The following is a 109,760-nucleotide window of genomic DNA, read 5'->3' on the forward strand; positions in this document are numbered from 1 at the left end:
GCAGCCCCATGGCGCACCATCCCGTCGACAAGCTGCGCGAGGTCTGGCCCGACGTCACGGCGCGGGTGATCGACGTGCTGCGCGGCGGCCGCCCGTTGCGGGCGGGGTCGGGCACCGTGATCGCCCCGGGCGACGAGGTGGTGCTGGTGGTGGACACGCGCCACGCGCGCCGCGCCGTGCGGCAACTGCGCGAAGCCGAAAAGGCCGTGCGCCGCGTGATGATCGCCGGTGGCGGCAACATCGGCCTGCGGCTGGCGCGCGCGCTGGCCGAGGAAAACTACAGCGTGCGCATCATCGAGCGCGACCTCAAGCGCTGCGAATACCTGGCCACGCAGTTGCCCGACAGCGTGCTGGTGCTGCACGGCAGCGGCACCGACGAGGCCCTGCTGGAACGCGAGAACATCGAGGACATGGACACCTGGCTGGCGCTGACCAGCGACGACGAGGACAACATCATGTCGTCGCTGCTGGCCAAGCGGCTGGGCGCGCGCAAGGTGATCGCGCTGATCAACCGCCAGGCCTATGGCGAACTGATGCAGGGCAGCCATATCGACATCGCGGTGTCGCCGTCGCAGGCCACCATGAGCGAGCTGCTGCGCCATGTGCGGCGCGGCGACGTGGCGGCGGTGCACCGGTTGCGCCAGGGCGTGGCCGAGGCGCTGGAGGCCATCGCCCACGGCGACCGCTCCAATTCCAAGGTGGTGGGCCGCAAGGTGGGCGAGATCAGCCTGCCCAAGGGCGCCAGCATCGGCGCGCTGGTGCGCGAGGACGAGATCATCCTGCCTGACGCGGATACCGTGATCGAGACCGACGATCACGTCATCGTCTTCGTGCCCTCGCGCAAGCAGATGCCGCGCGTGGAAAAACTGTTCCAAGTTTCGGCGTCGTTCTTCTGATGAGCCTGCGCGTCCCGCTTTCCGACGGACCGGCGACGGCCGGGGAGGCCGCATGAAGCGGGTCCTGGCGACGCTGCACATCCTGGGCCTGACGATGGTGATGTTCGCCCTCACCATGCTGATCCCGCTGGGAGTGGCCTACATCGGCGGCGACGCCGCGCGCGATGCCTTCCTGCACGGCTTCCTGATTTCGGTCGGTATCGGCGTGGCGCTGGCGGCGCTGACGCGGCGGGCCCGCAGCGAGCTGCGCGCCCGTGACGGCTTTGTGCTGGTGTCGGCGGTATGGGCCGGCCTGCCGCTGCTGGCGGCGATCCCGCTGTTGATCTACTTCCACCGTGCCGGCCTGCCGCTATCGTTCACCGGGGCTTATTTCGAGGCCATGTCCGGGCTGACGACCACCGGCGCCACCGTGCTGACCAATCTGGACGCGCTGCCCGCCTCGATCAACCTGTGGCGCGCCACCCTTATCTGGATCGGCGGCATGGGAATCCTGGTTCTGGCAGTGGCGATCCTGCCGCTGCTGGGCGTCGGCGGCCACCAGGTGGTGCGGGCCGAGACCCCGGGGCCGATGAAGGACGAGCGCCTGACCCCCCGCATCGCCAGCACCGCCAAGGCGCTGTACGCGGTGTATTTCGCGTTCTCGATCCTGTGCTTCCTGGCTTACCGCGCGGTCGGCCTGTCGTGGTTCGAGGCCTGGTGCCACATGGCCACCACCATGGGCCTGGGCGGCTTTTCCACCTGGGACGACGGCTTTGCCCATTTCGATTCGGTAGCGGTGGAAATGGTGGCCATGGTGTTCATGTTGATCGCCGGCATCAACTTCGCCACCCATTTCAACGCTTTCCGCCAGCGTAGTCCGCGCGCTTATCTGCGTTGTCCGGAAGCCATTCCGTACCTGGTGGTGGTGCTGGGGGTGGGCCTGGTGATCTCGGTGTTCCTGTACGTCAAGGGCGTCTACCAGGAGCCGCTGCAGGCTCTGCGCTACGGGATGTTCAACACGATCTCGATGGCCACCACCACGGGCTACGCCAATACCGATTTCGCCCAGTGGCCGCTGTTCGCGCCCTTGACCATGCTGCTGCTGTCGGGCTTCGCCACCTCGGCTGGTTCGACGGGGGGCGGGATCAAGATGATCCGGGCCATCCTGCTGATCAAGCAGGCGCGCAATGAACTTGTCACAATGTTGCATCCGCATGCGGTCAGCCCGGTACGGATCAACGGCCGCGCCGTCGAGGCCCGCACCATGTCGTCGGTGCTGGCGTTCATGCTTTTCTACGGCCTGTCCATCGCTGTCTTCACCAGCCTGCTGCTGCTGTCGGGGCTGGACCCGATCACGGCGTTCTCGGCCGTCTTCGCCAGCGTCAACAACACCGGCCCCGGCCTGGGACCGGTCGGACCCATGGGAAATTTCGCGGTGCTGTCGGATTTCCAGATCTGGGTCTGCACCTTCGCCATGCTGATCGGCCGCCTGGAGCTGCTGACCGTGCTGGTGCTGTTCACGCCGATTTTCTGGCGCAAGTAGGCGGCCTCGCCCGTGCGCGGCACAGCCCGAATTTCCGGCCTCCCGTCGCCGCGGTGCGTCCCCGTCGGGATAGGTCTGTTTTTATAAGGGATAACCCTTTATAGGGTTATCCCATCCCCTCTGGAAACCCGCACCCAGCCTGCGCTTGCAGGCTTCCCGGGCCGGCGAGCCGCGCCACCATTACGTTGTGAGCGCTCGCTCACTTTGTTCTAGAGAGCAAAACCGAATGCATCGTGATGTTGCACACAAATGTCACGATTTTCAATCGTTTTGCCACAAACATGCGGCTATTATGCGTTCACAAGCCGCCGTCTAGCGCCCCCCGGGAAGTTGCCGGGCTTCAAGGTCGAACGGCGCATCCCCTCATCAAACATCCGAAGGAGTCCGAGATGGAACAGATCCCGTTCATTTCGTCGGCCCCCAACACCCTGGGCATCGAACTCGAGCTGCAACTGATCGACCCCCGCAGTTTTGACCTGACCGCAGCCTCCGACGAACTGCTGGCCCAAATGGCCAACCATCCCATTGCCGATCGCGTGAAACCCGAAATCACGCGGTCCATGATCGAACTGAATTCCTCGGTGCACGAGCACCCCATGGGCCTGCTGGCGGAAATGCGCGAAATGCGCGATGCCCTGGTCGAAGCGGCTGACGCCGTGGGCGTCTCGGTAGCCGGTGGCGGCGCCCACCCGTTCATGCGCTGGCAGGAACGCTCCATCTCGGATACGCCCCGCTTCCAGTACCTGGCGGAAATGTATGGTTACCTGGCGCGTCAGTTTACGGTGTTTGGCCAGCACATCCACCTGGGCGTGAAAAACGGCGACGAAGCCATCAAGCTGCTGCGTCGCCTGTCGCCCTATGTCCCGCACTTTATCGCGCTGTCGGCCTCCTCGCCGTATTGCGAGGGCGTCGATACACTGTTTTCGTGCTCGCGCCTGAACGCGGTCAACAGCTTCCCGCTGGCCGGTCACATGCCGGCCGAGGTCAAGGACTGGTACCAGTTCGAGGCCCATCTGGCGCAACTTCGCGCCTATGGCCTGGCCGAGAGCATCAAGGACCTGTACTGGGACATCCGTCCCAAGCCCGAATTCGGCACGGTCGAAATCCGCGTCTGCGATACGCCGTTGACCGTGGAGCGCGCCTGCCAGATAGCGGCCTTCGCCCAGGCGCTGTCGGTGCTGTTGATGCGCGAAGAAGATCCCAGCGACAAGGCCTGGCTGTCCTACCGCAGCAACCACTTCCAGGCCTGCCGTTTCGGCCTGCAGGGCAGCTATGTGACGCCGGATGGCGAGCGCCTGCGCTTGATGGACCACCTGCGGGCGCTGTTCCAGCGGCTGATGCCGGTGGCCGAAGAACTGGGGACCGGCGACATGATCGCATCGCTGCGCGACGAAGCCATGCGCAGCGGCAACGATTCGCGCTGGCTGCGCAGCCAGTTCCATCGTTTGCGCGATCTGCCGCTGGTGGTGGAATCGATGTCGCAAGCCTGGCGCGGTGAGGTCGCCCAGGCGGCGCCGGCCGAGCCGACCGCGGTGTTGCGGCGGCGAATCCGCGCCACGTCCGAGCCGATGCAGCCCCTCTCGACGGCGGAGCCGGGAGTGACCGCGCCACTGCCCGAACGCCTGCACTAGGCCTGTCCGGGCGTCTTGTTTCAGGGCGTGCCGCGCTGGCGGCCGCCGATGGCGCTGACCGAAAGCCGGGTCTCGCCCGCGGTGCCGCGGTGGGCGGCGGCGCGCCAGGCGTGACCGTAGGCGACCTCGATGCTCAGCGCGATGACGCCGTCCGGGCGGCGCTGGGCTTCCAACGCATCGCACAGGCGTGCCCGCCAGTCTCGCCCGACCAGGCCGCCGCGCCGACCGGCGGCGGGGTTGCCGCCCAGGGCGCGCACGTCCTGCAGCAGCTTTTCCGGCGTGCGGTACGTCAACGTCAGGATCTCCTGGTCCATGACCGGATCGGCGAAGCCGTTTTCCACCAGCAGATCGCCAAAATCATGCATGTCGACGAAGGCCGGGGTGGCGGTGCGCAGTCCGGCATCGTCCAGCGCCTGGCGCAATTCGCGCAGCGTCGCCGGCCCCAGACAGGAGAACATCGCCAGCCCGCCGACCTTGAGAATGCGGCGCCACTCGGCCAGCACGGCATGCGGCTCGCGGTGCCAGTGCAGGGCCAGGTTGGACCACACCAGTTCCAGCGATTCAGGCGCCAGACCGGTGGCGGCCAGATCGGCATTGATGAAGGCATTGGTCGGCCCGCGTCGCGCCAGTTTGCCTATCCAGGCCGACAGGCCGGCCGGGGCGTGGCGCTTGCGGGCGATCTCCAGCAGCGGGTCGCAGTTATCCAGGCCGGTGTAGGCGGCTTCGGCATAGCGTTCGCGCAGCAGCGCCAGGTTGTCGCCGGCGCCGCAGCCGGCGTCGAGCATGGCCTGCGGCTGCACGCGGATGTACTGCAGCCGGCCCAGCATGCGGCGGGCGACTTCGCCGTACAGGAACTGGGCGTCCGAAAGATCGCCGCGGCGGGCGAATTGGCGCGGCACGTCGGCGGCGACGAGCGGGAGCGAGGGCGGGGTGGCAGGTGCGGGCAGGGACATTTCGGTCGCGCCCGGGCGCGGCGCCGCGGGCGGATCATGATTTCATGGGGGATGGCTCACATTATTGCCCATCCCGGCCGCGGCGGCCGATTGTCCCTACAGGCCATGGGGCGGGGGTTGCTGGCCCGGGTGCCCTGCGACTGTCCGCTGTGCGGGGGGCGGGTCGGCGGCGCCCGCCTGTGTGAGGGCTGCGAAACCGATCTGGCCGAAGCGTCGTTGGCGCCGCGCTGCCCGCGTTGCGCCCAGAGGCTGGCGGCGGATGCGCTGCATTGCGCCGACTGCCTGGCGCGGCCGCCAGCCTTCATCGGCACGGTCGCCGCCTTCGACTACGAGCCGCCCGCCGAGGTGCTGATCCGGCAGCTCAAGACCCAACTGCGGCTCAGCGCGGCGCCGGTCCTGGCGCGGCTGCTGGCGCATGCGGTGTGGTCCGAACCCCCGCCGCGGGCCTTGCTGCTGGTGCCGGTGCCGTCCAGTCGCGCATCGCTGCGCCGGCGCGGCATGAATCCGGCGGCCGAGATCGCCCGCAGCCTGGCGGCGCAACTGGGCTGGCCGCTGCTGCGCGGGGCGTTGCGGCGGCGGCGCGAAACGCCCAGGCTGACGGCCCTGGGGCGCCAGGCCAGGCTGAGCGGCGCCCGGGGCGTGTTCGATTGCGCGCGCGATCTGGCCGGCCGCCATGTCGGCTTGGTGGATGACGTCATGACCACGGGCAGCACCGCCGATGCGGCCGCGCGCGCCTTGCTGGCCGCGGGCGCGGCCAGCGTGACGGTGCTGGTGGTGGCGCGCACGCCGCGCCGGCCCTGATGTCCGGGCGGGGAGGGGCGGCGGGGGCGGCCCCTCATGCGGCCTCGCGCGCCGGGGCGGCCGTCCAAATCGGCGACAATCGCTCCTGCGCGGCCCTGGCCGGCCGCCCGTCATTCAACGTCTTTCCGTCCGTTCATCATGTTCCACGTCATCCTCGTATGCCCCGAGATTCCGCCCAACACCGGCAATGCCATCCGTCTGTGCGCCAATACCGGCGCGCAATTGCACCTGGTGCGTCCGCTCGGTTTCGAGCTGGACGATGCCCGCATGCGGCGGGCGGGGCTGGACTATCACGAGTGGCAGCCGGTGCGCGTGCATGACACGCTGCAGGAGGCGCTGGCGGATACAGGGGCGACGGCTTCCCACCTCTATGCATTGACCACGCATGCCCAGCGCAGCGTGGGGGACGTGCGGTTCGAGGCGGGGGACGTGTTCGTATTCGGACGGGAGAGCGCCGGTTTGTCGGAGGAGCATCACGCGATGTTCGCGCCGCAGCAGCGGTTGCGGCTGCCGATGCGGGCGGGGCAGCGGAGTTTGAATTTGTCCAACGCGGTGGCGGTGACGGTTTTCGAGGCTTGGCGGCAGTTGGGATATGAAGGGGGCGTCTGATCGCCCCTGGCGGATGCCTGCGCGCGGGGCGCCAAAGGCCGCCCGCGCGGCCGCCTTCGGCGCTGGGGGGCGGCGTCAGTCGAGCGACAGGTTCAGCTTCTGGATGACCTGATCCCAACGAGCCTTTTCGTTCTGGATGCGGACGGTCAGGGCCTCGGGGGTGGAGGCGGCGGGAGTGAAGTATTGCAGGGCCATCTGCTTGCGGACCGTATCGCTGTTGATGATGCGGTTCAGTTCGCTGTTCAGGCGCTCGATGACGGGCGTCGGCGTTTCCGCGGGGGCCAGGATGGCGTTCCACGAGATGGCTTCGAAGTCGGGGTAGCCCTGCGAGGCCATGGTGGGCACGCCGGGCAGGGTATCGCTGGGCTGCAGGCTGGTGACGGCGAGGATCTTGACCTTGCCGTCGCGGGTCTGCGGCACCGCGATGGCGGGGACCATGAAGCCGGCCTGGATGTCGCCGCCGATGATGGCGCTGATGACCTGCGGGAAGCCGGCGTACGGGATATGCGCCATGTCGATGCCGGCGCGTTCCTTGAACATTTCCATGGCCAGGTGGGCCGAGCTGCCGGGGCCGACGGAGCCATAGTTCAGCGAGCTGCCGTGCTCCTTCACCATGCGCACGAAGTCCTGCACGGAATTGACGTTCTTCAGGTTGCCAGGCACGGTCAGCACATTGGGGCTGGTGCCCACCAGCGTCACGGGCGCCAGATCTTGCAGCGGGTCGTAGCCCAGCGTCTTCTTGTAGAGCGTGGGGGCGGTGACCAGCGGGCCGTTGATCGTGTAGAGCAGGGTGTAGCCGTCGGGTTTGGCCTGCGCGACGATGCGGGTGCCGATGTTGCCGCCGGCGCCGGTCTTGTTGTCGATGACGATGGGCTGTCCCAGCGCTTGTCCCAGCGGCTCGGCGATGGTCCGCGCCAGGATGTCAGGCGACGAGCCGGGCGGGAACGGCACCACCATGTGGATGGGGCGGTCCGGCCAGTCGGCGTGGGCGGCGGCGGGCAGGATGGCCGCCAGGCTCAGGCAGAGGCCGCGCAGCAGGGGGCCGACCCGGAACTTGCGGGTTTGCGTCATGAAGGATGTCTCCTGGGAGTCGTGCGTCGTGTTGTTATGAGGACGAGGGGGTGGGGGCCGGCTGCATCGGCGATGTCAGCCCGCGTTGCCGTGTTCGTCGCGTGCGTCGCGCGCCAGCAGGGTGGACACGGCCGTCATGGGCGAGACGCCGTCGAACAGTACGGCGCACACGGCTTCGGTGATGGGCAGTTCGACGCCGACGGCGCGGGCGCGTTCCAGCGCGGCGCGCGCGCAGCGCACGCCTTCGGCGGTGATGCCGCTGGCCAGGACGTCGGCCAGCTTGCGGCCCGCGCCGATTTCCAGGCCGACGCGGCGGTTGCGCGACAGTTCGCCGGTGGCGGTCAGGACCAGGTCGCCCAGGCCGGTCAGGCCGGCGAAGGTCTCGGCTTGCGCGCCCAGCGCGACGCCGAAGCGCGTCATCTCGGCCAGGCCGCGGGTAATCAGCGCGGCGCGGGCATTGGTGCCCAGCGCCAGGCCGTCGCCGATGCCGCAGGCCACGGCGATGACGTTCTTGAGGGCGCCGCCCACTTCCACCCCGACCAGGTCGCCGCTGGCGTAGACGCGCAGCGCGGCGCCGTGCAGGGCCCGGGTGGTGGCGGCGCGCAGGGAGGCGTTGTCGCTGGCGACGGTCAGCGCCACGGGCAGGCCCTGGGCGACTTCGCGGGCGAAGGACGGGCCCGACAGGACGCCGCCGACGGCTCCGGGCAGGGCCTGGCGCACTATTTCGTGGGGCAGTCTGGCCGTGTCGGCTTCAAAGCCTTTGCAGGTCCAGACGATGGGGGTGTCTTGCAGGCCCAGGGCGGGCAGGCGACGCGAGAGTTCGGCGCAGGTGGCGGCGAGGCCGGCCACGGGAACGCCTAGAATGATCAGCCCCGTCGCGCCGTCCTGTTGCAGGCTGCGCAGCGTGGCGTCGAGATCGGAGGTAATCGTCAGCGCCTGGGGCAGGGCGATGCCAGGCAGGTAGCGCGCATTTTCGTGGCGGGCGGCCATGTCGGCGGCCTGCGCCGGATCGCGCGCCCAGAGTACGGTGGGGTGGCGGCGGCTCGCGGCCGCCGCCAGCGCGGTGCCCCAACTGCCCGCGCCCAGGACGGCGACGCGCAGGCTGGGCGGAGTGGGCTGGTTCATGGGGCGCCGCGGTCTGCCTTATTGGCGGGTGGCGCTGGCGGGCAGGATGATGCCCGAGTCGCTGCCGTTGCCGTTGGCGTTGCTTTGCTGCTGTTGCAGTTCGGCCAGGCGTTGTTCGTACAGGGCCTGGAAGTTGACTTCGGTCAGGTGCAGCGGCGGCATCGAGGTGCGGGTGATCGCGTCGGCGATGTTGGCGCGCAGGTACGGGTACAACATCGTCGGGCAGACGATGCCCAGCAGCGGGTCGAGTTGCTCTTCGGGGATGTTGGCGGCTTCGAAGATGCCGGCCTGGGTGCCTTCGACCAGGTACACGACCTTGTCATTGACACGGGTGGTGACGGTGACCGTGACCGTGGTTTCGAACACGGTTTCGGCCAGGCGCTGGCCGCCCACGGTGATGCTCACTTCGACCTGGGGGGCTTCTTGCTCCAGGAAGACGTGGGGCGCGTTCGGCATTTCCAGCGAAAGGTCTTTCAGGTAGACGCGCTGCAGATTGAACGAGGGCGCGTCGTTGCCGCCTTCTTGCTGGGTGTTTTGGTCTTGATCAGCCATGAGTGTTTCCGTTGGTGGGAGGGGCAAAAAGGGGCGTCAGCCGTTGAGCAATGGGGTCAGGCCGCCCGAGCGGTCCAGCGCCATCAGGTCGTCGCAACCGCCGACATGGGTATCGCCGATGAAGATCTGCGGTACCGTGCGCCGGCCGGTGCGTTCGATCATGCGATCGCGTTGGCCGGGTTCGCGGTCGATCTGGATGATTTCCAGGTCGGTCACGCCGCGCTGCTCCAGCAGCGCCTTGGCGCGGGCGCAATAAGGACAATAGTCCTTGCTGTACATGACAACTTTATTCATAGGCGCTCCAGGCGGATTCTGTCGATAAGATGGGGGCGCGTCGCCCGGGTTCAACCCTTCTGGGTGACCGGCAGGCTGGCGGCCAGCCAGGCGCGCATGCCGCCTTCGAGCGGCACGACGTCGGCGAAACCCTGCGCGCGCAGCTTGGCGGCGGCGCGGGCGGAATCACGGCCATTGTCGCAAACCACGACCAGCGGCTTGTTCTTGGGCAGCGAGGCGGCCTTTTGTTCCAGGTCGGCGGCCGGCACGCTGCGTGCCTGGGCGATGTGGCCGGCCTGGAACTGTTCGGCGGGGCGCACGTCGACCCACACGGCCTGGCGCTGGTTGACCATCTGGATGGCTTCCGTGGTGCTGACGGCCGAGCCGGTGCGGCCCTTGCGCAGGGCGGGAATGGCCAGCATGACGCCGGAAACGAGGGTTACGGCGACAATGAAGATGTTGTTTTTATCGAGCAAGAATTGCAGAAGGTCCACGGGGCATCCTGAAGTGCGGCGTCTAGCCTGGTAAGGGCGAACCCTGACGCGCCGCGCGGCGAAATTGACGGGTGCGCCGGGGCAAAATCAAGGGCAAAATCGCTCAATTATAAAATGAGCGCATTCCGCAACTTTAACCCGCGTTACACGCCTGCCAAACCATGCACAAACTCGTTCTGATGCGCCACGGCGAAAGCCAGTGGAATCTGGAAAACCGCTTCACCGGCTGGACCGACGTCGACCTGACCGAAACCGGCCGTGAGCAGGCCCGCAAGGCGGGCGAACTGCTCAAGAAGGAAGGCTACACCTTCGACCTGGCCTACTCGTCGGTGCTCAAGCGCGCCATCCGCACCCTGTGGATCGCCCTGGACGCCATGGACGCCATGTATACCCCGGTGGGCGTGAACTGGCGCCTGAACGAGCGCCACTACGGCGCCCTGCAGGGGCTGAACAAGGCGGAAACCGCCGCCAAGTACGGCGACGAGCAGGTGCTGATCTGGCGCCGCGCCTACGCCATCGCGCCGGAACCCCTGTCGCTGGACGACGAGCGCCACCCGCGCTTTGACAGCCGCTACGCCAAGATCCCGGCCGACCAGTTGCCGGCCACCGAGTGCCTGAAGGACACGGTGGCGCGCGTGCTGCCGTTCTGGAACGAATCCATCGCCCCGGCCATCCGCGCCGGCCGCAAGGTGCTCATCGCGGCCCACGGCAACAGCCTGCGCGCGCTCATCAAGCACCTGGACAACGTGTCCGACGACGACATCGTCAACCTGAACATCCCCACCGGCCAGCCGCTGGTGTACGAATTGGATGATGACCTGCGCCCCATCCGCCACTATTATCTCGGCGATGCCGCCGAGATCGAGGCGGCCATGGCCGCCGTCGCGGCCCAGGGCAAGGCGAAGAAGGACTGATACATGGTGCGCAAGGCGGGGTGGTTGTTGGCGGTCATGCTGGCCGGCGGAGCGCTGCCGGCGGGCGCCGCGCCCAACGATCTCGCCGGCCGCCAGTCCGAAGCCGAAAGGCAGCAGGCGCAACTGCGCGATCGCATCGAGAACCTGCAAAAGGATATCGATGCGCGCGAAGCGGCCCGCAAGGAAGCCGCCGATGCCCTGAAGCAGTCGGAATCGGCGATTTCCAGGATCAACCTGCGGCTGAAGGAACTGGCCGAGTCCAGCCGCCAGGCGACCACCGACCTGTCCGGCCTGGAAAAGCAGATCACCGCCCAGCAGGCCGTGCTGGCCAAGCGCCGGGTCGAACTGGCCGACCAGTTGCGCACGCAATACACCAGCGGCCTGTCGCCCTGGACCGCGCTGCTGTCCGGCGACGATCCCCAGGTGCTGGGCCGCAACCTGGGCTACCTCGATTATGTCTCCCAGGCCCGCGCCCGCGCCGTCGAGGCGCTGCGCGCTGACATCGACCGGCTGGCCGCCCTGCAGGGCCGCGCCGACGCCCGGCGCGCCGAGATCGAAAAGCTGGTGGCCGAAACCTCCGAACAGAAGAGCGCCCTGGTCGCCCAGCAGAAAGAGCGCGGCACCCTGCTGGCGCAACTGGAAGGCCAGATCGCCGCCCAGCGCGCCGAAGCCAACAAATTGGGTCGTGACGACCAGCGACTCTCGCGCCTGATCACCGACCTGGACGCGGCCATCGTCAAGCAGGCCGAAGAGGCCCGCAAGGCCGAAGAGGCGCGCCGCCGCGCCGAGGAAGCCCGCAAGGCCGAGGAGGCCCGCCGCGCCGAAGAAGCCCGCAAGAAGGCCGAAGCCGAGCGCCGCGCCGAGGAGGCCCGCAGGAAGGCCGAGGCCGACCGCAAGGCGGCCGCCGACAAGGCCGCGGCCGACAATGCCCGTCGCGACCGTAACGCGCGCGAGGCCCGCGAGGCCGCCGAAGCGCGCGAACAGGTCGAGGCCGCGTCGCGCCAGGCGCGGGGGCCCGTGGCCGTGGCCGATCCCGACGCCGCTGGCCTGCGCCCCGCCGATTCGCGCCATACCCGCCTGACCGGGCAGGCCGAGACGCCGCCCCCGGTAAAACCCGCAGATCCTCCCAAAAAGGCGGAACCCGCGGAGGCGGAATCCACTCCAACCCGAACTGCATCGGTCCAGCAGACCCCGCGCGCCGCGCCGGCAGGCGGCGGCAACGGGCTGCGCCACGGGTTGGCGGCGCCGGTGCGTGGCCAGGTGCAGGGCCGTTTCGGGGTCGATCGCCCGGACGGCGGCGTCTGGCGCGGCATCGTGCTGCGCGCGCCCGAGGGAACCCCCGTGAAGGTGGTGGCCCCCGGCACGGTGGTCTATGCCGATTGGCTGAGGGGCTTCGGCAACCTCATCATTGTGGATCATGGCCAGCAATATCTGACCGTCTATGCTTACAACCAAAGTCTGCTCAAACGGGTGGGCGATTCCGTCGCGGCGGGGGATACTATTGCTTCGGTAGGCGCAACCGGCGGCCAAGTGGAATCCGGCCTATACTTTGAAATTCGCCATCGCGGCGCTCCTGTGGATCCAGCCCAGTGGCTGGCCCAGTAAGCCAAAAACCCTCAAGGGCGAAAACCATTCGGGAAGTGTGCATGAGCACTCGCAAGTTTCGCGGTTTCGGTCTGATTGCCATCGGTGCGGTGGCTGGTGTCCTGCTCAGCGTGGGCGTCACCGCTGTCGCCCAGCGCGGCAGTCCCTTGCCGCTGGATGAACTCAGGCAACTGAGCAACGTCTTCGCCGCCATCAAGAACAACTACGTCGAGTCGGTGGACGACAAGACGCTGATCGACAATGCCATTTCCGGTATGGTGTCGAACCTGGACCCGCATTCCGCTTACCTGGATGCCGACGCCTTCCGCGAAATGCAGACGGCCACGCAGGGTGAGTTCGGCGGCCTGGGCATCGAGGTCGGCGCCGAAGACGGCTTCGTCAAGGTCATCTCGCCCATCGAGGACACCCCCGCCGCGCGCGCGGGCGTCATGGCCGGCGACCTCATCATCAAGATCGACGACACGCCCACCAAGGGCATGTCGCTGAACGACGCCGTCAAGCTCATGCGCGGCGCGCCCAAGTCGCCCATCACGCTGACCATCATGCGCGCCGACCGGCCGCAGCCGATCGTGCTCAAGATCGTGCGCGACATCATCAAGGTGCGCAGCGTGCGCAGCAAGATGCTGGACAACGGCGTGGCCTACGTGCGCATCGCCCAGTTCCAGGAAAAGACCGGCGTCGACCTGGCCAAGCAGCTCAAGGACCTCGGCGCCAAGGAAGCGCCCAAGGGTCTGGTGCTCGACCTGCGCAATGACCCGGGCGGCCTGCTGACCAGCGCCATCGGCGTGTCCGGCGCATTCCTGCCGGCCGACGCCCTGGTGGTGTCGACCGACGGCCGCACCCCCGACGCCCGCCACAAGTACCTGGCGACCCCGTCGGAATATGCCCGCGGCGAAAGCAACTACCTGTCGGGCCTGCCGGCCTGGACCAAGACCGTGCCGATGGTGGTGCTGGTCAACGTCGGTTCGGCCTCGGCTTCCGAGATCGTGGCCGGCGCGCTGCAGGACCACAAGCGCGCCAAGGTGCTGGGCAACCGCACCTTCGGCAAGGGCTCGGTGCAGGTGATCCTGCCGCTGTCGGAAACCACCGCGGTCAAGCTCACCACGTCGCGCTACTTCACGCCCAGCGGCCGTTCGATCCAGGCCACCGGCATCGAGCCCGACTACGTCGTGGCCGACACCGCCGACGGCGACCTGTTCCGCCTGCCGCGCGAAGCCGACCTGCAACGCCACCTGTCGAACCCGGGCACGGCCAACGAAGTGAAGTCCAACTCGGACCAGGACAACGTCGACGTGCCGACCAAGGTGTTCGAATTCGGCGGCAAGGACGACTTCCAGTTGCAGCAGGCGCTCAACCTGCTGGCCGGCAAGCCGGTGCAGAAGGGGTCGGCCCGCGCCCAGGCCAAGGCCGACGCCAAGCCCGGCACCGGCACCGCCCAGCGCATGAAGATCACGCCGACCGGAGTCGAGCCCAGCAAGGACAAATGAACGACGAGCAACTGCTGCGCTACGCCCGCCATATCCTGCTCGACGAGCTGGGTATCGAAGGGCAGGAAAGACTGCTGGCGGCGCGAGTGCTTATCGTAGGGGCGGGTGGACTGGGTTCGCCCGCCGCGCTCTACCTGGCCACCGCCGGCGTCGGTGACATCACGCTGGCCGATGACGACGTCGTCGAACTCAGCAACCTGCAGCGCCAGATCCTGCACACCACCGCGAGCGTCGGCCGGCCCAAGGCCGAGTCCGGGCGCGACATGCTGGCGGCTTTCAATCCGCAGACCCGCGTGCATGCCCGCGTCGAGCGGCTACAGGGCCAGGCCCTGTCCGACGCGGTGGCGCAGGCCGACCTGGTGCTGGATTGCACCGACAACTTCACCACCCGCCACGCCATCAACCGCGCCTGCGTGCAGCATCGCAAGCCGCTGGTGTCGGGCGCCGCCATCCGCTTCGACGGCCAGGTCAGTGTCTACGACCTGCGAGACCCGGACGCGCCGTGCTACCACTGCCTGTTTCCCGAGGCGGACGACGTCGAGGAGGCCAACTGCGCCACCATGGGCGTGTTCGCGCCGGTGGTCGGCATCATCGGCAGCATGCAGGCGGCCGAGGCCCTCAAGCTGTTGTCCGGGGTGGGTGAGAGCCTGTCTGGGCGGCTGCTGTGGCTGGACGTGCGCACCATGCAATGGCGCAGCGTCAACGTCCAACGGGATCCGGAATGCGCTGTCTGTGGCGCGCACGCGCACTGATGCGCCAGACGGGCGATTATTCCGTCCCCGTAAAATCTGCCTGTCATTCTCCGCGTAAATAATATTAAAGGTTTGAAATACCTGCTATAACGCCAGCCAGCCTTCCTTTCATGGCAGGCAGCATTGGACGTATCGGAGTGGACACAGGATTGAGCTTCAGCCTGCCGAAATGGCGGCTGACCCGATGGTTGACGGATTCCGGGCAGGACACGCCTGCGGACATCCGCGCCGCGCTGATTGCCAGCCTGTTCGGCACCCTGCCCATCTTCGCGGGCGGTGTCATCAACACCTTGATGATCTCGGGCGTGGTCGCGTGGCGCCGTCCCGAGCCGCTCTATATCTCGTGGCTGGTCCTGGAGATCGTGCTGGCCGTGGTGCGGGTCACCATCCTGCGCTCGGCCTTGCGCAACGCCGCCCGGGGCGGCAACACCCATACCGACATCTACATCGTGCTGGCGTTGCTATGGGCGTTCAGCGTCGGCTACGGCGTTTTCGTCACCTTCCTCAACCATGACTGGCTGGCCGCCACGCTTGCCGGCGTGTCCTGCGGCGCCATGGCCGGCGGCATCTGCTTTCGCAACTACGGTGCGCCGCGGCTGGTGGCCGCGATGATCTTCCTGAGCCTGGGGCCGATGTGCCTGGGCGCGCTGTTCGCCGGCGAATACGTCACCGTCATCGTCTTCATCCAGATCCCGTTCTATCTGGTCAGCATGAGCATCGCCTCGCAGCGGCTGCGCCGCATCCTGGTGTCCACCATGCTGGCCGAGCGCGAGAACGAACGCCGCGCCAGCCAGGACGCGCTGACCGGCCTGGCCAACCGCGCCGGGCTGGAAGCGGCGCTCGAGCGCATCTGCGCCAGCGCGCGCGGGCAGGACAGCGCCGCCGCGCTGTTCTACATGGACATGGATGACTTCAAGATCATCAACGACACCCATGGCCACGCCGCCGGCGATCATGTGCTCAAGACCATCGCCCAGCGCATGCGCGCCATGCTGCGGGTGGACGATGTCGCGGCCCGCATCGGCGGCGACGAATTCATCGTGCTGGTCACCGGCATCGACGCCACCGCCGCGCTGCGCCTGGGCAACCACCTGCTGCGCGACGCCATCCAGCCGATCACGCTGGCCGACGGCACGCGGGTCAGCGTGGGGTTGTCGATCGGCATCTCGATCATTTCCGGCGTCGACCGCAAGGCCCAGGCGGTGCTGGATTCGGCCGACGCGGCGCTGTACCGCGCCAAGGCGCAAGGTGGCCGCCGCTGCGCGGTCGCTGGCGCGCCGGACCTGCAGGAAGCCCGGGAAACCGGCGACGCCGCGACGGCCTGAGGCCACACGCTTCAAGCCTACGCCGAGGTACGGCACGACAAATTCCCTCCGATTCACCCAAAGTTATCAGATAACCTGAAAAGTCTGCGCTATACTCGGCCGCTATGCTGACCAAGAGCCTCACCTTGACCGAACAGGTCGCCCGCCAGATCGCGGGCGACATCGCCCATGGCGTCTATCCCGTGGGCGCCAAGCTGCCTTCCGGCCGCGTGTTGGCCGAGCAGTACGGCGTCAGCGCCGCGGTCATCCGCGAAGTCACCGAGCGCCTGCGCGCGCAGGGCCTGGTGCAGAGCCGCCAGGGATCGGGCAGCGTGGTGCTGGCACGCACCGGCGCGCAGGGCTTCCAGGTGCCCGCCGATATCGCCGTCAGTCGCGAGCAACTGGCCAGCGTCTACGAGCTGCGCATGGAACTAGAAGGCGGCGCCGCCGCGCTGGCGGCCGAGCGCCGCAACGCCGCCGACCTGGAGGCCATGGCCCGCGCCCTGGCCGACCTGGAACATCACCAGCACCATCCCGAACACGGGGTCGAGCACGACATTGCCTTCCATCTGGCGATCGCGGCCGCGACCCACAATCCGTTCTACCAGGACCTCCTGCAATACCTGAACCTGCAATTGCGCCTGGCTGTCAGCACCGCGCGCGCCAATAGCCGCCAGTTGGCCGGCATGACGGACGCCGTGCACCACGAACACGTCGCCGTGTTCGAGGCCATCCGCGACCACGATGCGCCGCGCGCGCGGCGCATGGCCGAACGCCACTTGCGGCAGGCGGCCAGCCGCCTGCGCCTCGATTCCCTCTTTCCCGCCTCCAGGCAGACATCATGAGCACAACCGACATCGCCCAGCGCCTGGTCCAGGCCCTCGGTCCCGACACCGTCTTCACCGCCAGCGAGGACATCGCGCCCTGGCTGTCCGACTGGCGCGGTCTGTACAACGGCCACGCCCAGGCGGTGGTCCGTCCGCGCACCACCGCCGAGGTCGCGACCTGCCTGGCGCTCTGCAACGAGGCCGGCGTGCCGGTGGTGCCGCGCGGCGGCAATACCGGCCTGTGCGGCGGCGCCACGCCCGACGCCGCGCCCATCAACGTCGTGCTGAGCCTGGACCGCATGAACGCGGTGCGCGCCATCGACACCATTGCAAACACCATGGTCGCCGAGGCCGGCTGCATCCTGGGCAACCTGCGCCGCGCAGCGCAGGACGCCGGCCGGCTGCTGCCCCTGAGCCTGGCCGCCGAGGACTCCAGCCAGATCGGCGGCAACGTCGCCACCAATGCCGGCGGCGTCAACGTGGTGCGCTATGGCATGGCGCGCGAACTGGTGCTGGGCGTGGAAGCGGTGCTGCCCAACGGCGAAATCTTCAACGGTCTGCGCACCCTGCGCAAGGACAACACCGGCTACGACCTCAAGCAACTGCTGATCGGCTCCGAAGGCACGCTCGGCGTCATCACGGCAGTGGCGCTGCGCCTGTATCCGCGCACCGACGTGCGCTCGGTGGTGCTGGCCGCGGTCGAATCGCCCGCCCAGGCGCTGCAACTGTTCGAGATCCTGTTCGAGCAATGCGGCGCGCGCCTGCAGGCCTTCGAGTATTTCTCCGGCGACTGCCTCGACCTGGTCCTGACCCACGCCGCGGGCGTGCAGGAGCCGTTCGACCAACGCTACCCGGCCTATGTTCTGGTTGAACTGGCCGACACCGCCGACGAAGCGGCGCTGACCGCGCTGCTGGAAAACGTGATCGGCACGGCGCTCGAGCGCGGCCTGTGCCTGGACGCCGCCGTTTCCGCTTCGCTGGCTCAGTTGCAGGCGCTATGGAAGCTGCGCGAGGAAATCTCCGAAGCGCAACGCGCCGACGGCCCGCACCTCAAGCACGACGTGTCGCTGCCGATCGAGAGCATTCCGGATTTCATGGCGTCCGCCGAAGCGCGCGTGCGCGCGCTGTACCCGGACATCCGCCCCTTCATCTTCGGCCATTTCGGCGACGGCAACCTGCACTACAACCTGTCGCGCCCCGCCCGCGCGGACCGCGGCTGGGTCGCCGAACACGGCGCCGCGATCACCGACGCCGTCCTGGACGAGGTCAACCGGTACGGGGGCAGCATCAGCGCGGAGCATGGGATCGGGCAGCTCAAGCGGGAGCATTTCCTGCATAGCAAGGATACGGTTGAGTTGCGGTTGATGCGGGAGATCAAGCGGGTTTTGGATCCTAAGGGGATTATGAATCCTGGGAAGCTGCTTTAAGAAGGGCTTGTTGGCGGGGGAAGGCGCTTCGTAGGTCGCCCCTCGGTCGGGCGGACCCGATGGCGGGCGCCCACGATTGCGGTCCGGAGCGAAGGCTCCGGACCGCAATCGTAGCCCCGCCTCCCCCCGAGGGCTGCCGCGCCGGGCGCCTTAAGAACTCAACCCCACCTTCGCCACCCAAGATCAGACCAACTCCGCAAAAAAAACGCCACGGATGACAAAAAGGCCTGGAGCAACGCATCCAGGCCTTTCATATCGCCTCAAGTCCACCAAGCCACCGCCATCAGCGCCCAGCCCGGCAAAAGCGAAATCCGCTCAAAAGATCACTGCCGGTGATAAACCTCGGCTCCCTTCTTCACGAACTCGATCGACTTCTCCTGCATGCCTTTCTGCAGCGCTTCCTTCTCGGTCACGCCCTGCGACGCCGCATAATCGCGCACATCCTGCGTGATCTTCATGCTGCAGAAATGCGGCCCGCACATCGAGCAGAAGTGCGCCACCTTCATCGAATCCTTCGGCAGCGTCTCGTCGTGGAACTCCTTGGCCGTATCCGGATCCAGGCCCAGGTTGAACTGGTCGTCCCACCGGAACTCGAAGCGCGCCTTCGACAGGGCGTTGTCGCGGATCGCCGCGCCCGGATGGCCCTTGGCCAGGTCCGCCGCATGCGCCGCGATCTTGTACGTGATGATGCCGTCCTTCACGTCCTTCTTGTTCGGCAGCCCCAGGTGCTCCTTGGGCGTCACGTAACAGAGCATCGCCGTGCCGTACCAGCCGATCAGCGCCGCGCCGATGCCCGAGGTGATGTGGTCGTAGCCCGGCGCGATGTCGGTCGTCAGGGGGCCCAGCGTGTAGAACGGCGCCTCGTGGCAGTGTTCCAACTGCAGCTCCATGTTTTCCTTGATCATCTGCATCGGCACGTGGCCCGGGCCTTCGATCATCACCTGCACATCGTGCTTCCAGGCCACCTGCGTCAGCTCGCCCAGCGTCTTCAGTTCCGCGAACTGGGCTTCGTCATTGGCGTCATAGCCCGAGCCCGGGCGCAGGCCGTCGCCCAGCGAGAAGCTGACGTCGTAGGCCTTCATGATTTCGCAGATTTCCTCGAAGCGCTCGTACAGGAAGCTCTCCTTGTGGTGCGCCAGACACCACTTGGCCATGATCGAGCCGCCGCGCGAGACGATGCCCGTCATGCGGTCCGCCGTCATCGGAATGAACGGCAGGCGCACGCCGGCGTGGATCGTGAAGTAGTCCACGCCCTGTTCGGCCTGCTCGATCAGCGTGTCGCGGAAGATCTCCCAGGTCAGTTCCTCGGCCTTGCCGTCGACCTTCTCCAGCGCCTGGTAGATCGGCACCGTGCCGATCGGCACCGGCGAATTGCGGATGATCCATTCACGCGTTTCGTGGATGTGCTTGCCCGTCGACAGGTCCATGACCGTGTCGCCGCCCCAGCGGATCGCCCAGGTCATCTTCTCGACTTCCTCGCCGATGCCCGAACTGACGGCCGAGTTGCCGATGTTGGCGTTGATCTTGACCAGGAAATTGCGGCCGATCGCCATCGGCTCGACTTCCGGGTGGTTGATGTTGGCGGGGATGATGGCGCGGCCGCGCGCGATCTCGTCGCGCACGAATTCCGGCGTGATGGCGGCCGGGATGGCGGCGCCGAACGATTGGCCCGGGTGCTGGCGCAGCAGGCGCTTGACCATCTTCTCGCCATCCGGACCGCTGTCGCGCAGCGTCTGCAGGTAGTGCTCGCGGCGCAGGCTTTCGCGGATCGCCACGTATTCCATTTCGGGCGTGATGATGCCGCGGCGCGCATAGTGCATCTGCGAGACGTTGGCGCCGGCCACGGCGCGGCGCGGCGGGCGCTGCAGGTCAAAGCGCATGGCCGTCAGCTTGGGATCGGTCAGGCGCTGCTTGCCGTACTCGCTGGTCGGGCCGGACAGCACTTCGGTGTCGCCGCGCTCGTCGATCCAGGCGCGGCGCACTTCCGGCAGGCCGCGGCGGATGTCGATCTTGACGTCGGGGTCGGTGTAGGGGCCGCTGCAATCGTAGACGGTCAGCGGCGGGTTCTTTTCGCCACCGAACATGGTGGGCGTGTCGTCCTGCTCGATCTCGCGAAACGGGACGCGGATGTCGGGACGGGAACCGACCTCGTAGACCCGGCGGGATTTGGGCAACGGGGCGACCGCGGCCGCGTCGACTTCGGCGGTGGCGGCCAGGAATTTGGGATTGGCGTTCATGGAAAGCTCCAAGCGAATGGTTTGGAGCCGATCGGGAATGGACTCCCGCCATGCGGGCATGGCGGAAATACGGCTCCCAGCATCGGCATTATCCGTACTGGTACGAAGGGACTCTCTCAACACGTCGTGCCGTTCTGGCGCGACGAGTACCCCTGCGCGAAAGCGAAGTATAGAGCCTGCATGGCCGCCGCGCGAACGGCGGCCGATGCTGCGTTGCGGCAGCCATGGTCCGTCGTGCCCGCCCATGGTGGTAGTACCGCTTTACATTTGGAATCAGTCTGCGGAGACAGTGCCATACAGGTTCTGTACACTTTTTTGGTCAGTCGGCGGTCAGCCTGCCGGCTTCAGTCCACTCCAAGAAGGAAACGAGCATGCAACTTACCCTACGCAAACTGGCGCCCGCCCTGGTGGTCATGACCCTTGCGCTTGCGGGTTGCAAGACCGCCCCGACCAAATCCGGCGCCGCCGCCACGCCCGATGCGGCCGGCCAGCAGCAATCCTCCGGGCAGCAGCAGCCCGCCACCGCCTCGGTGGTCGAGTTCTACGTGGCCCAGACCCAATCCGCGCCTGGGCTGGTCGAAGTCAGCCTGCCCGACGGCAAGCTGTACATGCAGCAGCAGCCCGTGCTGACGCGCGCCGACCTGACCGAAGCCGCCGCCCTCGTGGATCGCCAGGGCGCCAATTTTGTCGGTCTGCGTTTCTCGGAAGCCGGCACGCGCAAACTGACCGACATCAGCACCAAGAACGTCGGCAATATGCTGGCGCTGGTGATCGATCGTGAACTGATCGCCGCGCCCCGCATCGGCGAACCGCTGAACCGCGGCGTGCTGGCCTTCGGCGTGCCGTCGGCGCAAGCCGCTTCCGACATCGCCGCCAAGATCCGTGGCGAAAGCGCGCCCGCGCCGGCCCCGGCGCCCGCCAAGCCCTGAGCTGTCCTGGCACAAAAAAACCCGGCCATGCCGGGTTTTTTTTGTCCTGCTTCAGCCGTTTCCTCAGTTCTTGCGGCCGCGCGGCTTGACGCCGCGACGCGCCGTCATGGCTTCAATGAAGGCCAGCGTCACCGCCTCCAGGGCCACCCGATCCTCGGCCGTGAGCGTGTCGAGCATCGCGGGCGAGATCGTCGCGTAGGGCCAGGGCGCCAACGGCCGCCCGCGCCGCGCGATGGCACGGGGCAGCGGTTCCGAGACGCCGGTGGGGGGCAGTGTGTCGCTCAGGTCGTAGCTCTCCATGGGCAGTTCCATGGGACCCTTGCCGGTCTCCAGCCACTCGAGTTCCACCTTCAATACCTGCGCCAGTTTGCGCAGGGAACGGCTCGAATGCCGCAGCCCGCTCTCGTAGCTGCCGATCGCGCTTTGCGACAGGCGGGTCAGGCGCGCCAAGGTTTTCTGCGTGTGGCCACGCAAAAGACGGGCGTGCTTCAGTCGGTCTGAAAAAGTCTTCACGCGTCGATTGAAGCTTGCGCCGTAGGCACTTTGGTGGATATAAATATTACTTAAGTGATAAGTTCGAAGAGGCGCTCACATGCAGGAAAGAGGTTACGTCCTCGTCGTGCAACTTGGTGGAATGGCATGCAACAAGTTCGTGCATACCTTACGTCAATTTCAGTGGGAGGTCGGCCTGTGCCGATCCCCCGAGGGGCTGCTGGCGCGCCTGCGCAATGAACCCGCCGATGTCGTCGTGTTGCGGGGCACCGCTGACGACCTGCCGCAGTTGATTGCCGCGCTGCGTCGCGCCGCGCCGAGTTGCGCCGTGGTCTGGCAGTCGCCGGAAGATTCCGCGCCGGCCCGCATCGCCGCGCTCGATGCGGGCGCCCATGTGTGCGTGCCGCCACAGGCGAACATTCCCGAATGGGACGCCGTCCTGCGCAACCTTATTCGTTGCCAGCATCCCGCGGCCGACAGCATGCCGCGGTGGCGCGTCGATGGCCGTAGCCGCATGCTGGCAGGGCCCGCCGGTGAACGACTGCCCCTGACCAACACCGAGCGCGCCTTTTTCGTCAGCCTGTTGAACGCGCCGCACCAGTGCCTGCCGCGTGAAGGTTTCTTTCCCGATGCCACGCGTGATCCCATGGATGGCGCGCGGCGCGTCGACGTGCTGGTGTCGCGTCTGCGCTCCAAGGCGCGCCGTCTCAATATCGACCTGCCCGTCCTGGCGGTGCGAGGGTGGGGCTACATGCTGCTGCCACAGGGCGTGCCGGCCGAACATCAATAGTCCGGTCCATCCGGGGATTGTGGGCGATGACCATGAACGGCCGTTGCCGCCGCGCGGGCTTCGCGACAAAAACGGCCATGCAGCCGTATTGAAAAAGGCGCCCATGTGGGCGCCTTGCTTCATGGCCAAGCGGCGGTATCCGTCAGAGCACGACCAAGTTGTCGCGATGCATCAGTTCGGGATCGGTCATGCTGCCAAGGATGCGGGCGATCTGCGATGACGGCTGGCGCAGGATGCGGCGGGTATCGGCCGACGAATAATTGATCAGGCCACGGGCGCATTCGCGGCCCTGGCCATCGACGCAGGCCACCACGTCGCCGCGGCCGAATTCGCCTTCCACATCGACCACGCCGATCGGCAGCAGGCTCTTGCCTTCGCGCAGCAATGCCTGCACGGCGCCGTCGTCCAGCACCACACGGCCGCGCAGGCGCAGATGGTCGGCCAGCCATTGCTTGCGCGCCGACCAGACCGGCAACACGGCGCGCAATTCGCTGCCGATGCATTCGCCCTGCGCCAGGCGCGTCAGCACGTTGCGTTCGCGACCCGAGGCGATCACGGTGTGCGCGCCGCTGTGCGCCGCGCGCTTGGCCGCCAGTACCTTGGTCAGCATGCCGCCGGTGCCGATGCCGCTGCCGGCGCCGCCGGCCATCGCTTCCAGCGCCGGGTCGCCGGCCTGGGCGTGCGCCATGAACTTGGCGTCCGGATTCTTGCGCGGGTCGGAATCGTACAGGCCGCGCTGGTCGGTCAGGATGATCAGCGTGTCGGCTTCGATCAGGTTGGTGACCAGCGCGCCGAGCGTGTCGTTGTCGCCGAGCCGGATTTCGTCCGTGACCACCGTGTCGTTTTCGTTGACGATCGGCACCACGCCCAGGCGCAGCAGCGCGAACAGCGTGCTGCGCGCGTTCAGGTAGCGGTGGCGGTCGGCCAGGTCTTCGTGGGTCAGCAGGATCTGCGCGGTGCGCAGGCCGTATTCGGCGAACGCCGCTTCGTAGGCCTGGCACAAGCCCATCTGGCCCACGGCGGCCGCGGCCTGCAGTTCGTGCATCACCGACGGCCGCTTGCGCCAGCCCAGGCGGGCCATGCCTTCGGCGATGGCGCCGCTGGAGACCAGCACGACCTGTTTGCCCTGCTTGTGCAGCGCGGCGATCTGGGCTGCCCAGTGCGCCACGGCGGCGCGATCCAGGCCTCGGCCTTCATTGGTGACCAGCGATGAGCCGACCTTGGCGACGAGGCGCTGGGCGTGGGTGACGACGGAAACGGCGGGTGATTCGGCAGACATGATGGCGGCGGGCTGCGGCGCGAGAAAAGGCGTAATCGAACGAGATTGCGATTATGGCTTATTCGTCGCCGCGCGGCGCGGCCGGTCTCTTGTCGGCGTCGGTGCGGGTGTCGTCGAAGCGCGGATCTTCGGCGACGTAGGTGCCGTCGGCCTGATCCTGCGCCAACTGTTCCTTTTCGCGCTCGGCGTCCAGGTAGTCCTGCAGCGCGTAGATCAGGTCCTGGGTGCCGTCGCCGGACAGGCCGGAGATGCCGAACACCGGGCCTTTCCAGTCGTACAGCTCGATGAAGCGGCGCTTGGTGTCCTCGGGATCGGCCACCATGTCCAGCTTGTTCAGCACCAGCCAGCGCGGCTTGGCGGCCAGCTCGGGATCGTAGCGGCGCAGTTCCTCGACGATGGCGCGGGCATCGACCACGGCCTGCTCCACGGGATCGGCGTCGGGATCGGGGGTGGACACGTCCACCAGGTGCAGCAGCACGCGGGTGCGCGCCAGGTGGCGCAGGAACAGGTGGCCCAGGCCGGCGCCTTCGGAGGCGCCTTCGATCAGGCCGGGAATGTCGGCCACGACGAAGCTGCGCGACGGCGAGGTGCGCACCACGCCCAGGTTCGGGTGCAGCGTCGTGAACGGGTAGTCGGCGATCTTCGGCTTGGCGTTGGAGATGCGGGTGATCAGCGTGGACTTGCCGGCGTTGGGCAGGCCCAGCAGGCCGACGTCGGCCAGCACCTTCAGTTCCATGCGCAGGTAGCGGTGTTCGCCTTCCTTGCCGGGGGTCCATTGGCGCGGGGCGCGGTTGACGCTGGACTTGAAGTGCATGTTGCCCATGCCGCCCTGGCCGCCGGCCGCCAGCACGACCTTCTGGTCGTGGCGGTTCAGGTCGAACAGGACTTCGCCGGTCTCGGCGTCATGGATGATGGTGCCGACGGGCACGCGCAGCGTGATGTCGGGGGCGGCGGCGCCGTACTGGTCCGAGCCGCGGCCGTTTTCGCCGTTCTTGGCGCGGTGCAGGCGCGCGTAACGGAAGTCGATCAGCGTGTTGATGTTGCGATCGGCCACGGCAAAGATGCTGCCGCCGCGTCCGCCGTCGCCGCCGTCAGGGCCGCCCTTGGGAATGAATTTTTCGCGGCGAAAGCTCGCCACGCCATTGCCGCCTTTGCCGGCGACGACTTCGATGGTGGCTTCGTCTACGAATTTCATGATGTCTGCGCGTGTATGAGATAGGGAGTCGCCGCAACGCGGCGAGGGCCGCCACGCATTTGCGGTGGCCCGAAGGAAAAAAAGCCCTGCCGCGTGCGACAGGGCTTTGCCGTTCTGGCTGGCGGCGGGTCGCTGAGGCAACCGCGCCGCTGGCCGGACCGTGCTGCGTCGAGGATTACTCGGCGGCGACGATCGAAACGGTTTGCTTGTTCAACGCGCCCTTGAAGCCGAATTGAACCTTGCCGTCGATCAGCGCGAACAGGGTGTGGTCCTTGCCCATGCCGACGTTCACGCCAGCGTGGAAACGGGTACCGCGCTGACGCACGATGATCGAACCAGCGGGAATCAGTTCACCGCCGAAAGCCTTGACGCCCAGACGCTTCGATTCTGAGTCGCGTCCGTTTCGCGTAGAGCCGCCGCCCTTTTTCTGTGCCATGTTTAGCTCCTGCTAATGTGGTGCCGAGTCGCGTCTTAGGCCGTGATGGCTTCGATGCGGATTTCGGTGTAGTTCTGACGGTGGCCCTGACGCTTCTGATAGTGCTTGCGACGGCGCATCTTGAAGATCTTGACCTTGTCGTGGCGGCCTTGCGCAAGAACCGTTGCCTTGATCACGGCGCCGGCGACGAGGGGCGTACCAACTTTCAGTTGGTCGCCTTCGCCCACGGACAGCACTTGATCCAGGGTGATTTCTTGCCCAATGTCAGCCGGTATCTGTTCTACCTTGAGTTTTTCGCCAATGGCAACACGGTACTGCTTGCCACCGGTTTTTACGACCGCGTACATGGGGTATTCCTTAAATAGGTAAATGGGCTCATTCGCTTGCCGGCCCTGCTGGGCTGGCAGTGCTTGCCTGGGGTTGCCAAGATTGGGGTTGCCAAGATGGGGTTGCCAAGATCAAGCGCGCGTAATTCACCGACGTAATTCGGGCATCTCTGACCGAATCCGGGATATTAGCCCGCGGCTGGGGAAAAGTCAAAAAGCGCTTGCAGGCTAAGGGCTTAGGTGTGGCCGGGGCGCCGCGTCGGGGTGGCGCGCAGCCGAAAAAACGGGGGCGGGGCGGTTCGGAGTGGGGTGGCGCAGGGGGAGTCCGCGCCCCGGGCAGGGGCGTCGCTACGTCCGGCTCCGGTTCCTGGCAGCCCGTATAATCGCTGGTCGAATCCCCCCCGCCATCCCGGCGGCCCAGCGGTAAGAGCTGTTACATATGGCTCGTTTCACTCTCCGGATACGTCTTGAATCTCCCCGCGCTCATTGCTCCCATAGTTGACGATATGAAAGCCGTCGATGCGGTTATCCGCGAGCGGCTGAATTCCGATGTGGTGCTGATCCGTACGATCGGCGACTACATCATCGGGGCCGGCGGCAAGCGCATGCGTCCGGCGATGGTGCTGATGGTGGCGCGCGCGCTGGGCTACGAAGGGACGCATCATCAGTTGCTGGCCGCCGTCGTGGAATTCATTCACACGGCGACGCTGTTGCATGACGACGTGGTCGACGAGTCCGACCTGCGTCGTGGCCGCGAGACCGCCAACGCGGTGTTCGGCAACGCCGCCAGCGTGCTGGTGGGCGACTATCTCTATTCGCGCTCGTTCGAGATGATGGTCGAGGCCGACTCGATGCGCATCATGAGCATCCTGTCGGAGGCCACCACGGTGATCGCCGAGGGCGAGGTGCTGCAGTTGCTGAACGTGCATGATCCGGATGTCTCGCAGGAGCGCTACCTGCAGGTCGTGCGCTACAAGACCGCCAAGCTGTTCGAGGCCGCCGCCCAGGTGGGGGCGGTGCTGGCCGGCGCCACGCCGGAGCAGGAAGCCGCCGCGGCCGCCTATGGCCGCCATGTGGGCACCGCCTTCCAGTTGGTCGACGACGTGCTCGACTACAGCGGCGATGCCGCCGCGCTGGGCAAGAACGTGGGCGACGATCTGCGCGAGGGCAAGCCCACGCTGCCGCTGATCCGCGTGATGGAAGTGGGCACGCCGGCGCAGCAGCAGTTGATCCGCGACGCCATCAAGACGGGCGACGCCGACTTCGCCGCCGTGGCGGCCGCCATCCAGGCGACGGACGCGCTGGAGCATGCCCGCCAGGCCGCCGTGGCCGAGGCGAATCGGGCTCGCGAAGCACTTTCTTCGTATCCCGTTTCCCCTTTTCTAAATTCTCTGTTAGAATTCTGCGCTTTCGCGGTGAATCGAGATCGCTAGCTGAAAACGGCACTGCAAGCGCTGCTTTGAGCAAGGTTGGAATTCACGAGGCGGGAAGGGCAAAACCTTCAAGCCGAAGCGGGAAGTTGATTTGGTTGCACTGAGCGCAACGAAGTCAGTAGCTGTAGGGTGTGGGAGATGTATAAGCCCATGCCCAGACTCGGGGCGTAGCTCAGCCTGGTAGAGTACTGCGTTCGGGACGCAGGAGTCGGAGGTTCGAATCCTCTCGCCCCGACCACTTATCTGTGGTCGAATTCTTGAAGGTGTTTCCCGACACCTTTGGCTGAAAGCCGGTACCGCGCAAGCGTTGCCGGCTTTTTTGCGTGGGCACGTCGCTTGCTGGCGTGGGCCCATGAACTCGTTTTCTCTCGCAGACGGCCCGCTCGTGGTCGCTTATCCTCGCCGTGCCCGGGCGTCCGAGCACGAAGTGGCGTCGCATGACGCCCTGGCGGCGCGCCTGGCCGCGCTGTTGGGCGGGCGCCATGTTCCCGATTACCGGCCCAGTCGCCATCGCGGCGGCCCGGTTCCGTATTACGTGCCTGACCGCAGTATCGCCGGGGCGGCGCGCGCAACCATCCTGGGTATCTCCGGCATCGCCGACCTCTATGGGGGCGTCGTGCCGCATGCCTTCGTCGCCACCAAATCCATCAGCCATGGCCTGGCGCGGCCGGATGCGCCGGCGCCAGCGGGTTGGGTTGCCTCGCTGGCGGATGCTTTGGGTGACGCGGTGCTTGCCGGCTACACGGCGTTCCGCCCGGAAGACGCGCTGGCTGGTGGCCTGCGGCTGCTGCAACGCGGGTCGGTGCGGTTGAAACCTGCCGATGCGACCGCCGGGCGCGGGCAGGAGGTCGCATCGGATGCGGATGCGCTGCGGCAGGCCCTGGAGCGCCAATGCGCAAGGACGATGGGACGGCTCGGCCTGGTGATCGAGGAGGACCTGAACGAAGTCGAAACCTGCAGCGTGGGCTGGTCCAAGGTGGGAGAAATGGAGATCGCCTACGTCGGCACGCAATCGCTGACGCCCGACAATGCGGGCTGCCTCGTGTACGGCGGCTCGGAACTGCGCGTGGCGCGGGGCGGCTTCGATGCCTTGCGCCGGCTGGATCTCGCCGACCGTGAACGCCGGGCGATCGACCTGGCGTGCCAGTATGACGCGGCGGTATCGGCCGCCTATCCCGCGCTGATTGCTTCGCGGCGCAATTACGATGTGGCGTTTGGTCTCGGCGCCGATGGCCGGCCGCGCGCGGGCGTGCTGGAGCAATCGTGGCGCGCGGGCGGCGCCAGCATCGCGGAACTGGCCGCCATGCAGGCCTTTGCGCTCTCGCCCGTGCTGCGCGAAGTGCGCGCCGCAACCCGCGAGCGCTATGGCGCCGACGAACCGCCGCCAATCGCGCAACGTCTGGTGTTCCACGGCCACGACGCGGCGGTCGGACCCATCAGCAAGTCGGGCGGCATCCTGGAGGCGGCCGATGGCGGCGCATAGCAGTCCGCTCGCGCTCGACGTGGATGGCGTGTCGCTGGACGCCACGTTCCTCACCCCGGAAGACAAGGTGCCGGGGGTGCTGTTCATCCACGGCTGGGGCGGCAGCCAGCAGTTCGACCTGTCGCGCGCCAAGGGCATTGCCGCGCTGGGTTGCGTCTGCCTGACCTTCGATCTGCGCGGACACGCCGCCACGCAGGCGCGGCAACGCGAGGTGACGCGCGAGGACAATCTGCGCGACGTGGTGGCGGCCTATGACCGGCTGGCGCAGCATCCGTCGCTGGACTCCGGTTCGATCGCCGTGGTGGGCAGCAGCTACGGCGGTTACCTGGCGGCCCTGTTGAGTACGCTGCGTCCGGTGCGCTGGCTGGCGCTGCATGTGCCTGCCCTGTATCGTGACGACGAATGGCTGGTGCCCAAGAACCAGCTCGATCGCGAGACCCTGCGCGCCTATCGCAGCGTCTACGTCCCGCCGGAAGAGAACCGCGCGTTGAAGGCGTGCACGGCGTTCGCCGGCGACGTGCTGCTGGTGGAAGCGGAACACGACAGCTATATCCCGCATTCGACCATCATGAGCTATCGCTCCGCGTTTCGCCGATCGCACTCGTTGACGCACCGGATCATCGACGGCGCCGACCACGCGCTGACGGAAAAACCGGCGCAACGCGCCTATACCTCGATACTGGTGAACTGGGTGACCGAAATGGTCATGGGCGCCCGCATGGGCGAGGGGCGGGCGCGCTATTGAGCGGCGGCGTCAGGGTGGGTGCGCAGCAGGGAAGGCCGGCAACGACGCCGGCCGTTTTCTCTCGCGGCGCGGGTCAACCCGGGTAGAGATCGGTGCGGCGATGGTCCCAGGCCGGCAGGCCGGCGCGCAGCGTGGCGACGCGCTCCGGGTCGAGGTCGGCCATGACGTAGCCGGTGCGGTCTGGCATGCAGGCCAGTACCGTGCCCCAGGGATCGACGATCATGCTGCGGCCCAGGCAGGGCAGGCCCGGCCCGTCGCCGCCGATCTGGGCGGCGGCGATCACGTAGCACTGGTTCTCGATGGCGCGGGCGCGCAGCAGGATTTCCCAGTGATCGCGGCCGGTGTGCAGGTTGAAGGCCGCGGGCGCCACCAGCACGTTGGCGCCGCGTGCGCGCAGCGCGCGATACAGCTCGGCAAAGCGCAGGTCGTAGCAGATGCTCAGGCCCAGCGTCAGGCCCGCCGCTTCGACCGTGCGCAGGCACGTGCCCGGGGCGAAGTCGGCGGATTCGCGGTAGGGGGTGCCGTCGACCACCGCGTCATACAGGTGGACCTTGCGGTAGGAGGCGGCGATGCTGCCGTCCGGGGCGAAGGTGACGCCGGTGTTGCCGAGCCGGTCCTGGTCCGCCAGGCGTTCATGCATCGAGCCCAGGTGGATCCAGCAAGCGTGGCGCTGCGCCAGCGCGGCGATGCGCGCCGTGACCGCGCCGGGGATCGGACTGGCGGCGGCGCGCAGCGTTGGTGCGTCGCCGCGCACATCGCTGTATTCGGGCGTGACGATCAGTTGCGCGCCGTCGTTGGCCGCGGCCGTTATCCAATGTTCGAGCGCGGCCAGGTTGGCGTCGCGGTCACGGCGGCTGTCGAGCTGTATGGCTGCCACTCTGATGGACATGCGGGTCCCCCTTGTCAGTGTGCTTGCGCCTGGGACTTCAGGCCCAGCGCCACCTCGCGCGCGATCTGCCCCAGCAGCGCGGCGCCCTCGCCGCCCTGCAGGGTCTGCGCGGTCTGCCAGTCGGTAAAGCCGTCGGCCAGTACCGCCAGCACCACGCTGCGGTCGGCCACGGTGAGAATGCCGGCGTCATGGCGCAGGCCCGGCAACTGTCCGGCCTTGCTGGCCAGATGGGCGGGGGCGGGCAGCGCGGCGCCGAAGTGGGCGCGTTCGCGCTGGTCGGCCAGCAGGTCGAGCGCGAATGTCCGCAAGGCCGCGGGCAGCGCGCCGTCGCGCAGCATCCAGCACAGCGAGGCGGTGGCGTCTTCGGCGCTGGTGAAGTTGTCACGCCCGGCCTCGCGCGCCGCGGCGTCCATCATGCGCCGTTGCAGCCGGCTCGCCGGCAGGCCGGCGCGTTGGTTCCATTGATTGATCTCGTCGAATCCGAGCAGCTCGATCAGTGCGTTGGTGGCGACGTTGTCGCTGAGCACGATCATCAGCCGCGCCAGTTCGGCGAGCGACAGGGTGGTGACACTGGGCAACTGGGCGAGGATGCCGGTGCCGCCGGCGCGCTCGGCGCTTGCGGGCAGGGCCAGCGGCTGTTCGAGCGCGTAGCGGCCCTTGGCCACCGCTTCGAGCAGCGCCAGCAGGATGGGCACCTTGATGATGCTGGCCGATGGCTGCACGCGGTCGGCGTGGTGCGCCAGCACGATGCCGCCGTCCAGGTCGCGCAGGCTCAGCGAGACCCGCGCGGGCGTGGCCGCCAGCAAGGGCGCCAGCGCCGCGTCGACGTGCTGGCGCAAGGCGTTGCGGTCCAGCGGTTGCGATCCCAAGGGGAACATGGTCGATCTCCTCAGACCAGGAAGAAGAACAGGGACGAGAACAGGCAGAGGTTCACCAGGATCACCGCCCAGCCGTTGTAGAGCATGTATTTGAGCTCGCCCGAGCGCGCCAGGCCCATCTGGCCGAACATGTCCGAGGTGGGGAAGGGGCCGAACCAGTCGATCTGCGAACTGCCCAGGATAACCGCCGTGGTGGCCGCGGGGCCGACGCCGGCGGCCGCCAGCAGCGGGCCGAAGATCTTGGCGGTGAAGGTCATCTGCGCGACCGCCGCGCCCGGGATGTGGCCGATGACGTTGAACCACAGCACGATGACGCACAGCATGGCGCCGCTGATGCCGGCCAGGTGCGGCTTGGCCAGCTCCAGCACGGCGTGGTAGGCGTTGAGCTGGTCCACCAGCACCAGCACCGGATTGAACAGCCAGAACAGGAAGAAGATCCAGATCAGCTTCCCGGCGCCCGCGTACATCGCCTGCAGGATCGCGCGCGGACCCATGCCGCCGGCCAGTCCGGTGGTGGTGGCCAGCGCCACCATGACGATGATGGCGAAGGCATAACCCGCCTTGGCGAGCACGCCGACGATCGCCAGGAGAACGATGGTCAGGCAGAACGCCCACGCCGCCCGCATGGCGCTGCGCGCGGGCGCGGCATCGAGGTCGAAGGCGGCCGCGCCGGCTCCGGCTTCCTCGTATTGGTGGCCAGCCTCGGTCATTTTCTGGATGCGCCCCGACATGAACCAGCCGGCCAGCAGCGTCGCCACGGCCATCGGGATGCCCGCCACCAGCAGGTATTGCGGATAGCTCAGCCCGGTCAGGCCGGTCACCGTGACCACGTTGGGCGTGAAGGGGCCCAGCACCAGTCCGGCGGAGCCGGCGGTCTGAAACAGCGCGGCCACCGTGGGCGGTGACAGGCGCACGGCGGCGGCGATCGGGATGACCACCGCGGCAATGATGGCGTTGCCGCCGGCCAGGGTGCCCAGCGCGCCGCAGATCAGGGTCGAGGCCACCATGATGCCCAGGCGCACGCGCACCTGGTTCGACAGGCCGATGCGGCGCACGATGGCGCGCACCATCTGTTCCGCGGCGCCGGTGCGCGAGGCGACCTCGCCCACGCCAGCGCCCAGCACGATGATCAGGCCGACCACCGCGATGAACGAGCCGAGCGAGTCGGCCAGCAGCTTGCCCATGGCGATGGGCGTGGTGCCGGTCATGATGGCGCCCAGCACGATGGCGGCAATGGTGGACAGCACGATGTCCACGCCCAGCAGCGCGATGATGGCGAACACCAGCACGGGCGTCAGGCCCCACAGGCTGGTCTGGCCGGGCAGCGTGAAATGGGTGTACAGCGCGATGGCCAGGCCCACCAGGAATACCGCGATGGCGGCATTGCGCCGGCGAGGATGCAACGAGCCGCCGGCGGGCGGGCGTGGCGCCGCCGCCGTCTGTGTCAATGTGGTCATGTCTTCTCCGTCCCTATCGATCTGTGGCCGGGCCGTGACGCGCTGCGCATCCGGCGGTGTTGGCCTATTGTTGTGATCCCGTCCTGCCGTGCGGCAGGCGTGGATGCCCAGCGGTCCCATGTCCAGGGCGCCTGGCCGCATCGGGCAGCCTGGCGCTGGACGGTGAGAGTGTGGGCGCGACGGGCGACAGGTTCAAATGAGTGGTGCGGGTGCGACCATAACCAAAGGTTATGCGTGCGGGCCGCCGACCAGTGGCGTTTTATCGCGAATGACGAAAGCGGCAATACGCTGCCGCAGCAGGCCTGGTCGCACCCGATCCGCCGCCACCAACGGGCGCTGAGGCCTGCCAGGCGTGGATGCGATCGGCGGCCTGCGGCGAGGCCGGCGGGGTCAGAGGCCGGCGCCCGAGGCGGGCGCGCGCCGGGTGGGGCGGGTGCCGGCATCGTTTGGCGCGCCGCCTTCGTCGTCCACGGTGAGGCCCCCGCCGGACATGATGCCCTTGGCGATGTCGTCGGCGGACTTGCCGCCAAAACCGTGCTCGCCGGCGACGATGCGGAAGCTGTCGCCCTCGAGCGGGCTTTGCAGCGTGGCCGAGGACAGCAGCACGCCGTTCGAACGCAGTTGTACGCGTTTGCCGACGCGGTTGCGGGTGAAGTCGGCCAGGACCTGGCGGCTCTCGGGTTGCAGCACCACGTCGACGAAGCGCATTTTGGTCTGCGGTTCGATGCCGGGTGTGGCGCTCTGCGCGCGCAGGGCCACGGTCTCGGCGTGGGAGGCGGTGGCCGCCAGCAGCAGGGCGGCGCAGGCGAGGGATCGGAAGGCGCTCATGGGGGCTCCGGGAAACGGACGGATCGATGCCGGCATCCTAGCCCGTTCGGCGGCGCCGCATATTACGACTTGTATGCGAACGCTGGCATTGCCTGCCGCCGGCCTTTGAGCGCGGATTGTTGGCCGCTAATATGTCGGCTCGAAGATCGTCCAAGGCCGCGGATCCGCCGGCCGCTCCGAGGAAGCCCGTCCCATGAAGCTGCATGCCCCCTGGTTCCTGTCCTGTCTGCTGCTGGCGGGCGTTGCCCACGCGGGCTCGGCGCCCGCCGAATTGTCGTGTGTGTCGGAGAGTGGCAAGGTCGCGCTGCGCGGCGTCATCCCGTCGCCGTCTTCGGAAGAGCTCAAGCTGACGCTGACGTATGTCGGCGCCACATTGGGATTCGACGCGGACCGGGATCCCGCCTATGTCGTGTCGGATTTTCCGTTGGGCGTCTTCACCCTGGTGGCGCCGGACGAGGTCTGGCCGCTGACGCTGTATGCGCTGCCGGCCAGCGTGGCGGTCAAGAAAGATGGCACCGGCGCCGTGGTGGGCACCTTCCAGGCCAAGCTCACCGGGCCGCGTCCGGGCGGACCGGGCGCGAATCAGCCGCTCAAGGCCACGGTCAACTGCAACTACCACTACTCGGTCTGAATCCGACGGGGCATTCCGGGTAATCCCGCTACCGGGATTTTCGGCAAAATTTGTATGATGACCATATGAATATGTCCAGGGAGTGCCCCATGCCGTACCCGCTTTTCGCCGCCCGCGGCCGCCTCGTGGCGGGCGCGTGATGACCCCGGAAACCCGCATCCGCGAGGAAATCTGCACGGTCGGCGCCAGCCTCTACCAGCGCGGCTACACCGTCGGCGCGGCCGGCAACATCAGCGCCCGGCTGGACGACGGCTGGCTGATCACGCCCACCGATGTCTGCCTGGGCCGCCTGGACCCGGCCGAGCTGGCCAAGGTCGACCTGGCCGGCAACTGGGTCTCGGGCGCCAAGCCCTCCAAGACCCTGGCGCTGCACCAGGGCATCTACCAGGCCGACCCCGCCGCGCGCGGCGTCGTGCACACCCATTCGACCCATCTGGTCGCGCTGACGCTGGCGGGTGTGTGGCGCGAGGACGAGGTGTTGCCGCCGATCACGCCGTACCAGGTGATGAAGGTCGGGCGCATTCCGCTGATTCCTTATCGCCGCCCCGGCGATCCGGTGGCGGCGGCGCAGGTGGCCGCGCTGGCCGCGCAGGTGCGTGGGGCGCTGTTCGAGCGTCTCGGGCCGGTGGTGTGGGAACGCTCGGTGTCGCATGCGTCCTATGTGCTCGAGGAACTGGAAGAGACCGCGCGGCTGTGGCTGATGGCCGATCCTCGCCCCGCGCCGCTGTCCGAGGCCGCCATCGAGGAACTGCGCGCCACCTTCGGCGCGCGCTACTGACACGGGGGCGCCGTGCGCGCCGGCGGGCCGCGGCGATGCTGCCCGCTCACACAAGGAGACAACGAGATGCCGCGCCTGGCCGCGAACCTGAGCATGATGTATGCGGAGCACGCTTTCCTGGACCGGTTCGGCGCCGCGGCGCGCGATGGTTTCCAGGGGGTGGAGTTCCTGTTCCCCTACGATTTTCCAGCCGCCGAGATCCGCGCGCGGCTGCAGGATCACGGCCTGTCGCAGGCCCTGTTCAACGCGCCGCCCGGCGACTGGGCGGCGGGCGAGCGCGGCATCGCCGCGTTGCCCGGGCGTGAGGACGAGTTCCGCCGCGGGCTGGATCTGGCGCTGGAATATGCGGCGGCGCTGGGCAACCGCAGGCTGCACGTGATGGCGGGCCTGGTGGCGCCGGGAAGCGACCGCGCCGTCCACCGCGAGGCGTATCTGCGCAATCTGGAGAGCGCGGCGCACGCCGCGGCCTCGGCTGGCGTGACCATTGTGATCGAACCGATCAACCCGCGCGACATGCCCGGCTTCTTCCTGACCCGCCAGGATGAAGCGCAGGCCATCCGCGCCGAGGTCGGCGCCGACAACCTGCTCGTGCAATTCGATTGCTACCACTGCCAGATCGTCGAGGGCGACCTGGCGGTGAAACTGCGCCGCGACATGGCGGGCATCGGCCACATCCAGATCGCGGGGGTGCCGGACCGGCACGAACCGGACCTGGGCGAACTGAATTACCCCTACTTGCTGGCGCTGATCGACACGCTGGGCTACACGGGCTGGGTCGGCTGCGAATACCGGCCCAAGGGCGCGACGTCGGCGGGCCTGGCGTGGGCCCGACCCCATCTCGCGGGAGGCGAGCGATGAAGATATTGATCACCGGCGGCGCGGGCTTTCTCGGCCAGCGCCTGGCGCGCGGACTGTTGGAGCACGGGCGGCTGGCGTTGGGCGGCGCGCCCGAGCCCATCACGCAGATCGACCTGCTCGACGTCACCCGCAGCGACGCCATCAACGACACCCGCGTGCGCTCGGTCCAGGGAGATATCGCGGACCCGGCGGTGCTGGACGCGTCGATCGACGCCGATACGGCGGCGGTCTTCCACCTGGCCGCGATCGTCAGCGGCCAGGCCGAGGCCGATTTCGACCTTGGCATGCGGATCAACCTGGATGCGTCGCGGGCGTTGCTGGAGGCCTGCCGCCAGCGCGGCCACCGGCCGCGCGTGGTGTTCACCAGTTCGGTGGCGGTCTACGGCGGCGCCTTGCCCGAAACCGTGCGCGACGACACCGCGCTCAATCCGCAGTCTTCCTACGGCACGCAGAAAGCGATCGCCGAACTGCTGCTGGCCGACTACACGCGGCGCGGCTTCGTCGATGGCCGCGCGCTGCGGCTGCCGACCATCAGCGTGCGCCCGGGCCGGCCCAACGCGGCAGCCTCGTCGTTCGCCAGCGGCATCATCCGCGAGCCGCTCAATGGCGAGCCGGCAGCCTGCCCGGTGGCGCCGGATACGCGCCTGTGGCTGTTGTCGCCACGGCGCGCGGTGCAGGCGCTGATCGCGGGCTGCGAACTGGATGCGGCGGCGTTGGCGGATCGCCGGCCGATCAATCTGCCGGGCGTTTCGGTGACGGCGGCCGAGATGGCGCGGGCGTTGCGCGAGATCGCGGGCGATGCGGTCGCCGACCGCATCAACTGGCAGGTCGACCCGCGGGTGCAAGCGATCGTCGGCAGTTGGCCGGGGCGCTGGGACACGGGGCGGGCCGCGCGACTGGGCCTGGAAGGCGACAGCGATTTCGCCGAGATCATTCGCGCCTACATCGGCGACGACTTGCGGGGAACGGTATGAATCATCATGAGAATGCCGCGCGCGACGTCGGCGTGATTGGCCTGGGCGCCATGGGGGCTGGCATCGCGCAAAGCCTGCGGCGTGCCGGCCATCGGGTGCATGCCTACGATATCCGGCCAGGCGTGGCGGCGGCGTTCGCCGAACAGGGCGGCGTGGCCTGCGATACGTTGGCGGCGGTGGGCGCGGCCTGCGATGTGGTGGTGAGCGTGGTGGTGAACGCGCAGCAGACCGAGAACGTGCTGTTCGGCGACGGCGACCTGGCGGCGGCGCTGCGGCCCGGCAGCGTGTTCGTGATGTGTTCGACCGTGGATCCATCCTGGTCGAGCGCACTGGAAGCGCGCCTGGCTGCCCTGGGCGTGCTGTACCTGGATGCGCCGATCTCGGGCGGTGCGGCCAAGGCCGCGGCGGGCGAGATGACCATGATGACCGCCGGCTCGCCGGCCGCCTACGCGGCATGCGGTCCGGTGCTGGAGGCGATGGCGGGCAAGGTCTATCGCCTGGGCGACCGCGCGGGCGCGGGCAGCAAGGTCAAGATCATCAACCAGTTGCTGGCCGGCGTGCACATCGCCGCCGCCGCCGAAGCCATGGCGCTGGGGCTGCGCGAAGGGGTCGATGCCGACGCGCTATACGAGGTCATCACCCACAGCGCGGGCAACAGTTGGATGTTCGAGAACCGCATGGCGCATGTGCTGGCGGGCGACTACACGCCGTTGTCGGCGGTGGACATCTTCGTCAAGGATCTGGGGCTGGTGCTGGACACCGCGCGCCACAGCAAGTTTCCGCTGCCGCTGGCTTCCACCGCGCACCAGATGTTCATGCAGGCGTCGGCCGCGGGGCACGGGCGCGAGGACGACAGCGCGGTCATCAAGATCTTTCCAGGAATCACTCTGCCGGAGTCCGCATGACGATCAAGCTGGGCTGCATCGCCGACGACTTTACGGGCGCCACCGATCTGGCCAACAACCTGGTGCGCGCCGGCATGCGCGCGGTGCAGACCATCGGCGTGCCGGTCGGCGCGCTCGAGACGCCCGCCGACGCGGTCGTGGTGGCGCTCAAGACCCGCACCTTGCCGGCCGCCGAAGCCGTGGCGCAGTCGCTGGCCGCGCTCGATTGGCTGCGGGCGCAGGGCGCCGAGCAGATCTATTTCAAATATTGCTCGACCTTCGACAGCACGCCCGAGGGCAATATCGGCCCGGTCGCCGACGCCCTGCTGACGGCGCTGGGCAGCGATTTCACCATCGCCACGCCGGCGTTTCCCGACAACCGGCGCACGGTGTTCAAGGGTTACCTGTTTGCCGGCGACGTGCTGCTGAACGAATCGGGAATGCAGCATCATCCGTTGACGCCGATGAGCGATGCCAACCTGGTGCGCGTGCTGTCGGCGCAGACCCGGCGCAAAGTCGGGCTGATCGACTACGCCGTGGTGGCGCGCGGCAGCGACGCGATTCGGACCCGCATCGAGGCGCTGCGGCGAGAGGGCGTGGAGATCGCCATCGTCGATGCCATCTCCAACGACGACCTGTTGGCGCTGGGGCCGGCGCTCAAGGGCATGCCGCTGTTGACGGCGGGCTCGGGCGTGGCAATCGGCCTGCCGGTCAACTGGGGCCTGGCGCCGGGCGCGGCGATCGGTTTGCCGCGCGAGTCGGGGGCGCAGGCGGTGGTGGCGGGTAGTTGCTCGATCGCGACCCAGGGCCAGGTCGCCGCGTTCATCGCGGCGGGCGGACCGGCACTGGCGCTCGACCCGCTGCGCATCGCCGCGGGTGACGACGTGGTGGCGGATGCGCTGGCCTGGGCCGCGCCGCGCCTGCGCGACGGCCCCGTACTGATCTATTCGACGGCGCGGCCCGACGCCGTGCAGGCGGCGCAGGCCAGCCTGGGCGCGGCGCGCGTCGGCGCGCTGGTCGAGGACGCGATCGCGCGGATCGCGGCGGGATTGGCGCGGCTCGGCGTGCGGCAGCTTATCGTGGCCGGCGGCGAGACCTCGGGCGCGGTGGTGCAGGCGCTGGGCCTGACGCAGCTCGCCATCGGCGAGCAGATCGATCCCGGCGTGCCGTGGTGCGCCGGCCAGGCGTCGGCGGTAGGGGCGCGCCTGAGCATCGCCTTGAAGTCGGGCAATTTCGGCGGCGTGGATTTCTTCACGCGGGCCTTCGGCCAGGATGCATGACGGAGCGCATTGCCGCCGCGGTCCAACCCGGCGGACGGAAGAGCCGCCTCAGCGATGCGCCTGGCGCAGGCGTGCGGCGGCGTTGACCATGTGGATGCGGGCCGCTTCGCGCGCCGCTTCCACGTCCTGGCGGCGGATGGCGTCGGCGATGGCGCCGTGTTCCTGCAACACCGCGCGCATCAGGTCGGCATGGCGCGCTTCGTTGCCTCGCGTGACGCGGGTGGCGGCTTCCAGGTATTGGCTGACGAATGCCAGGGTGGCGAGAAAGTAGGGGTTGCCGGTGGCCTGGGCGATGCAGCGGTGGAACGCCACGTCTTCCTTGACGCCGTCGCCGCCGCGTTCCACCGAGGTGGCAATGGCCGCCAGCGCGTTGTCGATGGCCGCCATGTCGCGCTTGCTGCGCCGGGCCGCGGCCTGCGCCGCGATTTCGGTTTCCAGCGCGCGTCGCAGGTCGACGATGTGCAGCACCGCGTCCAGCGACGATAGTTCGGCCGCGTCGATGCGCAGCGCGCGCTGGCCGCCATGGGCGGTGACGAACACGCCGCTGCCCTGGCGCGCCTCGACGATGCCGTCCTGACGCAGCCGCGACACCGCTTCGCGAATGACGGTGCGGCTGACGCCGAACTGTTCGGCCAGGCGGGTTTCGGGGGGCAGTTTTTCGCCGGGCGGCACGCGTCCCGCGTCGATCTCAGCGAGCAACTGCTTGGCCACCGTATCGGTCAGCGTGGGGGGCGAGTGGACTCTGGGAAAAACCATGGCATGGGACCGCGCAAGGGGGGGGCGGGGCGCGGCTCGGGGACGGGGCCCCATGATAACCCGCCCGCTCACGCCGTCGCACGGGCGCGATTCAGGCAGTCGATGAAAAATTGCGCAGCCGGCGTTGGCGGCGAATCGGCCCGCGTCAGGATCGACACGCGGGCCGCCGGTAGCGGGTGCGCCAGCGGCAGCATGCACAGGGACGACGGCGCCAGCATGCGGTGAAATCCGTTGCGCACGAAGAACCCGACCGCGTCGCTCTCGGCCAGGATTGCCAGGGCGATGGCGATGGATTGGCACGGAATCACGTCGACGGGGGGTGGCAGGCCGCGTTCGGTATAGGCCAGGCGCAGCAGGTTGGTCGGCGTCTGCGTGTTGCCTGGCATCAGCCACAGCAGGTCGCGCAGCTCGGCCAGGTCGGTGGCGTGGCGCAAAGGATGATCGGCGCGCGCGCCGACCGCCAGCGGCAGGGTGAACAGCGTGGTGCGCGCGAAGCCGTCGTAGATGTCGCCGTCGTATTCGGTCTGCACCACCAGGTCGTAGCGGCCGGTCTCGAGCTGTTCGAGGCTGTAGGGCGGCGCGACTTCATGGAAGGCCACCGCCACGCGCGGCATGCGGGCGCGGAAGGCCGCCAGCGCGGCCGGCAGCACCGGCAGCGCCGACGAGCTGATGGCCAGGTTGAGCGTGCCGCCTTCGCCATCGCGCATCTGGTCGATGTCTTCCTGCGCCCGCCGCGCTTCCTGCAGGATCAGCACGGCGCGCTTGTGCAGCGCCTGGCCGTAGGGGGTCAGTTCGACGCCCTTGGCGCTGCGCCGCACCAACTCCGCGCCCAGGCTCTGTTCCAGTTCGCGCAGGCTGCGCGTGGCCGCCGGCTGGGTCACGCACAGGGCGCGGGCGGCCGCGCGGATGCTGCCGTGTTCGGCGATCAACACGAAGGCGCGCAGTTGGCGCAGGTTCATCGGAGCGGGCACGGCTGGCTATAAGAAAAAGTCATCACTGCACCAAAAATACTGTCTTTTGCGTTTCGGCGGCCATCCGTATATTCACTAGCCACGGCTTCCGGAAACAGGGCCGGCACAGAGATCGGACATCAAGGGGAAAACATGTCTATCGCCATCGCGGCCGGCGCCGGCGCGCGCAGCCTGCATACACCTTCCATGCGCCGGCGGGTCATCGCCGGCACCACCATCGGCAACGCGCTCGAATTCTTCGACTTCACCGTATTCACCTTCCTGATGCTGGTCATCGGGCCGCTGTTCTTTCCGGCGGCCTCCAGCTACGGGCAACTGCTGCTGACCACGGCCACCTTCGGCGTGGGCTTCCTCATGCGGCCTGTGGGTGGGATGCTGATCGGCTCCTACGCCGACCGCCACGGCCGCCGCGCAGCCATGACGCTGACACTGTGGCTGATGGGCCTGGGCTGTGCGCTGATCGCCGCCGCGCCCACCCATGCGCAGATGGGGCTGTTGGGGCCGGTGATGATGGTGCTGGCCCGGCTGATCCAAGGCTTTGCCGCCGGCGGCGAAGTGGGCGCGTCGACCACGCTGCTGGTCGAGCACGCGCCTGCGTCGCGACGCGGCTTCTATTCCAGTTGGCAATTCGGCAGCCAGTCGCTCGGGGTGGCGCTGGGCGCCGTGGTGGTGGGCACGCTGACCGCCGCGCTCAGCGTCGAGCAGATGCAGGCCTGGGGCTGGCGCGTGCCGTTCGTGATCGGCATCCTGACGGTGCCGGTGGGCGCCTACATCCGCCGCAATCTCGAAGAGACGCTGCATGTCGACGAGCCCGCCGTCGGTCGGCCGCGCGTGGCCGGCCACCAACCGCTGCGCCGCGTGTTCGCCGAACACAAGAGCGAGGTCGCCAAGGGCATCCTGCTGATGATCGGCGGCATGGTCTGCGCGCAGATCATCGGCTTCTACATGCCGTCGTATGCGCATCGCGAACTCGGCCTGCCGGCGACCTCGACGCTGTCGGCCAGCGTGGTGGTGGGCGCGGTCGGCTTCCTGTTCGCGCCGCTGGTCGGCATGCTGGCCGACCGGGCGGGACGCAAGCGCGTTATCTTCTGGTCGCGGGTGACGACGGTGGCGGTGCTGTTGCCGTGCTTTCAGTGGCTGGTGGCCGCGCCGAGCAGCATGCGGCTGATGCTGGTGGTGGGGCTGCTGTCGATACTGCTGGCGCTGCAATCGGCGCCCGGCATCACCATGCTGCCCGAACTGTTTCCGAAAGCCGTGCGCACCACCGGGATGTCGGTGGTTTACGGCCTGGGGATCTCGGTCTTCGGCGGCTTCGCCCAGTTCTTCGTGACCTGGCTGCTGCACGTGACCGGCAATCCCATGGCGCCCGCCTGGTACCTGATGGCGGCGGTGGCGCTTTCCACGGTGGTGCTGTTCTGGATACGCGACCGCACCGGCGACGATATCGACAACCAGGAGGCCTGATGCAATCCGCTAGCCCTTACTTTTCCCGCAGCTATGCCCTGGCGCGCGAGCGCTTCACCGCCGCCGCCCGGCCGCTGGCGACGCGTTTCGCGTCCTATGCCATCGAGCCCAAGGGGCGCGAGGGCGAGGACCTGGCCACCGATGTCGCCCTGATCGGCGATGCCGGCGCCACGCGGCTGCTGATCATGACGTCCGCGACCCACGGCGTGGAGGGTTTCTGTGGCTCGGGCTGCCAACTGGCGTTGCTTGACGATGCCGAGATGCTGGAGCGCGCGCGCCAGGCCGGCGTGGCGCTGCTGCTGGTGCACGCGGTGAACCCGCATGGCTTTTCATGGATCGCCCGCACCGACGAGGGCAACGTCGACCTGAACCGCAACGCGCAGCCATTCGATGGGCAGCCTCTGCCGGCCAACCCCGGCTACGGGCAGATCCATGAATTGCTGCTGCCGGCGCAATGGCCGCCGTCGGACGCCAACCGCCAGCAGATTGCCGCCTATATCGGCGAGCACGGCCTGGCGGCCTTCAAGCAGGCCGTGACCCGCGGGCAGTACACGCACCCGGACGGCCTGTTCTATGGCGGCGACCGCCCGGCCGCGTCCCTGCTCAACCTGCGCCGCATTCTCGAAGATCATGCCGCCGGCTATGCGCGGATCGGCTGGATCGACGTGCATACCGGGCTGGGGCCGCGCGGGCACGGCGAGAAGATCTATGCCGGTCGCCGCGACGAGGCTGAAGTGGCGCGCGCGCGCCGCTGGTGGGGCACCGATGTCGCCGTGCCCTACCAGGGCACGTCGGCCTCGGTGGACATCACCGGCCATCTGGCCGGGCTGGCCTATCAGGCCTGCCCGGACTCGCAGCCGACGCTGATGGCGCTGGAATACGGCACGCAGCCGTCGGAACAGGTGGTGGACGCGCTGCGCGCGCGCAACTGGCTGCGCGCGCATCCCGATGCGCCGGCGGCCGTGCGCGACCAGATCCTGCAGGCGACGCTGGACGCGTTCTATTGCGACCAGCCGGACTGGCACGGCGCGGTGCTGGGGCAAAGTCGGGTGGCCGTATTGCAGGCCTTGCTGGGGCTGCAGGCCGCAGCGGACTGAGGGATTCAGGGCCGATCCAGGGAATCGGCTTGTTTTGTTATCGAAATGTTATATCATCCTTCAGCTATTTGTAATGATATAACATCCATGAGGGTAAAGATGACAGGCAAGACGCAGGGATCGCACGGAACCCGAGGCAAGCGCGGCGGCGCGGTGGCGGCGCGGCGCAGGAACGGCGCACGGGCGTTCAAGCCGCTGGTCTGCTCGCTGATGCTGGCTGCGCCGCTTGCGCAGGCCGAGACCGAGGCCGACAGGTCGCGGCCGCGCGCCTTGGCGCCGATCACCGTGTCCGCCAATCCGCTGGGCCTGGACCTGAACAGCACCATGCTGCCCGCCTCCGTGCTTGAAGGCGATGAACTGGTCGAGCGCCGCGCCGGCACGCTGGGCGAGACCCTGAAGAGCCTGCCTGGCGTGAACAGCGATACCTTTGGCGGCGGCGCCAGCCGGCCGGTGATCCGTGGCCAGACCGCGCCCCGCGTCAAGGTGCTGTCCGACGGCTCCGAGGTGATGGACGCCTCCGGCATTTCGCCGGACCACGCGGTGACGGTCGAGCCCCTGCTGGCCGAACGCATTGAAGTGCTGCGCGGCCCTGCCGCCCTGCTGTATGGCGGCGGCGCGATCGGTGGCGTGGTGAACGTGGTGGACAAGAAGATTCCCACCGCGGTGCCCGGGCAAGGCGTGGAGCTGGAAGCCGAACTGCGCGGGGCCACCGGCACCAAGGAACGCGCCGGCGCGATCGGCATCACCGCCGGTGAAGGCCAGTTCGCGGTACGGGTCGAGGGCATGAAGCGGCGTACCAGCGACTACGACGTGCCGGACTGGCCCGGCGGCAAGCTGGCAGGCTCCTACAGCGAATCGACGCAGGGCTCGGTCGGCCTGTCGTGGATCACCCCGCGTGGTTACGTGGGCCTGGCATTCACGCACCTGGAAAGCAAGTACGGCCTGCCCGGCCACAATCACGAATACGAGGGTTGCCATCCGCATGGCACCCACCTGCATTGCGGCGGCCACGACCACGATCATGACGAGGAGGGACACGATCACGACCATGACCACGAGCATGGCGGCGTGCCCTACGTCAAACTGCGCAGCGATCGCCTGGACCTGCGAGCCGAGTACCAGGATCCGTTCGCCGGTTTCGAGAAGATTCGCGTGCGCGGCGGCCTGACCGACTATCAGCACGAGGAGATCGAGGGTGGCGAGGTCGGCACCCGCTTCAAGAACAAGGGCTACGACCTGCGCGTCGAGCTGCAGCACAAGCCGCTGGCTGGCTGGCGCGGCGTGATCGGCCTGCAGAATGCCTACAGCGACTTCCGCGCCGACGGCGAGGAAGCGTTCCTGCCGCGCAGCCGCACCCGTTCCAACGGCCTGTTCGTGCTGGAGGAATACCAGTTGAACGACTGGCGTTTCGAGCTGGGCGCGCGCCAGGATTGGCAGCGCATCGCGCCCGCCGGCGGCGCGCCGCGCAGCAGCCTGTCGGGCACCTCGCTGTCGGCCGCGGCCATCTGGGACTTCGCGCCACAGTATTCGGTGGCCCTGTCGCTGTCGCGCTCGCAACGGCTGCCGACCGCGCAGGAGCTGTACGCCGACGGCGTGCACCTGGCCACCAACACCTATGAACTGGGCAATACCGGCCTGGGCCGCGAGACCTCGCGCAACATCGACCTGACGCTGCGCAAGCATGCGGGCGACACGACGTTCTCGGCCAGCGTGTTCCACAACAAGGTCAAGAACTACATCTACGCCGACACGCTCGACCGCTACGAGGATTTCCGCCTGATCGAGTACACCCAGCGCGACGCCGAATTCACCGGCGTGGAAGGCGAGCTGCGGCACCAGTTCACGCCGGTGTTCTCGGCGGCGGTGTTCGGCGATTACGTGCGCGGCAAGCTGACCGGCGGCGACGGCAACCTGCCGCGCATCCCGGCGGCGCGCGCGGGCCTGCGCGGCAACGTGAAATGGCAGCAATGGTCGGGCGGCGTCGAGTACGCGCGCGTGTTTTCGCAGAAGGACATCGCCGCGTATGAGAACAGCACGCCGGGCTACAACCTGGTCAACGCCGTGGTGGCGTATCGCGGCCGGTACGGCGCGACGGGCTACGAGGTCTTCCTGCGCGGCACCAACCTGCTGAACAAGCTGGCCTACAACCATGCCTCGTTCATCTCGTCGGTGGCGCCGCTGCCGGGCCGCAGCGTGATGCTTGGAGTGCGCATGACGTATTGAGGGATCGCGGCGCGGCGGGCGTGACGGGTGGATATGCTAATTTCCAGGCATGCCGCCCGCCCCGGAGTCCGCCATGCTGAAATTCGCCGCCAATCTTTCGATGATGTACCCGGAACATGCGTTCCTGGACCGCTACGCGGCCGCCGCGGCCGACGGCTTCGCGGGCGTGGAATGCATGTTTCCCTACGAAGCGCCGGCCGCGTTCGTGCGTGAGCGCATGGATGCCGCCGGCGTGTCGCAAGTCCTGTTCAACGCGCCGCCGGGCGTGGCCTCGCGCGGCGAGCGCGGGCTGGCCGCGCTGCCGGGGCGCCAGGACGAATTCCGCGCCGGCATCGAGCAGGCGCTGGGCTACGCCACGGTGCTGGCCTGCGCCCAGGTCCATGTGATGGCGGGGCTGATGCCCGAAGGCGTCACGCGCGCTGAAATGCTGGACTGCTATCGCGAGAACCTCGACTGGGCCGCGCGCCAGGCGCGCTCGGCCGGCGTGACGCTGCTGATCGAGCCCATCAACACGCGCGACATTCCCGGCTATTTCCTCAATCGCCAGGACGAGGCGCACCAGGTGGTGCAGGCGGTCAACGCGCCCAACCTGAAAGTGCAGATGGACCTGTACCACTGCCAGATCGTCGAAGGCGACGTCAGCGCCAAGCTGCGCCAGTACCTGCCCACCGGACGCGTCGGGCACCTGCAGATCGCCGGCGTGCCGTTGCGCCAGGAACCCGACCGGGGCGAGCTGGACTACGGCTGGGTCTTCTCGGTGCTGCGAGAGCTGGGCTACAGCGGCTGGATCGGCTGCGAGTACCGTCCGGCCGCCGGCACCTCGGCCGGCCTGCGCTGGCTGGCCGCGGCCCGCGCTTGATGCGGCGCCGCGCCGATGCCGCGTCCATGATCGTCCTACGCAGTGCTGCTCGCCGGGCGCCGGAAATATAGTTAATATGTTAATTATATTCAAAATACCAGGAGACAACCCCATGTCCAGAAGAGGCTTCATCCGCCGCGCGCTGGCAACCGTGGCCGTGGCGGCGTTCGCCGCGCAAGCCGCGCCCGCGCTGGCCGGGGAATTCCCCGAGCATCCCATCCGCTGGCTGGTGCCGTTCAGCGCCGGTGGCGGCAGCGACCTGGCCACCCGCATCGTGGCCAGGCACGTGAGCCAGACGCTGGGCCAGCCGGTGGTGGTGGAGAACCGCCCGGGCGCCGCCACCATCGTCGCCGCCCAGGAAACCGCGCGCGCCGCGCCAGATGGCTACACGCTGATGACCGCCGGCATGAGCACGCTTGCGCTCAATCCGTGGCTCTACAAGCAATTGCCGTACGACCCATGGAAGAACCTGAAACCGGTCTCGACGCTGGTGGCGCTGCCGATCGTGCTGGTGGCCTCGCCGGCCTCCGATCTGAAGAACATGCCCGAAGTGATGGCGTACCTGGCCGACGACAAGAAGGCCAGCTATGCGTCGCTGGGCGTGGGCAGTCCGCACCATCTGGCGATGGAGTTGTTCCTGTCGATGTTCGGCGCCAAGGCCACGGCGATTCCCTACAAGGGCACGCCACCGGCCTTGCAGGACGTGGCGGCGGGCGTGGTGCCGCTGATGATGGCCGACATGGCGGCCGCGCGGCCGTTGATCCAGGCGGGCAAGCTGCGCGCCATCGCGGTGCCGGCCAACGCGCGCTCGGAACAACTGCCCGACGTGCCCACCTTCGGCGAGGCCGGCGGCCCGCCGCTGGAAGCGACCGCCTGGCAGGGCGTGGTGGCGCCGGCGCGCACGCCCAAGGCGGTGGTCGACAAGCTCAGCGGCGCGATCCAGGCGGCGTTGAAGTCGCCCGAGGTGATCAAGCAGCTCAAGCTGCAGGGCATGGAGCCGATGGGCAGCTCGTCGAACGATTTCTTCGACTACGCGCATCGTGAATACGAGAACTGGGGCGCGGTGATCCGCCAGAAGAATATCTCGGTGGATTGACGGGTCTTAGCCCTCGGCCGCCGCGCGTTTTTGCCGCCGCGCGGTGGCGGCGCAGCCGGCCGAGGCGATGATGATGCCGCAGATCGCCAGCCACTGCGTGCCGGACAGGTGTTCGTTCAGCACGATGACGCCGGCCAGCGCGCCCATGACGGGCTCCATGCTCAGCAGCACGCCGAAGGTCTTTTGCGGCAGGCGCCGCAACGCCACCATCTCCAGCGAATAGGGCAGGGCGCTCGACAGGATGCCGACCGCCACGCCGGCAAGGATCAGCTTGGGATCCAGCAGCGCCATGCCGGCGTGGGCCGCGCCCACCGGCAGCGCCACCATGGTGGCCGCCAGCAGGCCCAGCGACGTGGCCTGTCCGCCGTGCACGTTGCCGGCCATCTTGCCGAAGATGATGTACAGCGCCCAGCACACCGCCGCGCCCAGCGCATAAGCGATCCCGACGGGATCGAGGTCGTGCATCGACTGGCCGGTCGGGATCAGCAGCACCAGCCCGGCCAGCGCGCAGGCGATCCAGACGAAGTCGATGGCGCGCCGCGACAGCACCACCGCCAGGGTCAGCGGCCCGGTGAACTCGATGGCGATCGCCACGCCCAGCGGCAGGGTGCGCAGCGCCATGTAGAACAGCAGGTTCATGCAGGCCAGCGTCACGCCGTACAGCGCGATCTTGGCGGCGTTGCGCGCGGTCAGCGGAAAGCGCCATGGGCGCCAGAACGCGATGAGGATGATGGCGCCGATGACGATGCGATAGGCCGTCGTGCCTTGCGCGCCCACCTCGGGAAACAGCGACTTGGCGAACGACGTGCCGATGCACAGCGAGGCCATGGCGCCGATCAGCGACAGGGTCGGCATCAGGGTGGAGGCGGAGGCATCGCGTCCGGATGGAAGGGTGGCGGCGGTCATGGTGCTGCGTCTGCGGAAAGAATCAGGGGTTCAAGGTCAGGGCGGTGGAGTAGAGCACGTACAGGGCCAGTGCCAGCATGATCGCGCCCAGCAGTCCTTGCTGCATGCGCAGGAACCACGGGTTGCGGCCGACCCAGCCGCGGATGCGCGACGCGCCGTAGGCAAAGCAACTGCCATAGGGCAGGCTCAACGCCTTCATGGTCACGCCCAGCACCAGCATCTGGATCCAGACCGGGCCGTTGTCCGGCGTGGTGAACTGCGGCAGGAAGGCGATCATGAACAGCAGCACCTTCGGGTTCAGCAGATTGGTCATGAAGCCCTGCCAGAACGCGTCGCGCGCGTCGCCGGGCCGCGCGGCCAGGGAAACGTCGGCGTCACGGGCGCAGCGCAGCATGGCCTTGATGCCCAGATAACCCAGGTACAGGCCGCCCGCCGCCTTGATCGCCAGGAACAGCGTCGGAAACGCCTGCAGCACCGAGGCCAGTCCCAGCACCACGGCCGGCACCTGGATGAAACCCGCCGCCACATTGCCCAGCACGCTATGGAACGCCGGCCGGAATCCCTGCGTCATGCCTCGCGACAGCGTCAGCGCCATGTCCGGGCCGGGAGTGAGTTTCAACGCCGCATCGGCGGCCAGGAAGAGCAGGAAAAGCTGGAGTGACGGCATGGGAATCGGGCTGCGCCTGGCCGCGAGGGCGGCCAGAGGGTTCCCAGTGTAAGCAAGGCGGGTGATTAATTCCTGCAGCGGGCGGTGCGCAAATGAAGTTTCCCGTCGAATTTGGGGGCGGGTCGCGCGGCGCGCCCGTTTAGAATCAGGCTACAGGCCCGCGCGGCCTGGACCGCTGCGGCGCCGAGACCCCCATGGAACTAGACGATTTCGACCTTCAGATCCTGCAAAGCCTGCAGGAAGACAACCAGCGCACCAGCCAGGAGGTGGCCGAGCGCGTGAACCTGTCGCCGGTCTCGTGCCTGCGGCGCATGAAGCGGCTGCGCGAATCCGGGGCGGTGCTGGGCGATGTGTCGGTAGTGGACCCGGCGGCGGTGGGGCGCGACATCATGATGGTGGTGTTGGTGTCGCTCGAGAGCGAACGCGCCGACAAGCTGGACACCTTCAAGCGCGCGATGCGCAACGCGCCGGAGATCATGCAGTGCCTGGCGGTCACGGGCGAAGTGGATTTCGTCGTCACCATGACCGTGCGCGACATGGCGGAGTACGACGCCTTCGCGCAGCGCCACTTCTGGGGCGACCCCAACGTGAAGCGCTTTTCGACGCTGGTGGTGATGAACCGCGTCAAGTACGGACTGGCGGTGCCGACCACGCATCCGGGCCAGGCATAGCGGACTCGCCGGCAATTGCGCGGCCCGCGCCGGCGGCGCTAGACTGGCCGCCTCCCTCTCTTTCCGTGTCTCACCGCCATGGCATTGCATAGCTGGCTCATCTATTTGGTTGCCGTGATCGGCCTGTCGATCACCCCCGGCCCCAACACCTTGCTGGCGCTGACCCACGGTGCGCTGCACGGGCATCGCAAGGCGCTGTGCACCATCGCTGGCGGCGCGGCTGGCTTCATTGCGCTGATCGCCTTGTCGATGCTGGGCATCAGCGCATTGCTCAAGGCCTGGGGGCCGGCGCTGACGGTGCTGAAGTGGGCCGGCGGCGCCTATCTGGTCTGGCTCGGCATCCAGCTATGGCGTTCGCCCGGTGTGCAACTGCGCCCGGCGCCCGACATGGCGCGGCTGCGCGGCACGCGCATGTTCAGCCAGGGTTTCTTGTCGGCGATCGCCAATCCCAAGGCGCTGCTGTTCTACGGCGCGTTCCTGCCGCAATTCATCGATCCGGGGCGCAGCCTGTTGACGCAATTCGTGATCATGGCCGCGACCTTCGTGGCCATCGAGTTCGTGGTGGAGTACGTGTTGGCGCGCCTGGCGCACCGCGTGCGGCCGTGGCTGGAGCGCGCGGGGCGGCGCTTCAACAAGGTGTGCGGGGGATTGTTCGCGGCGATGGGGGCGGCGTTGCCGGGGTCTTGATCATCGTGGGTTTTGATCATCGAGCATTGCCGATGCGTTGGCCGCCCCGCAATGCAAAAGCCCGACTCCAAGGAGCCGGGCTTTTTAATTCTGGTGGCCTGGGGCGGAATCGAACCACCGACACGCGGATTTTCAATCCGCTGCTCTACCAACTGAGCTACCAGGCCAACGAAGTCCGCAACTATACACAATTTTTTGGACTTGTGCCAGTCGCCTCGAAAAAAGTTTGAAGAATTTCCGGGGCGCCTTCCAACGTGGAAAGGGGCAAGGGGCGCATACTACCGCAAACGGCCATTGCATGGGGGGCGACGCAAGGTCACGTGGCGGGGCGACACGGGTCGCGAGGGGTGCGACGCAGGGTCGCGGTCGGGACGCCAAATGGCGTGGGGATAACCCGCGGGAGTATAATCATGGCCGGTCCGCTGTTACATGCACGCTGCACCGCATGGGCTTTGCGGGGACCACAGCTCTAATACTCACGGCCTTGTCCTTTACATGTCGGTAGCTGTCCTAGCCTTCGGTCTGAATCACACGTCCGCGCCGGTTTCGGTTCGCGAACGCGTGTCCATGCCCGTCGATCTGGTCAAGCCGGCGCTGGAAGGCCTGCGTTCCGCGTTCGGCGGGTCGGTGCGCGAAGCCGCCATCCTGTCGACCTGCAACCGCACCGAAATCTATTGCGCCGCCGACGGCCACGTGGCCGACCAGTTGCCCGCGTGGCTGGCCGAGCACAACCGCCTCGATGCCGGCACGCTGCGCCCGCATCTGTACCGTCATCAGCAGGACGACGCCGTGCGCCACGCCTTCCGCGTGGCCAGCGGGCTCGATTCCATGGTGCTGGGCGAAACCCAGATCGTCGGCCAGATGAAGGACGCCGTGCGCGCGGCTGGCGAAGCCGGTTCGCTCGGCACGCTGCTCCACCAGATGTTCCAGCGCACCTTCTCGGTGGCCAAGGAAGTCCGCTCGCAGACCGCCATCGGCGCGCAGTCGGTGTCCATGGCCGCCGCCGCGGTGCGCCTGGCCGAACGCGTGTTCGGCAACCTCGATCAGGCCCGCACGCTGTTCATCGGCGCGGGCGAAATGATCGAGCTTTGCGCCACCCACTTCGCCGCACAGCGTCCGCGCAGCATGGTGGTGGCCAATCGCACGGCCGAACGCGCCGAGCTGCTGGCCAACCGGTTCTCGGCCAGCACCATGAAGCTGTCGGACCTGACCGACCGCCTGTCCGAATTCGACGTGGTGGTCTCCTGTACGGCCAGCTCCCTGCCCATCCTCGGTTTGGGGATGGTGGAACGGGCCACGCGCCTGCGCCGCCACCGCCCCATGGTGATGATCGACCTGGCCGTGCCGCGCGACATCGAACCCGAGGTCGGCCGCCTGGACGACGTCTACCTGTATTCCGTCGATGACCTGGGCCGCCTGGTCCAGACCGGCACCGACGCGCGCCGCGCCGCGGTGGTGCAGGCCGAGGCCATCATCGAAACCCGCGTCCAGGGCTTCATGCACTGGATGCAATCGCGCGAAGTGGTGCCCGTCATCCGCGACCTGCACCAGGCCGCCGAAGATGTCAGCGCCGCCGAACTCGAACGCGCCCGCCGCCTGCTGGCGCGCGGCGAATCGCCGGAGGCCGTGCTCGAGCAACTGGCCCACGGCCTGACCCAGAAATATCTGCATGGCCCGCTGGCGGCGTTGAACCGCAGCGAAGGCGAGGACCGCAAGCAATTGCTTGCCTGGATGCCGCGCCTGTTCCCCGGCCGCGACTCGCGCCGTTAGCGGCGCTGCCTCCGCCCCGCCTTGCGGCGGGCGCTCGTCACGGGCGCCCGCCATTTCCGTTTTCCCTTGCTGAATTCCCATCATGAAATCTTCCATGCGCAGCCGGCTGGAGCATCTGTGTCACCGCCTGATCGAGGTGGACGCGTTGCTGGCCGAACCGGAAACCGCGGCCGACATGGACCGCTTCCGCAAGCTTTCGCGCGAGCGCGCCGAGCTGGAGCCGGTGGTCGAGGCGTTCACCGCCTTCGTGCGCGGCGAGGAAGACCTGGCGGCCGCGCAGGAGATGTTGTCCGATCCCGAGCTGAAGGCGATGGCCGAGGACGAGATCAAGAGCGGCCGCGTCAAGCTCGAATCGCTGGAGGCGGCGCTGCAGTTGCTGCTGCTGCCGCGCGACCCCAATGACGGCCGCAGCGTGTTCCTGGAAATCCGCGCCGGCACCGGCGGCGATGAAAGCGCGTTGTTCTCGGGCGACCTGCTGCGCATGTACACGCGCTACGCCGAACAGCGCGGCTGGCGCGTCGAGCTGATGTCGGAAAGCCCGTCGGAGCTGGGCGGCTACAAGGAAGTGATCGCGCGCATCGAGGGCGACGGCGCCTACGGCCGCCTGAAATTCGAGTCCGGCGCGCACCGCGTGCAGCGCGTGCCCGCCACCGAGGCGCAGGGCCGCATCCACACCTCGGCCTGCACGGTGGCCATCATGGCCGAAGCCGACGAGATGTCGGAGATCGTCATCAACCCGAGCGACCTGCGCATCGACACCTTCCGCGCCAGCGGCGCCGGCGGCCAGCACATCAACAAGACCGATTCGGCCGTGCGCATCACGCACTTGCCGACCGGGCTGGTGGTGGAATGCCAGGACGACCGCTCGCAGCACCGCAACAAGGACAAGGCCATGCAGGTGCTGGCCGCGCGCCTGAAGGACAAGGAAACGCGTGAGCGCCAGAGCAAGGAAGCGGCCGAGCGCAAGAGCCTGATCGGTTCCGGCGACCGTTCCGAGCGTATCCGCACCTACAACTTCCCGCAGGGCCGCGTCACCGACCACCGCATCAACCTGACGCTGTACAAGCTGCAGCAGATCATGGAAGGCGATCTGGAGGAGCTGACCGGCGCCCTGATCGCCGAGCACCAGGCCGAGCAGTTGGCGGCGCTGGGCGACGATATCTGAGCGGCTGGGCGGCCCCTTCGGCGAGAACGTTTCGACCATGACGACCCAGATCAAGAGCCTGTTGCTGGACACGCGCCTGCCCCGGCTCGAGGTGCGCATGCTGCTCGAGCACGTGCTGGCCAAGCCGCGCGCCTGGCTGCTGGCGCACGACACCGATCCGCTGGCGCCGGAAACGGCTGCGGCCTACGAGGCGCTGGCGCAGCGCCGCCTGGCCGGCGAGCCGATGGCCTATCTGCTGGGCCAGCGCGAGTTCATGGGGCACATGTTCCGCGTCACGCCGGACGTGCTGATCCCGCGCCCGGACACCGAGGTGCTGGTGGAAACCGCGCTGGAATGCGTGGCCGGACAGTCCGCGCCCGCCGTGCTGGACCTGGGCACGGGCAGCGGCGCCATCGCCATCTCGATCGCCCTGGCGCGCCGTGATGCTCGCGTGATGGCCAGCGACGTCAGCGCCGCCGCGCTGGCCGTGGCCGCGGGCAATGCCTGGGAGCTGACGGCCTCGGTGCGCTTCGTCGAGGGCAGTTGGTACGACGCGGTGCCGGCAGGCGAGGGCTTCGACCTGATCGTGTCCAACCCGCCCTATGTCGCCAGCGACGATCCGCACCTGGGGCAGGGCGACGTGCGCTTCGAGCCGCGTGGCGCGTTGACCGACGGCGCCGATGGCCTGGAAGACCTGCGCCGCATCGTGGCCGGCGCCCATCGCCACCTGAAGGCGGGGGGCGCGCTGTGGATGGAGCACGGTTGGGACCAGGCCGAGGCCGTGCGCGGCCTGCTGGCGGCGACGGGCTTCAGCGATGTCCATAGCCGACGCGACCTGGCCGGCATCGAGCGCATTTCCGGCGGGCGCTGGCCGGGGCGCGGCTGACGCCGGGCCGGCGATTTGTAACCGGCAGCCGCGCCGCAAGCGGCCGATTCCCGGGGGCGGCCCCGGGGTATCCGGGACGAAATCCCGCCTGTACCTATAATTGGCGTATTCCGTTATGCCTCCTGTCCAAGAGACCACCATGAGCGACGTTCAAGAATTCATCCGCGAAACCGTGACCCAGCACCCCGTCGTGCTGTTCATGAAGGGCACCGCCCAATTCCCGCAATGCGGCTTTTCCGGCAAGGCCATCCAGATCCTCAAGAGCTGTGGCGTCAAGAAGCTGGTCACCGTGAATGTGCTGGAGGACGACGAAGTCCGCCAGGGCATCAAGGAATTCTCGAACTGGCCCACCATTCCGCAGTTGTACGTGGCCGGCGAATTCATCGGCGGTTCGGACATCATGAATGAGATGAACGAGTCGGGCGAGCTCAAGACCCTGCTGGAGCAATCCGGCGCCACGGCCTGATTCCATGCGGCGACTGGTCGTCGGCATCACGGGGGCCACCGGCTCCCTGTACGCGGTGCGCATGCTGCAGGCGCTGCGCGGCGTGGACGACGTCGAGACGCACCTGGTGGTGTCGGCCTCGGGCGTGCTGAACATCAAGCACGAACTCGATGTCAGCCGCCATGATGTCTACGCGCTGGCCGACCACGTGCACAGCGTGCGCGATGTGGGCGCCACGCTCGCCAGCGGCGCGTTCCAGACGGCCGGCATGGTCATCGTGCCGTGCTCGATGCGCACGCTGGCGGCCGTGGCCCATGGCCTTTCCGACAACCTCATCACGCGCGCGGCCGACGTTACGCTCAAGGAGCGCCGCCGCCTGGTGATGATGGTGCGCGAGACGCCCTTCAACCTGGCGCACCTGCGCAACATGACCGCCGTCACCGAGATGGGCGGCATCGTGTTCCCGCCGCTGCCGGCGTTCTATCACCGGCCGGCCAGCATCGAAGAGATGGTGGACCACACCGTGGCCCGGGTGCTGGAGCTGTTCGACATCCATGTGCCCGGTCCGCACTGGGAAGGCATGAAATAAGCGCCGTCGCGGCCTATGGGCCGTGAAGGTCAAACGCCCCGGGGATCTACCGATTCCTGGGGCGTTTTCGTTTCAGCGCGCGTTGTGGCAGGCGATCAGCACGCCGCAAGCCGCGCGGCAGTCATTCCACCAGGCCCAGCCCGTTGAGCGCCGCCAGGTTCTCCGGCCAGCGGCGCGCGCGGGCGTTCTGCAGTTCGATGCGGGCCCAGGCCATCCAGCCGGCCCACTCGATGCGCTTGTCCCACGCGGTGCCCCAGGCCTGCAAGGCAGCCAGGCCGGCGGCCGCGTGGCCTTCGGCGGCCTCGAAGTCGCCCGCCGTCAGCGCCAGTTGTGCCAGCAGCAGGCGCGGCTCGGCGACCCACGGGTTGTGCGCCACCGCGGCTTCCAGCATGTGGCGCGCGGTGTCCATTTCGGTCTGCGGATGCATGCGCGTGACGACCTGCCAGTACAGCGCGCTGGCGGCGGCCTCGTCGCGCGGGCTGAGCGTGGCGCGGCAATGGTCGAACGCGGGTGGCACGGGGATGCCGGTATCGGCCGGCAGCGCCGACAGCGGCGCCAGCAGGTGCGACAGCATCGACAGGATGTTCGACGGCGGCTTCAGCGGGCCGGGCCACAGCGAGGCGGCCCAGTGTGATTTGAGGTCGCGGCGCTGCTGCTGTGGATAGCCGGCGAAGATCTCGTCCTGCCAGCTATGCCACTGTTCGCCGATGTCGGCGGCCGACACCACGATGAAGGCGGCGACCTGGCGCGGCGTGAAGGTGAAGACCTGGCCGTCGGCGCCTTCCAGCGTCAGGCCCTCGGGCCCCTGGCCCTGGCCTTGCAGGATGGCCTGCACGAAGCGGGTGCGCGGCATGGCGCAGAACAGGCTGACCCATTCCTCGGCTTCGGCGCCCAGCACTTCGCGCAGCGTGCTGCGTTCGCGCTCGCGGTCGAACAGGGTGAGATCGACGTACTCGTTGCCATACACGCTGTGGAACAGGCCCAGCAGCCGCACTTCGCGCGGCTGGTTCCACAGCGCCAGGGTGCGGTAGACGCCCAGCAGGTGGTGCTTGAAGGTGCCGGCCTTGTGCCAGTCTTCGCCGGCGCTGCGGGCAAACAGCAGGTCGAGCAGGACGGGCAGGTCGGCATCGACGGCGGCATAGTGGTCGGCCAGCAGGGCGCGCGCGTGCGGATGCAGTTCGTTGGGGGTGGGCATGGCAATGACGGCAAGGGGTTGGGAATCCAGCCGCTATTGTGTCGTGCGCAAGCGTGCTTGTCATGGCGCGGCGCTTATATGGAAATAAGCATATCAATATGAAAATTCATCGCTTCCGGTTTTGAAGGGCGCTCACTAGAATCCGGGGCTTCCCTTCCCTTGTTCGATTGCCGAGATTCCCATGCGTCTACGCCACACCCTGGCCGCCCTTGCCACCCTGATCGGATTCGCCGCCGCCGCGCCGGCCATGGCGCAGGACGCCGAACTGAAAGTCGGCGTGACCGTCGGCCCGCACGCCCAGATCGGCGAAGTGGTGCAGCAGGTCGCGGCCAGGCAGGGCCTGAAGGTCAAGCTGGTCGAGTTCAGCGACTTCATCCAGCCCAATGCCGCGCTGGACGCCAAGGAACTGGACCTGAACATCTACCAGCACAAGCCCTTCCTGGAATCGCAGAACAAGGCGCGCGGCTACAAGCTGGTGCCGGTGGCCACGGCCGTGGTGCAGCAGATGGGCATCTATTCCAAGCGCGTGAAGTCGCTGGACGACCTGCAGCCGGGCGCCAAGGTGGCGATCCCCAACGACCCGACCAACGGCGCCCGCGCGCTGCTGGTGCTGCAGGCCGCCAAGCTCATCAAGCTCAAGGACGGCGTGACCGTGACGGCCTCGCTGTTCGACGTGGTCGACAACCCCAAGAAGCTCAAGTTCGTCGAGATCGAGGCCGCGCAGCTGCCGCACTCGCTGGCCGACGTGGACGCCGCCGCGGTGAATTCGGCCTACGCCATCCCGGCCGGCCTGTCGCCCGCCAAGGATGCGCTGGCGCTGGAAAGCAAGGATGCGCCGTTCGCCGCCGTGGTCATCGCCGCACGCGAGGACAACAAGAACGATCCGCGCATCGCGCGCTTCATCAAGGCCTACCAGTCCGACGAGGTGAAGGCCTTCGTGGCGCAGAAGTTCCCTGGCGCGTATTCCACCTCCTGGTAAGCGATGTCGACGCTGACGATCTATCCGCAGGACGATCCCGCTGCCGGCCGGCGCATCGATGAGGTCGGCGAGATCCGGCGCGAGCTGGCCGCCATCGGGGTGACCTTCGAGCGCTGGCAGGCACAGGCGCCGCTGACGCCCGGCGCGCCGCAGGCCGAAGTGCTGGCGGCGTATCGTCCCGAGATCGAGCGGCTGGTGGCCGAGCGCGGCTATCGCAGCGTCGATGTGGTCAGCCTGGGTCCGGCGCATCCGGACCGCGAGGCCTTGCGCCGCAAGTTCCTGGCCGAGCACACGCACGCCGATGACGAGGTGCGCTTCTTCGTTGCCGGCAGCGGCCTGTTCACGCTGCATGCCGCCGGCCGCGTCTACGCGGTGCTGTGCGAGCAGGGTGACCTGATCTCGGTGCCGGCCGGCCTGCCGCACTGGTTCGACATGGGCTCGGCGCCCGCGTTCACCTGTATCCGGCTGTTCAATGATCCGGCGGGCTGGGTCGCGCGGTTCACGGGCGACGAGATCGCCGCGCGTTTTCCGGTGCTGCCCTGACGGCGCGAGGGCGCGGCGTGCAGTGACGACGCGGCCTGATCGTGTCCTCCGCCTCAAGCGGTCCGGATACGCGCCCGGGCCGCGCCGCCGCGTTCTTCCTTGCGGTTCGCTCTAAGCGTATTTGCCCGTCAGGCCCCCATCCACCAGCAGTTCCGTGCCGGTGATGTACGACGCTTCATCCGACGCCAGGAACGCCACCGCGTTCGCCACTTCCCACGGCGTGCCCATGCGGCCCATCGGCACCTGCCGGTCGCGCGCCTTGCGCGCCGCCTCCAGGTCGTCCTTGGCGAACATGCCGGCCACGTTCTTCGCGACGCGCGGCGTATCGATCAGGCCCGGGATCACCGTGTTCACGCGAATGCCGTCGGCCGCATACTGCTGCGCCGCCATGCGGGCGAAGTGGATCACCGCGGCCTTGCTGACGCTGTAGGCCAGGTGGGGGTAACCGGTGTAGCGGATGCCGGCGATCGACGACACGGTGACGATGGCGCCGCCGCCCTGCGCGCGCATCACGGGCGCCAGCAGGCGCGTGGCGATCAGCAGGCTGGTGACGTTGACGCGCTGGATGCGATCCCAATCCGCCAGGTCGATGTCTTCCGGGCCGCCGACCTTGCCGATGCCGGCGTTGGCCTGCAGCACGTCGATGCGGCCGTAGTGGGCCAGCGCCGCGTCCACCGCGGCCCGCATGGCGTCGGCGTCGGCCACGTCGGCCTGCACCGGCAGGGCCTGGCCGCCAGCGCGCTCGACTTCATGGGCCGCGTCCTCGGCCGCCGCCAGGTCGGCGTCCAGCGCGATGATGGCCGCGCCCTGGCGCGCCAGCGTCACGCAACTGGCCTTGCCGATGCTCCAGCCGGCGGCCGAGGAACCGGCGCCGGCCACCAGCGCGATCTTGCCCGCCAGCCGTGCGCCGGGCGCGGGCGGGATCACGACGGTTCTCCGTCGCGCTGGTGCGACTTGCCCTTGCCGACGTAGGGAATGGCGTGGTCGATGGTTTCCCAGATAAATCGGCCGCTCGGGCTCTGCTGCTCCTCGGCCACGTGCGACACCAGGCCGGCGGCGCGCGAGATGACCGCAAAGCCGCGCATCAGCGCGGTGGGCACGCCGATCTCGCTGAGTAGCGCGGCGACCGCGCCGGTGGCGTTGATGGTGATGTGCTTGCCGTAGGTCTCGTCGATCGCCGCCGCCAGCAGCCGCAGCGCCTTGAGCGAATCGCCGGGCAGGTCCGGCTCGGCCTCGGCCAGCGCCAGCAGCTTGATCGAACGCGGGTCGTCGGGCTTGTGCAGGTGGTGGCCGAAGCCCGGCAGCGCCTGGCGGCTGGCGCGGAATTCCTGCGCGATCGCCAGCGCCTCGGCGCGGCCGTCGGCGGCCTGGCGGATGCGGTCCAGCAGGCGCGAGCAGTTCTCCATGGTGCCGACGAACTGGCTGCCGACCGCCATCAGGCCGGACGCCACCGCGCCCTGCAGGTTTTCGGGCGCGCTCATGTAGATCAGGCGGGTGGCGATGGCGCTGGGCGTGAGGCCATGCTCCATCAGGGTCACCAGCACCGCGTCGACGATGCGCATGTCCACCGGCCGCGCCTCGCGGCCCAGGATCTGCATGATCATGACTTCGGTGAAGGTCTTCTTGCCGATCAGGTCTTCCACCAGGTCGACGTCGCGGTACGACATGCCGGTGAGGTGATGGGCGCAGAGGCGGGTTTCGGGCGTGTTCATGAAGACTCCTTGAGGGCCGCATCGCGCACGGCGTTCTTGAGCACCTTGCCGACGGGCGAGCGCGGCAGGCTGACGTGGAGGTGGATCTGCTTGGGCGTGGCGACCGGGCCGAGCAGGGCGCGCACGTGGGCCTTGAGCGCATCGGCGTCGGCCGCGACACCGGGATGCAGTTGCACCGCGGCGTGCACGGCCTCGCCCCATTTGTCGTCGGGCAGGCCGAACACCGAGCATTCGTAGACGGCCGGATGCGACGACAGCGCGTTCTCGACATCCACGGGATACACATTGAAGCCGCCGGTGATGATGACGTCGCGCAGGCGGTCCTTCAGGAACAGGTAGCCGCGTTCATCGATCAGGCCGGTGTCGCCCGTGTGCAGCCAGCCGTCGACGATGGTCTCGGCGGTCTTCTCGGGCAGGCGCCAGTAGCCCGACATCACCAGGTCGCCGCGCACCACCACTTCGCCGATGGCGCCGCGCGGCAGCAGCGCGCCAGCCGGGTCCATGATGGCGACGTCCGATAGCCAGGTGACGCGGCCGACCGAGGCCCGGTTGTCGGGCGATTCCAGGTCGGCGGGACGCAGCACCGTGACGATCTGCGGCGCCTCGGTCTGGCCGTAGGTGGTGCCCAGCACCGGGCCGAAGAAGGCGCGGGCGCGTTCGATTTTTTCGGGCGGCATGGGCGCGCCGCCATAGATCAGGTTGCGCAGTTTGGGGAAATCGGCGCGCGACACGCCCGGCTGCGCCATGATCATGTAGATCAGCGTCGGCGGCATGAAGCTGAGCGTGCCGCCGCGTTCGCGGAAGGCGGCAGTGATCGAGGCCGGCGTGGCGCTGTCCAGCAGCACGTGCGCGCCGCCGCGCGCCAGCACGGGCAGCAGGTAGGTGCCCGTGCCGTGGGTCACCGGCGCGGCGACCACGTAGCGGTCCTGGTGCGTCAGGCCCCAACTGTGGATCTGGTTGATGATGGCGGCGTTCCAGGCGTGATAGGGCTGCATCACGCCCTTGGGCAGGCCGGTGGTGCCGCCGGTGAACTTGATTGCCTGGGTGGCCTCGCGCGGCAGCGCGTGGCGCAGCGGTTCGCGGCCGGCGCCGCGTTGCAGCAGGGCCTCGAAGGCCAGGCCGGCGATGTCCGGCGCCAGGCTGACGCGATGCGGCGCGCCCGCCGCCACCAGCGCGTCGCCGGCGTCGTCCACCATGACGATGGACGGCTCGGTGGCGTCCAGGATGCGCCCGATCTCGCGCGCCGTGCTGCGGGTGTTCAGCGGCACCCAGATCTTGCCGCTGGCCAGCACCGCCAGCAGCGCCAGGATATGACGGCTGGTGTTGCCCGCGCACAGGGCGACGCGGGTCTGTGGCGCCGGGTCCAGGTCCTGCAGCGCGGCGGCCAGCGCGCGCACGTCCGTGGCCAGCCGCGCATACGTCACCTGGCCCTCGGGCGCGTCCAGCGCCACGCGGTCCGGATACTGCTCGGCGGCGCGGAAAAAGAAATCTATCGGGTACACCCTGGTGCTCCTCAGTTGGCTTTGATGTCGGCGCGCTTGACCACTTCGCCCCATTTGTCGATTTCGCTGGCGATCTTCTTGCCGAAGGTCTGCGGCGTGTTGGGCGATTGCGGCGCGTAGAAGCCCGATTGCTGGAACGAGGCCAGCAGCGCGGGGTTGGCCAGGGCCTTGTTCATGGCCTGGTTCAGGCGCGCGATGATGGGTTGCGGCGTGCCGGCCGGCGCCATCAGGCCGAACCAGGATTCGACGTCGAAGCCGGGCAAGCCGGACTCGGCCAGCGTCGGCACGTCGGGCACGGCCGGAAGCCGCTGCGGCGAGGTGACGCCGATGGCGCGCAGCTTGCCAGCCTGCACGTGGGGCAATGACGAGGGCAGGTTGTCGAACATGGAATCGACCTGGCCGCCCAGCAGGTCGGCCACCGCCGGACCACTGCCGCGATAGGGCACGTGCAGGATGTCGGTGCCGGTCTGCATCTTGAACAGTTCGCAGGACAGGTGGATGGACGAGCCGCTGCCCGACGAGGCGCAGGTCAGCTTGCCGGGGTGGGCCTTGGCGTAGGCCAGGTATTCCGGCACCGTCTTGACCGGCAGCTTGGGGTTGACCACCAGGATGTTGGGGATGGTCGCCAGCAGGCCGATCGGCTCGAAGTCCTTGACGAAGTCGTAGTTGAGCTTGCTGTACAGCGTGCGGTTGATGGTGTTGGCGATCGACCCTACGTAGAGCGTATAGCCGTCGGGCGCGGCGCGCGCGACGATTTCGGCGCCGATGTTGCTGTTGGCGCCGGTCTTGTTCTCCACCACGATGGTCTGGCCGAGTTCCTCGTTCAGGGCCTTGGCGACCAGACGCGCCACGATGTCGGTGGCGCCGCCCGCGGCGTAACCGACCACCAGGGTCACCGGGCGTTCGGGATAGGGTTTGGCAGCCTGGCTCGGCGCGCTGAATGCAATGGCGCCCGCCAGGGCCGCGGCGCTGGCGGCCAGCCGCCTGCTGAATGTCTGCATGGTTGTCTCCGTCCTGTTTGTCTAATATCTGGACAGATCTTTGCCTGCCCGACTTCATATTGGGCTTTGATAGGCGCCTCATCAACGCAAGGTGTCCAGAAAATGAACAAACCGGAAAGCGACGACGGCGGGCCGCGGGTGTTGCGGCGCGGGCTGCGGGTGCTGGGCGTGCTGCGCCAGGCGGGCGCGGCCGGCATGCACGTGACCGACATCGCGCGCGCCGCCGGCATGCAGCGCTCGACCGTCTACCGGTACCTGGATGTGCTGGCGCAGGAGGGCTACGCGCTGCGCGAGCCGGACGCGCCGCACTGGCGCATGGCGGAACTGGGCGTGATGATGGCCGGCGATCCGCACGCCGAAGCGGTGCGCGGCCTGCGGCCGGTGCTGCGGCAGATCAGCGACGTCAGCGGCGATTCGGCATTCCTGATCTGCCGCGCCGGCGGCGATTCGCTATGCCTGCATCGCGAGGTCGGCAACTACCCGGTGCAGGTGCTGGCGGTGACCATCGGCCATCGCCAGCCGCTGGGGGTGGGCGCGGCCGGCCTGGCGCTGCTGGGCGCTTTGCCGCCGGCCGAGGCCGACGAGGTGATCGCACAGAACGAGCAGGCCTTGCGCGCCTATGGCGGCATGACGGTGGCGCAGATGCGGCGGTTGGCCGAGAACACGCGCGACCGGGGTTGGGCGGTGGTGGGCAATGCGGCGGTGCCGGGCGTGCTGGGCGTCGGGGTGGCGTTGTGCGACGCGGGCGGCTATCCGCGGCTGGCGGTCAGCGTTTCGAGCCTGATAGACCGCATGCAGGCGCCGCGCCAGCGCGCCATTGCCGAGTTGATCCGCACGCAGTTGGGGCAGGACGAGGTCAGGCGCCAGCGCTGGAGCTTGCCCGGCTTGGTCGACGAGGCGGATTGAACGATAAGGGGTCGGTCCGGCCTCGATGGCATCGAGGCCGGCTGCGCGCGTCAGGCCTGCGCCGGCGCGGGCGCGCGGTAGGTCTTCTGGTAGTGCACCGTGAAGGTCTTGAACGCGTCCAGCGCCTTGCGCGGGTCGTGGCCCGGCTTGACCAGGAAGCTGTCGAAGCCGACGCGCGCCTGGTAGTGGATGGTGTCGATCATCACGTCGCCGACCGCGCGCAGCTCGCCCGTCCAGTGATAGCGGGTGCGCAGCAGTTGCGCCAGCGAATAGCCGCGGCCATCGGTGTAGACGGGGAAGTCCACCGCGATGAAGGCGATGCCCGCCGGATCGAGCGTGCCATCGGCTTCCAGCAGGTCGCGCAGGTCGGCGTCCGGTTCCAGCAGGACCGCGACCGGATGGCGATGGCGCCGCAGCGTGGCGTGCGAGGCCTTCCAGGTGGCCAGCGGCACGATCCAGCCGGGTTCGTCGGTCGGCACCTGGCCGTCGGCCGCGACCTCGGGGTCGGGCACGAAGGGGCGGGCGCTGTCGGCTTCCAGCCGGCCGTTGCGGATCAGGTGCGGGCCGGGCGCGTCGTGGGCGTAGGGCTCAGACATGGGCGGCCTCCTGGGCGGGCTTGGCAAAGGCGGGGTCGGAATACACGTCCTGCTTGAAGGGATCGATGCCGACGCGGTCCACCACGTCGATGAAGCGTTCTTCCTCGCTGTCGCGCAGGCCCAGGTAGGTGCGGATCAGGCGGTCGACCACGCCCGGCACCTGGTCGCGGGCGAACGAGGGGCCGATGATGCGGCCGATGGCGGCGCCGCCGCCCTTTGTGGATTCGATGTCGGGCAGCGGTTTGGCGGCGCCGTTCTGGCGGCCGCCGATGGTGACCTGGTACCACTCCTCGCCGGCCTTATCGACCCCCAGGATGCCGATGTGGCCGACGTGGTGGTGGCCGCAGGAGTTGATGCAGCCGGAGATGTTCAGGTCCAGCTCGCCGATCTCGAACAGGTAGTCGAGGTTGTCGAACTGGCGCTGGATGGCCTCGGCCACGGGGATCGACACGGCATTGGCGAGCGCGCAGAAATCCCCGCCCGGACAGGCGATGATGTTGGTCAGCAGGCCGACGTTGGGCGTGGCCAGGTTCAGCGCTTCGAGCTTGCCCCACAGCTCGTGCAGGCGGGCGCGGCGCACGTCGGCCAGGATCAGGTTCTGCTCGTGCGACACGCGCAGTTCGCCGAAGCCGTATTCATCGGCCAGCGCGGCCACCGCGTCCATCTGTTCGGCGGTGATGTCGCCCGGCGGCACGCCGGTGGCCTTGAGCGAGACGGTGACGGCGGCGTAGCCCGGCGTCTTGTGCGCATGCACGTTGGTGCGGAGCCAGCGGGCGAAGCGCTTGTCGGCGGCGGCCAGCGCCTCCGTGTTGTCGGTGTCGTTGGCCGCGGCCGGATCGTATTGCGGCCAGATGAAGCGCGCGGCGATGGTGTCGACGAATTCCTGCGTGATGGTGTCGGGGCCGCCCTTGATAAGCTGCCACTGTTCGTCCACCTGCTGCGCGTAGACTTCCGGCGTCAGGTCCTTCACCAGGATCTTGATGCGCGCCTTGTACTTGTTGTCGCGGCGGCCATGCAGGTTGTAGACCCGCAGCGCGGCCTGCAGGTAGGTCAGCAGGTCCTGCCATTCGACGAACTGGTTGATCAGCTTGCCGACGATGGGCGTGCGGCCCATGCCGCCGCCGACCCAGACGCGGAAACCGAGCTTGCCGTCGCGCTCGACCGCCTGCAGACCGATGTCGTGCACGCCGACCGCCGCGCGGTCCTGCACCGCGCCGCTGACCGCGATCTTGAACTTGCGCGGCAGGAATGCGAATTCGGGGTGCAGCGTGGACCACTGGCGGATGATCTCGCACCACACCAGCGGGTCGATCAGCTCGTCCGGCGCGACGCCGGCGAAGTGGTCGGTGGTGGTGTTGCGGATACAGTTGCCGCTGGTCTGGATGGCGTGCATCTGCACCGTGGCCAGTTCGGCCAGGATGTCCGGCACGTCTTCCAGCTTGGGCCAGTTGAACTGGATGTTCTGGCGCGTGCTGAAGTGGCCGTAGCCGCGGTCCCATTTGCGCGCGATGTGCGCCAGGGTGCGCAACTGGCGCGAGGCCAGGATGCCGTAGGGGATGGCCACCCGCAGCATCGGCGCGTGGCGCTGGATATACAGGCCGTTCTGCAGGCGCAGGACGCGGAATTCATCTTCGGTGAGCTGGCCATCGAGGAAGCGGCGCGTCTGGTCGGCGAACTGCGCCACGCGCTGCTCGACGAGCTGCTGGTCGACGGGGTCATACACGTACATGTCTACTGCCCTTGAGGTCTTCTCGGTCTGGTCCCCGCAAGCGTGGCCCGCCGTAGGCGGGGACTGGGGGATTCATAACCGTAACAGGCAGCCGCTTCGACCGTCTAAGTCATTCTGGTAATAAGCGTATGCCTGCGGCAGACACCTGCGTGGCGGCGTTCAGCCGCCGGACCCGGCGACCGCCCGGGGACGCGGCCGGGCGCCCCGGAAGGCGGCCAGGCTGGCCAGCGCCAGCAGGCCGACGGCCGCCGCGCCGTACAGCATGACATCGCCAAACCCGTGCGTCAGCGCGATCCGGGCCACGTCCGCGGGGATGGCCGGCGCGGCGCCATCGCCCAGGTTGCCCGCCGACAGGGCCTCGGCCATGGCGCGCAGCGTGGCATCGGCGGGCGCCTGGGGCCAATGGCGGCGCAGCGACGCCAGGACGCTTTCGACCAGCAGGAATCCCATCAGCGCGATATTGATGGACAGGCTGATCATGCGCACGCTGATGTCGATGCCCGAGGCCATGCCGGCGCGGTCGCCGGGCACCGCGCCCGTGGTGGTGTTGGTCACGGGCGTGTTGATCAGGCCCAGGCCGGTGCCGGCCAGCAGGCAGCCGGGCAGCATCGTCAGCCAACTGGCCTGCGCGACGCCGCTGCCCCATTTCATCAGCGCGAAGCCCAGGCAGATGGCGAACAGGCCGGCCGGGATCACCGTGTCGGGGCGGTAGCGCAGCGCCAGTTTCTCGCCCAGCGGCGGCGCCACCAGGGTCGGCAGGGTGTAGGCCAGCAGCGCCAGGCCGGTGCCCAGGCCGCCGTAGCCCAGGCCGTTCTGGAAATACAGCGGCAGGTAGATCATGAAGGGCCAGAAGCTGAAGTTCATCGCGGCTGACGCCAGCAGCGCGCCCGAGAAGCGACGGATGCGGAACACCGCGAAGTCGAACATCGGGTCGGCGCAGCGGCGTTCGGTGATCACGAAGACGATCAGCGCTACGATGGCCGCGCCCAGGCTGGCGAGGGTCGCCAAGCTGGCGAAGCCAGCCGATGGCCCCTGGGTGATGAACCAGGCCAGTCCGAACACCGCCACTGACAGCGAGACGATGCCGGCCACGTCCAGCTTGCGCTGGCGCGGATCGCGCGATTCGTCCACGCCCTTCCACGCCAGGCCCAGGGCGATCAACGCCAGCGGGCCGTGCGCCAGGAACACCCATTGCCAGCTCGCTACCGCCACGATGGCCGAGCCGATGACGGGGCCGAATCCCAGGCCGACGCCGAAGGCGATGCCCCAGGCGCCAAAGGCCCGGCCGCGCGCGGCGCCGTCCTGGAAGCGGTGCGACAGCACCGCCACCTGGCAGATCAGCATGGCGCCGCCGGACAGGCCCTGCAACGCGCGGCCGGCGATCAGCACGCCGGTGTCCTGCGCCCAGCCGCAGACCAGGGAGGTCAGGCCGAACACCGCCAGGCTGGCCAGCAGCAGGCGCTTGCGGCCGTAGCGGTCGGCCAGCGTGCCCGCGGCCATCAACACCGTGGTGCAGGCGATGGTGTAGGCGTTCATGATCCATTGCAGTTCCTGGAAGCCGCTGTGCAGGGCCTGTTCCAGCGTGGGCAGGATCACCGGCACGCTGGAGATCTCCAGGCCGAACATGAGGGCGGCCAGGCAGACGGCGGCCAGCGTAAAGCTATTTTTCTGCGCTATCGAAAGCGGCATCGGGGTTCTCACGAGAGGTCGGCGGCGGGAATCCGCCGCGGGACCTCATTCTGGGAGCCTGTTAAAAATGATGGAAATGATTTAATTTCGTCGAATTAATTAATTTTCATCATGAGTTGACGCCATGGACTTCGATACCGCGTTGCTGCGCACCTACGTCGCGGTCAAGGAGGCGGGCGGATTCACCCGCGCCGCCGAACGGCTGCACCTGAGCCAGTCGGCCGTCAGCCACCAGATCCGGCGCCTGGAGGAGCAGGCCGGCACCGCGCTGCTGGTCCGCACCACCCGCAGCCTGGCGCTGACCGAGGACGGCGAGGACTTCCTGCGCTACGCCGAACAGGTGCTGCGCGCCCAGGACGCGCTGGCGCGGCGCTTCCAGCGGTCATCGGTGGCGGGGGCGGTGCGCCTGGGCGTGCCCGAAAACTTCATGGGCGAACGCCTGCCGTTGCTGCTGGCGCGGTTCGCGCGCGCCTTTCCGGCGGTGCGCCTGGACGTGGTGGTCGGCAGCTACCTGGATCTGCGCACCCAGGTCGAGGCGGATGCGCTGGACCTGGCCGTGGTGATGGCGTTGCCCAGCGAACCCGAGCGCGGCGCGATGCTGCGGCGCACGCGCTTCGTGTGGGCCGCCGCGCACGCATTTGATTTTCCCGTTGACGAGCCGATCCCGCTGGCCTTCGCGCCATCCCCCTGTGTGCACCGGCTGGTGGGCGTGGACGCGCTACAGGCGGCCGGCCTGGAATGGCGGGTGGCATTCACCTCGCCCAGCCAGGAGGGCCTGCGCGCGGCGGTGCTGGCGGGTCTGGCGGTGACGGCGCTGCCGCAGGAGGACGTGCGGCCAGGCATGGACGTGATCGACGGCCGCTACGGCCTGCCGCCGTTGACGCATGCGGACTTCAGGTTGATTTCCCGCCAGACGGAACAGCAGGCGCCGGCGGTGCGGGCGTTCGGGCAGTTGCTGACGGAAATGTCGGCGCTGGCGCTGCCCTAGCGTGCTGTCTCGAGGCTACGCGGGCACGCTGTCCGCCCATTGACGCCATGGCGTCATTGCAGATCGCGTGGCGATCTACAGCGCGGCGTTGACCGCCCAGCGTGCCACCAGCACCAGGATCACGACCAGGCAGGCGGCCATCAGCAGGCCGGTGAGAATCAGCGGCGCGGGTTTGTTGTGGGCGATGTCGGCGTCGTAACCGCGGCCGCGGCGTACGCCGAAAAAGCCCCACAGGACGGATTTGACCGTGCGCAGGAAGCTGAGCATGGCGGGTCTCCAGACAGGGGATGGACCCACTGTAGCCGCCCCGGCGCGGGCGCGGCAGGTGCAGATTGGCCCCAGGCGACCGTATCAGATGGCGTCGGCGGGCGTGCCGATGCCGCGCACGATGTGGTCCAGCAGTTCGCGCGCGGCCGGCGAGATGTGGCGCCCGGCGCGGCTGAGCACGTGCAGGCTGCCCTGGTTGAGGATGGGGTTGGCCAGCGGCAGGCTGGCCAGGCGCATCGCGGCCATGTCGGCGGTGACGGCGATCGGCGGCGTCAGGGCATAACCGATGCCGGTGGCGGCGAACTGCCACAGCGCCTTGAACGACGAGGTGGTCAGCACGTTGCGCAGCCGCACCTGTTCGCTGATCTCGGCGGCCTGGATGTGCTGGCGCACGCCGAAGCCTTCCTGCATCGCGGCGCCGGGGTAGTCGACCAGGTCGGTCAGCAGCAGCGGACGCAGCAGGCGCGTCAAAGGATGCTCCTGGCGCACGATGGCGCGGATCGGCTCGGGGCGCGAATAGTGCGTGCGCAGCCGCGCATCGTTGGGCGGCTGGAACACCAGGCCGATGTAGGCCTGGTCGTCGACGATGCGCTGCACGATTTCCGAGGTGCGGGCCACGTCGATGTCCAGCGTGACTTCCGGGTGACTGCGCCAGTAGCCGGGCAGGACGCGGTCGAACATCAGCTCGACGAAGCCTTCGCCCAGCACCAGGTCGATGTGGCCGCGCTCCGCCTTGCGCAGGCTGTCGATTTCCGAGAAGAAGCTCTCCTGGATGTTCTGCTGGCGCTTCACGTAGCGCGCCAGGATGTGGCCGGCGTCGGTCGGCACCACGCCGCGGCCGCGCCGTTCGAACAGCGCCATGCCGCAGTCGCGCTCCAGCGCGGCGATGGCGCGGCTGACGGCGGATGGGTCCATGTTCAGGACTTCGGCGGCGCCGCGCACCGAGCCGCGGCTCATGACCTGCATGAAGTAATGGGTGCGGCGGGCGTCGAGTTTTTCGTCCATGGGGAAGCTCCGTGGCGCAAAGGCATCGGTTCGGTCCGCAACATATTGAGGGTTTTCCCTTATATATTGCTGGTTCTTGCAAAAAATTCCCTGTCCAGGGGCGTCCGTTGCATTTTACGCAACACATTAGCCCTGGCGCTGTCATGGTTGGCGCGCCGGCCCCCGGGCGAAAATCGCGGCTGCCGCCTGCTCGCGCCGCGAGCCATCCCCCGTACCGGTCGCCGCGCCCGGGGAGTGCGCCACGCACGCGCCGATCAGGACGCTCCAATACCTACTCACGTACTCAGGGGAATCCGATGTCTCATGCCAGCGCCAGCCTGGCCATGCCCGCCATGTCGCTTTCGAGCCGCATCCGCATGCTTGTCGCCATCTTGCTGGTGGTGCTCGTGTCCGAAGCGATCGGCAGCGTCACCTTCGCGGTGGGCCCGGGCAAGATCGTTCTGCAGCCCATGCTCTGGGCCATCTTCATCGGCGCGGTCGTGGCCGCCTTCGGCCAGCGCCTGCCGGCCAACGCGGGTATCGACACCGCCATGCAGACCCGCATCAGCGGCTACCTGCAATACGCGCTGCTGCCGTTCCTGGCCAAGCTGGGCCTGATGGTCGGCGGCTCGCTGCCGCAGGTGCGCGACGCCGGCTGGGCCCTGGTGTTCCAGGAATTCGGCCATTTCTTCGGCACCATGGCCATCGGCCTGCCGCTGGCGCTACTGCTGGGCATCAAGCGCGAAGCCATTGGCGCGACCTTCTCGGTGGGCCGCGAGCCGAGCCTGGCGATCATCGGCGAGCGCTACGGCATGAATTCGCCCGAAGGCCGCGGCGTGATGGCCGAGTACATCACCGGCACCGTGATCGGCGCGCTGTTCGTGGCGCTGATGGCCGGCTTCATCACCAGCCTGAACATCTTCGATCCGCGCTCGCTCGCCATGGGCGCCGGCGTGGGCTCGGGCAGCATGATGGCCGCGGGCGTGGGCGCCATCGCTTCGCAGCAGACGCCGGAAGTGGCGCATCAGGTGGCCGCGCTGGCCGCCGCCGCCAACCTGCTGACCACGGTGGTGGGCGTGTACTTCACGCTGTTCATCTCGCTGCCGACGACCGTATTCCTGTACGGCAAGCTGGAGCCGGTGCTGGGCCGTTTCTCGCGCGGCAAGGCCGACACGGCCGCCGATGCCGCGGCCGCCACCGAGGCGCCGTCGCACGCCGTGAAGATGGGCTTCGGCGACCGCCTGACGGCCTACGCCGTGTGCGGCCTGTTCGCCCTGGTCGGCAATCAGTTCGGCTACAAGGTGCCGATCCTGGACGCGCTGCCCGGCATGCTGATCATCATCCTGCTGGTCGTGATCGCCGACCTGCTGCTGCGCGTGGTGCCCAAGCTGCCCGCCGTGGCGGTGCTGTCGCTGATCGCCATGACCGTGGGTTGCCCCGGCGCGGTGCCGTACTCGGACCAGATCATCGCCGCGGTCAACAAGGTCAACTTCCTGCCGTTCACCACGGTGATCCTGGCGATGGCCGGCCTGTCGATCCTGAAGGACCTGCCGGCCTTCCGCAAGCTGGGCTGGAAGATCGTGGTGGTGTCGCTGGCGGCCAACGCCGGCACCTTCCTGGGCGCGACGATGATCGCCGAGTTCTTCCACTGATCGGACGTCGCCGTCCGGCAAGTGACAAGCCGCCCGTGTGGGCGGCTTTTTTCTTGCCTGGATCGGCGCAGCGGCGCACGTGAGCGTTATCCGAGGCGTTTCTACCCGAGCCTTCGTGTCGCGCGCGGGGGGCCAGGCGCGGATTGCGCCTGCGCGGTTCAATCAAGTGCGCGCGTTGGGCCGGTAGCGGGCTTGGTCGGTCACGTTCTCGGTGGGGCCGATGTTCTCGACCTTGGGGATGCCCAGGCCCGCGGCCTTCATGGCCACGGCGGTCTGCAGTTCCTGCACTTGCGGATTGCCCATGGCCACGCGGTAGGGTTGCAGCGGCGTCAGGCCCTCGATGGTGCCGAGGTCGTTGGAGCTGTCGGCGCGCAGCGCCACCGGATCGGGGCGCGCCGAGAATTCGTCGATGGCGCGGCGCAGGCGGGCGTCCGCGTACAGGTCGCGCAGCTGGTCGACATTGATGGCGGCGGGCGCGGCGGCCGCGAGGGCGACCGCTTTGGATGGGGTGTTGGCGACGACGCGGCTGGTATCGGCGTCGTCGGCCTGCGGCGGGGCCGCGCGGGCGATGCGCTGGGCCTGCCACGCGGCCTGCGCCTGCGCGCTGCGCTGCGCCTGGCGCGTGGCGGCGTTGCGGGCGGCCCATTCGGCTTCCCAGACGGGGCGGGTGTCGTCCAGCAACGGGATGCGCGCGGCATATGGCGGGGCGACGCGGGCGATGGGGGAGACGGCGGTCACGTTCATGCGTGGGCTCCCTGGTTTGTGGGTTCTATCCATTGGTCCGGCGGGGACCTCGGAAGTTCAATATAGACGGCCGTCGGCGCAGCGGTATGTCGATCTGTAAGAAAAAAAAGCCCCTGGCAAGCGCCAGGGGCGAGCGGCGGGCCCAAGGGGGCGCGCCGTACCGGGCGGCCGTTGCGCCTGGAGCCCGGCGGGTTCTCCAGGCCTGGCGGCCGCCCAAACCGGAGCGGGTCAGGCGTGCGGCAGCGTCGCCTGCATCGACGGGCGCTGGTTGAAGGCCTTGAACCATGCGGCGACGGCGGGGTGGCCGGCGCGCCAGTCGAAATCGGGATAGCGGAAGTCCAGATAGCCCAGGGCGCAGCCGACGGTGATGGTGCCGATGTCCAGGCGGCCTTCCAGGCGGGCGGCGGTCTTCTCGAGCAGCGCAAGGCCATCGCGCACCTTGCCCATCTGGCCTTCGTACCAGCCGTCCCAGCGCAGCGGCTCGGGACGCAGCACGGTCTCGTAGCGCGCCAGCAGCGCGGCGCCCAGCATGCCGTCGCCCAGCGATTGCTCGGCCAGCGCGGCCCAGCGGGTGGCGCCGGTGGGGAACAGCGCGCCCTTGCCCAGGTCGTTCAGGTATTCGCAGATGACGCGGCTGTCGAACAGGCGCTGGCCGTCGTCGGTGATCAGCGTCGGTACCTGGCCCAGCGGATTGTCCGGGATGATGTTCTGGTCGCGGGCCACGGGGCCGGCGGCGCTGGGCAGTTTCTCGATGCGGTCGGCCAGGCCCAGTTCGTGGGCGATGACCATGCATTTGCGCACGAAGGGCGAGGCGGGCGAGAAGTAGATCTTCATGGGGTTCCTTGTCAGGGGTGGTGCGTCAGTGTTGGGCACGGGCCAGGTGTTGTCCAGCGACCCAGCCGAAAGTCAGGGCGGGTCCGAGCGTGATGCCGGGCGCGGGATAGGCGCCGCCCATGACGGAATGCATGTCGTTGCCGGCCACATAAAGGCCAGGGATCGGCTGGCCGGCGGCGTCCAGCGCCTGCGCGTTGCCATTGGCGGCGATGCCGCAGGCGGTGCCGATGTCGCCGGCATAGACCTTGACCGCGTAGTACGGACCGGCGCCGAGCGGGGCCAGGCAGGGGTTGGGCTGGTGCTCGGGATCGCCCAGGTAGCGGTTGTAGGCGGTGCTCCCCTTGCCGAAGTCCGGGTCCAGGCCTTGCGCCGCGTATTCGTTGTAGCGCGCGACGGTCGCGTGCAGCGCAGCGGGCGGCACGCCTAGTTTCTGCGCCAGCGCCTCCAGCGTTGTGCCTTGCAGCAGGTAGCCGGCATCGATGAGATGCTGGCGCGGCCGTCCGCCGGGCAGCGCCAGGCCCAGCCCCCACGTATCGATGAAGCGCTGATCGCACAGCAGGAAGGCGGGCATGGTCGGCGCCTGTTCGTGGCTGCGGTACATGGCCTGCACGAAGGCGTGGTACGAAGTCGATTCGTTGACGAAGCGGCGGCCGGCGCCGTTGACGGCGATGAGGCCGGGCTTGGCGCGGTCCCACACCAGGTGGGGATAGTGCAGGCGCTTGCCCCCAGGTTGTTCCAGGATCGAAACCGGGGCCCAGAAGGCGGGACTGGAATGCCCCTGGCCCAGCGCCGCGCCGGCCTCCTCGGCCAGGCGGATGCCGTCGCCGGTATTGTCGCGCGGCGACATCGACCAGTCGTCGGTGGGGTGGGGATAGGTCTGGCGGCGGCGCGTCGAATCCCACGGAAAGCCGCCCGTGGCCATGACCACGCCACGGCGGGCGCGGATGTTGATGCGCCGGCCTTGATGCTCCACGGTGGCGCCCAGCACCGCGCCGTCGGCATCGCGCAGCAGCGCCAGCGCCGGCGTGTTCAGCCAGTACGGCACCTTGCGCGCCAGCATGGCGTGGAACAGTTGGGCGGCCAGCGCGTTGCCCAGCAGCAGACGGGTGCCGCGATGGTAGCCGCGCAGGCGGTCCGCGCCATAGCGCAGCACCAGTTTCATGGCGTGGCGCCATGACGCGAACGCGCGGGTGGCGCGCAGCAGGTGGCGCACGTCGGTGATGTTGACCATCATGCCGCCCAGCACCGTGAATTCCTTGAGCGGATCGCGCAGCGTCTTGAAATGGCGGCCCAGCTTGCGGCCGTCGAACTCCACCGGATCGAGCGAGCGGCCGCCCATGGCGGCGCCGGGCAGATCGGGGTAGTAGTCGGGCGAGGCGGTGCGCGCGGCCACCTGCAGGAAGCCGCGCGCGACCAGGTCATCCATCATGCGCGGGCCGGCGTCCAGATAGGCGCGCTTCATCTCGTCGGAGGCCGCGGCGCCGACGGTTTCCTGCAGATAGGTCCAGACCTTGTCGAAGCTGTCCGGATGGCCGGCGGCCTCGGTCTGCGCGTTCAGCGGTATCCACAGCGCGCCGCCGGAAATGGCGGTCGAGCCGCCGATGCGGTCGGTCTTCTCGATGAGCAATACCTCCAGGCCCGCCACGCTGGCGGTCAGCGCGGCGCTCATGCCGCCCGCGCCCGAGCCGACCACGAGCGCGTCGACTTCCTTGTCCCACTTGATGCTGTCCATGCTGCCTATGCTCCCGACCCGCCGAGCGACTTGCCGCCGTCCACGAAAATCACCTGGCCGGTGATGAAGTCCATTTGCGGCGAGGCCAGGAACGACACCGCGTTGGCCACGTCTCGCGGCTGGCCGGCGCGGCCCGTGGGCTGTAGCGCCAACTGGGCCGCCAGGCGCTCGGGGCTCAGATTGCGCAGCAGCGGGGTGTCGATCAGCCCGGGCGCGATGGCGTTCACCAGGATGCCGCGTGGCGCCAGTTCCATGGCCGAGGCGCGGGTGTAACCCACCAGCGCGGCCTTCGAGGCCACGTAGTGCGGATGGTTGCGCGCGCCCAGGTAGGCGCGCGAGGCGATGTTGACGATCTTGCCGCCGGCGGCCATGTCGCGCGCGGCTTCCTGCGTCAGCGTGGCCACCGCCAGCAGGTTGACGTCGAACATGCGGCAGTAGTCGTCGCTGGAGACGTCGAAGAACTTGCGCTCATCGAACAGGCCGGCGTTGTTGACCAGCGCCGCCAGCGGCGCCAGTTCGCGCACCAGGGCGCGGGTGGCGTGTTCGTCGGCCAGGTCGACCACGCGGTAGTCCACGTCCAGGCCCCGCGCGCGCAGCGCCTGGGTTTCCTGGTCGGCCAGGGCCGCGTTGCGGTCGGCCATGACGACCCGAAAGCCGTCGCGCGCCAGCCGCTCGACGATCGCCAGGCCCATGCCGCTGGCGCCGCCGGTGACCAGCGCGGTGCCGAGGGAGTTGAGGGGTTCCATATCGATTCCTATACGGCCAGGTAGCCGCCGTCCACCGGCAGCACCACGCCATTGACGTAGCTGGCCATGTCCGAGGCCAGGAACAACACCGGGCCGACGATCTCGTCGGCGCGTCCGGCCCGCGCCATGGGCGCGCGCCGCATATACCAGTCGGTGCCGTGGGCCTGGGCGCGCTGGCCGGCGGTCATCTCGGTTTCCATCAGGCCGGGGGCCACGGCGTTGACTCGCACGCCGTGCGGCGCCAGGTCGCGCGCCAGCACTTCGGTGAAGGAGCGGACGCCGCCCTTGGAGACCACGTAGCCGGCGGTCGAGATGCCGCAGCCGTAGGCCACGATCGAGCACAGGTTGACGATGGCGCCGCGGCGGGCCTTGAGCTGTTCGACGAAGGCATGGGTGACGTTGAAGGTGCCCTGCAGGTTCACGTTCATCACGCGTTCCCAGATCTGCGGCGTCTGCGGATCGTCGAACGGCGCCCGCGCCGAGATGCCGGCGTTGTTGACGAGCACGTCGATGGGGCCGTGGCGCGCTTCGCATTCGGCGGCGAAGGCGCGCACCGCGGCGGCGTCGGTCACGTCCAGCGCGGCATCGATGGCGCGGCCGCCCGCGGCCGCGAGGGCCTGGGCGCTGGCGCGCGCCAGGGCGGGGTCGAGGTCGGCCACGATCACGCTGGCGCCTTCGCGGGCGAAGCCCTGCGCGATGGTGGCGCCCAGGCCGCGCCCGGCGCCGGTGACCAGGACTCGCTTGTCTTGCATCATCAGGGTCATGGTGTGTTGGCTCCTAGCCGCCCAGGTAGGCGCGCTGCACGCCTTCGTCGCTGGCCAGCGCGGCCGATGCGCCTTCCAGCGCGATCTCGCCGTTTTCCAGGATGTAGGCGTAGCTGGACACCGACAGCGCCAGCTTCACGTTCTGTTCCACCAGCAGGATGGTGATGCCCTGCTCGCGGTTCAGGCGCAGCACGATGTCGAAGATCTGTTCCACCACCAGCGGCGACAGGCCCATGGAGGGTTCGTCCAGCAGGATCATGCGCGGTCGCGCCATCATGGCGCGACCGGTGGCCAGCATCTGCTGTTCGCCGCCCGACAGGGTGGCGGCCTTCTGCTCGAAGCGCTCGCGCAGCCGCGGGAAGGTGTCGCAGACCATGTCCAGGTCGGCCTTGACCGCCTGGCGGTCCTGGCGCAGGTAGGCGCCCATCTCCAGGTTCTCACGCACGCTCATCTCGCGGAAGATCTCGCGGCCTTCCGGCACCTGCACGATGCCGCGGCCGACGATGGCGTCAGCCGGCTGGCGGTGTATCGCTTCGCCGGCAAAGCGCACGCTGCCCGCGGTGGGCGTCACCAGCCGCGAGATCACGTTGAGCGTGGTGGACTTGCCGGCGCCGTTGGCGCCCAGCAGCGCGACGATGGCGCCTTGCGGCACCTTCAGCGACACATCCTGCAGGGCGCGGATATTGCCGTAGGCGGCGCTGACCGATTCGACTTCAAGCAGGTTCTCAGCCACCGGCGGCTCCCTTGCCCAGATAGGCTTCGATGACACGGGGGTTGCTGCGCACCTCCGCGGGCGTGCCTTCGGCGATCTTCTCGCCGAATGACATGACGGTGATGCGATCCGAGATCGACATCACCAGTTGCATCACGTGCTCGACCAGCAGCACCGTGATGCCGTCGCGTTCGCACAGCTCGGTGAGGATGCGGTCGAGCGTCTCGATCTCGCGGTTGCGCAGGCCGGCGGCGGGCTCGTCCAGCAACAGCAGCTTGGGCGAGATGGCCAGCGCGCGCGCCAGTTCCAGCATCTTCTGGCGGCCGAAGTCCAGGCTGCACGCGGGCGTGTCGAGGAAGTCGGCCAGGCCGACGCGTTCGAGCAGGTGCTCGACGCGTTCGCGCGCCTCGGCATTGGCCGGGCGCAGCAGGCGCGCGGCCGTGCTGGCGCCGTGCGCATAGGTGCCCAGCAGCGCGTTCTCGCGCACCGTCAGCGCGCTGAACAGTTCCAGGTTCTGGAAGGTGCGGGCCACGCCCAGCGCGGCCATTTCGTGCGGCTTCTTCTTCGTGATGTCGACGCCGTCGAACACAATGCGGCCCTGCGTCGGCCGGTAGTAGCGCGAGACGCAGTTGAAGGTGGTGGACTTGCCGGCGCCGTTGGGGCCGATCAGCGCGTGGATGCGGCCGCGCTCGACCTGCATCGACAGGCCGTTGATGGCGGTCAGACCGCCGAACTTCACCGTCAGGCCCTGGACGTCGAGGTAGGGGTGGGCGCTCATGCCGCGCTCCTTTGCGTGGGTTTGGCGGTGGCGCCCTGGGCGCCCCGGCGCGCGGGCAACGGGGCGGCCGGCGGCGGCGCGCGGCGGCGCGCCTCGCGGCTGGCGAACAGGCCCTTGGGCGCGAACATCATGAAGCCCATCAGGATCACGCCGTAGATGATTTCCTGGAACGACAGCGCCTGGCGCAGCAGCTCCGAGATCAGGCCGAAGCCGATGGCGCCGGCGATGGCGCCGCGCACCGAGCCGATGCCGCCCACCACCACCATGGTGAGGATCAGGATGGTGGTCTGGAAGCCCAGGCTTTCCGGGTGGATGAACGAGGCGAAGGTGGTGTACATGCCGCCGGCGATGCCGGCGTAGGCGGCCGACAGCGTGAAGGCGGTGCGCTTGATGGCGTTGACGTTCACCCCCATGGCCTGCGCCGCCACGTCGCTCTCGCGCACGGCGCGAAAAGCCGAGCCTAGCTGCGAGCGCGACAGCGCCACGGTGATCCACAGCAGCAGCGCGGCGATCGCGACCACGAACGGATAGGCCTTGATGTCGGTCACCAGTTCATAGCCGAACAGCGTGGCCGGCGAAATGCGGAAGCCGTTCGAGCCATTGGTCACCGACTGCCAGTTCAGGAACACCCACTGCATCGCTTCGCCGAAGGCGAAGGTCGACAGCGCCAGGTAGATGTCGCGCATGCGCAGCGCCAGGGCGCCGATGACGTAGCCCAGCAGCGCGGCCAGCAGCCCGCCCGCCAGGATCGAGACGAAGAAGGGCGGATGCCAGAGGTTGTTGATCAACCCCGCCGTATAGATGCCGACGCCATAGAACGCGGCATGCGACAGGGCGAACTGTCCGGTCTCGCCGATGACGATGTGCAGGCCCAGGGCCAGCACCACGAACACCATCAGCAGGTTGACGACGTAGATCACATAGCCGCTGGCCATGAACGGCAGGGCCGCCAGCGCCACGGCCATCAGCGCCAGCAGGGCGCGGTCGGTATTGGATTTCATACTTTCTTCACCTGCAGTTTGCCACCCAGCAGGCCTTGCGGACGCAGCAGCAGCACCACCATGATGGCGACGAAGGGCGCCACCACGATGGCGTTGGTCGAAATGAACAGGCCCACCAGGTTCTCGGCCACGCCGATCACGAAACCGCCGACCACCGCGCCGGGCAGGCTGGTGATGCCGCCGATGATGGCGGCCGCGTAGGCCAGGATGGCGATGTGGCCGATGTCCGGCGTGATCAGGATCTTGGGCGTGATGAGCAGCGCGGCCACGGCCGAGATCAGCCCGGACAGCGCCCACACCATCATGCGGATGCGCGTCAGGTTCACGCCCACCAGGCGCGCGGCCTTGGGATTCATGCCGACGGCGCGCATGGCCTTGCCGACACGCGTATAGGTGAACATCCCGTACAGCAGCAGCATCACGCCCACGGCCACGGCGAAGATCACCAGGTCCAGTTGCGTCAGCACGGCGTCGCCGATGAGGATGGCGTCGGTCGTAGCCAGCGGCGGCAGCGAGCGCGGCGTGTCGCCCAGCCCGCTCTGGCGCACCAGCCCTTTAAGGGCGTAGGCCAGGCCCAGCGTGGCGATCACCATCTGCACGCCAACGCCCTTGGAGGCGATGACGCGCTCCATGACGACGCGCTGGAACAGGCCGGAGACCACGGCCACCACGGCCAGCGTCACCGGAATGACCGCCAGGTAGGGCCAGCCCATCACCAGGGTCAGGAACAGGGCGATGTAGCCCCCGACCATGAAGATCTCGCCCTGGGCGAAGTTGGGCACGTCGGTGGTCTTGAAGATAATGACAACGGCGACCGCCAGCAGCGCGTACACGCTGCCCGTCACCAGTCCCGACAGCACCCCCTGCTGCAGGAACAACCAGATATCGGCAAAGCTCATGATGGTCTCCGGCGGTCCGCGCGGCGCTGCGCCGCGGCGCGGACTGGGTGCGCTGTCCCGCAGATGCGCCAGCACGTCGTGCGCACGTATCTACGGGACAGCACACCGGCCTGTGGCGGCGGTTACGGTTGGTACTGCCAGACGCTCTTGAAGGCGCCGGGCACGAGCGACATGTTGGTGCCGTCGAACTTGATGTAGATGGCCGCTTCCTGCGCGGCGCGGTCGTTCGGGCCGAACTCGATCGGGCCGGCCATGACGCCGGAATCGAACTTCATGGTCTCCAGCGCGGCCAGCACCTTCTCGCGGGTGGGCTGCGGGCCGGCGGCCTTGAGCGCATTGACCACCGCCATCGCCGGCGGCAGGCCGTAGGGCATGTAGGTCTGCGGGTGGCCGGGCTTGGCGGCCAGGTCCGGATAGGCCTGCTTGTACATGTCGTAGACCCAGGTCAGCTTGGGCCCGCCGGGCATGTCGCTCAGCACTTCCTGGATGTAGACATTCTTGAAGGCGTCCTTGTTGCCGACGTTCTCCACCAGTTGCTTCAGGTCGGCGGTGCCGTTGACGGCCAGCACGATGGGCTTGTTCCAGCCCAGTTCCTGCGCCTTCTTGATGATCAGCGCGGCGGGGCGGGCATAGGTCGTCAGCAGCAGCACGTCCGGGTTGGCGGCGCGGATCTTGAGCATCGGCGCGGTGACGTCGGTGATGTTGGGATTGACCGATTGCACCTGCAGGTTCACGTTGCCCAACTGCTTGGCCTGGGCCTGCGCGGCTTCCAGGTTCCAGCCGCCGTAGGCGTCGTCGTGGTTGATGTAGCCGATCTTGGCGGCCTTCAGGTGCTCGTTGGCGAACTGCACCATCGAGCCGCCCACGGCGTGCTGCGAGATCGAGAACGCGCCGTAGATGTATTTGGACGGCGGATACAGCGCGCCGTCGCCCGAGGCGTTGAGCATGACCAGCGGCACCTTCTCGCGCTCGACGTATTCGCGCGCGGCCACCACGGCGGCCGAGCATGAGCCGCCGTTCAGCAGGAACACCTTGTCCTGCTCGGTCAGCTTCTTGACCGCCGCCACCAGGTCGTTGGCGTTGCAGCGGTCGTCCTCGATCACCAGTTCGATCTGGCGGCCGTGGACGCCGCCTTCCTTGTTGACCTTGGCGTACCACATCTTGGCGGCGTTCAGCACGTCAAAGCCATAGGCCATGCCGCTGCCCGAGAGGGGCGCGAACAGGCCGATGCGGATGGTCTTGTCGGTGATGCCGGGTTCCTGCTGGGCCTGGGCGGAGGCGCCCAGGGCAAGGGCGCATAGCGCGGCGGCCGCGTGGCGGCGAAGAGGCTTCATGGTTTGTCTCCCGTTTTTTGAGTGCGCGCCTTTATCCATGGCGCGTTGCTGCGTGGCGGCTAGGCCGCCGGATTGGGTTCACGGCACAGTGTTCATTGCATGCGGTAGCCGCCGTTCACGTCGATGACGCTGCCGGTGATGTAGCCCGCTTCTTCCGAGGCCAGGAAACGCACGGCGGCGGCGACGTCGTCCACCGTGCCGATGCGGCCCAGCGGAATCGCCTGCGCCGCGGCGGCCAGCGCACCGCTGCTGGTGACGGTGCTGCGCAGCATGTCGGTGTCGATCAGCCCCGGCGCGATGCCGTTGACGGTGATGCCCAGGTGCGCGGACTCGCGCGCCATGGCCTTGGTCAGGCCCAGCACGGCGGATTTGGCGGCGATGTACGAGGCGCTGGAGCGATAGCCGCCCAACTGCGCGGCGACCGAGGTGAAGGTGACGATGCGGCCATGCTGGAGCGGCGCGGCTTCGCGCCGGCGCAGGTAGGCGCGGCCGCACAGGAACACGCCGCGCGCGTTGACGGCGAAGCTGCGTTCCCAGATGTCGAGCGTGGTGTCCTTGATCAGCGGGCGTTCGCCGTTGGCCTGGAACAGCAGCAGGCCGGCGGCGCTGACCAGCACGGCGATGGGGCCGTGAGCCTGCTCGATCTGGTCGAACGCCGTTTCGACGGCGCTTTCGTCGCTGACGTCGAAGGCATGGGCGCTGTGCGGCGCGCCGAGTTCGTCGGCCACGCGACGGGCGCGCTGGGCGTCCACGTCCGACACCACCACGCGGTAGCCGGCGCGGGCCAGCTCCTGGCAGATGGTGGCGCCGATGCCGCCGCCGCCGCCGGTGACGAGCGCGAGCCGCGGGGCCGGGCCCGCGGCCGGCGTGGATACATTGGACATGCTGTCTCCTGTGAGGCGGATTCGCCTGCCTTGGGAGGGGCGCCCGCTGATCTGAATTTTTGGCGATTATGTATACATGATGGGATGGCAGGTATAGGGGGTTTCCCGCATCTACCGATGAGATTTGATTGTTCTCATTGGGGAAAGCCCTAGCGCGGTGGTAAGGGGCGGTGTCGCATGTATTCTTCATGTATACAATGCAGGCATGGATACGCTATCTCAACACGTGACCGATACGCTGCGGGACTGGGTGCTGCATGGCAAGTTCAGCCCCGGGGCCCGCCTGGAGGAAATCCCGCTGGCCGAGAAACTGGGGGTGTCGCGCACGCCGGTGCGGGCGGCCCTGGCGACGCTGGGCAACGAGGGGTTGCTGGAGCACCTGCCCAAGCGCGGCTACACCGTGCGGGCCTATGACCTGGCCGAGATCGTGGCGGCCTATGAGGTGCGCGCGGCGCTCGAGGGCCTGGCCTGTCGGCAGGCGGCACTGCGCGGTTTATCGAATGACGCCGTGGCGGTGCTGAAGAACTGCCTGGACGAAGGCGATCGCATTCTCGGCAAGGGCGTGCTGCTGGCGGAGGATCATCTGCCGTACCAGCAGGTCAACATCACCTTGCACAACGGGATCCTGGAGGCGGCGGGCAATCCGTGGGTGAAGCGGTTCGCGACGCAGGCGCAGGCGATTCCGTATGCGTCGGATCGGATCATCCTGTGGGAGGATCATGGGATCATTCTGCGGTCGCATGATGATCATCATCGGATCGTCAATGCCATTATTGCGCGGGATGGGGCGCGGGCTGAGGATCTGATGCGGGAGCATGTCTACTATGCGGGGATCATTCTCAAGAGTAATTATGAGAGGTTGGCGCAGGCCTATCGGGTTTGAGGGGGCTGGCGGTTGGGTTCTTTAGCCGCGGGAGCCGGGGCAGGCGGGGGATGGCGGGGCTACGATTGCGGTCCGGAGCCTTCGCTCCGGACTGCCCCTTCCTCATCTTCGTCACAGCCTTCGGCTGTTCCTTCAGATTCCGTCGGGCGCATCTACACGCCCCGCCATCCCCCGCCTGCCCCGGCTCCCGCTTTTGATGAGACTTAACGGCCGGGCTTTGGGGCGAGTCGTGTGCTTGGCGTTTTTGCCAGCGATCGGGGGTAGGGGAAGGTCTTGCGGGGTCGCCAAAGGCGGCCGCGCGGGCGGCCTTCTTTGGCGTTTGGGTGTGTTGCGTCGGCGGGATGACGCTGCGCGCTCGGGGTGGCGCTGGCGTTGGCCGTGATGTTGTGGCTGCGCTGTGATGGCCAGGGGCGATTGGGGCGCGTGAGTGGCGCGCTTGTCGCGGTTGCATGGCGCGGATGCGACGCACGCCTGCACGCCGGCGGCCGGCTTGGGCTGCGCTATTTGTGACGGGATGTGGCGGCGCTGCCTGCGCGCGGCGGCCGAGCCGCCGCGTTTGGGGAGCGATCAGCCGGGCAGGCCGGTTTCCAGGCAGGGACTGAATTCGCCGGTGGCGGGGTCGCGCAGGAACAGGACGCCGGTGGCGACGCCGAAGTAGGTGCCGTGCAGCTCCAGGTCGCCGCTTTCGACGCGGCGGCGGATGGAGGGGAAGGTCATCAGGTTGTTCAGGCTGTGGCCGATGACGGCGAGTTCGAGGCGCTTGAGGTTGGCGGCGCGGTCGTCGCCGCCGGGGCCGAGTTCTTCGGCGACGGGCGCGATCTGGGACATCCACTTGCCGATGAAGTCGCCCTTGGTGAGCGGCTTGGCGTCGTCGAAGAAGGCGCGGATGCCGCCGCAGGAGGCGTGGCCGAGGACGACGATGTGTTTGACGTTCAGGCCGTTGACGGCGAACTCGATCGCGGCGCTGGTGCCGTGGTACGAGGATTCGGAATCGGGATCACAGGGCGGGACCAGGTTGGCGACGTTGCGCACGACGAACATTTCGCCGGGGCCGGCGTCGAAGATCGCTTCGGGCGAGACGCGCGAGTCGCAACAGCCGATGATCAGGATTTCCGGGCTTTGCCCAGTTTCGGCCAGCTTTTCGTAGCGGCTGCGTTCGGAATGGAAACGGCCGGCGAGAAAGGACTGATAGCCTTCGGTGAGTCTTTTGGGAAACATGATCTTTTCACTTCCTTGGTAACGAGGCCGGGCATGCCGGCGTGCCGGCAGACGCAACAAGGGGCTTCGTGTGGAAGCCCCTTTTGTCGAGTCGGCTGCGGAATTTTCCCACAATTGGCCTGACGCCGGCTTGACTAAACCCTATCCAGATAAGGGTTTTTTTGCCGGAGCAATCCGTTGGGCAAGTAAGCGCAGCGTGGAAAGCGCACGTCCGTCGCGCAAGAAAAGCCGTCCGGCCGCCCGGCCGCCCGAAGGCCGGACAGCCCCCTCGGGGGGCAGCAAGCGCGCAGCGCGCAGCGTGGGGGCCAACCATTCATCGGGCGCGGATGTCCAGGGCGGTGACCTTGGCGAATCGGAGCGGCGTGATGGCGCGAATGGTCTTGATCTGGCCCGGCGCCAGGGGGCCGATGTCGTCATCGCGCACCCGGCCGATCTCGCGGCCCTGGTCGTCGTAGAGGACGAAAGTCAGCATCACGTAGTTGACGGCGCGGGTGGACTGATTGGCGAGCAAACCGGTGATGGTGGACTGGTTTTCGTTGGTGTCGCGGACGGCCTGGATATTGCCGAGCGTGACGCCGTACAGGCTTTGCGCGTTGGCGGCGCCGGTCAGGCCGGCCAGCAATGCGAGGATGGCGAGGGCGGATTTCATGGCGGTCTCCTGTTGCCCGGCTGCCGGGGCGTCCCGGTCGCGGTCTTTGGCGTCGCGTGTCGGGGCATGCATCTATCTCACACCTTTCCCGACCCGGGCACAACGGCCCAAAGGGATGAATGGGTAACAGGTTGCTGGGGATAGCCGCAGATTCCGCCCTGGATGCCACAAGTGCATCGGAATGTCTCCAACTTGCGGGCGTTTCAGGCGATTTGGGTGGAATCTCGGCGCGGCGGCGCGGGTGGGCGGTGCACGGTTTTCGGAGGAAAAATGGCCGTCGCCGGGACGGTCTGGTACCACCTTTCTGTAAGCTGAATGATCGCGGCGGCGTTAGCATTTGTTGTCCTTTCGGCGCTTGCGGAGCATGCGGCTTTGTCCGATGATGACCACGCCGGCAACTTGGCCGGCGGATCTTGCGGCCCGGGCGCGCGCCAGGATGGCGCCGGCGGGCGATCAAGGGAGGAACTCATGCTTTCTCGTACTAGCCAATTGGCTTCGGCCATCGTGTTGTCCGCCTGCTTCCTGGGCGCCGTCCACGCCCAGACGCCGGCCGCCACGCCCGCGCCCGCCAAGACCCCCGCGCCCGCCGCCACGCCGGCAGCCAAGACGCCGACCCCGCAGCAGCAGCGCATGGCCGATTGCAACAAGTCGGCCGAAGGCAAGAAGGGCGACGAGCGCAAGACGTACATGAGCGCCTGCCTGAAGGGCGAGGCGCCGCCGCCCGCCAAGCAGTTGACGCCGCAGCAGCAGAAGATGAAGGACTGCAACGCCAAGGCCGGCGAACAGAAGCTGACCGGCGACAAGCGCAAGACCTTCATGAGCACCTGCCTGAAGGGCTGAACGCGGCGTTGATTCCGCGCAGGTGAAAAGCGCCGGCCGTTGAACGGACCGGCGCTTTTTTCTGCGCGTCGCAAGCAGGGCGTGATCGGTTGCCGTGGGCCAGGATCGCGGCACGGTCGTGGACGGCCCTGCCTGCCAGGCGGGCCTCCCGGCCGCGCCCGGCGCGACCCGAGGCGCGTCGCCTACACCGTCGCGATCGGCGTGACCGGCGAGCCGATCGCGTGCGGCAGGCGCAGCGGCGGGGCGGTCAGCATGAAGCGGTGGCGGCCGTTGGCATGCAGCCAGTCGGCCAGGTCCTTCAGGTACCACAGCTCGGCCAGCGGCAGGCCCAGCTTGAACAGGCAGTGATGGTGCAGCGGCAGCATGGCGCGCGGGCCGGTTTTCTCGCGCGCGGGATAGGCTTCCACGGCGTAGTTGTCGGCGCAGATGGCGGCGATGCCGCTGTCGGTGATCCACTGCAGCAGCGCGGCGTCGGTGCCGTCGAGCGCGGCGCCGTAGGTGTGCAGCACTTCGGCGTCGGGCTTGCCGGCCATGGCGACCACGGCTTCGGCGTAGCCGGTGCGCAGCACCAGCATGTCGCCGGGCTCGATCTCGATGCCGTCCGTCTTCAGCACGTGCTGGATCTCGGCGTGGCCGACCAGGGTGCGGCCGGGGCCGTAGTGGCGCGCCAGGTCCAGCAGCACACCGCGGCCCTGCATGCCTTTCTGCGCCAGGTTCTCGACGCCGAGCTTCAGCGCGGCCGAGGGGCCACCGCTGTTGCAGCCGCAGCCGGTGTGGTCGCCGTCGGCCGGGCCGACGACGTCGACGCCGGCCTGGTAGCCGTTGTAGTAGCGCAGCTCGGGCTGGCCGTCGCCGTCGGCGTCGAACAGCGCGCCGACGTGCGCCAGCGCGTCCCATTGCGTCGAGTACTGCATCGACAGCAGCACCTGGTCGTCGCTCAGCACGTCGACCGCGTCCGGGTTGACGTTGCGCAGCGGGAAGTTCAGGTAGGGCGTGTCGGCCAGCCGGGTCGGGCTCAACTGCGGCGGATGGCGCCGCGGGTTGAGCACGTTGCCGCCGGGCAGGTCCAGCGGCAGCGACAGGCAGAAGGTCTTGCCGGCGCGGATTTCACGCGCGCCTTTCAGGACCTGTTCTTCGGTGATGAGATTGAGGCGGCCGAGTTGGTCGTCGGGTCCGAAGTCGCCCCAGTTGGAGCCTTCGGGCCGATGGGTCCAGCGCTGCATGGCTTACTCCGCGAGGAAGTCGACCACCGCGCGGGTGAAGGCTTCCGGTTGTTCCCAGTTGGAGATGTGGGAGGTGTTCAGTTCGAGGTAGCGCGCGCCGCTGATGGCGGCGGCCAGTTCCTGGCCCTGCGCGGGCGTGGCGGCCAGGTCGTGGGTGCTGCTGATGACCAGCGTCGGCGCCTTGATGGCCGACACCTGTTCGCGGAAGTCGGCGTCGCGCAGCGCGGCGCAGTTGCCCGAGTAGCCGGCGTCGGGGGTGCGGCGCAGCATATCGACCAGCACTTGCGACAGGCCCGGCTCGGCGGCGCGGTAACCGTCGGTGAGCCAGCGCTCGACCAGGGTCGGGGCCATCTTTTCCAGCGTCTGTTCGGCCACGGCGGCGATGCGGGCGCTCCAGCCTTCGGCCGAGCCGATGCGCGCGGCGGTATTGCACAGGATCAGCTTGCCGATCAGCTCGGGCCGGTTCAGCGCCAGCCACAGGCCGGTGGGGCCGCCCATCGACAGGCCGCAGAAGTGGGCGCGCTGGATGTTCAGATGCGCCAGCAGTTCGGCGACGTCGTTGCCCAGTTGCGCGAACGTGTATTCGCCGTCGGGGACCGAGGACTTGCCGTGGCCGCGGGTGTCGTAGCGCAGCACGCGAAAGTGCTTGCTCAGCGCGGGAACCTGGCGCGCCCACATGTCGGCGTTGGTGCCCAGCGAATTGGAGAGCACCAGCACCGGCGCGTCGGCGGGGCCATCGATGACGTAGAACAGCCGTGCCTGGCTGAGATCGGCGTAAGACATGCGGAAAATCCTCGGGGAATGAAAGCGCGGCCACCCGGAGGCGGCCGCGTGGCGATTACAGATAGCAGGTGCCGTCGACGTAGGCCTTGCGCCAGCGCGTGATGGTCACGTGCTGGAACAACTGCGCCTGGGCGAACGGATCGGCGTCGATGAACTGCTGCGCGGCCTCGCGCGTGTCCAGGTCGACGATGTACAGGCCGCCGCCCAGGTCCTTGCCGTCATCCTGCAGCTTGGCGCCGCAGGCCAGCAGCAGATGCTTGTTGGCGTCCAGGTATTCCAGGTGCGCGGCGCGATGCTGCTGGCGCACGGCCTGGTGGTCGGGCTTGTCGAAGGTTTCGATGATGTAGGGCATGGGCGGCTCCGTTCAGATCGCCGAGGGATGGCGCGCCAGCGCCGTCACCTGGATGTCCATGTAGGGGAACAGCGGCAGCGACGACAGCAGCGCGTGCAGCTCGTCGTTGTCCTGCACGTCGAAGATGCTGACGTTGGCGTAGCGGCCGACGACGCGCCACAGGCTCTTCCACTTGCCGTCGCGTTGCAGTTGCTGCGCCAGGGCCTTTTCGTCGGCCTTGAGCTTGTCGGCCTGGGCGGCCGGCATGTCGACGGGCAGGTTGACCTGCATTTGAACCATGAACAACATGATGAGTGTCTCCAGGAAATCGGCCCCGGCGTTGCCGGGGCGCGGGGGGAATGATCAGTTGGAAAACTTCAGCGGCAGGCCGGTCAGGCGCAGCAGGTCGTCGGCGGTGGTTTCGCCGAACATGTCGATCACCGTGACGCCGTCGGCGCGGATGTCGAACACGGCCACGTCGGTGTACACGCGCGACACGCAGCGCACGCCGGTCAGCGGATAGGTGCAGGCGTCGACCAGCTTGCTCTGGCCTTCGCGGGTCTGCAGTTCCATCATGACGAAGACGTCCTTGGCGCCGATGGCCAGGTCCATCGCGCCGCCCACGGCCGGGATGGCGTCGGGCGCGCCGGTGTGCCAGTTGGCCAGGTCGCCGTGCTGCGACACCTGGAAGGCGCCCAGCACGCAGATGTCCAGGTGGCCGCCGCGCATCATCGCGAACGAGTCGGCGTGATGGAAGAACGAGCAGCCGGGCAGTTCGGTGACGGGCTGCTTGCCGGCGTTGATCAGGTCGTAGTCTTCTTCGCCCTTGGCCGGCGCGGGGCCCATGCCCAGCATGCCGTTCTCGGTGTGCAGGATGACTTCGCGGTCGGCCGGCAGGTGGTTGGCCACCAGCGTGGGCAGGCCGATGCCGAGGTTGACGTAGGCGCCCTCAGGAATGTCCTGGGCGACGCGGGCGGCGATCTGGTCGCGGGTCAGTTTGGTGCTCATTGCTGCTCCTTGGCGGCCTGGGCGGCGTCGATCTGCACGACGCGCTGCACGAAGATGCCGGGGGTGACGACGGTTTCCGGATCGAGGGCGCCCAGTTCGACGACTTCGCGCACCTGCGCCACGGCCACGCGCGCGGCGCTGGCCATGATGGGGCCGAAGTTGCGCGCGGTCTTGCGGTACACCAGGTTGCCCCAGCGGTCGCCGCGCTCGGCCTTGATGAGCGCGTAGTCGGCGTGCAGCGGATATTCCAGCACGTATTGGCGGCCGTTGATCTCGCGGGTTTCCTTGCCGTCGGCCAACGGGGTGCCGTAGCCGGTGGGCGAGTAGAACGCGCCGATGCCGGCGCCGGCGGCGCGGATGCGCTCGGCCAGGTTGCCCTGGGGCACCAGTTCGAGCTCGATCTTGCCGCTGCGGTACAGGCCGTCGAAGATCTGCGAGTCCACCTGGCGCGGGAACGAGCAGATGATCTTGCGCACGCGGTTGGCGCCCAGCAGGGCGGCCAGGCCGGTGGTGCCGTTGCCGGCGTTGTTGTTGATGATGACCAGGTCCTTGGCGCCTTGCTCGAGCAGGGCGTCGATCAGTTCCATGGGCTGGCCGGCGGTGCCGAAGCCGCCGATCATGACGGTGGCGCCGTCGGGGACGTCGGCGAGGGCGGCCGCCGCGCTTGCAACAAGCTTAGAAATCATGGTGTTCGCTCATAGGTGGCGTGTCATAATTTGTTCTTAATTAGAACTTTCGTTCTTCTGAAGAACATCGTTTCATGGGGATGGTCGACCGTCAAGGCAAGCCGGCGCGGCCCGATCCTCCCCGTCCAGGGTTGCCGGCAGCGGCAACGTTTTTTCTCGCGGTAGACGGATGGCCGAGCAAGCAACCCAGCAACCCAGCGACAGCTACGTTCAATCTTTTGCGCGCGGCCTGTCCGTGATCCGGGCGTTCGGCCCGGATCGTTCCCAGATGACGCTGTCCGAGGTCGCGGCCGTGACCGGCCTGACCCGCGCCGGCGCGCGTCGCATCCTGCTGACGCTGGAGCACCTGGGCTACGTCACGGTCGAGGACCGCAAGTTCGCGCTGACCCCGCGCATCCTCGAACTGGGCTACGCCTACCTGTCGGGCACGCCGCTGTGGAACCTGGCGCTGCCCTACATGGAAGAAGTGGCCGAGCAGACGCGCGAGTCGTGCTCGGTGTCGGTGCTGGAAGGCGCCGACATCGTCTACATCCTGCGTCTGTCGACGCACAAGGTCATGACCATCAACCTGGCCGTGGGCAGCCGCCTGCCGGCCTGGGTGACGTCGATGGGCCGCGTGCTGCTGGCGGGCCTGCCCGCGGCCGAACTGGACCGGGTGCTGGCCATGAGCCAGATCCAGGCCTACACCAAGGACACCGTGACCGACATCGGCGCGCTCAAGGCCATCCTGGCCGGTGTGCGCGCCGACGGCTACGCCTGCGTGGCGCAGGAACTGGAACCGGGCCTGCAATCCGTGGCGGTGCCGATCGTCGACCGCAGCGGCCGCGTGATCGCCGCGATGAACGTCAGCGGCCATGCCAACCGCTTCTCGCGCGAGGAAATGCTGGCGACCTTCCTGCCGCCGCTGCGCCACGCCGCCGACCAGATCAACCACGCGCTGCTGCGCCGCTAGGCGGCGCGGGCGGGGGGAGTCGGGCAGGCGGGCGGACATGGCGGCCGGTCTCAGATCGGGGCGACGCCCAGCGTCGTGCCGCCGCAGACATACAGCATCTGGCCTGTGACGAAGCCGTTGTCGGGCGACAGGAAGAACATGGCGGCGCGCGCCACGTCCTCGGGCGTGCCCAGGCGCTTGACCACGATGCTGTTGATGATGCGTTCGGTCTGCGGCGCGCCGGCCGGATTGCTCTTGGTGAACAGGTCGGTGGCGATGGGGCCGGGGCCGATGGCGTTGACGGTGATGCCGTCGCCGCCCAGTTCCATCGCAAGCGTGCGCGTCAGGCCGACCAGGCCGGCCTTGGTGGCCGAATAGACCACGCGGTCCGGCTTGCCCAGCGCGGCGCGCGACGACATGTTGACGATGCGGCCGAAGCCGGCCGCGCGCATCGCCGGCAGCGCGGCCTGCACCAGGATCAGCGCGGTGCGCAGATGCAGGTTGACCACGTAGTCCAGGTCGGCCAGGGTGGCCGTGTCGGCGGTGCCCGGGCGCGTGGCGCCGGCGTTGTTGACCAGGCCGACGATGTCGTAGGCCGCGGTCACTTCGGCGGCCACTTCCTTGGTGCGCGCCTCGTCGGTCAGGTCGGCCTGGTACGACACCAGCCCGGCCGGCGGATGCTCGGGCAGGCGGTAGTCGATGTTGACCACCTTGTGCCCGGCATCCAGCAGCATGCGGACGATGGCGGCGCCGATCCCGGCGCTGCCGCCGGTCACCAGATACGCGGTAGGTTTGCTCATCTCAGCTCCCAATTCAGTTCTCAATCGCGACGTCCTCAAGAACACCGCCTCTCAACATTCCATCTGCCTCCCCATCGAGGACACCGCCAGATCCGGCTCTGCCGGTCTGCAGGTGTCGCCCCCTGGGGGGCGCGCGCAGCGCGTACGGGGGGGGCCCTCTCAATGGGTCAGATAGCCCCAGGCCAGGACGGCGGTGATGTGGATCACGCCGACCCACAGCATCATGATGACCGTATAGCCCATCACGTCGCGCAGCTTGAGCTTGGACAGCGCCAGCGCCGGCAGGATCCAGAAGGGCTGCACCAGGTCGTTCCAGGCGTTGCCCAGCATCACGGCCATGGTGGTCTGGTTGAGCGCGCTGCCGATCTCGCGGGCGGCGTCGATCATGAACGGGCCCTGGATGACCCAGTGGCCGCCGGCCGAGGGCGCGAAGAAGTTGATGACGAACGAGCTGATCAGGCCCCAGAACGGCAGCGAGGCCGGGGTGGCGACGTCCACGAACACCTTGGAGATGGTGGTCACCAGGCCCGAGGCGGCCATGATGGCCATGATGCCGGCGTAGAACGGGTATTGCAGGATGATGCCCGAGATCGTCTTGATGCCTTCGGTCAGCTTGGCCACGTAGGCGGCCGGCGTGCCCAGCAGGATGATGCCCAGGAACAGGATGATGAAGTTGATCAGGTTCAGGTCGAGCGAGCCGCCGTCGATGAAGTGGAAGGCGACGTAGGCCACGCCGAGCGCGCCGATCAGCAGGCTGAGGATGCGGCTGTTGTTCAGCTTGGAGGCGAGGGTGCCTTTCTCCAGCATGTCTTCGGCCGCATTGGACGCGTTGGCGTCGCGGTCGATGGCCGGATCCACTTCGACGATCTTCTCGCCTTTCTTCGGGTGCAGCCAGGCGTTCAGCAGCGGCAGCGTCACGATGATCACCAGGCTGGTGATCAGCATCGGCACCGAGAAGATGGTTTCCGTCAGCGGGATGATGCCCATCTGCTTGGCGGTCGGGTGGCCGGGGGTGGCCACCAGCACGGGGATGCTGGCCGACAGGCCCAGGCCGTACATGGTGAAACCGCTGTAGGCCGCGGCGATGATCAGCGGGTAGTGCACGCCCTTGACCTTCAGCGCCAGCTTCTTGGCGACGATGCCGCCGATGACCAGGCCGAAGCCCCAGTTCAGGTAGCTGCCGATGCCGCCCACCAGCGTGGCGACGATGATGGCGGTGTGCGGCTTGTGCACGTGGCTGACGATGCGGTTGAGCAGGCGGTCGGTCAGCGGCGCGGTGGCCAGCACGTAGCCCATGGCCAGGATCACGGCCATCTGGGTGGTGAACGCCAGCAGGCTCCAGAAGCCCTTGCCCCAGGCGCGGGTCACGTCGCCGATGCCCTGGCCTTCGATGCCCATGGCCAGCAGCACGGTGAGCAGGGTCAGCGCGATCGCGAAGACAAAGGGATCGGGCAGATACTTGCGCATCAGCTCAGTGAAAAAAGATGCCAATTTATTCATGGTGCCTCCTACGAACTCCGGTAAGGCGTATTGCTCTTGTGTCTTGCGCCGCCGTGCGCCGGATGTTGGCGCTTGGCGGATGGGACGGTCGGTTTCTTTGTGTGGTTGGGCTCGTGGCCCGCTGGCGCGTCGGAGGGATCGCCGCGCGCCTTATGGTGTAGGTATTCGGTCTTGCGCTTGCCGCGTCAGGAATCGCCGGCCTTGGCGTTGAGCCACGCGGCCAGCTCGCCCAGCGCCGCGCTTTTCTCGCGCAGCACCTGTTCGCGGCGCTCGGGGCTCCAGGCGTAGAAACCCTGGCCGCTCTTGGCGCCGAGCTGGCCGTTTTCCACCTTGCTCTTGAGCAGGTCGGACGGCTCGGTGCGGTTTTCCAGGTCTTTGTAGAGATAGCTGGCAATGGCGTAGTGGACGTCGATGCCGTTCATGTCGCGCTGTTCCAGCGGACCGGACAGCGCCAGGCGGATGCCCAGGCTCCACTTGACCACTTCGTCGATGTCCTCGGCGCTGGCCACGCCCTTTTCCAGCAGCGAGATGGCCTCGCGCGCCAGGGCGTGCTGGATGCGGTTGGCGATGAAGCCGGGAATGTCCTGGCGCACCAGCACCGGGCGCTTGCCGCCCAGGCGCAGCGTCGCCATGACGCGCGCCACGGTGTCTTCCGAGGTGGCGTCGTTGCGCACCACTTCGACCAGCGGGATGACGTCGGCGGGGGTGAAGAAGTGCGTGCCGACGAAGCGGTCGCGGCGCGTGACAGCACTGGCGATGGCATTGATCGACAGGCCCGAGGTGTTGGTGGCGAAGATCGCTTCGTGCTTGCACAGCGTGTCGAGCTGGGCGAACAGGCCGCGCTTGAGTTCCAGGTTCTCGGGCACCGCCTCGATGACGAGGTCACAGGCGGCGGCCGCGTCCAGGCCGGGCGCCATGCGGATGCGTTGCATCACGGCGGCGACCTGGCCGGGGGCGTAGACATTCAACTGGCGTTCGATGACGGCGCGGGCGCGATCCAGGGCGCCTTCCATCGGATCGACCAGGACCACGTCCAATCCCTTCGAGGCGAAGAGCGCGGCGATGCCGCTGCCCATGGCGCCGGCGCCGATGACGGCCAGGTTCTGCAGGGGAGTATCCATGAGGGTTCGCTTGCCTTACAGGGCGCGCGCGGCGGGCGGCACAGGCGGAACCAGGGAACTGCGATCTGTCTCTTCCGTCGGTGTCTTCCTGTGCGCGGGCCAGAAAAATCGTTGTGTTCTATATACGAACATTTGTGCGTATATAGAATTTCTGACGAAGATAGTACTAAAAGTTGCCGGGGGTGGACAAATGGCCGTTTTGGGGCGTTCGTCAGATGGACAGTGCGGAGCGTGCGCGAGGCCGCCTGCGAAGGCCGCGTCGCGTGCGGCATGGAAGGTCGAATCGATGGACTGGGCGCAAAGCGCGCGCCGGAGCGCAAGGCCCCGGCGCGGCTTTGCCCTTTTGTCTCACCCCGAGTTGCGCAACCCGGCGGCGATGCCGTTGATGGTCAGGTGGATCGCGCGTTGCACGCGTTCGTCGGCCTCGGCGGCGGGCGATTTCTGCGCGGCGCGGTGGCGGCGGATCAGGTCGACCTGCAGGTAGTTGAGCGGGTCGATGTAGGCGAAGCGCTCGCGCAGCGAGGCCTGCAGCGCGGGGTTGTCGGCCAGCAGCTCGCGCCGGGTCAACAGCTTGAGCATGGCCAGGGTGCGGGCGTGTTCGGCGCTGATCATGCCGAAGATCTTCTCGCGCAGCGCGCGCTGCGGCACCAACTGCGCATAGCGCGCGGCGATGGCCAGATCGGACTTGGCCAGCACCATCTCCATGTTGGACAGCAGGGTGCGGAAGGCCGGCCAGTCCCGCGCCATCTCGCGCAACTGGGCCAGGCGGCCGCGCTGCGAGCGCGGCGCCCCCGGCGCGCCGGTCTCCAGATAGGCCTCGATGGCCGAGCCCATGCCGTACCAGCCGGTCAGCATCAGGCGGCATTGGGCCCAGGAAAAGCCCCAGGGAATGGCGCGCAGGTCTTCGATGCGCTGGCCCTTCTTGCGCGAGGCGGGGCGCGAGCCGATGTTCAGGCCGGCGATCTCGGCGATGGGGGTGGCGGCGAAGAAGTATTCGGCAAAGCGCGGCGTGTCATACACCAGGCCGCGGTAGCTGCGCTGCGCGGTCTCGGACATGAACGACATGGCCGGGCCGTGCTGCGCCATGTGCGCGTCTTCCGCGCTGGTGGCCTCGGCGCGCGGCGCCAGGCTGGATTCGAGCGTGGCGGCGACCAGCAGCTCCAGGTGCCAGCGGCCGACCTCGGCGTCCTTGTACTTGCTCTGGATGACTTCGCCCTGTTCGGTCAGGCGGATCTGGCCGGCCACCGTGCCCGGCGGCTGCGCCAGGATGGCGTCGAAGCTGGAGCCGCCGCCCCGGCCCACCGAGCCGCCGCGTCCATGGAACAGGCGCAGGCGCACGTGGCGGCTGGAGAAGACGTCCACCAGCGCGCGCTCGGCCTGGTACAGCGACCAGTTGGAGGTGAGAAAGCCGCCGTCCTTGTTGCTGTCCGAGTAGCCCAGCATGACTTCCTGGGCGCCGTTCTGGGCGCGCTTCACGCGCTCGCGGATCTCGGGAAGGTCGAGCCAGGCGGCCATGATGTCGGCGCCGCGCTGCAGGTCGGGGATGGTCTCGAACAGCGGCACCACCATCAGGCCGTCTTCTGGCGGGATGTCCTGGCCGGCGGGCGCGATCAGGCCCGCTTCCTTTTGCAGCACCATCACTTCCAGCAGGTCGCTGAGCGTTTCGGTGTGCGAGACGATGGTCTGGCGCACCGCCTGCTTGCCATAGCGCTGGCGGCCGGCGGCGGCCGCGCGCAACACCGCCAGTTCGCGCGTGGTGTCTTCGCTGTAGGCGATCCAGGGCGAGGCCAGCGGCCGCGCCTGCGCCAGTTCGGCGCGCAGCAAGGCCACGCGCGCGTCTTCGTCCAGCGTCAGGTAGTCCAGCGGCTGGCCGTCACGGGTGGCGCCGGCGCGGCTGAACAGCTCGGCCAGTGCGCGCTCGTGCACGTCGGAGCTCTGGCGCAGGTCGACCGTGGCCAGATGGAAGCCGAACACCTCGACCGCTTGCTGCAGCCCTCCCAGGCGCAGTTTGCCGATGGGCGCGCCATGATGCGCGGACAGCGAGGCCGCGATGACGGCCAGGTCGGCGGAAAGCTCCTGCGGCGTGTCATAGGGTTGCGCCGCGACCGTGCTGCGGCGTGCCAGGTTCTGGCCGGTCAGGCGCAGCGCGGTGGCGGCCAGGCGCGCGTAGACGCCGACCAGCGCGCGCCGGTAGGGCTCGTCGCTGCGATGCGGCGAGTCGTCGCCGCTGTGCTCGGCCAGTGCCAGCAGCGCCGGGTCGACCGCGATCAGCAGCGTGGTGATGGACAGCTCGGCGCCCAGCGCATGCACTTCCTGCAGGTAGTGCTCGAACAGTACGGTGGCCTGGCGCAGCAGCGCGCGTTCCAGCGTGCCGGCATCGACGTTCGGGTTGCCGTCGCGGTCGCCGCCGATCCAACTGCCCATGCGCAGGAAGGGTTCCAGCGGCGGCGGCGGCGCGCCGAACGGCTTGGCATCGCGGTTGAGCAGCTTGGACAGGTCGCCGTAGACGCGCGGGATGACCTGCAGAAAGGTGCTGCGGTAGTACGACAGCGCGTTCTCGATCTCGTCGGCCACCGTCAGGCGCGTGTAGCGCAGCATGCGGGTCTGCCACAGCGTGGCCACGCGGCCGAGCAGCGCGGCGTCGAGTTCGGCCAGTTCTTCCGGCGTCAGCGGGTTGTCGCGCTGGGACAGCGCGGCGGCGATCTCGCGATGCACGTCGAGCGTGCTCTTGCGCTGCACTTCGGTGGGGTGGGCGGTCAGCACCGGCATGACGCAGGCGTCGGCCAGCAGGCGGCGGATGCGCGCGGGCGTCACGCCGTGGCGGCCCAGGGTCTGCACCGCGTCGCGCAGGCTGCCGCGCGCGGGCGCGTCGCCGGCCAGGGCGCGGGCCCGCTGGCTGCGGTTCTGGTCGCGGTCCTCGGCGATGTTGGACAGGTGCAGGAAATAGCTGAAGGCGCGCGCCACCGAGTTGGGATCGCTGCCTTGCAACTGCTTGACGCGCTGCTCCAGCAGCTTGCCGTCGGCGGCATTGCCTTCGCGGCGGAACTTGACGGCGGTGCGGCGCAGGGTCTCGATGGTGTCGAAGACGCGTTTGCCTTCACATTCGGCGATGACCTCGCCAAGCAATCGGCCTAACAGCCGGATATCGTGACGCAAGGGTTCTGCGGGGTCGGACTGCGGGCGGGCGGCATTCATCGGGCGGGAGATCCGTCGGGCTGCTGGAGAAAGGGAGGAGTCAGGTGATGCGCACTGCGGGGGAAGCCATGAATGAGAACGGCACCGATTTTACGCAGGCTTCCTTACGGGGAAGACGGCCGGCTGCGGTAAAGTCTGGCTCTATCCCTTAGTCTTTGCAGAAACCCCCTTTTATGCTGAACCACCAACGTCGCGCGCTCGTGCTGTTTTCGGGCGGCCAGGATTCCACCACCTGCCTGGCCTGGGCGCTGGACCGCTATGCCCATGTGGAAACCGTGGCGTTCGACTATGGCCAGCGCCACCGCATCGAGCTGGATGCGCGCCTGAACGTGCTGCGCGAGATCCGCGCGCGCTTTCCGCAATGGGCGCCGCGCCTGGGCGAAGACCATCTGCTGGACCTGAAGGTGCTGGGCCAGGTGGGCGACACCGCCATGACCAGCGACCGCGCCATCGAGATGCAGGAAAATGGCTTGCCCAACACCTTCGTGCCGGGACGCAACCTGCTGTTCCTGACGCTGGCGGCGGCGCTGGGCTACCGGCGCCAACTGGACGTGCTGGTGGGCGGCATGTGCGAAACCGATTTTTCGGGCTATCCCGATTGCCGCGACGACACCATCAAGGCGCAGCAGGTGGCGCTGGGGTTGGGGTTGGGAAGCCGCGTCACCATCGAGACGCCGCTGATGTGGATCGACAAGTCCGAAACCTGGGCGCTGGCAAAGCAGTTGGGCGGCGACGCCTTGGTCGAGACCATCGTCGAGGAAAGCCACACCTGTTACCTGGGCGAGCGCGGCGCGCGCCATGCCTGGGGCTATGGCTGCGGCGAATGCCCGGCCTGCAAGCTGCGCCGCGCCGGCTGGGACAAATGGCAGGCTCAGGGCGCTGTTTGAGCCGTCCGCCCGCGACACCCCTTCATCAACGATCCCGCGCTTCTGACAGCACCCGGCGGCCCGCCGCGGCGCGTTGCCGGCTCGCGCCGCAATGGCGTCGGATTGCGCCGGCACAGTAGCCGCGCGCATGTCGCTACGTTTCACTCATCGGTGAGTTTTATTTCGATATATTGAATTCCATTCATTTTTAGATGAATGGAATTCAATGATTTTCGACTTTACGCGGCAACAGGAAGGATTGAGCGCCCTTTTTTTGCGACCCTGTTCCAGGTATGGAGATGCAAAAAAACATTTCAATACCGTTCGATGGAAAGCGTTTTTATCCAGGGCTCAATCATCATGAATCGGTCGCGCATTATCCTTATTTTCGATAACGAATTCGCCAAGCAAGGCATCACCGATTCGCTCCAGCAGATCGGTTTCGTCCTGAACCCCGTATCGCTCCAGGAACCGGCGCCGGCGCGCCATGCCGGGGAAATCCAGGTGCATCTGTGCCTGCCGCGGGACCTGGACATCACGATCGGCCAACTGCGCGCGCGCTTCGCCCACTCGACCATCATCGCCATCCGCCACATCGAAAGCCCCGCGGTGCGGATCAACGCGCTGCTGGCCGGCGCGGATAGCTGCTATGGCGCGAACATCAGCTACAGCGAGGTGGCGGCGGCGATCCAGTCGGCGCAGCGCAAGCTGACCTTATGCCAGCCGCTCGCGGCCTCCGCGCCGCGCCGGCCGGACGTGGCGGCCGAGCCCCCCGCGGCGGAACAAAGCTGGCGCCTGTGCGACAACGAATGGACGCTTGTCTCGCCCGGCGGGGCGGCCGTCAATCTCACGCCCATGGAACGCGCGGTGCTCAAGGGCATGCACGGCCATCCCGAGCGCGTCATCCGCCGCGCGGGCTTCGCCGCCGCCAGCCTCGACATTGCCGGCAATGGCCGCGCGTTGGACCTGGTCATCAGCCGCCTCAAGCGCAAGGGCGCCGCCGCCGGCATGGCCATTCCGATCCGCAGCCTGCGCGGCAAGGGCTATGCATTCTCGGCCGCGCTGGTCCAGGATGGCGGCGGCGCGAGCCACGAACCCATGGTGATCCGCAAGGAAGGCGCCGTGTCGCCGCTGCTGGCAGCGATCCAGGGCGACCGCCTGCAGTTGCATTACCGGCCCATCGTCACCGCCGCGGATCTGGAAATCGTCGGCGCCGAAGCCCTGTTGCGATGGCGCGCGACGGGCGGCGAGACGATGGACATCGATGGTCTGTTGCGCGAAGCTGGCGCCCCCGAGGCGGCGCAGGCCCTGATCAACTGGAGCCTTCAAGCCATGGCCCATGATCAGGCGCGCTGGCGGCAGGCGGCGCAAGGGCCGGCGCTGGCGGTGAACCTCAATATCTCGCCGCAGTGCTTTGCCCGCTGCGATGTCGTCGGCACAGTCCTGCGCGGTATCGCCGCGTGCGGCCTGGCGCCGGACGACATCCGCATCGAGCTCACTGAGGAAGCGGCGCTGCATGCGGGATCCGCCGATATCCGCTCCATGCTGGAGGCCTTCACCAGCCGCGGCATCCAGGTCTGGCTCGATGATTTTGGCAAGGGCTACAACAACCTCGAATGGCTGTCGACGCTGCCCCTGACCGGCTTGAAGCTGGACAAGTCCATCGTCTGGAATGCCGCGCGCCAGGCGGAGGCGCAGAAGGTGCTGGCCTCGATCTGTCAGCTTGCGCGGGACTTGGACATCGTCACCGTGGCCCAGGGCATCGAGACCGAGGCGCATTGCCGCGCCGCGCGCGAAGCCGGTTGCGACCTGCTGCAGGGCTTTCTGTTTTTCCGGCCCGGCACAGGCGATGAACTGGCCACCGCGCTCGCCGAGCAGCGCTGGCGCCGCGCCGACATGGCGCGGGGCCGCGAGCGCGTGGCGCCGGCCGTGGCATTGCGAGATGGCGGCGCGCCGCTCAGCTCCGCGTCCGGGCAATGAAGCGCCATCGCAACGCCAGCGCCGCGGCCAGGATGGCCGTAGCCAAGCCCGCCGATATGCCCATCGCGGCGTGCGCGCCGTGCCGCTCGATCACGTAGGCATAGGCCACCGGCGCGGCGGCGGTCAGCAGGAAGCTGGGGATCAGCAGGGCGCCGACCAGCGCGCCGTAGCTGCGGAAGTCGAACAGCGCCAGCGGCAGCGTGCCGCGCGCGATGGTCAGCAGGCCGTTGCAGGCGCCGTAGAGCAAGGCGTAGGCGGCCAAGGTGACAAGTTGGCCACCCGACAGCAGCGCCAGCACGAATCCCAGCGGCATCAGGGCGGCCACCGCCAGGGTCAGGGTCAAGGGATGCAGGCGCGACCCCAGCGCGACGTCGGCCAGCCGCGAGGCGAATTGGCCCACGCCCCACAACGCGGCGACATTGACCGCCAGCGCCTTGGCCAGCCCCAGCCCCGACAGCAGCGGGATCAGGTGGGCGGCATTGCCGGCCGCCAGGAAGTTGGTGAGCATGGCGATCGCCGCGTACAGCAGGCCAGCCAAGCGCCGCTCGGACGCGTTGCGCGTCAGGCCCGCGCCACCCTGGCCGGCGGCCTGCACCGGCGCGGCGTAGCGTGCGCGCGGCAGCGCCAGGTAGAGGGGCACGGTCGCCAACGCCAGCGCCCCGTAGGCCAGCACGGCGCCGCGCCAGCCCAGCCAGCCCGACAGCGCATGGCCCACAGGCCACATGACGGTCGATGCGAGCCCGCCGAACAGCGTGATCTGCGACATCGGCCGCCGCGCCGTGGGGCCGGCGGCGCGCGCCAGCGAGGCGAAAGCGGCGTCGTACAGACACAGCCGCATGCCCACGCCCAGCAGCGTCCAGGCGGCGAAATAGGCGGGCAGGCCGTGCGCGGCGGCCAGCGCGGCGCAGCCCGCCGCCGCCAGCGTGGCGCCGGCGGGCATGACCCGATGTCCGCCCCATTGGTCGATCGCGCGGCCGGCCAGCGGCGACACCAGCGCCATGACCACGATGGCACAGGAGAAGCCGCCGTAGAGGGTGGCCGGGTCCCACCCCAGGTCGGCGGTCATGTCCGGCCCCAGCGCGCCGATCAGGTAGAAGGTCACGCCCCAGCCGACCAGTTGCGTCAGCCCCAGGCAGACCACCGCGCGCGGCGGGATCATGGGCGTTGCGGCGGCGTGCTGTCGCCCTCGCCCAAGGCGCGCTGCATCAGCACGGTGTCACGCCATTCGCCATGCTTGTGGCCCACCGAGCGCAGCGTGCCCACCGGGTGAAAGCCCTGGCGCGCATGCACCGCCAGCGAGGCGGCATTGCGGCTGTCGCCCACCACCGCCAGCATCTGGCGCCAGCCGGCCGCGGTGCAGCGCTCGACCAGCCTGGCCAGCAGCCTGCCGCCGATGCCCAGGCCGGCGCGGCCGGCCTTGACGTAGACCGAATCCTCGACCGTGTGGCGATAGGCCGGGCGCGGGCGGTAGGGGGTGACGTAGGCGTAGCCCACCACTTCGCCGTTGATCTCGGCCACCAGGTAGGGCATGTCTTTCTCCAGCACCCCGGCGCGTCGCTGGCGCATCTCCTGGATCGATGGCGGTTCCAGTTCGAATGACGCGGTGCCGTGCTCCACATGGTGCGCGTAGATGGCCTTGATGGCGGGCAGGTCGGCATCCACGCTGTCGCGGATCAGGATGGTAGGGGCGGCGGGTTGCGGCATGGCGGGTTCGCGGAGGGAAGGAACGGACGGGTGAAAAACCAGCCGCCAGTGTGGCGCAAGCCCATGCATAAATAAAGCTTTGGTCTATTATGCTTTTTATAAGTAAAACTTTTGATTAGGCGGGGACGGAATGCCATGCGCGGACTCAATCTGGATGCCCTGCGCACCTTTGCGCAGGTGATCGAACTGGGCAGTTTCTCGGCCGCCGCCGAACGCGGCGGCATCACCCAGCCCGCCGTCAGCCTGCAGGTGCGCCAGCTCGAGCGCCGCTTCGGCCTGAAGCTGGTCGAGCGGGTCGGCCGCCGCGCCGGGCCCACCGCCGCCGGGCTGGAACTGCTGACCCACATCCGCGCCATCGACACCGCGCTGGCGCGGGCCGAGCAGGCCATGACGGCGCATGCTTCGCAAGTGACCGGGCGGGTGCGCCTGGGCACCGGCGCCACCGCCTGCACCTATCTGCTGCCGCCGCTGCTGGCCGGCCTGCGACGGCGCTTTCCGGCGCTGGACGTGGTGGCCAGCACCGGCAATACCGCCGACATGCTGCGCGGCCTGGAGAACAACACGCTCGACATCGGCCTGGTGACGCTGCCCGCGCCCGGCCGCATGATCGAGGCCACGCCCGTGCTGGAAGACGAGTTCGTGGCGATCTTCCCGGCGCGCGGCCCGCTGGGAATGCCGGACGCCGTGACGCCGCAGGCGCTGGCGGCGTTGCCGCTGGTGCTGTTCGAGCCGGGCGCGCGCACCCGTGGCCTGGTGGATGACTGGTTCGACGCGGCAGGGGTGGCGGCCAAGCCGGTGATGGAGCTGGGCAGCACCGAGGCCATGAAGGAAATCGTGGCGGCCGGCCTGGCGTGCGCGGTGCTGCCGCGGCTGGCGGTCAGCGGCGCGGGCCAGCGCGCCAGCCTGGCGGTGCGTTCCCTGACGCCGCGCCTGGCGCGCACGCTGGCCGTGGTGGTGCGCCGCGACAAGCCGCTCAGCCGGGGGCTGCGGCACCTGCAGGAAGCGCTGCTGGCGTTGCGGACGTGAACGCGTAGGGGTGGAACACGTCCACCGGCAATTGGTTGCAGGCCTGGACGCAGTCGCGCACGGCCGCCATGTCGGTGAAATCCAGGCCGCTGGCGATGCCCTGCCGGTCCAGGTTCAGCGCCAGCGTCACCAGGTCGACGTTGCCCGTGCGCTCGCCGTTGCCGAACAGGCAGCCTTCGACGCGGTCGGCGCCGGCCAGCACCGCCAGTTCCGCCGAGGCCACGGCGGTGCCGCGGTCGTTGTGCGGATGCACGCTCAGCACGATGCTGTCGCGCCGCGCCAGGCGGCGGTGCATCCATTCGATCTGGTCGGCATAGACGTTGGCGGTGGTGCATTCCACCGTCGACGGCAGGTTGATGATCATCCTGTTTGCCGGCGTCGGGCGCCAGATCGCGCTGACGGCGTCGCAGACCTCCAGCGCGAAGTCCAGCTCGGCCAGGCTGAAGGTCTCGGGGGAGTACTCGTAGATCCACTCCGTTTCCGGATGCGCGTCGGCCAGGGCGCGGATCTGGCGCGTGCCGGCCAGCGCGATCTCCTTGATCTCGGCGCGGCTCATGCCGAACACGATGCGGCGCCATTGCGGCGCGATCGGGTTGTACAGGTGCACGATGGCGCGGCGCGCGCCGCGCAGTGATTCGAACGTGCGTTCGATCAGATCGGGCCGCGACTGGGTCAGGACCTCGATGGTGACGTCGTCGGGAATGCGGTTTTCCTCGATCAGCTTGCGCACGAAATTGAAGTCGGTGTCGGAGGCCGAGGGGAACGCGACTTCGATCTCTTTCAGGCCCACGGCCACCAATTGCTCGAAAAAGCGCAGCTTGCGCGCCGCGTCCATGGGCTCGATGAGCGCCTGGTTGCCGTCGCGCATGTCGGTGCTCATCCAGATCGGCGGCGCGCTCGGGCGGCGCGCGGGCCATTGGCGTTCGGCGTAGTCGCGGGAAAAGGGCTGGACGGGGCGGTATTTGTGTTGGGGATGGTCGAGCATGAAAACCTCCGGCCGCGCGGCGCGCGGCGTCTGGGGCCGCCGGTCTGCGGCGGCGGTCGGGCAAGGGAGGTGGCGGACGGGCCCGTCAGAGGGCCCGGGGCTGCCGGGCGGCCACGGGGCGCAAGGCCCGGCAACCGCGCGCTAGTCGTAGCGTCGGCAGGACGGCGGCCGCGGCGTGGGCGCGAAGGGCGCGGCAGCTCGGGACGAGGCGGGTATGGGCGTAAAGGCGCGGGCGCGGTGCGGCGGGGCGCGCGTTGGCGCAAAGGCGCCAGGTGTCCGGGACCGCGCGCGCGGCTGTGAGGGCGTCCGATTTCCCGGCCATGCGCGCGCGCCGGCCGCGCATGGCGGCGCAGCGGGCGGCGGGGCAATGGCAGGCAAGAGGCATGATCGGAACGCGGACGACAGGGAAATCGACGGGATTGCGGGCAGGATAGGTACACTGGAAAAGACCGTCTACCGCCGGTTGGACATGAATCATCGAGAAATGGACAAGCCGAAATCGCCCGCCGCCTCCCGATCGCGCAAGCCCGCCGATCTGGACCTGTTTCCGTACGAGTCCTCGCTGCGCCCGGTGGCGGCCCTGGCGGTGGACTACGAGGACGGACATCGCGTGCGTCGCCACCGCCATCGCCGCTCGCAACTGGTGTACGCCATCTCGGGCGTGATGGTGGTGGATACCGACGCCGGTATCTGGGTGGTGCCGCCCACGCGCGGCGTTTGGGTGCCGGCCTGGGTCTCGCACGCCATCCGCATGAGCGGCGAACCGCGCATGCGCACGGTGTTCGTCGAGCCGGGCGCGGCCGCGCACCTGCCCACCGAATGCTGCGTGCTGTCGATCTCGCCGCTGTTGCGCGAGCTGATGGTGGCGGCCGCCGAGGTGCCGCTGGACTGGCAGCCCGGCACCCGCGACGGCCGCCTGATGATGCTGCTGCTGGACGAGCTGAAACAGGAGCCGGTGCTGCCGCTGCACCTGCCGCAGCCGTCCGAGCCGCGCCTGGCGCGCATCTGCCGCGCCATCGTGCGCCACCCCGAGCGCCAGGCGGGCGCGGCCGACTGGGCGCGGGAATTGGGGGTGGATCCCAAGACGGTGCACCGCCTGTTTCTGCGCCACACCGGCATGACCTTCGGCCGCTGGCGCCAGCAGGCGCGGCTGCTGGCGGCGATGGAGCGGCTGGCGCGCGGCGAGCGGGTGCTGGATGTGGCCCTGGATCTGGGCTACGACAGTCCCAGCGCGTTCGCGGCCATGTTCCGCAAGGCCTTGGGCGAGCCGCCCAGCGCCTTCGCGGCGCGCGGCGCGGCGTCCGCCTGATGGCCGCGGCGCGGCCTCGGGGCGGCCTGCGGCCGCTGGCGGCCGGAACCAGCGTATTATTTACCGTTTTGCCGCCCACGCTAATCGCCTGAGACAAGATCATGCCGCACTACCGTTCCCGCACCTCGACCCACGGCCGCAACATGGCCGGCGCCCGCGCCCTGTGGCGCGCCACCGGCATGAAGGACGGAGACTTCGGCAAGCCGATCATCGCGGTGGTCAACTCCTTCACGCAGTTCGTGCCGGGCCACGTGCACCTGCGCGACCTGGGCGCGCTGGTCGCCAAGGAAATCGAGGCCGCCGGCGGCGTCGCCAAGGAATTCAACACCATCGCCGTCGATGACGGCATCGCCATGGGCCACGGCGGCATGCTGTACTCGCTGCCGTCGCGCGAACTGATCGCCGACTCGGTCGAATACATGGTCAACGCGCACTGCGCCGACGCCATGGTCTGCATCTCGAACTGCGACAAGATCACCCCGGGGATGCTGATGGCCGCGATGCGCCTGAACATCCCGGTGGTGTTCGTGTCCGGCGGCCCGATGGAAGCCGGCAAGGTCAAGTCGCCGACCGACGGCAAGGTGATCGCCAAGATCGACCTGATCGACGCCATGATCAAGGCCGCCGATCCCAACGTGTCGGACGCCGACGTGGCCGAAGTCGAACGCAGCGCGTGTCCGACCTGCGGCTCCTGTTCCGGCATGTTCACCGCCAACTCGATGAACTGCCTGACCGAGGCCATCGGCCTGGCGCTGCCGGGCAACGGCACCATCGTCGCCACGCACGCCTGGCGCAAGGGGCTGTTCGAGCAGGCCGGCCGCCTGGTGGTGGACCTGTGCCGCCGCTACTACGTCGAGGAAGACGAATCGGTCCTGCCGCGCAGCATCGCCACCAAGAGCGCGTTCCAGAACGCCATGGCGCTGGACGTGGCCATGGGCGGTTCCACCAACACCGTGCTGCATCTGCTGGCCGCGGCGCAGGAAGCCGGCGTCGACTTCACCATGGCCGACATCGACCGCATTTCGCGCAAGGTGCCGTGCCTGTGCAAGGCCGCGCCGGCCACCGACAAGTACCACATCGAAGACGTGCACCGCGCCGGCGGCATCCTGGGCATCCTGGGTGAACTGGCGCGCGCCGATCTGCTCGACCTGTCCTGCGGCAACGTGCACAGCGGCACGCTGGGCAACGCCATCGCGCAATGGGACGTGGCCGGCGGCGCCGGCGAAGCGGCGCAGAAGTTCTATCGCGCCGCGCCCGGCGGCATTCCCACCACCGTGGCCTTCAGCCAGGACGCGACCTTCCTGACGCTGGACACCGATCGCAAGACCGGCTGCATCCGCAGCAAGGAAAATGCCTACTCCAAGGACGGCGGCCTGGCCGTGCTGTACGGCAACCTGGCCGAGAAGGGCTGCATCGTCAAGACCGCCGGCGTGGATGAATCGCAGTGGGTCTTCACCGGCCGCGCGCGCGTATTCGAAAGCCAGGATGACGCCGTCGAAGGCATCCTGGGCGACAAGGTCGTGCCGGGCGACGTGGTGGTGATCCGCTACGAAGGCCCCAAGGGCGGCCCCGGCATGCAGGAAATGCTGTACCCCACGTCCTACCTGAAGTCCAAGGGCCTGGGCAAGACCTGCGCGCTGTTCACCGATGGCCGCTTCTCGGGCGGCTCGTCGGGCCTGGTGATCGGCCACGCCTCGCCCGAAGCGGCCGAGGGCGGCACCATCGGCCTGGTCGAAGACGGCGACACCATCGAGATCGACATCCCCAACCGCAAGATGCACCTGGCCGTGTCCGATGAGGAGCTGGCCCGCCGCCGCGCCGCGATGAACGCGCGCGCCGATGGCGGCTGGCTGCCGGTGGACCGCGAGCGCGTGGTGTCGCAGGCCTTGCAGGCCTACGCGGCGCTGGCCACTTCGGCCGACCGCGGCGCGGTGCGCGATCTGTCGCAGCTCAAGCAGAAGCGTTGATCGGCCGGCGGTCGATGCAGTGAAAAAGCGGCGCCGCGTGCGCCGCTTTTTTTTGGCGTGCGCTGCGCTGGCGGCAGCGCGCAGCAACATCCCGCCACTGCCGCTTTCGCCACCTCCCGCCTGACCGGGATCGCTGCCCGCGGTGGCCAGATAACCCTGTCATCGGCCGGGCCACCGCGAAATTGCGGCGGCGGCGCGCTATAAAATTCCGCTACTTGTGATCCGGAGTCAAAAATGGCGCTCAATTCCGAAGCCCTGCGCTTGTTCCTGGGCGTGGTCGACGCTGGTTCGATGAGCGCCGCCGCCGAGATGCTGGGCCAGACCGCCTCCGGCGTCAGCCGAGGCCTGTCGCGCCTGGAGGAAGACCTGGGCGTGACGCTGCTGAATCGCACCACGCGGCGCATGGAACTGACCGCCGAGGGCGCGCATTTCCTGCACAAGGCGCGCCAGATCGTGCAGTCGCTGGAAGAAGCCGAGGAATGCATGCGCATCGTCAACCAGCAGCCGGCCGGCCGCCTGCGCGTCGACGCCTCGGTGCCGGTGATGCTGCATTGCGTGGTGCCGCATGTGGCCGACTTTCGCCGCGAGTATCCGGCGATCTCGCTGGAGCTGACCAGCAACGACCGCATCGTCGACCTGATCGAGCACCGCACCGACGTGGCCCTGCGCATGGGGCCGTTGAACGATTCCACGCTGCATGCGCGGCCAATGCGGCCGCGTCCGCGCTGGCTGATGGCCAGCCCCGAGTACCTGGCGCGGCGCGGCGTGCCGCGCACCGTCGAGGATCTTGCCGGGCACGAACTGCTGGGCTTCACCCAGCCGGAAAGCCTGAACGTCTGGCCGCTGCGCCACGCGGGCGGCTCGACCTATCTGGCCACGCCCACGCTGGCCACGTCCAGCGGCGAAACCCAGCGCCACCTGGCGCTGCGCGGCGTGGGCATCGCCTGCCTGTCGGACTTCGTGTCGCGCGACGATCTGATCGAAGGGCGGCTGGTGCGCATCATGGAAGACCTGCACACCGACTACCTGCAGCCGATGCACGCGGTGTACTACCGCAATACGCAGCTATCGCGGCGCATCGCCTGCTTCCTGGATTTCTTCGCCAGTCGGTTGTGAAGCGGGGCGCCCCGCGCGGCCGGGGACGGTCCGCGCGAGACGCCTGGCGCGTTGCCACGGGCTCTAGCCGTGCAGCGCCCGGCCGAAGGCCGCCAGCACCGATTCGTGCAGCGTCTCCGACAGCGTCGGATGCGCGAACACGGTGTGCATCAGGTCTTCCTCGGTGGCTTCCAACGCCGCCGCCACGCCGTAGCCGGCGATCAGCTCTGACGCCTCCGGGTGGATGATGTGCGCGCCCAGCAGCTCGCCGGTGCCGGCATCGAACACCGTCTTCACCAGCCCCTGGTCTTCGCCCATGGCAATCGCCTTGCCGTTGCCGACGAAGGTGAACCTGCCGATGCGGATCTCGCCGCCCGTCGCCTTGGCGTGTTCGCGGGCGCGGGCCTCGGTCATGCCGATGCTGGCGACCTGCGGATGCGAATAGGTGCACGCCGGAATGCGCAGCGGGTCGAGCGCGTGCACCGGCAGGCCGGCGATGGCTTCCGCGCACAGCACCGCCTCGTGGCTGGCCTTGTGCGCCAGCCACGGCGCGCCGGCCACGTCGCCAATGGCGTAGACGCCAGGTTCCGCCGTGCGGCCCAGGCCATCCGTGACGATGTGGGTCTTCTCCACCTTCACGCGGGTCTGCTCCAGGCCCAGGTTCTCGACGTTGCCGACGATGCCGGCCGCGACGATGACGCGCTCGACCTCCAGCTCGATCTGCTTGCCCTGTTGCTCCAGCACGGCCTTGACGCCGGTGGCCGTCAGGCTGGACGACTTGACCGCGCACTGGGTCAGCACGCGGATGCCTTGCTTTTCGAACGCCTTGCGCGCCAGCGCGGATATCTCGGCGTCTTCCTGCGGCAGGATCTCGGCGGTCATGTCGATCAGCGTCACCTGCGCGCCGACCGCGCGGTAGAAGCTGGCGAACTCGGCGCCGATCGCGCCCGCGCCCACCACCAGCAGCGACTTGGGCAGCGCCGGCGGCGTCAGCGCCTGGCGATAGGTCCAGACGCGTTCGCCCACCGGCAGCGCCGGCAGCTCGCGCGCCCGCGCGCCGGTGGCCAGGATGATGTGGCGCGCCGACAGCGTGGCGCCGTTGTCGAGCGCGACGCGGCCGCCGCCGGCCAGCCGGGCGCTCGCGGCGAACACCGTCACGCCGTTCTTCTTCATCAGGTGCGTGACGCCCAGGCCCAGGCGGCCGGCGACCTTGCGCGAGCGCGCCACCATCGCGGCCAGGTCGGGTTGGGCCGCGCCGGCGCCGGTCACGCCGTACTGGTCGGCCTCGCGGCAGGCGCGCAGCACGGTGGCGCTGTGCAGCAGCGCCTTGGTCGGGATGCAGCCCCAGTTCAGGCAGATACCGCCGAGTTCGGCGCGTTCCACCAGCGCGGTCGACAGGCCCAGTTGCGCCGCGCGGATGGCGGCCACGTAGCCGCCGGGGCCGCCGCCCACCACCACCAGGTCAAACGAAGTCTTGGTCATGGCGGGGCTCACAGCAGGATGCGCACGGGGGCTTCGATCAGCGCGCGGAAGGCGGCCAGCCAGCGCGCGCCGACGGCGCCGTCCACCACGCGGTGGTCGGCCGACAGCGTCACGGTCATGACGGTGGCTGCCTTCAGGTCGCCATTGTCGTCCACCACCGGGCGGCGTTCGGCCGCGCCCACCGCCAGGATCGCGGCCTGCGGCGGGTTGATGATGGCGGCGAACTGCTTGATGCCGTACATGCCCAGGTTGCTCACCGTCAGCGAGCCGCCGGTGAATTCCTCGGGCTTCAGGCGATTGACCTTTGCGCGGCCGGCCAGCTCGACGATCTCGGCGGCGATGGCGGACAGCGGCTTGACGTCGGCGTCGCGCACGATGGGCGTGACCAGGCCGCCGTCGGTGGCCACGGCCACGCTGATGTCGGCGCCGGCATGGAATTCGATGGCGTCCTCGTGCCAGCTGGCGTTGACCTCGGGCACCTCGCGCAGCGCCAGCGCGGCGGCGCGCACGATGAAGTCATTGACCGACAGCTTGACCGCGCCGCCCTGGTTGGCCTGGGCGCGCAGGGCCAGCAGCGCGTCCATGCGGCAGTCCACCGTCAGGTAGAAGTGCGGCACCTGCTGCTTGCTTTCGGTCAGGCGGCGGGCGATGGCGCGGCGCATGCCGGAATGCGGCACGCGGCGGCCGGCGGCGCGGCTGGCCTGCGGCGCGGCGGCAACGGGGGCGCGGTC

Annotated in this window: 107 protein-coding genes and 2 tRNA genes (1 of these 109 cut by a window edge); 50 read left to right on the top strand and 59 right to left on the bottom strand. The window is 68.3% G+C overall.

Annotation, left to right across the window (positions count from 1 at the left end):
• The 3 genes from trkA to HV783_RS06525 form a co-directional block, all read left to right on the top strand.
• Positions 1 to 896, top strand: the 3' portion of a protein-coding gene (trkA, locus tag HV783_RS06515) for a Trk system potassium transporter TrkA (RefSeq protein WP_054500434.1). It extends 484 nt beyond the left edge of the window; the window shows 896 of its 1,380 coding nt (coding positions 485-1,380); its start codon lies off the left edge, out of view; it ends in the stop codon at positions 894 to 896.
• 52 nt (positions 897 to 948) lie between these two features.
• Complete coding sequence (locus tag HV783_RS06520; protein WP_054500435.1) at positions 949 to 2,418, top strand: TrkH family potassium uptake protein; 1,470 nt, start codon at positions 949 to 951, stop codon at positions 2,416 to 2,418.
• Between the two features lie 389 nt (positions 2,419 to 2,807).
• A complete protein-coding gene (locus HV783_RS06525) occupies positions 2,808 to 4,049 on the top strand; it encodes a YbdK family carboxylate-amine ligase (protein ID WP_054500436.1) in 1,242 nt (413 codons plus the stop codon).
• A gap of 20 nt (positions 4,050 to 4,069) precedes the next feature.
• Here HV783_RS06525 and HV783_RS06530 read toward each other — a convergent pair whose 3' ends face one another.
• Complete coding sequence (locus HV783_RS06530; protein ID WP_064524036.1) at positions 4,070 to 5,002, bottom strand: methyltransferase domain-containing protein; 933 nt, start codon at positions 5,000 to 5,002, stop codon at positions 4,070 to 4,072.
• 51 nt (positions 5,003 to 5,053) lie between these two features.
• Between HV783_RS06530 and HV783_RS06535 the strand changes: the two genes are divergently transcribed.
• Together HV783_RS06535 and HV783_RS06540 are read left to right on the top strand one after the other, a co-directional pair.
• On the top strand, positions 5,054 to 5,803 hold the full coding sequence (locus HV783_RS06535) for a ComF family protein (RefSeq protein WP_367646378.1): 750 nt from the start codon (positions 5,054 to 5,056) through the stop codon (positions 5,801 to 5,803).
• A 138-nt stretch (positions 5,804 to 5,941) separates the two neighbouring features.
• The gene (locus HV783_RS06540; RefSeq protein ID WP_054500438.1) at positions 5,942 to 6,412 is read left to right on the top strand and encodes a tRNA (cytidine(34)-2'-O)-methyltransferase; all 471 of its coding nucleotides are present in this window, start codon (positions 5,942 to 5,944) and stop codon (positions 6,410 to 6,412) included.
• 75 nt (positions 6,413 to 6,487) lie between these two features.
• Here the strand turns inward: HV783_RS06540 and HV783_RS06545 are convergent, their stop codons facing one another.
• The 5 genes from HV783_RS06545 to HV783_RS06565 all read right to left on the bottom strand — a co-directional run bounded on the left by HV783_RS06545 (position 6,488) and on the right by HV783_RS06565 (position 9,927).
• Positions 6,488 to 7,483: a Bug family tripartite tricarboxylate transporter substrate binding protein gene (locus tag HV783_RS06545; RefSeq protein WP_064524037.1), complete on the bottom strand. Its 996-nt coding sequence runs from the start codon at positions 7,481 to 7,483 to the stop codon at positions 6,488 to 6,490.
• 75 nt (positions 7,484 to 7,558) lie between these two features.
• Positions 7,559 to 8,608, bottom strand: coding sequence for an NAD(P)H-dependent glycerol-3-phosphate dehydrogenase (locus tag HV783_RS06550; protein ID WP_064524038.1), 1,050 nt, complete (start codon positions 8,606 to 8,608; stop codon positions 7,559 to 7,561).
• An 18-nt stretch (positions 8,609 to 8,626) separates the two neighbouring features.
• Positions 8,627 to 9,160 (bottom strand): protein-export chaperone SecB, encoded by a 534-nt coding sequence (gene secB / locus HV783_RS06555; RefSeq protein WP_049076759.1) that lies wholly within the window; start codon positions 9,158 to 9,160, stop codon positions 8,627 to 8,629.
• A 36-nt stretch (positions 9,161 to 9,196) separates the two neighbouring features.
• The gene (gene grxC / locus HV783_RS06560; protein WP_006391755.1) at positions 9,197 to 9,454 is read right to left on the bottom strand and encodes a glutaredoxin 3; all 258 of its coding nucleotides are present in this window, start codon (positions 9,452 to 9,454) and stop codon (positions 9,197 to 9,199) included.
• 50 nt (positions 9,455 to 9,504) lie between these two features.
• Positions 9,505 to 9,927, bottom strand: a complete 423-nt coding sequence (locus tag HV783_RS06565; RefSeq protein ID WP_049076757.1) for a rhodanese-like domain-containing protein — start codon at positions 9,925 to 9,927, stop codon at positions 9,505 to 9,507.
• 161 nt (positions 9,928 to 10,088) lie between these two features.
• On the opposite strand from HV783_RS06565, the gene gpmA reads away from it, so the two are divergent.
• The 7 genes from gpmA (at position 10,089) to HV783_RS06600 (ending at position 18,243) form a co-directional block, all read left to right on the top strand.
• Positions 10,089 to 10,841, top strand: coding sequence for a 2,3-diphosphoglycerate-dependent phosphoglycerate mutase (gene gpmA, locus HV783_RS06570; protein WP_049076754.1), 753 nt, complete (start codon positions 10,089 to 10,091; stop codon positions 10,839 to 10,841).
• A gap of 3 nt (positions 10,842 to 10,844) precedes the next feature.
• Positions 10,845 to 12,446: a murein hydrolase activator EnvC family protein gene (locus HV783_RS06575; protein WP_116792227.1), complete on the top strand. Its 1,602-nt coding sequence runs from the start codon at positions 10,845 to 10,847 to the stop codon at positions 12,444 to 12,446.
• Between the two features lie 41 nt (positions 12,447 to 12,487).
• On the top strand, positions 12,488 to 13,933 hold the full coding sequence (locus tag HV783_RS06580; RefSeq protein ID WP_116792228.1) for a S41 family peptidase: 1,446 nt from the start codon (positions 12,488 to 12,490) through the stop codon (positions 13,931 to 13,933).
• Positions 13,930 to 14,685, top strand: coding sequence for a HesA/MoeB/ThiF family protein (locus tag HV783_RS06585; protein ID WP_054500442.1), 756 nt, complete (start codon positions 13,930 to 13,932; stop codon positions 14,683 to 14,685). Before HV783_RS06580 ends, HV783_RS06585 begins: the two co-directional genes overlap by 4 nt.
• Positions 14,686 to 14,834: 149 nt before the next feature.
• A complete protein-coding gene (locus tag HV783_RS06590) occupies positions 14,835 to 16,010 on the top strand; it encodes a GGDEF domain-containing protein (protein ID WP_231132900.1) in 1,176 nt (391 codons plus the stop codon).
• 104 nt (positions 16,011 to 16,114) lie between these two features.
• Positions 16,115 to 16,834 carry a FadR/GntR family transcriptional regulator gene (locus HV783_RS06595; RefSeq protein ID WP_054500443.1) on the top strand — a complete coding sequence of 240 codons (720 nt, stop codon included), beginning with the start codon at positions 16,115 to 16,117 and terminating at the stop codon, positions 16,832 to 16,834.
• On the top strand, positions 16,831 to 18,243 hold the full coding sequence (locus tag HV783_RS06600; RefSeq protein WP_175188835.1) for an FAD-binding oxidoreductase: 1,413 nt from the start codon (positions 16,831 to 16,833) through the stop codon (positions 18,241 to 18,243). The genes HV783_RS06595 and HV783_RS06600 overlap by 4 nt, the downstream gene beginning before the upstream one ends.
• Before the next feature lie 323 nt (positions 18,244 to 18,566).
• On the opposite strand, the gene thiC is transcribed toward HV783_RS06600, so the two are convergent.
• Positions 18,567 to 20,480 carry a phosphomethylpyrimidine synthase ThiC gene (gene thiC, locus HV783_RS06605; protein ID WP_054500445.1) on the bottom strand — a complete coding sequence of 638 codons (1,914 nt, stop codon included), beginning with the start codon at positions 20,478 to 20,480 and terminating at the stop codon, positions 18,567 to 18,569.
• A gap of 371 nt (positions 20,481 to 20,851) precedes the next feature.
• Here thiC and HV783_RS06610 point away from each other — a divergent pair, with 371 nt between their 5' ends.
• Positions 20,852 to 21,409 (top strand): SecDF P1 head subdomain-containing protein, encoded by a 558-nt coding sequence (locus tag HV783_RS06610; protein WP_054500446.1) that lies wholly within the window; start codon positions 20,852 to 20,854, stop codon positions 21,407 to 21,409.
• A gap of 63 nt (positions 21,410 to 21,472) precedes the next feature.
• On the opposite strand, the gene HV783_RS06615 is transcribed toward HV783_RS06610, so the two are convergent.
• On the bottom strand, positions 21,473 to 21,922 hold the full coding sequence (locus tag HV783_RS06615) for a helix-turn-helix domain-containing protein (RefSeq protein ID WP_162876648.1): 450 nt from the start codon (positions 21,920 to 21,922) through the stop codon (positions 21,473 to 21,475).
• A gap of 79 nt (positions 21,923 to 22,001) precedes the next feature.
• On the opposite strand from HV783_RS06615, the gene HV783_RS06620 reads away from it, so the two are divergent.
• The gene (locus tag HV783_RS06620) at positions 22,002 to 22,691 is read left to right on the top strand and encodes a winged helix-turn-helix domain-containing protein (RefSeq protein WP_240317331.1); all 690 of its coding nucleotides are present in this window, start codon (positions 22,002 to 22,004) and stop codon (positions 22,689 to 22,691) included.
• Between the two features lie 142 nt (positions 22,692 to 22,833).
• On the opposite strand, the gene proB is transcribed toward HV783_RS06620, so the two are convergent.
• The 4 genes from proB to rplU all read right to left on the bottom strand — a co-directional run bounded on the left by proB (position 22,834) and on the right by rplU (position 25,948).
• Positions 22,834 to 23,970 (bottom strand): glutamate 5-kinase, encoded by a 1,137-nt coding sequence (proB, locus tag HV783_RS06625; protein WP_064524041.1) that lies wholly within the window; start codon positions 23,968 to 23,970, stop codon positions 22,834 to 22,836.
• A 58-nt stretch (positions 23,971 to 24,028) separates the two neighbouring features.
• Entirely contained in the window at positions 24,029 to 25,165 is a 1,137-nt protein-coding gene (gene obgE, locus HV783_RS06630; RefSeq protein WP_054500449.1) for a GTPase ObgE, read from the bottom strand.
• 175 nt (positions 25,166 to 25,340) lie between these two features.
• The gene (rpmA, locus tag HV783_RS06635; RefSeq protein WP_006216229.1) at positions 25,341 to 25,601 is read right to left on the bottom strand and encodes a 50S ribosomal protein L27; all 261 of its coding nucleotides are present in this window, start codon (positions 25,599 to 25,601) and stop codon (positions 25,341 to 25,343) included.
• Between the two features lie 35 nt (positions 25,602 to 25,636).
• Positions 25,637 to 25,948: a 50S ribosomal protein L21 gene (gene rplU, locus HV783_RS06640; protein ID WP_006389960.1), complete on the bottom strand. Its 312-nt coding sequence runs from the start codon at positions 25,946 to 25,948 to the stop codon at positions 25,637 to 25,639.
• Between the two features lie 446 nt (positions 25,949 to 26,394).
• On the opposite strand from rplU, the gene ispB reads away from it, so the two are divergent.
• The 4 genes from ispB to HV783_RS06660 all read left to right on the top strand — a co-directional run bounded on the left by ispB (position 26,395) and on the right by HV783_RS06660 (position 29,588).
• Positions 26,395 to 27,360, top strand: coding sequence for an octaprenyl diphosphate synthase (gene ispB, locus HV783_RS06645; protein WP_054500450.1), 966 nt, complete (start codon positions 26,395 to 26,397; stop codon positions 27,358 to 27,360).
• Between the two features lie 161 nt (positions 27,361 to 27,521).
• A tRNA-Pro gene (locus HV783_RS06650) sits at positions 27,522 to 27,598 on the top strand.
• A 114-nt stretch (positions 27,599 to 27,712) separates the two neighbouring features.
• Positions 27,713 to 28,843, top strand: coding sequence for a DUF3182 family protein (locus HV783_RS06655; RefSeq protein ID WP_175188836.1), 1,131 nt, complete (start codon positions 27,713 to 27,715; stop codon positions 28,841 to 28,843).
• Positions 28,830 to 29,588: an alpha/beta hydrolase family protein gene (locus tag HV783_RS06660; RefSeq protein WP_054473247.1), complete on the top strand. Its 759-nt coding sequence runs from the start codon at positions 28,830 to 28,832 to the stop codon at positions 29,586 to 29,588. The genes HV783_RS06655 and HV783_RS06660 overlap by 14 nt, the downstream gene beginning before the upstream one ends.
• A gap of 73 nt (positions 29,589 to 29,661) precedes the next feature.
• On the opposite strand, the gene HV783_RS06665 is transcribed toward HV783_RS06660, so the two are convergent.
• The 4 genes from HV783_RS06665 to HV783_RS06680 all read right to left on the bottom strand — a co-directional run bounded on the left by HV783_RS06665 (position 29,662) and on the right by HV783_RS06680 (position 33,640).
• The gene (locus HV783_RS06665; protein WP_217484222.1) at positions 29,662 to 30,477 is read right to left on the bottom strand and encodes a carbon-nitrogen hydrolase family protein; all 816 of its coding nucleotides are present in this window, start codon (positions 30,475 to 30,477) and stop codon (positions 29,662 to 29,664) included.
• A gap of 14 nt (positions 30,478 to 30,491) precedes the next feature.
• On the bottom strand, positions 30,492 to 31,355 hold the full coding sequence (locus HV783_RS06670) for a serine hydrolase (RefSeq protein WP_054500452.1): 864 nt from the start codon (positions 31,353 to 31,355) through the stop codon (positions 30,492 to 30,494).
• A gap of 11 nt (positions 31,356 to 31,366) precedes the next feature.
• Positions 31,367 to 32,812: a gluconate:proton symporter gene (locus tag HV783_RS06675; protein ID WP_054500453.1), complete on the bottom strand. Its 1,446-nt coding sequence runs from the start codon at positions 32,810 to 32,812 to the stop codon at positions 31,367 to 31,369.
• 390 nt (positions 32,813 to 33,202) lie between these two features.
• Positions 33,203 to 33,640 (bottom strand): SecDF P1 head subdomain-containing protein, encoded by a 438-nt coding sequence (locus HV783_RS06680; protein WP_054500454.1) that lies wholly within the window; start codon positions 33,638 to 33,640, stop codon positions 33,203 to 33,205.
• Positions 33,641 to 33,833: 193 nt separating this feature from the next.
• On the opposite strand from HV783_RS06680, the gene HV783_RS06685 reads away from it, so the two are divergent.
• The 6 genes from HV783_RS06685 (at position 33,834) to otnK (ending at position 39,045) form a co-directional block, all read left to right on the top strand.
• Entirely contained in the window at positions 33,834 to 34,271 is a 438-nt protein-coding gene (locus HV783_RS06685; RefSeq protein WP_054429354.1) for a hypothetical protein, read from the top strand.
• A gap of 139 nt (positions 34,272 to 34,410) precedes the next feature.
• Positions 34,411 to 35,049: a 3-oxo-tetronate 4-phosphate decarboxylase gene (otnC, locus tag HV783_RS06690; protein ID WP_175188837.1), complete on the top strand. Its 639-nt coding sequence runs from the start codon at positions 34,411 to 34,413 to the stop codon at positions 35,047 to 35,049.
• Positions 35,050 to 35,115: 66 nt separating this feature from the next.
• Complete coding sequence (gene otnI, locus HV783_RS06695; protein WP_054500456.1) at positions 35,116 to 35,907, top strand: 2-oxo-tetronate isomerase; 792 nt, start codon at positions 35,116 to 35,118, stop codon at positions 35,905 to 35,907.
• A complete protein-coding gene (gene denD / locus HV783_RS06700) occupies positions 35,904 to 36,881 on the top strand; it encodes a D-erythronate dehydrogenase (RefSeq protein ID WP_054500457.1) in 978 nt (325 codons plus the stop codon). The genes otnI (HV783_RS06695) and denD overlap by 4 nt, the downstream gene beginning before the upstream one ends.
• The gene (gene ltnD, locus HV783_RS06705; protein ID WP_054500458.1) at positions 36,878 to 37,786 is read left to right on the top strand and encodes an L-threonate dehydrogenase; all 909 of its coding nucleotides are present in this window, start codon (positions 36,878 to 36,880) and stop codon (positions 37,784 to 37,786) included. The genes denD and ltnD overlap by 4 nt, the downstream gene beginning before the upstream one ends.
• Positions 37,783 to 39,045 (top strand): 3-oxo-tetronate kinase, encoded by a 1,263-nt coding sequence (otnK, locus tag HV783_RS06710; RefSeq protein ID WP_175188838.1) that lies wholly within the window; start codon positions 37,783 to 37,785, stop codon positions 39,043 to 39,045. Before ltnD ends, otnK begins: the two co-directional genes overlap by 4 nt.
• 48 nt (positions 39,046 to 39,093) lie before the next feature.
• Here otnK and HV783_RS06715 read toward each other — a convergent pair whose 3' ends face one another.
• Both HV783_RS06715 and HV783_RS06720 read right to left on the bottom strand, forming a co-directional pair.
• Complete coding sequence (locus HV783_RS06715) at positions 39,094 to 39,801, bottom strand: FadR/GntR family transcriptional regulator (protein WP_175188839.1); 708 nt, start codon at positions 39,799 to 39,801, stop codon at positions 39,094 to 39,096.
• Positions 39,802 to 39,869: 68 nt separating this feature from the next.
• Entirely contained in the window at positions 39,870 to 40,760 is an 891-nt protein-coding gene (locus HV783_RS06720) for a LysR substrate-binding domain-containing protein (RefSeq protein ID WP_054500461.1), read from the bottom strand.
• A 144-nt stretch (positions 40,761 to 40,904) separates the two neighbouring features.
• Between HV783_RS06720 and HV783_RS06725 the strand changes: the two genes are divergently transcribed.
• The 5 genes from HV783_RS06725 to HV783_RS06745 all read left to right on the top strand — a co-directional run bounded on the left by HV783_RS06725 (position 40,905) and on the right by HV783_RS06745 (position 47,511).
• On the top strand, positions 40,905 to 42,236 hold the full coding sequence (locus HV783_RS06725) for an MFS transporter (protein WP_175143365.1): 1,332 nt from the start codon (positions 40,905 to 40,907) through the stop codon (positions 42,234 to 42,236).
• Positions 42,236 to 43,333, top strand: coding sequence for a M14 family metallopeptidase (locus HV783_RS06730; RefSeq protein ID WP_064527344.1), 1,098 nt, complete (start codon positions 42,236 to 42,238; stop codon positions 43,331 to 43,333). Before HV783_RS06725 ends, HV783_RS06730 begins: the two co-directional genes overlap by 1 nt.
• Positions 43,334 to 43,543: 210 nt before the next feature.
• Positions 43,544 to 45,556 (top strand): TonB-dependent receptor domain-containing protein, encoded by a 2,013-nt coding sequence (locus HV783_RS06735; protein ID WP_175188868.1) that lies wholly within the window; start codon positions 43,544 to 43,546, stop codon positions 45,554 to 45,556.
• Positions 45,557 to 45,629: 73 nt separating this feature from the next.
• Positions 45,630 to 46,415 (top strand): 2-oxo-tetronate isomerase, encoded by a 786-nt coding sequence (gene otnI, locus HV783_RS06740; protein ID WP_175188840.1) that lies wholly within the window; start codon positions 45,630 to 45,632, stop codon positions 46,413 to 46,415.
• A gap of 112 nt (positions 46,416 to 46,527) precedes the next feature.
• Positions 46,528 to 47,511 carry a Bug family tripartite tricarboxylate transporter substrate binding protein gene (locus tag HV783_RS06745; protein WP_175188841.1) on the top strand — a complete coding sequence of 328 codons (984 nt, stop codon included), beginning with the start codon at positions 46,528 to 46,530 and terminating at the stop codon, positions 47,509 to 47,511.
• Between the two features lie 6 nt (positions 47,512 to 47,517).
• Here HV783_RS06745 and HV783_RS06750 read toward each other — a convergent pair whose 3' ends face one another.
• Entirely contained in the window at positions 47,518 to 48,417 is a 900-nt protein-coding gene (locus tag HV783_RS06750) for an EamA family transporter (protein WP_175188842.1), read from the bottom strand.
• A gap of 22 nt (positions 48,418 to 48,439) precedes the next feature.
• Positions 48,440 to 49,084 (bottom strand): LysE family translocator, encoded by a 645-nt coding sequence (locus tag HV783_RS06755; RefSeq protein WP_081089637.1) that lies wholly within the window; start codon positions 49,082 to 49,084, stop codon positions 48,440 to 48,442.
• Positions 49,085 to 49,278: 194 nt separating this feature from the next.
• On the opposite strand from HV783_RS06755, the gene HV783_RS06760 reads away from it, so the two are divergent.
• Positions 49,279 to 49,755, top strand: a complete 477-nt coding sequence (locus HV783_RS06760) for an Lrp/AsnC family transcriptional regulator (protein WP_049076679.1) — start codon at positions 49,279 to 49,281, stop codon at positions 49,753 to 49,755.
• A 78-nt stretch (positions 49,756 to 49,833) separates the two neighbouring features.
• Positions 49,834 to 50,442 (top strand): LysE family translocator, encoded by a 609-nt coding sequence (locus HV783_RS06765; protein ID WP_175188843.1) that lies wholly within the window; start codon positions 49,834 to 49,836, stop codon positions 50,440 to 50,442.
• Positions 50,443 to 50,533: 91 nt separating this feature from the next.
• Here the strand turns inward: HV783_RS06765 and HV783_RS06770 are convergent.
• Positions 50,534 to 50,609 (bottom strand) — tRNA-Phe (locus tag HV783_RS06770).
• A 328-nt stretch (positions 50,610 to 50,937) separates the two neighbouring features.
• Between HV783_RS06770 and hemA the strand changes: the two genes are divergently transcribed.
• The 5 genes from hemA to HV783_RS06795 all read left to right on the top strand — a co-directional run bounded on the left by hemA (position 50,938) and on the right by HV783_RS06795 (position 55,276).
• Positions 50,938 to 52,212 (top strand): glutamyl-tRNA reductase, encoded by a 1,275-nt coding sequence (hemA, locus tag HV783_RS06775; RefSeq protein ID WP_006391699.1) that lies wholly within the window; start codon positions 50,938 to 50,940, stop codon positions 52,210 to 52,212.
• A gap of 82 nt (positions 52,213 to 52,294) precedes the next feature.
• Positions 52,295 to 53,377 (top strand): peptide chain release factor 1, encoded by a 1,083-nt coding sequence (prfA, locus tag HV783_RS06780; protein WP_063584757.1) that lies wholly within the window; start codon positions 52,295 to 52,297, stop codon positions 53,375 to 53,377.
• Between the two features lie 37 nt (positions 53,378 to 53,414).
• The gene (gene prmC, locus HV783_RS06785) at positions 53,415 to 54,242 is read left to right on the top strand and encodes a peptide chain release factor N(5)-glutamine methyltransferase (RefSeq protein WP_144655670.1); all 828 of its coding nucleotides are present in this window, start codon (positions 53,415 to 53,417) and stop codon (positions 54,240 to 54,242) included.
• Positions 54,243 to 54,381: 139 nt separating this feature from the next.
• Positions 54,382 to 54,708: a Grx4 family monothiol glutaredoxin gene (gene grxD / locus HV783_RS06790; RefSeq protein WP_020926055.1), complete on the top strand. Its 327-nt coding sequence runs from the start codon at positions 54,382 to 54,384 to the stop codon at positions 54,706 to 54,708.
• A gap of 4 nt (positions 54,709 to 54,712) precedes the next feature.
• Entirely contained in the window at positions 54,713 to 55,276 is a 564-nt protein-coding gene (locus HV783_RS06795; RefSeq protein ID WP_020926056.1) for a UbiX family flavin prenyltransferase, read from the top strand.
• A 121-nt stretch (positions 55,277 to 55,397) separates the two neighbouring features.
• On the opposite strand, the gene HV783_RS06800 is transcribed toward HV783_RS06795, so the two are convergent.
• Positions 55,398 to 56,471 (bottom strand): DUF6817 domain-containing protein, encoded by a 1,074-nt coding sequence (locus HV783_RS06800; protein WP_070540700.1) that lies wholly within the window; start codon positions 56,469 to 56,471, stop codon positions 55,398 to 55,400.
• Between the two features lie 181 nt (positions 56,472 to 56,652).
• Here HV783_RS06800 and HV783_RS06805 point away from each other — a divergent pair, with 181 nt between their 5' ends.
• Positions 56,653 to 57,450, top strand: coding sequence for a MetQ/NlpA family ABC transporter substrate-binding protein (locus tag HV783_RS06805; RefSeq protein ID WP_054417899.1), 798 nt, complete (start codon positions 56,653 to 56,655; stop codon positions 57,448 to 57,450).
• Positions 57,451 to 57,453: 3 nt separating this feature from the next.
• Positions 57,454 to 57,993: a 1,2-dihydroxy-3-keto-5-methylthiopentene dioxygenase gene (locus HV783_RS06810; protein WP_175188844.1), complete on the top strand. Its 540-nt coding sequence runs from the start codon at positions 57,454 to 57,456 to the stop codon at positions 57,991 to 57,993.
• Positions 57,994 to 58,104: 111 nt separating this feature from the next.
• Here the strand turns inward: HV783_RS06810 and HV783_RS06815 are convergent, their stop codons facing one another.
• From HV783_RS06815 to HV783_RS06830, 4 genes are read right to left on the bottom strand one after another with little or no spacing between them, the layout of a single operon-like run.
• Positions 58,105 to 58,920, bottom strand: a complete 816-nt coding sequence (locus HV783_RS06815; protein ID WP_064527334.1) for an SDR family NAD(P)-dependent oxidoreductase — start codon at positions 58,918 to 58,920, stop codon at positions 58,105 to 58,107.
• Positions 58,917 to 59,705, bottom strand: a complete 789-nt coding sequence (locus HV783_RS06820) for a citryl-CoA lyase (protein ID WP_054500473.1) — start codon at positions 59,703 to 59,705, stop codon at positions 58,917 to 58,919. The genes HV783_RS06815 and HV783_RS06820 overlap by 4 nt, the downstream gene beginning before the upstream one ends.
• Entirely contained in the window at positions 59,702 to 61,207 is a 1,506-nt protein-coding gene (locus tag HV783_RS06825) for a class I adenylate-forming enzyme family protein (RefSeq protein WP_175188845.1), read from the bottom strand. The genes HV783_RS06820 and HV783_RS06825 overlap by 4 nt, the downstream gene beginning before the upstream one ends.
• 11 nt (positions 61,208 to 61,218) lie before the next feature.
• Positions 61,219 to 62,208: a Bug family tripartite tricarboxylate transporter substrate binding protein gene (locus HV783_RS06830; protein WP_175188846.1), complete on the bottom strand. Its 990-nt coding sequence runs from the start codon at positions 62,206 to 62,208 to the stop codon at positions 61,219 to 61,221.
• A gap of 102 nt (positions 62,209 to 62,310) precedes the next feature.
• Between HV783_RS06830 and HV783_RS06835 the strand changes: the two genes are divergently transcribed.
• Positions 62,311 to 63,114: an IclR family transcriptional regulator gene (locus HV783_RS06835; protein ID WP_054500475.1), complete on the top strand. Its 804-nt coding sequence runs from the start codon at positions 62,311 to 62,313 to the stop codon at positions 63,112 to 63,114.
• Positions 63,115 to 63,164: 50 nt separating this feature from the next.
• Here HV783_RS06835 and HV783_RS06840 read toward each other — a convergent pair whose 3' ends face one another.
• The 3 genes from HV783_RS06840 to HV783_RS06850 form a co-directional block, all read right to left on the bottom strand.
• Positions 63,165 to 63,710, bottom strand: coding sequence for a DUF934 domain-containing protein (locus HV783_RS06840; RefSeq protein WP_175188847.1), 546 nt, complete (start codon positions 63,708 to 63,710; stop codon positions 63,165 to 63,167).
• Positions 63,703 to 65,439: a nitrite/sulfite reductase gene (locus HV783_RS06845; protein ID WP_175188848.1), complete on the bottom strand. Its 1,737-nt coding sequence runs from the start codon at positions 65,437 to 65,439 to the stop codon at positions 63,703 to 63,705. The genes HV783_RS06840 and HV783_RS06845 overlap by 8 nt, the downstream gene beginning before the upstream one ends.
• A gap of 159 nt (positions 65,440 to 65,598) precedes the next feature.
• Positions 65,599 to 67,128 carry an MFS transporter gene (locus tag HV783_RS06850; protein ID WP_175188849.1) on the bottom strand — a complete coding sequence of 510 codons (1,530 nt, stop codon included), beginning with the start codon at positions 67,126 to 67,128 and terminating at the stop codon, positions 65,599 to 65,601.
• Between the two features lie 124 nt (positions 67,129 to 67,252).
• Between HV783_RS06850 and HV783_RS06855 the strand changes: the two genes are divergently transcribed.
• Positions 67,253 to 68,116 carry a LysR substrate-binding domain-containing protein gene (locus tag HV783_RS06855; protein ID WP_116792963.1) on the top strand — a complete coding sequence of 288 codons (864 nt, stop codon included), beginning with the start codon at positions 67,253 to 67,255 and terminating at the stop codon, positions 68,114 to 68,116.
• 75 nt (positions 68,117 to 68,191) lie between these two features.
• Here the strand turns inward: HV783_RS06855 and HV783_RS06860 are convergent, their stop codons facing one another.
• Positions 68,192 to 68,383, bottom strand: a complete 192-nt coding sequence (locus HV783_RS06860) for a DUF2970 domain-containing protein (protein ID WP_006390012.1) — start codon at positions 68,381 to 68,383, stop codon at positions 68,192 to 68,194.
• Between the two features lie 84 nt (positions 68,384 to 68,467).
• Positions 68,468 to 69,388, bottom strand: a complete 921-nt coding sequence (locus HV783_RS06865; protein ID WP_175188850.1) for a LysR family transcriptional regulator — start codon at positions 69,386 to 69,388, stop codon at positions 68,468 to 68,470.
• A gap of 296 nt (positions 69,389 to 69,684) precedes the next feature.
• On the opposite strand from HV783_RS06865, the gene HV783_RS06870 reads away from it, so the two are divergent.
• Positions 69,685 to 71,019 (top strand): DUF3100 domain-containing protein, encoded by a 1,335-nt coding sequence (locus HV783_RS06870; protein ID WP_175188851.1) that lies wholly within the window; start codon positions 69,685 to 69,687, stop codon positions 71,017 to 71,019.
• A gap of 162 nt (positions 71,020 to 71,181) precedes the next feature.
• Here the strand turns inward: HV783_RS06870 and HV783_RS06875 are convergent, their stop codons facing one another.
• The 11 genes from HV783_RS06875 to HV783_RS06925 form a co-directional block, all read right to left on the bottom strand.
• The gene (locus tag HV783_RS06875; protein WP_175188852.1) at positions 71,182 to 71,763 is read right to left on the bottom strand and encodes a hypothetical protein; all 582 of its coding nucleotides are present in this window, start codon (positions 71,761 to 71,763) and stop codon (positions 71,182 to 71,184) included.
• Between the two features lie 228 nt (positions 71,764 to 71,991).
• Positions 71,992 to 72,597: a glutathione S-transferase gene (locus HV783_RS06880; RefSeq protein WP_006390017.1), complete on the bottom strand. Its 606-nt coding sequence runs from the start codon at positions 72,595 to 72,597 to the stop codon at positions 71,992 to 71,994.
• A 25-nt stretch (positions 72,598 to 72,622) separates the two neighbouring features.
• Positions 72,623 to 74,329: an FAD-dependent oxidoreductase gene (locus HV783_RS06885; protein ID WP_175188853.1), complete on the bottom strand. Its 1,707-nt coding sequence runs from the start codon at positions 74,327 to 74,329 to the stop codon at positions 72,623 to 72,625.
• 5 nt (positions 74,330 to 74,334) lie between these two features.
• Complete coding sequence (locus HV783_RS06890) at positions 74,335 to 75,075, bottom strand: SDR family NAD(P)-dependent oxidoreductase (RefSeq protein ID WP_175188854.1); 741 nt, start codon at positions 75,073 to 75,075, stop codon at positions 74,335 to 74,337.
• 8 nt (positions 75,076 to 75,083) lie between these two features.
• Positions 75,084 to 75,839, bottom strand: a complete 756-nt coding sequence (locus HV783_RS06895; RefSeq protein ID WP_175188855.1) for an SDR family NAD(P)-dependent oxidoreductase — start codon at positions 75,837 to 75,839, stop codon at positions 75,084 to 75,086.
• Between the two features lie 13 nt (positions 75,840 to 75,852).
• Positions 75,853 to 76,572, bottom strand: coding sequence for an ABC transporter ATP-binding protein (locus HV783_RS06900; protein ID WP_020926086.1), 720 nt, complete (start codon positions 76,570 to 76,572; stop codon positions 75,853 to 75,855).
• Positions 76,565 to 77,329, bottom strand: a complete 765-nt coding sequence (locus HV783_RS06905; RefSeq protein WP_047992028.1) for an ABC transporter ATP-binding protein — start codon at positions 77,327 to 77,329, stop codon at positions 76,565 to 76,567. Before HV783_RS06905 ends, HV783_RS06900 begins: the two co-directional genes overlap by 8 nt.
• Positions 77,326 to 78,330 carry a branched-chain amino acid ABC transporter permease gene (locus HV783_RS06910; protein WP_175188856.1) on the bottom strand — a complete coding sequence of 335 codons (1,005 nt, stop codon included), beginning with the start codon at positions 78,328 to 78,330 and terminating at the stop codon, positions 77,326 to 77,328. The genes HV783_RS06905 and HV783_RS06910 overlap by 4 nt, the downstream gene beginning before the upstream one ends.
• Positions 78,327 to 79,229: a branched-chain amino acid ABC transporter permease gene (locus HV783_RS06915; RefSeq protein ID WP_175188857.1), complete on the bottom strand. Its 903-nt coding sequence runs from the start codon at positions 79,227 to 79,229 to the stop codon at positions 78,327 to 78,329. Before HV783_RS06915 ends, HV783_RS06910 begins: the two co-directional genes overlap by 4 nt.
• A gap of 122 nt (positions 79,230 to 79,351) precedes the next feature.
• The gene (locus HV783_RS06920; RefSeq protein WP_064527310.1) at positions 79,352 to 80,563 is read right to left on the bottom strand and encodes an ABC transporter substrate-binding protein; all 1,212 of its coding nucleotides are present in this window, start codon (positions 80,561 to 80,563) and stop codon (positions 79,352 to 79,354) included.
• Positions 80,564 to 80,655: 92 nt separating this feature from the next.
• Entirely contained in the window at positions 80,656 to 81,447 is a 792-nt protein-coding gene (locus HV783_RS06925; RefSeq protein WP_054417917.1) for an SDR family NAD(P)-dependent oxidoreductase, read from the bottom strand.
• Positions 81,448 to 81,673: 226 nt separating this feature from the next.
• Between HV783_RS06925 and HV783_RS06930 the strand changes: the two genes are divergently transcribed.
• Positions 81,674 to 82,330, top strand: a complete 657-nt coding sequence (locus HV783_RS06930) for a GntR family transcriptional regulator (protein ID WP_231133035.1) — start codon at positions 81,674 to 81,676, stop codon at positions 82,328 to 82,330.
• A gap of 567 nt (positions 82,331 to 82,897) precedes the next feature.
• Here the strand turns inward: HV783_RS06930 and HV783_RS06935 are convergent.
• Together HV783_RS06935 and HV783_RS06940 are read right to left on the bottom strand one after the other, a co-directional pair.
• Positions 82,898 to 83,548 (bottom strand): carbonic anhydrase, encoded by a 651-nt coding sequence (locus HV783_RS06935; protein ID WP_049076615.1) that lies wholly within the window; start codon positions 83,546 to 83,548, stop codon positions 82,898 to 82,900.
• Between the two features lie 313 nt (positions 83,549 to 83,861).
• Positions 83,862 to 84,197: an FxLYD domain-containing protein gene (locus tag HV783_RS06940; protein WP_054500488.1), complete on the bottom strand. Its 336-nt coding sequence runs from the start codon at positions 84,195 to 84,197 to the stop codon at positions 83,862 to 83,864.
• Between the two features lie 468 nt (positions 84,198 to 84,665).
• On the opposite strand from HV783_RS06940, the gene HV783_RS06945 reads away from it, so the two are divergent.
• Positions 84,666 to 85,037 carry a PsiF family protein gene (locus tag HV783_RS06945; protein ID WP_054500489.1) on the top strand — a complete coding sequence of 124 codons (372 nt, stop codon included), beginning with the start codon at positions 84,666 to 84,668 and terminating at the stop codon, positions 85,035 to 85,037.
• 182 nt (positions 85,038 to 85,219) lie between these two features.
• On the opposite strand, the gene HV783_RS06950 is transcribed toward HV783_RS06945, so the two are convergent.
• Genes HV783_RS06950 through HV783_RS06975 form a run of 6 tightly spaced genes read right to left on the bottom strand, consistent with a single transcriptional unit; the run spans position 85,220 to position 89,068 of the window.
• Complete coding sequence (locus HV783_RS06950; protein ID WP_064527348.1) at positions 85,220 to 86,260, bottom strand: cyclase family protein; 1,041 nt, start codon at positions 86,258 to 86,260, stop codon at positions 85,220 to 85,222.
• Positions 86,261 to 86,263: 3 nt separating this feature from the next.
• The gene (gene pcaD, locus HV783_RS06955) at positions 86,264 to 87,043 is read right to left on the bottom strand and encodes a 3-oxoadipate enol-lactonase (protein ID WP_100504958.1); all 780 of its coding nucleotides are present in this window, start codon (positions 87,041 to 87,043) and stop codon (positions 86,264 to 86,266) included.
• A gap of 55 nt (positions 87,044 to 87,098) precedes the next feature.
• Positions 87,099 to 87,395 (bottom strand): YciI family protein, encoded by a 297-nt coding sequence (locus HV783_RS06960; protein WP_175166995.1) that lies wholly within the window; start codon positions 87,393 to 87,395, stop codon positions 87,099 to 87,101.
• A 12-nt stretch (positions 87,396 to 87,407) separates the two neighbouring features.
• A complete protein-coding gene (catC, locus tag HV783_RS06965) occupies positions 87,408 to 87,683 on the bottom strand; it encodes a muconolactone Delta-isomerase (protein WP_020926098.1) in 276 nt (91 codons plus the stop codon).
• A 54-nt stretch (positions 87,684 to 87,737) separates the two neighbouring features.
• A complete protein-coding gene (locus HV783_RS06970; RefSeq protein ID WP_049076598.1) occupies positions 87,738 to 88,382 on the bottom strand; it encodes a 3-oxoacid CoA-transferase subunit B in 645 nt (214 codons plus the stop codon).
• Positions 88,379 to 89,068, bottom strand: a complete 690-nt coding sequence (locus tag HV783_RS06975) for a 3-oxoacid CoA-transferase subunit A (protein ID WP_006390038.1) — start codon at positions 89,066 to 89,068, stop codon at positions 88,379 to 88,381. The genes HV783_RS06970 and HV783_RS06975 overlap by 4 nt, the downstream gene beginning before the upstream one ends.
• A 169-nt stretch (positions 89,069 to 89,237) precedes the next feature.
• On the opposite strand from HV783_RS06975, the gene HV783_RS06980 reads away from it, so the two are divergent.
• Positions 89,238 to 90,020 carry an IclR family transcriptional regulator gene (locus tag HV783_RS06980; protein ID WP_020926101.1) on the top strand — a complete coding sequence of 261 codons (783 nt, stop codon included), beginning with the start codon at positions 89,238 to 89,240 and terminating at the stop codon, positions 90,018 to 90,020.
• Between the two features lie 50 nt (positions 90,021 to 90,070).
• On the opposite strand, the gene HV783_RS06985 is transcribed toward HV783_RS06980, so the two are convergent.
• From HV783_RS06985 to ppc, 4 genes are all read right to left on the bottom strand, one after another.
• Positions 90,071 to 90,799, bottom strand: coding sequence for an SDR family NAD(P)-dependent oxidoreductase (locus tag HV783_RS06985; RefSeq protein ID WP_024070575.1), 729 nt, complete (start codon positions 90,797 to 90,799; stop codon positions 90,071 to 90,073).
• Positions 90,800 to 90,958: 159 nt separating this feature from the next.
• A complete protein-coding gene (locus tag HV783_RS06990; RefSeq protein ID WP_049076597.1) occupies positions 90,959 to 92,299 on the bottom strand; it encodes a short-chain fatty acid transporter in 1,341 nt (446 codons plus the stop codon).
• Positions 92,300 to 92,484: 185 nt separating this feature from the next.
• Complete coding sequence (locus HV783_RS06995) at positions 92,485 to 93,420, bottom strand: 3-hydroxyacyl-CoA dehydrogenase family protein (RefSeq protein WP_175188858.1); 936 nt, start codon at positions 93,418 to 93,420, stop codon at positions 92,485 to 92,487.
• A gap of 348 nt (positions 93,421 to 93,768) precedes the next feature.
• Positions 93,769 to 96,615: a phosphoenolpyruvate carboxylase gene (gene ppc, locus HV783_RS07000; RefSeq protein WP_116792974.1), complete on the bottom strand. Its 2,847-nt coding sequence runs from the start codon at positions 96,613 to 96,615 to the stop codon at positions 93,769 to 93,771.
• Positions 96,616 to 96,788: 173 nt separating this feature from the next.
• Between ppc and queC the strand changes: the two genes are divergently transcribed.
• Both queC and HV783_RS07010 read left to right on the top strand, forming a co-directional pair.
• Entirely contained in the window at positions 96,789 to 97,502 is a 714-nt protein-coding gene (queC, locus tag HV783_RS07005) for a 7-cyano-7-deazaguanine synthase QueC (RefSeq protein ID WP_054500494.1), read from the top strand.
• Positions 97,503 to 97,841: 339 nt separating this feature from the next.
• Positions 97,842 to 99,461, top strand: coding sequence for an EAL domain-containing protein (locus tag HV783_RS07010; RefSeq protein ID WP_254603837.1), 1,620 nt, complete (start codon positions 97,842 to 97,844; stop codon positions 99,459 to 99,461).
• Here the strand turns inward: HV783_RS07010 and HV783_RS07015 are convergent.
• Both HV783_RS07015 and HV783_RS07020 read right to left on the bottom strand, forming a co-directional pair.
• Positions 99,439 to 100,620 (bottom strand): MFS transporter, encoded by a 1,182-nt coding sequence (locus tag HV783_RS07015; protein ID WP_175188860.1) that lies wholly within the window; start codon positions 100,618 to 100,620, stop codon positions 99,439 to 99,441. The two genes, HV783_RS07010 and HV783_RS07015, sit on opposite strands and share 23 nt — an antisense overlap.
• Positions 100,617 to 101,165, bottom strand: a complete 549-nt coding sequence (locus HV783_RS07020; protein WP_054419410.1) for a GNAT family N-acetyltransferase — start codon at positions 101,163 to 101,165, stop codon at positions 100,617 to 100,619. The genes HV783_RS07015 and HV783_RS07020 overlap by 4 nt, the downstream gene beginning before the upstream one ends.
• A gap of 135 nt (positions 101,166 to 101,300) precedes the next feature.
• On the opposite strand from HV783_RS07020, the gene HV783_RS07025 reads away from it, so the two are divergent.
• Entirely contained in the window at positions 101,301 to 102,191 is an 891-nt protein-coding gene (locus tag HV783_RS07025; RefSeq protein WP_054419409.1) for a LysR family transcriptional regulator, read from the top strand.
• Here the strand turns inward: HV783_RS07025 and HV783_RS07030 are convergent.
• Positions 102,139 to 103,176 carry a 2-isopropylmalate synthase gene (locus tag HV783_RS07030; protein ID WP_049076587.1) on the bottom strand — a complete coding sequence of 346 codons (1,038 nt, stop codon included), beginning with the start codon at positions 103,174 to 103,176 and terminating at the stop codon, positions 102,139 to 102,141. The two genes, HV783_RS07025 and HV783_RS07030, sit on opposite strands and share 53 nt — an antisense overlap.
• Positions 103,177 to 103,645: 469 nt before the next feature.
• Between HV783_RS07030 and HV783_RS07035 the strand changes: the two genes are divergently transcribed.
• The 3 genes from HV783_RS07035 to HV783_RS07045 all read left to right on the top strand — a co-directional run bounded on the left by HV783_RS07035 (position 103,646) and on the right by HV783_RS07045 (position 107,568).
• The gene (locus HV783_RS07035) at positions 103,646 to 104,485 is read left to right on the top strand and encodes an AraC family transcriptional regulator (protein WP_372414357.1); all 840 of its coding nucleotides are present in this window, start codon (positions 103,646 to 103,648) and stop codon (positions 104,483 to 104,485) included.
• Positions 104,486 to 104,586: 101 nt separating this feature from the next.
• Entirely contained in the window at positions 104,587 to 106,452 is a 1,866-nt protein-coding gene (gene ilvD, locus HV783_RS07040) for a dihydroxy-acid dehydratase (RefSeq protein WP_054419405.1), read from the top strand.
• A 234-nt stretch (positions 106,453 to 106,686) separates the two neighbouring features.
• On the top strand, positions 106,687 to 107,568 hold the full coding sequence (locus HV783_RS07045) for a LysR family transcriptional regulator (RefSeq protein WP_054500498.1): 882 nt from the start codon (positions 106,687 to 106,689) through the stop codon (positions 107,566 to 107,568).
• Positions 107,569 to 107,631: 63 nt separating this feature from the next.
• Here the strand turns inward: HV783_RS07045 and lpdA are convergent, their stop codons facing one another.
• The gene (gene lpdA, locus HV783_RS07050) at positions 107,632 to 109,029 is read right to left on the bottom strand and encodes a dihydrolipoyl dehydrogenase (protein ID WP_175188862.1); all 1,398 of its coding nucleotides are present in this window, start codon (positions 109,027 to 109,029) and stop codon (positions 107,632 to 107,634) included.
• A gap of 8 nt (positions 109,030 to 109,037) precedes the next feature.
• The coding region (locus HV783_RS07055; protein ID WP_175188863.1) for a 2-oxo acid dehydrogenase subunit E2 at positions 109,038 to 109,760 on the bottom strand (723 nt) is incomplete at its 5' end.

The organism is Achromobacter dolens (genome assembly GCF_902859745.1).
Classification (GTDB): domain Bacteria; phylum Pseudomonadota; class Gammaproteobacteria; order Burkholderiales; family Burkholderiaceae_B; genus Achromobacter; species Achromobacter dolens.

Excerpts from the sequence above, each read along its gene's own strand:
- HV783_RS06520 (WP_054500435.1), top strand. The coding sequence starts at position 949 with ATGAAGCGGGTCCTGGCGACGCTGCACATCCTGGGCCTGACGATGGTG.
- HV783_RS06525 (WP_054500436.1), top strand. The coding sequence starts at position 2,808 with ATGGAACAGATCCCGTTCATTTCGTCGGCCCCCAACACCCTGGGCATC.
- HV783_RS06530 (WP_064524036.1), bottom strand. The coding sequence starts at position 5,002 with ATGTCCCTGCCCGCACCTGCCACCCCGCCCTCGCTCCCGCTCGTCGCC.
- HV783_RS06535 (WP_367646378.1), top strand. The coding sequence starts at position 5,054 with ATGGCTCACATTATTGCCCATCCCGGCCGCGGCGGCCGATTGTCCCTA.
- HV783_RS06540 (WP_054500438.1), top strand. The coding sequence starts at position 5,942 with ATGTTCCACGTCATCCTCGTATGCCCCGAGATTCCGCCCAACACCGGC.
- HV783_RS06545 (WP_064524037.1), bottom strand. The coding sequence starts at position 7,483 with ATGACGCAAACCCGCAAGTTCCGGGTCGGCCCCCTGCTGCGCGGCCTC.
- HV783_RS06550 (WP_064524038.1), bottom strand. The coding sequence starts at position 8,608 with ATGAACCAGCCCACTCCGCCCAGCCTGCGCGTCGCCGTCCTGGGCGCG.
- secB (WP_049076759.1), bottom strand. The coding sequence starts at position 9,160 with ATGGCTGATCAAGACCAAAACACCCAGCAAGAAGGCGGCAACGACGCG.
- grxC (WP_006391755.1), bottom strand. The coding sequence starts at position 9,454 with ATGAATAAAGTTGTCATGTACAGCAAGGACTATTGTCCTTATTGCGCC.
- gpmA (WP_049076754.1), top strand. The coding sequence starts at position 10,089 with ATGCACAAACTCGTTCTGATGCGCCACGGCGAAAGCCAGTGGAATCTG.
- HV783_RS06575 (WP_116792227.1), top strand. The coding sequence starts at position 10,845 with ATGGTGCGCAAGGCGGGGTGGTTGTTGGCGGTCATGCTGGCCGGCGGA.
- HV783_RS06580 (WP_116792228.1), top strand. The coding sequence starts at position 12,488 with ATGAGCACTCGCAAGTTTCGCGGTTTCGGTCTGATTGCCATCGGTGCG.
- HV783_RS06585 (WP_054500442.1), top strand. The coding sequence starts at position 13,930 with ATGAACGACGAGCAACTGCTGCGCTACGCCCGCCATATCCTGCTCGAC.
- HV783_RS06595 (WP_054500443.1), top strand. The coding sequence starts at position 16,115 with ATGCTGACCAAGAGCCTCACCTTGACCGAACAGGTCGCCCGCCAGATC.
- HV783_RS06600 (WP_175188835.1), top strand. The coding sequence starts at position 16,831 with ATGAGCACAACCGACATCGCCCAGCGCCTGGTCCAGGCCCTCGGTCCC.
- thiC (WP_054500445.1), bottom strand. The coding sequence starts at position 20,480 with ATGAACGCCAATCCCAAATTCCTGGCCGCCACCGCCGAAGTCGACGCG.
- HV783_RS06610 (WP_054500446.1), top strand. The coding sequence starts at position 20,852 with ATGCAACTTACCCTACGCAAACTGGCGCCCGCCCTGGTGGTCATGACC.
- HV783_RS06620 (WP_240317331.1), top strand. The coding sequence starts at position 22,002 with ATGCAGGAAAGAGGTTACGTCCTCGTCGTGCAACTTGGTGGAATGGCA.
- proB (WP_064524041.1), bottom strand. The coding sequence starts at position 23,970 with ATGTCTGCCGAATCACCCGCCGTTTCCGTCGTCACCCACGCCCAGCGC.
- obgE (WP_054500449.1), bottom strand. The coding sequence starts at position 25,165 with ATGAAATTCGTAGACGAAGCCACCATCGAAGTCGTCGCCGGCAAAGGC.
- rpmA (WP_006216229.1), bottom strand. The coding sequence starts at position 25,601 with ATGGCACAGAAAAAGGGCGGCGGCTCTACGCGAAACGGACGCGACTCA.
- rplU (WP_006389960.1), bottom strand. The coding sequence starts at position 25,948 with ATGTACGCGGTCGTAAAAACCGGTGGCAAGCAGTACCGTGTTGCCATT.
- HV783_RS06655 (WP_175188836.1), top strand. The coding sequence starts at position 27,713 with ATGAACTCGTTTTCTCTCGCAGACGGCCCGCTCGTGGTCGCTTATCCT.
- HV783_RS06660 (WP_054473247.1), top strand. The coding sequence starts at position 28,830 with ATGGCGGCGCATAGCAGTCCGCTCGCGCTCGACGTGGATGGCGTGTCG.
- HV783_RS06665 (WP_217484222.1), bottom strand. The coding sequence starts at position 30,477 with ATGTCCATCAGAGTGGCAGCCATACAGCTCGACAGCCGCCGTGACCGC.
- HV783_RS06670 (WP_054500452.1), bottom strand. The coding sequence starts at position 31,355 with ATGTTCCCCTTGGGATCGCAACCGCTGGACCGCAACGCCTTGCGCCAG.
- HV783_RS06675 (WP_054500453.1), bottom strand. The coding sequence starts at position 32,812 with ATGACCACATTGACACAGACGGCGGCGGCGCCACGCCCGCCCGCCGGC.
- HV783_RS06680 (WP_054500454.1), bottom strand. The coding sequence starts at position 33,640 with ATGAGCGCCTTCCGATCCCTCGCCTGCGCCGCCCTGCTGCTGGCGGCC.
- HV783_RS06685 (WP_054429354.1), top strand. The coding sequence starts at position 33,834 with ATGAAGCTGCATGCCCCCTGGTTCCTGTCCTGTCTGCTGCTGGCGGGC.
- otnC (WP_175188837.1), top strand. The coding sequence starts at position 34,411 with ATGACCCCGGAAACCCGCATCCGCGAGGAAATCTGCACGGTCGGCGCC.
- otnI (WP_054500456.1), top strand. The coding sequence starts at position 35,116 with ATGCCGCGCCTGGCCGCGAACCTGAGCATGATGTATGCGGAGCACGCT.
- denD (WP_054500457.1), top strand. The coding sequence starts at position 35,904 with ATGAAGATATTGATCACCGGCGGCGCGGGCTTTCTCGGCCAGCGCCTG.
- ltnD (WP_054500458.1), top strand. The coding sequence starts at position 36,878 with ATGAATCATCATGAGAATGCCGCGCGCGACGTCGGCGTGATTGGCCTG.
- otnK (WP_175188838.1), top strand. The coding sequence starts at position 37,783 with ATGACGATCAAGCTGGGCTGCATCGCCGACGACTTTACGGGCGCCACC.
- HV783_RS06715 (WP_175188839.1), bottom strand. The coding sequence starts at position 39,801 with ATGGTTTTTCCCAGAGTCCACTCGCCCCCCACGCTGACCGATACGGTG.
- HV783_RS06720 (WP_054500461.1), bottom strand. The coding sequence starts at position 40,760 with ATGAACCTGCGCCAACTGCGCGCCTTCGTGTTGATCGCCGAACACGGC.
- HV783_RS06725 (WP_175143365.1), top strand. The coding sequence starts at position 40,905 with ATGTCTATCGCCATCGCGGCCGGCGCCGGCGCGCGCAGCCTGCATACA.
- HV783_RS06730 (WP_064527344.1), top strand. The coding sequence starts at position 42,236 with ATGCAATCCGCTAGCCCTTACTTTTCCCGCAGCTATGCCCTGGCGCGC.
- HV783_RS06735 (WP_175188868.1), top strand. The coding sequence starts at position 43,544 with ATGCTGGCTGCGCCGCTTGCGCAGGCCGAGACCGAGGCCGACAGGTCG.
- otnI (WP_175188840.1), top strand. The coding sequence starts at position 45,630 with ATGCTGAAATTCGCCGCCAATCTTTCGATGATGTACCCGGAACATGCG.
- HV783_RS06745 (WP_175188841.1), top strand. The coding sequence starts at position 46,528 with ATGTCCAGAAGAGGCTTCATCCGCCGCGCGCTGGCAACCGTGGCCGTG.
- HV783_RS06750 (WP_175188842.1), bottom strand. The coding sequence starts at position 48,417 with ATGACCGCCGCCACCCTTCCATCCGGACGCGATGCCTCCGCCTCCACC.
- HV783_RS06755 (WP_081089637.1), bottom strand. The coding sequence starts at position 49,084 with ATGCCGTCACTCCAGCTTTTCCTGCTCTTCCTGGCCGCCGATGCGGCG.
- HV783_RS06760 (WP_049076679.1), top strand. The coding sequence starts at position 49,279 with ATGGAACTAGACGATTTCGACCTTCAGATCCTGCAAAGCCTGCAGGAA.
- HV783_RS06765 (WP_175188843.1), top strand. The coding sequence starts at position 49,834 with ATGGCATTGCATAGCTGGCTCATCTATTTGGTTGCCGTGATCGGCCTG.
- hemA (WP_006391699.1), top strand. The coding sequence starts at position 50,938 with ATGTCGGTAGCTGTCCTAGCCTTCGGTCTGAATCACACGTCCGCGCCG.
- prfA (WP_063584757.1), top strand. The coding sequence starts at position 52,295 with ATGAAATCTTCCATGCGCAGCCGGCTGGAGCATCTGTGTCACCGCCTG.
- prmC (WP_144655670.1), top strand. The coding sequence starts at position 53,415 with ATGACGACCCAGATCAAGAGCCTGTTGCTGGACACGCGCCTGCCCCGG.
- grxD (WP_020926055.1), top strand. The coding sequence starts at position 54,382 with ATGAGCGACGTTCAAGAATTCATCCGCGAAACCGTGACCCAGCACCCC.
- HV783_RS06795 (WP_020926056.1), top strand. The coding sequence starts at position 54,713 with ATGCGGCGACTGGTCGTCGGCATCACGGGGGCCACCGGCTCCCTGTAC.
- HV783_RS06800 (WP_070540700.1), bottom strand. The coding sequence starts at position 56,471 with ATGCCCACCCCCAACGAACTGCATCCGCACGCGCGCGCCCTGCTGGCC.
- HV783_RS06805 (WP_054417899.1), top strand. The coding sequence starts at position 56,653 with ATGCGTCTACGCCACACCCTGGCCGCCCTTGCCACCCTGATCGGATTC.
- HV783_RS06810 (WP_175188844.1), top strand. The coding sequence starts at position 57,454 with ATGTCGACGCTGACGATCTATCCGCAGGACGATCCCGCTGCCGGCCGG.
- HV783_RS06820 (WP_054500473.1), bottom strand. The coding sequence starts at position 59,705 with ATGAACACGCCCGAAACCCGCCTCTGCGCCCATCACCTCACCGGCATG.
- HV783_RS06830 (WP_175188846.1), bottom strand. The coding sequence starts at position 62,208 with ATGCAGACATTCAGCAGGCGGCTGGCCGCCAGCGCCGCGGCCCTGGCG.
- HV783_RS06835 (WP_054500475.1), top strand. The coding sequence starts at position 62,311 with ATGAACAAACCGGAAAGCGACGACGGCGGGCCGCGGGTGTTGCGGCGC.
- HV783_RS06840 (WP_175188847.1), bottom strand. The coding sequence starts at position 63,710 with ATGTCTGAGCCCTACGCCCACGACGCGCCCGGCCCGCACCTGATCCGC.
- HV783_RS06845 (WP_175188848.1), bottom strand. The coding sequence starts at position 65,439 with ATGTACGTGTATGACCCCGTCGACCAGCAGCTCGTCGAGCAGCGCGTG.
- HV783_RS06850 (WP_175188849.1), bottom strand. The coding sequence starts at position 67,128 with ATGCCGCTTTCGATAGCGCAGAAAAATAGCTTTACGCTGGCCGCCGTC.
- HV783_RS06855 (WP_116792963.1), top strand. The coding sequence starts at position 67,253 with ATGGACTTCGATACCGCGTTGCTGCGCACCTACGTCGCGGTCAAGGAG.
- HV783_RS06860 (WP_006390012.1), bottom strand. The coding sequence starts at position 68,383 with ATGCTCAGCTTCCTGCGCACGGTCAAATCCGTCCTGTGGGGCTTTTTC.
- HV783_RS06865 (WP_175188850.1), bottom strand. The coding sequence starts at position 69,388 with ATGGACGAAAAACTCGACGCCCGCCGCACCCATTACTTCATGCAGGTC.
- HV783_RS06870 (WP_175188851.1), top strand. The coding sequence starts at position 69,685 with ATGTCTCATGCCAGCGCCAGCCTGGCCATGCCCGCCATGTCGCTTTCG.
- HV783_RS06875 (WP_175188852.1), bottom strand. The coding sequence starts at position 71,763 with ATGAACGTGACCGCCGTCTCCCCCATCGCCCGCGTCGCCCCGCCATAT.
- HV783_RS06880 (WP_006390017.1), bottom strand. The coding sequence starts at position 72,597 with ATGAAGATCTACTTCTCGCCCGCCTCGCCCTTCGTGCGCAAATGCATG.
- HV783_RS06885 (WP_175188853.1), bottom strand. The coding sequence starts at position 74,329 with ATGGACAGCATCAAGTGGGACAAGGAAGTCGACGCGCTCGTGGTCGGC.
- HV783_RS06890 (WP_175188854.1), bottom strand. The coding sequence starts at position 75,075 with ATGGAACCCCTCAACTCCCTCGGCACCGCGCTGGTCACCGGCGGCGCC.
- HV783_RS06895 (WP_175188855.1), bottom strand. The coding sequence starts at position 75,839 with ATGACCCTGATGATGCAAGACAAGCGAGTCCTGGTCACCGGCGCCGGG.
- HV783_RS06905 (WP_047992028.1), bottom strand. The coding sequence starts at position 77,329 with ATGAGCGCCCACCCCTACCTCGACGTCCAGGGCCTGACGGTGAAGTTC.
- HV783_RS06910 (WP_175188856.1), bottom strand. The coding sequence starts at position 78,330 with ATGAAATCCAATACCGACCGCGCCCTGCTGGCGCTGATGGCCGTGGCG.
- HV783_RS06915 (WP_175188857.1), bottom strand. The coding sequence starts at position 79,229 with ATGAGCTTTGCCGATATCTGGTTGTTCCTGCAGCAGGGGGTGCTGTCG.
- HV783_RS06920 (WP_064527310.1), bottom strand. The coding sequence starts at position 80,563 with ATGAAGCCTCTTCGCCGCCACGCGGCCGCCGCGCTATGCGCCCTTGCC.
- HV783_RS06925 (WP_054417917.1), bottom strand. The coding sequence starts at position 81,447 with ATGTCCAATGTATCCACGCCGGCCGCGGGCCCGGCCCCGCGGCTCGCG.
- HV783_RS06935 (WP_049076615.1), bottom strand. The coding sequence starts at position 83,548 with ATGTTTCCCAAAAGACTCACCGAAGGCTATCAGTCCTTTCTCGCCGGC.
- HV783_RS06940 (WP_054500488.1), bottom strand. The coding sequence starts at position 84,197 with ATGAAATCCGCCCTCGCCATCCTCGCATTGCTGGCCGGCCTGACCGGC.
- HV783_RS06945 (WP_054500489.1), top strand. The coding sequence starts at position 84,666 with ATGCTTTCTCGTACTAGCCAATTGGCTTCGGCCATCGTGTTGTCCGCC.
- HV783_RS06950 (WP_064527348.1), bottom strand. The coding sequence starts at position 86,260 with ATGCAGCGCTGGACCCATCGGCCCGAAGGCTCCAACTGGGGCGACTTC.
- pcaD (WP_100504958.1), bottom strand. The coding sequence starts at position 87,043 with ATGTCTTACGCCGATCTCAGCCAGGCACGGCTGTTCTACGTCATCGAT.
- HV783_RS06960 (WP_175166995.1), bottom strand. The coding sequence starts at position 87,395 with ATGCCCTACATCATCGAAACCTTCGACAAGCCCGACCACCAGGCCGTG.
- catC (WP_020926098.1), bottom strand. The coding sequence starts at position 87,683 with ATGTTGTTCATGGTTCAAATGCAGGTCAACCTGCCCGTCGACATGCCG.
- HV783_RS06970 (WP_049076598.1), bottom strand. The coding sequence starts at position 88,382 with ATGAGCACCAAACTGACCCGCGACCAGATCGCCGCCCGCGTCGCCCAG.
- HV783_RS06975 (WP_006390038.1), bottom strand. The coding sequence starts at position 89,068 with ATGATTTCTAAGCTTGTTGCAAGCGCGGCGGCCGCCCTCGCCGACGTC.
- HV783_RS06980 (WP_020926101.1), top strand. The coding sequence starts at position 89,238 with ATGGCCGAGCAAGCAACCCAGCAACCCAGCGACAGCTACGTTCAATCT.
- HV783_RS06985 (WP_024070575.1), bottom strand. The coding sequence starts at position 90,799 with ATGAGCAAACCTACCGCGTATCTGGTGACCGGCGGCAGCGCCGGGATC.
- HV783_RS06990 (WP_049076597.1), bottom strand. The coding sequence starts at position 92,299 with ATGAATAAATTGGCATCTTTTTTCACTGAGCTGATGCGCAAGTATCTG.
- HV783_RS06995 (WP_175188858.1), bottom strand. The coding sequence starts at position 93,420 with ATGGATACTCCCCTGCAGAACCTGGCCGTCATCGGCGCCGGCGCCATG.
- ppc (WP_116792974.1), bottom strand. The coding sequence starts at position 96,615 with ATGAATGCCGCCCGCCCGCAGTCCGACCCCGCAGAACCCTTGCGTCAC.
- queC (WP_054500494.1), top strand. The coding sequence starts at position 96,789 with ATGCTGAACCACCAACGTCGCGCGCTCGTGCTGTTTTCGGGCGGCCAG.
- HV783_RS07010 (WP_254603837.1), top strand. The coding sequence starts at position 97,842 with ATGAATCGGTCGCGCATTATCCTTATTTTCGATAACGAATTCGCCAAG.
- HV783_RS07015 (WP_175188860.1), bottom strand. The coding sequence starts at position 100,620 with ATGATCCCGCCGCGCGCGGTGGTCTGCCTGGGGCTGACGCAACTGGTC.
- HV783_RS07020 (WP_054419410.1), bottom strand. The coding sequence starts at position 101,165 with ATGCCGCAACCCGCCGCCCCTACCATCCTGATCCGCGACAGCGTGGAT.
- HV783_RS07025 (WP_054419409.1), top strand. The coding sequence starts at position 101,301 with ATGCGCGGACTCAATCTGGATGCCCTGCGCACCTTTGCGCAGGTGATC.
- HV783_RS07030 (WP_049076587.1), bottom strand. The coding sequence starts at position 103,176 with ATGCTCGACCATCCCCAACACAAATACCGCCCCGTCCAGCCCTTTTCC.
- HV783_RS07035 (WP_372414357.1), top strand. The coding sequence starts at position 103,646 with ATGAATCATCGAGAAATGGACAAGCCGAAATCGCCCGCCGCCTCCCGA.
- ilvD (WP_054419405.1), top strand. The coding sequence starts at position 104,587 with ATGCCGCACTACCGTTCCCGCACCTCGACCCACGGCCGCAACATGGCC.
- HV783_RS07045 (WP_054500498.1), top strand. The coding sequence starts at position 106,687 with ATGGCGCTCAATTCCGAAGCCCTGCGCTTGTTCCTGGGCGTGGTCGAC.
- lpdA (WP_175188862.1), bottom strand. The coding sequence starts at position 109,029 with ATGACCAAGACTTCGTTTGACCTGGTGGTGGTGGGCGGCGGCCCCGGC.